General features: G+C 60.3%; 105 protein-coding genes (2 of these 105 only partly in view). 38 read left to right on the top strand and 67 right to left on the bottom strand.

Features of this window, described 5'->3' with window-relative positions; genetic code table 11:
* The 16 genes from BPRO_RS19635 to BPRO_RS19715 all read right to left on the bottom strand — a co-directional run.
* A protein-coding gene (locus tag BPRO_RS19635) for an enoyl-CoA hydratase (RefSeq protein WP_041390071.1) crosses the window boundary here: on the bottom strand, positions 1-649 show its 5' portion. Its footprint begins 116 nt before the window's first position; 649 of the gene's 765 nt are visible here — the first part of the coding sequence; the start codon lies at positions 647-649; the stop codon falls past the left edge of the window.
* Positions 650-825: 176 nt separating this feature from the next.
* The gene (locus tag BPRO_RS19640; RefSeq protein WP_041390072.1) at positions 826-1,689 is read right to left on the bottom strand and encodes an acyl-CoA thioesterase; all 864 of its coding nucleotides are present in this window, start codon (positions 1,687-1,689) and stop codon (positions 826-828) included.
* A 200-nt stretch (positions 1,690-1,889) separates the two neighbouring features.
* Positions 1,890-3,170: an MFS transporter gene (locus BPRO_RS19645; RefSeq protein WP_011484818.1), complete on the bottom strand. Its 1,281-nt coding sequence runs from the start codon at positions 3,168-3,170 to the stop codon at positions 1,890-1,892.
* Between the two features lie 11 nt (positions 3,171-3,181).
* The gene (locus BPRO_RS19650) at positions 3,182-3,937 is read right to left on the bottom strand and encodes an MBL fold metallo-hydrolase (RefSeq protein ID WP_011484819.1); all 756 of its coding nucleotides are present in this window, start codon (positions 3,935-3,937) and stop codon (positions 3,182-3,184) included.
* Positions 3,938-3,958: 21 nt separating this feature from the next.
* Positions 3,959-4,309, bottom strand: a complete 351-nt coding sequence (locus tag BPRO_RS19655) for a DsrE/DsrF/TusD sulfur relay family protein (protein WP_011484820.1) — start codon at positions 4,307-4,309, stop codon at positions 3,959-3,961.
* Between the two features lie 9 nt (positions 4,310-4,318).
* Positions 4,319-4,978 (bottom strand): ArsR/SmtB family transcription factor, encoded by a 660-nt coding sequence (locus BPRO_RS19660; protein ID WP_011484821.1) that lies wholly within the window; start codon positions 4,976-4,978, stop codon positions 4,319-4,321.
* Positions 4,979-5,588: 610 nt separating this feature from the next.
* Positions 5,589-6,212: an HD domain-containing protein gene (locus BPRO_RS19665; protein ID WP_011484822.1), complete on the bottom strand. Its 624-nt coding sequence runs from the start codon at positions 6,210-6,212 to the stop codon at positions 5,589-5,591.
* Between the two features lie 75 nt (positions 6,213-6,287).
* Positions 6,288-6,770 (bottom strand): rod shape-determining protein, encoded by a 483-nt coding sequence (locus tag BPRO_RS19670; RefSeq protein ID WP_011484823.1) that lies wholly within the window; start codon positions 6,768-6,770, stop codon positions 6,288-6,290.
* Between the two features lie 636 nt (positions 6,771-7,406).
* The gene (locus BPRO_RS19680; protein WP_232291435.1) at positions 7,407-7,778 is read right to left on the bottom strand and encodes an XRE family transcriptional regulator; all 372 of its coding nucleotides are present in this window, start codon (positions 7,776-7,778) and stop codon (positions 7,407-7,409) included.
* Positions 7,779-8,281: 503 nt separating this feature from the next.
* A complete protein-coding gene (locus BPRO_RS19685) occupies positions 8,282-9,349 on the bottom strand; it encodes an ABC transporter substrate-binding protein (protein WP_011484825.1) in 1,068 nt (355 codons plus the stop codon).
* Between the two features lie 36 nt (positions 9,350-9,385).
* Positions 9,386-10,543, bottom strand: a complete 1,158-nt coding sequence (locus BPRO_RS19690) for an NAD(P)/FAD-dependent oxidoreductase (RefSeq protein WP_011484826.1) — start codon at positions 10,541-10,543, stop codon at positions 9,386-9,388.
* A complete protein-coding gene (locus tag BPRO_RS19695; RefSeq protein ID WP_011484827.1) occupies positions 10,540-11,931 on the bottom strand; it encodes an NAD(P)/FAD-dependent oxidoreductase in 1,392 nt (463 codons plus the stop codon). Before BPRO_RS19695 ends, BPRO_RS19690 begins: the two co-directional genes overlap by 4 nt.
* Positions 11,928-12,266 carry a (2Fe-2S)-binding protein gene (locus BPRO_RS19700; RefSeq protein ID WP_011484828.1) on the bottom strand — a complete coding sequence of 113 codons (339 nt, stop codon included), beginning with the start codon at positions 12,264-12,266 and terminating at the stop codon, positions 11,928-11,930. Before BPRO_RS19700 ends, BPRO_RS19695 begins: the two co-directional genes overlap by 4 nt.
* Complete coding sequence (locus BPRO_RS19705; RefSeq protein ID WP_011484829.1) at positions 12,263-13,057, bottom strand: ABC transporter permease; 795 nt, start codon at positions 13,055-13,057, stop codon at positions 12,263-12,265. The genes BPRO_RS19700 and BPRO_RS19705 overlap by 4 nt, the downstream gene beginning before the upstream one ends.
* Before the next feature lie 14 nt (positions 13,058-13,071).
* The gene (locus BPRO_RS19710) at positions 13,072-13,950 is read right to left on the bottom strand and encodes an ABC transporter permease (protein WP_011484830.1); all 879 of its coding nucleotides are present in this window, start codon (positions 13,948-13,950) and stop codon (positions 13,072-13,074) included.
* 157 nt (positions 13,951-14,107) lie between these two features.
* Positions 14,108-15,208 carry an ABC transporter ATP-binding protein gene (locus tag BPRO_RS19715; RefSeq protein WP_011484831.1) on the bottom strand — a complete coding sequence of 367 codons (1,101 nt, stop codon included), beginning with the start codon at positions 15,206-15,208 and terminating at the stop codon, positions 14,108-14,110.
* Between the two features lie 244 nt (positions 15,209-15,452).
* Here BPRO_RS19715 and BPRO_RS19720 point away from each other — a divergent pair, with 244 nt between their 5' ends.
* Complete coding sequence (locus BPRO_RS19720; protein WP_041390073.1) at positions 15,453-16,286, top strand: IclR family transcriptional regulator; 834 nt, start codon at positions 15,453-15,455, stop codon at positions 16,284-16,286.
* A 6-nt stretch (positions 16,287-16,292) separates the two neighbouring features.
* Here BPRO_RS19720 and BPRO_RS19725 read toward each other — a convergent pair whose 3' ends face one another.
* Complete coding sequence (locus BPRO_RS19725) at positions 16,293-17,201, bottom strand: LysR family transcriptional regulator (protein ID WP_232291436.1); 909 nt, start codon at positions 17,199-17,201, stop codon at positions 16,293-16,295.
* A 117-nt stretch (positions 17,202-17,318) separates the two neighbouring features.
* On the opposite strand from BPRO_RS19725, the gene BPRO_RS19730 reads away from it, so the two are divergent.
* From BPRO_RS19730 to BPRO_RS19740, 3 genes are all read left to right on the top strand, one after another.
* Complete coding sequence (locus BPRO_RS19730; RefSeq protein WP_011484834.1) at positions 17,319-18,350, top strand: DUF1338 domain-containing protein; 1,032 nt, start codon at positions 17,319-17,321, stop codon at positions 18,348-18,350.
* Positions 18,351-18,417: 67 nt separating this feature from the next.
* On the top strand, positions 18,418-19,683 hold the full coding sequence (locus BPRO_RS19735; RefSeq protein WP_011484835.1) for a PLP-dependent aminotransferase family protein: 1,266 nt from the start codon (positions 18,418-18,420) through the stop codon (positions 19,681-19,683).
* Positions 19,680-21,203: an L-piperidine-6-carboxylate dehydrogenase gene (locus BPRO_RS19740; protein WP_011484836.1), complete on the top strand. Its 1,524-nt coding sequence runs from the start codon at positions 19,680-19,682 to the stop codon at positions 21,201-21,203. Before BPRO_RS19735 ends, BPRO_RS19740 begins: the two co-directional genes overlap by 4 nt.
* A 52-nt stretch (positions 21,204-21,255) precedes the next feature.
* Here BPRO_RS19740 and BPRO_RS19745 read toward each other — a convergent pair whose 3' ends face one another.
* The 10 genes from BPRO_RS19745 to BPRO_RS19790 form a co-directional block, all read right to left on the bottom strand.
* A complete protein-coding gene (locus tag BPRO_RS19745) occupies positions 21,256-22,452 on the bottom strand; it encodes an acetyl-CoA C-acyltransferase (RefSeq protein ID WP_011484837.1) in 1,197 nt (398 codons plus the stop codon).
* A gap of 59 nt (positions 22,453-22,511) precedes the next feature.
* On the bottom strand, positions 22,512-23,000 hold the full coding sequence (locus BPRO_RS19750; RefSeq protein WP_011484838.1) for an endonuclease domain-containing protein: 489 nt from the start codon (positions 22,998-23,000) through the stop codon (positions 22,512-22,514).
* A 9-nt stretch (positions 23,001-23,009) separates the two neighbouring features.
* The gene (locus BPRO_RS19755; RefSeq protein WP_011484839.1) at positions 23,010-23,522 is read right to left on the bottom strand and encodes a DUF4442 domain-containing protein; all 513 of its coding nucleotides are present in this window, start codon (positions 23,520-23,522) and stop codon (positions 23,010-23,012) included.
* Complete coding sequence (locus BPRO_RS19760; RefSeq protein WP_011484840.1) at positions 23,522-25,978, bottom strand: 3-hydroxyacyl-CoA dehydrogenase/enoyl-CoA hydratase family protein; 2,457 nt, start codon at positions 25,976-25,978, stop codon at positions 23,522-23,524. The genes BPRO_RS19755 and BPRO_RS19760 overlap by 1 nt, the downstream gene beginning before the upstream one ends.
* Positions 25,979-26,074: 96 nt before the next feature.
* On the bottom strand, positions 26,075-27,871 hold the full coding sequence (locus tag BPRO_RS19765; RefSeq protein ID WP_011484841.1) for an acyl-CoA dehydrogenase C-terminal domain-containing protein: 1,797 nt from the start codon (positions 27,869-27,871) through the stop codon (positions 26,075-26,077).
* 16 nt (positions 27,872-27,887) lie between these two features.
* Positions 27,888-28,670, bottom strand: a complete 783-nt coding sequence (locus BPRO_RS19770) for a TetR/AcrR family transcriptional regulator (protein ID WP_011484842.1) — start codon at positions 28,668-28,670, stop codon at positions 27,888-27,890.
* Between the two features lie 473 nt (positions 28,671-29,143).
* Positions 29,144-29,998: a fumarylacetoacetate hydrolase family protein gene (locus BPRO_RS19775; protein WP_011484843.1), complete on the bottom strand. Its 855-nt coding sequence runs from the start codon at positions 29,996-29,998 to the stop codon at positions 29,144-29,146.
* A gap of 39 nt (positions 29,999-30,037) precedes the next feature.
* Positions 30,038-30,784 (bottom strand): SDR family NAD(P)-dependent oxidoreductase, encoded by a 747-nt coding sequence (locus BPRO_RS19780; RefSeq protein WP_011484844.1) that lies wholly within the window; start codon positions 30,782-30,784, stop codon positions 30,038-30,040.
* Complete coding sequence (locus tag BPRO_RS19785; protein WP_011484845.1) at positions 30,781-31,512, bottom strand: SDR family oxidoreductase; 732 nt, start codon at positions 31,510-31,512, stop codon at positions 30,781-30,783. The genes BPRO_RS19780 and BPRO_RS19785 overlap by 4 nt, the downstream gene beginning before the upstream one ends.
* Before the next feature lie 45 nt (positions 31,513-31,557).
* Positions 31,558-32,670, bottom strand: coding sequence for a mandelate racemase/muconate lactonizing enzyme family protein (locus BPRO_RS19790; protein WP_011484846.1), 1,113 nt, complete (start codon positions 32,668-32,670; stop codon positions 31,558-31,560).
* A 172-nt stretch (positions 32,671-32,842) separates the two neighbouring features.
* Here BPRO_RS19790 and BPRO_RS19795 point away from each other — a divergent pair, with 172 nt between their 5' ends.
* The 7 genes from BPRO_RS19795 (at position 32,843) to BPRO_RS19825 (ending at position 40,277) form a co-directional block, all read left to right on the top strand.
* Positions 32,843-33,562 (top strand): FadR/GntR family transcriptional regulator, encoded by a 720-nt coding sequence (locus BPRO_RS19795; protein ID WP_041388965.1) that lies wholly within the window; start codon positions 32,843-32,845, stop codon positions 33,560-33,562.
* A 72-nt stretch (positions 33,563-33,634) separates the two neighbouring features.
* Positions 33,635-34,621 carry a sialic acid TRAP transporter substrate-binding protein SiaP gene (locus tag BPRO_RS19800; RefSeq protein WP_011484848.1) on the top strand — a complete coding sequence of 329 codons (987 nt, stop codon included), beginning with the start codon at positions 33,635-33,637 and terminating at the stop codon, positions 34,619-34,621.
* Between the two features lie 110 nt (positions 34,622-34,731).
* On the top strand, positions 34,732-35,307 hold the full coding sequence (locus tag BPRO_RS19805; protein ID WP_011484849.1) for a TRAP transporter small permease: 576 nt from the start codon (positions 34,732-34,734) through the stop codon (positions 35,305-35,307).
* Positions 35,308-36,702 (top strand): TRAP transporter large permease, encoded by a 1,395-nt coding sequence (locus BPRO_RS19810; RefSeq protein ID WP_011484850.1) that lies wholly within the window; start codon positions 35,308-35,310, stop codon positions 36,700-36,702.
* Between the two features lie 38 nt (positions 36,703-36,740).
* On the top strand, positions 36,741-38,267 hold the full coding sequence (locus BPRO_RS19815; protein WP_011484851.1) for a UxaA family hydrolase: 1,527 nt from the start codon (positions 36,741-36,743) through the stop codon (positions 38,265-38,267).
* 129 nt (positions 38,268-38,396) lie between these two features.
* Complete coding sequence (locus tag BPRO_RS19820) at positions 38,397-39,461, top strand: malate/lactate/ureidoglycolate dehydrogenase (protein ID WP_041390077.1); 1,065 nt, start codon at positions 38,397-38,399, stop codon at positions 39,459-39,461.
* 69 nt (positions 39,462-39,530) lie between these two features.
* On the top strand, positions 39,531-40,277 hold the full coding sequence (locus BPRO_RS19825; protein WP_041390078.1) for an SDR family NAD(P)-dependent oxidoreductase: 747 nt from the start codon (positions 39,531-39,533) through the stop codon (positions 40,275-40,277).
* Between the two features lie 92 nt (positions 40,278-40,369).
* On the opposite strand, the gene BPRO_RS19830 is transcribed toward BPRO_RS19825, so the two are convergent.
* The 7 genes from BPRO_RS19830 to BPRO_RS19860 all read right to left on the bottom strand — a co-directional run bounded on the left by BPRO_RS19830 (position 40,370) and on the right by BPRO_RS19860 (position 47,038).
* Positions 40,370-41,791, bottom strand: coding sequence for a mannitol dehydrogenase family protein (locus tag BPRO_RS19830; protein ID WP_011484854.1), 1,422 nt, complete (start codon positions 41,789-41,791; stop codon positions 40,370-40,372).
* A 6-nt stretch (positions 41,792-41,797) separates the two neighbouring features.
* Positions 41,798-42,931, bottom strand: a complete 1,134-nt coding sequence (locus tag BPRO_RS19835) for a beta-propeller fold lactonase family protein (protein ID WP_011484855.1) — start codon at positions 42,929-42,931, stop codon at positions 41,798-41,800.
* Positions 42,928-43,989 carry an Ldh family oxidoreductase gene (locus BPRO_RS19840; protein WP_011484856.1) on the bottom strand — a complete coding sequence of 354 codons (1,062 nt, stop codon included), beginning with the start codon at positions 43,987-43,989 and terminating at the stop codon, positions 42,928-42,930. Before BPRO_RS19840 ends, BPRO_RS19835 begins: the two co-directional genes overlap by 4 nt.
* A gap of 69 nt (positions 43,990-44,058) precedes the next feature.
* Positions 44,059-44,790, bottom strand: a complete 732-nt coding sequence (locus tag BPRO_RS19845) for an amino acid ABC transporter ATP-binding protein (RefSeq protein WP_011484857.1) — start codon at positions 44,788-44,790, stop codon at positions 44,059-44,061.
* Positions 44,771-45,427, bottom strand: coding sequence for an amino acid ABC transporter permease (locus BPRO_RS19850; protein ID WP_198141049.1), 657 nt, complete (start codon positions 45,425-45,427; stop codon positions 44,771-44,773). The genes BPRO_RS19845 and BPRO_RS19850 overlap by 20 nt, the downstream gene beginning before the upstream one ends.
* Complete coding sequence (locus BPRO_RS19855) at positions 45,427-46,128, bottom strand: amino acid ABC transporter permease (protein ID WP_011484859.1); 702 nt, start codon at positions 46,126-46,128, stop codon at positions 45,427-45,429. The genes BPRO_RS19850 and BPRO_RS19855 overlap by 1 nt, the downstream gene beginning before the upstream one ends.
* Before the next feature lie 103 nt (positions 46,129-46,231).
* The gene (locus tag BPRO_RS19860) at positions 46,232-47,038 is read right to left on the bottom strand and encodes a transporter substrate-binding domain-containing protein (RefSeq protein WP_011484860.1); all 807 of its coding nucleotides are present in this window, start codon (positions 47,036-47,038) and stop codon (positions 46,232-46,234) included.
* 340 nt (positions 47,039-47,378) lie between these two features.
* Between BPRO_RS19860 and BPRO_RS19865 the strand changes: the two genes are divergently transcribed.
* A complete protein-coding gene (locus tag BPRO_RS19865) occupies positions 47,379-48,116 on the top strand; it encodes a FadR/GntR family transcriptional regulator (RefSeq protein ID WP_011484861.1) in 738 nt (245 codons plus the stop codon).
* Between the two features lie 52 nt (positions 48,117-48,168).
* Entirely contained in the window at positions 48,169-49,380 is a 1,212-nt protein-coding gene (gene manD, locus BPRO_RS19870) for a D-mannonate dehydratase ManD (RefSeq protein WP_011484862.1), read from the top strand.
* Between the two features lie 233 nt (positions 49,381-49,613).
* Here manD and slmA read toward each other — a convergent pair whose 3' ends face one another.
* The 20 genes from slmA to BPRO_RS19970 form a co-directional block, all read right to left on the bottom strand.
* On the bottom strand, positions 49,614-50,264 hold the full coding sequence (gene slmA, locus BPRO_RS19875; RefSeq protein WP_011484863.1) for a nucleoid occlusion factor SlmA: 651 nt from the start codon (positions 50,262-50,264) through the stop codon (positions 49,614-49,616).
* Positions 50,265-50,433: 169 nt separating this feature from the next.
* Positions 50,434-51,921 (bottom strand): sensor histidine kinase, encoded by a 1,488-nt coding sequence (locus BPRO_RS19880; protein ID WP_081430584.1) that lies wholly within the window; start codon positions 51,919-51,921, stop codon positions 50,434-50,436.
* 148 nt (positions 51,922-52,069) lie between these two features.
* Positions 52,070-52,762: a response regulator gene (locus tag BPRO_RS19885; protein WP_011484865.1), complete on the bottom strand. Its 693-nt coding sequence runs from the start codon at positions 52,760-52,762 to the stop codon at positions 52,070-52,072.
* A gap of 194 nt (positions 52,763-52,956) precedes the next feature.
* Positions 52,957-53,874 (bottom strand): acetylglutamate kinase, encoded by a 918-nt coding sequence (argB, locus tag BPRO_RS19890; protein WP_011484866.1) that lies wholly within the window; start codon positions 53,872-53,874, stop codon positions 52,957-52,959.
* 77 nt (positions 53,875-53,951) lie between these two features.
* Positions 53,952-55,883 (bottom strand): polysaccharide biosynthesis protein, encoded by a 1,932-nt coding sequence (locus tag BPRO_RS19895; RefSeq protein WP_011484867.1) that lies wholly within the window; start codon positions 55,881-55,883, stop codon positions 53,952-53,954.
* An 18-nt stretch (positions 55,884-55,901) separates the two neighbouring features.
* Positions 55,902-56,255 carry an H-NS family nucleoid-associated regulatory protein gene (locus tag BPRO_RS19900; RefSeq protein ID WP_011484868.1) on the bottom strand — a complete coding sequence of 118 codons (354 nt, stop codon included), beginning with the start codon at positions 56,253-56,255 and terminating at the stop codon, positions 55,902-55,904.
* An 81-nt stretch (positions 56,256-56,336) separates the two neighbouring features.
* Positions 56,337-56,897: a sugar transferase gene (locus BPRO_RS19905; protein ID WP_011484869.1), complete on the bottom strand. Its 561-nt coding sequence runs from the start codon at positions 56,895-56,897 to the stop codon at positions 56,337-56,339.
* Entirely contained in the window at positions 56,881-57,843 is a 963-nt protein-coding gene (locus BPRO_RS19910) for a UDP-glucose 4-epimerase family protein (RefSeq protein ID WP_011484870.1), read from the bottom strand. The genes BPRO_RS19905 and BPRO_RS19910 overlap by 17 nt, the downstream gene beginning before the upstream one ends.
* Positions 57,840-58,970, bottom strand: coding sequence for a glycosyltransferase family 4 protein (locus BPRO_RS19915; protein ID WP_011484871.1), 1,131 nt, complete (start codon positions 58,968-58,970; stop codon positions 57,840-57,842). Before BPRO_RS19915 ends, BPRO_RS19910 begins: the two co-directional genes overlap by 4 nt.
* Entirely contained in the window at positions 58,967-60,937 is a 1,971-nt protein-coding gene (asnB, locus tag BPRO_RS19920) for an asparagine synthase (glutamine-hydrolyzing) (protein WP_011484872.1), read from the bottom strand. The genes BPRO_RS19915 and asnB overlap by 4 nt, the downstream gene beginning before the upstream one ends.
* Positions 60,938-60,939: 2 nt before the next feature.
* A complete protein-coding gene (locus BPRO_RS19925) occupies positions 60,940-62,025 on the bottom strand; it encodes a glycosyltransferase family 4 protein (RefSeq protein ID WP_011484873.1) in 1,086 nt (361 codons plus the stop codon).
* Positions 62,026-62,027: 2 nt separating this feature from the next.
* Positions 62,028-62,957, bottom strand: a complete 930-nt coding sequence (locus tag BPRO_RS19930; protein ID WP_041390082.1) for a glycosyltransferase family 2 protein — start codon at positions 62,955-62,957, stop codon at positions 62,028-62,030.
* A 67-nt stretch (positions 62,958-63,024) separates the two neighbouring features.
* Entirely contained in the window at positions 63,025-64,296 is a 1,272-nt protein-coding gene (locus BPRO_RS19935; RefSeq protein WP_198140951.1) for a class I SAM-dependent methyltransferase, read from the bottom strand.
* A 68-nt stretch (positions 64,297-64,364) separates the two neighbouring features.
* Positions 64,365-65,426 carry a glycosyltransferase family 2 protein gene (locus BPRO_RS19940; protein WP_011484876.1) on the bottom strand — a complete coding sequence of 354 codons (1,062 nt, stop codon included), beginning with the start codon at positions 65,424-65,426 and terminating at the stop codon, positions 64,365-64,367.
* Positions 65,423-66,427 (bottom strand): glycosyltransferase family 2 protein, encoded by a 1,005-nt coding sequence (locus BPRO_RS19945; protein WP_011484877.1) that lies wholly within the window; start codon positions 66,425-66,427, stop codon positions 65,423-65,425. The genes BPRO_RS19940 and BPRO_RS19945 overlap by 4 nt, the downstream gene beginning before the upstream one ends.
* Before the next feature lie 110 nt (positions 66,428-66,537).
* The gene (locus BPRO_RS19950) at positions 66,538-67,308 is read right to left on the bottom strand and encodes an FkbM family methyltransferase (RefSeq protein WP_011484878.1); all 771 of its coding nucleotides are present in this window, start codon (positions 67,306-67,308) and stop codon (positions 66,538-66,540) included.
* 30 nt (positions 67,309-67,338) lie between these two features.
* Positions 67,339-68,832, bottom strand: a complete 1,494-nt coding sequence (locus BPRO_RS19955) for an oligosaccharide flippase family protein (RefSeq protein ID WP_011484879.1) — start codon at positions 68,830-68,832, stop codon at positions 67,339-67,341.
* 159 nt (positions 68,833-68,991) lie between these two features.
* Positions 68,992-70,101 carry an NAD-dependent epimerase/dehydratase family protein gene (locus BPRO_RS19960; protein WP_011484880.1) on the bottom strand — a complete coding sequence of 370 codons (1,110 nt, stop codon included), beginning with the start codon at positions 70,099-70,101 and terminating at the stop codon, positions 68,992-68,994.
* 121 nt (positions 70,102-70,222) lie between these two features.
* The gene (gene tviB, locus BPRO_RS19965; RefSeq protein WP_011484881.1) at positions 70,223-71,503 is read right to left on the bottom strand and encodes a Vi polysaccharide biosynthesis UDP-N-acetylglucosamine C-6 dehydrogenase TviB; all 1,281 of its coding nucleotides are present in this window, start codon (positions 71,501-71,503) and stop codon (positions 70,223-70,225) included.
* Between the two features lie 342 nt (positions 71,504-71,845).
* Positions 71,846-72,952, bottom strand: a complete 1,107-nt coding sequence (locus tag BPRO_RS19970; protein ID WP_011484882.1) for an MraY family glycosyltransferase — start codon at positions 72,950-72,952, stop codon at positions 71,846-71,848.
* Between the two features lie 130 nt (positions 72,953-73,082).
* Here BPRO_RS19970 and BPRO_RS19975 point away from each other — a divergent pair, with 130 nt between their 5' ends.
* The 17 genes from BPRO_RS19975 to BPRO_RS20055 all read left to right on the top strand — a co-directional run bounded on the left by BPRO_RS19975 (position 73,083) and on the right by BPRO_RS20055 (position 93,073).
* Positions 73,083-74,513: a mannose-1-phosphate guanylyltransferase/mannose-6-phosphate isomerase gene (locus BPRO_RS19975; RefSeq protein ID WP_011484883.1), complete on the top strand. Its 1,431-nt coding sequence runs from the start codon at positions 73,083-73,085 to the stop codon at positions 74,511-74,513.
* A gap of 93 nt (positions 74,514-74,606) precedes the next feature.
* Positions 74,607-75,602 carry a GDP-L-fucose synthase family protein gene (locus BPRO_RS19980; protein ID WP_011484884.1) on the top strand — a complete coding sequence of 332 codons (996 nt, stop codon included), beginning with the start codon at positions 74,607-74,609 and terminating at the stop codon, positions 75,600-75,602.
* Positions 75,603-75,748: 146 nt separating this feature from the next.
* On the top strand, positions 75,749-77,719 hold the full coding sequence (locus BPRO_RS19985) for a glycosyltransferase (protein WP_011484885.1): 1,971 nt from the start codon (positions 75,749-75,751) through the stop codon (positions 77,717-77,719).
* A 48-nt stretch (positions 77,720-77,767) separates the two neighbouring features.
* Positions 77,768-78,598, top strand: a complete 831-nt coding sequence (locus BPRO_RS19990) for an ABC transporter permease (protein WP_011484886.1) — start codon at positions 77,768-77,770, stop codon at positions 78,596-78,598.
* Positions 78,588-79,961, top strand: coding sequence for an ABC transporter ATP-binding protein (locus tag BPRO_RS19995; protein WP_011484887.1), 1,374 nt, complete (start codon positions 78,588-78,590; stop codon positions 79,959-79,961). Before BPRO_RS19990 ends, BPRO_RS19995 begins: the two co-directional genes overlap by 11 nt.
* 12 nt (positions 79,962-79,973) lie before the next feature.
* Positions 79,974-80,957, top strand: a complete 984-nt coding sequence (locus BPRO_RS20000) for a methyltransferase domain-containing protein (RefSeq protein WP_011484888.1) — start codon at positions 79,974-79,976, stop codon at positions 80,955-80,957.
* 34 nt (positions 80,958-80,991) lie between these two features.
* Positions 80,992-81,381, top strand: coding sequence for a GtrA family protein (locus BPRO_RS20005; protein ID WP_041388968.1), 390 nt, complete (start codon positions 80,992-80,994; stop codon positions 81,379-81,381).
* Positions 81,378-82,277, top strand: a complete 900-nt coding sequence (locus BPRO_RS20010) for an NAD-dependent epimerase/dehydratase family protein (protein ID WP_011484890.1) — start codon at positions 81,378-81,380, stop codon at positions 82,275-82,277. Before BPRO_RS20005 ends, BPRO_RS20010 begins: the two co-directional genes overlap by 4 nt.
* Positions 82,278-82,290: 13 nt before the next feature.
* Positions 82,291-83,274, top strand: coding sequence for a glycosyltransferase family 2 protein (locus BPRO_RS20015; RefSeq protein ID WP_011484891.1), 984 nt, complete (start codon positions 82,291-82,293; stop codon positions 83,272-83,274).
* On the top strand, positions 83,243-85,597 hold the full coding sequence (locus BPRO_RS29750; RefSeq protein ID WP_157045837.1) for a hypothetical protein: 2,355 nt from the start codon (positions 83,243-83,245) through the stop codon (positions 85,595-85,597). The genes BPRO_RS20015 and BPRO_RS29750 overlap by 32 nt, the downstream gene beginning before the upstream one ends.
* Before the next feature lie 4 nt (positions 85,598-85,601).
* The gene (gene rfbF, locus BPRO_RS20025; protein ID WP_011484893.1) at positions 85,602-86,375 is read left to right on the top strand and encodes a glucose-1-phosphate cytidylyltransferase; all 774 of its coding nucleotides are present in this window, start codon (positions 85,602-85,604) and stop codon (positions 86,373-86,375) included.
* The gene (gene rfbG, locus BPRO_RS20030; protein WP_011484894.1) at positions 86,372-87,448 is read left to right on the top strand and encodes a CDP-glucose 4,6-dehydratase; all 1,077 of its coding nucleotides are present in this window, start codon (positions 86,372-86,374) and stop codon (positions 87,446-87,448) included. The genes rfbF and rfbG overlap by 4 nt, the downstream gene beginning before the upstream one ends.
* An 8-nt stretch (positions 87,449-87,456) precedes the next feature.
* Complete coding sequence (rfbH, locus tag BPRO_RS20035) at positions 87,457-88,779, top strand: lipopolysaccharide biosynthesis protein RfbH (RefSeq protein WP_011484895.1); 1,323 nt, start codon at positions 87,457-87,459, stop codon at positions 88,777-88,779.
* A gap of 374 nt (positions 88,780-89,153) precedes the next feature.
* A complete protein-coding gene (gene gmd / locus BPRO_RS20040; protein ID WP_011484896.1) occupies positions 89,154-90,227 on the top strand; it encodes a GDP-mannose 4,6-dehydratase in 1,074 nt (357 codons plus the stop codon).
* Positions 90,224-91,096 carry an NAD-dependent epimerase/dehydratase family protein gene (locus BPRO_RS20045; RefSeq protein WP_011484897.1) on the top strand — a complete coding sequence of 291 codons (873 nt, stop codon included), beginning with the start codon at positions 90,224-90,226 and terminating at the stop codon, positions 91,094-91,096. The genes gmd and BPRO_RS20045 overlap by 4 nt, the downstream gene beginning before the upstream one ends.
* A 33-nt stretch (positions 91,097-91,129) precedes the next feature.
* Positions 91,130-91,918: a D-hexose-6-phosphate mutarotase gene (locus BPRO_RS20050; protein ID WP_232291437.1), complete on the top strand. Its 789-nt coding sequence runs from the start codon at positions 91,130-91,132 to the stop codon at positions 91,916-91,918.
* A complete protein-coding gene (locus tag BPRO_RS20055) occupies positions 91,919-93,073 on the top strand; it encodes a glycosyltransferase family 4 protein (RefSeq protein WP_011484899.1) in 1,155 nt (384 codons plus the stop codon). It begins immediately after the preceding gene.
* Here BPRO_RS20055 and BPRO_RS20060 read toward each other — a convergent pair.
* The 8 genes from BPRO_RS20060 to BPRO_RS20090 form a co-directional block, all read right to left on the bottom strand.
* Positions 93,046-94,182 (bottom strand): glycosyltransferase, encoded by a 1,137-nt coding sequence (locus BPRO_RS20060; RefSeq protein WP_011484900.1) that lies wholly within the window; start codon positions 94,180-94,182, stop codon positions 93,046-93,048. The genes BPRO_RS20055 and BPRO_RS20060 overlap by 28 nt on opposite strands.
* Positions 94,183-94,197: 15 nt before the next feature.
* On the bottom strand, positions 94,198-94,749 hold the full coding sequence (gene rfbC, locus BPRO_RS20065; protein ID WP_011484901.1) for a dTDP-4-dehydrorhamnose 3,5-epimerase: 552 nt from the start codon (positions 94,747-94,749) through the stop codon (positions 94,198-94,200).
* Positions 94,749-95,666, bottom strand: coding sequence for a glucose-1-phosphate thymidylyltransferase RfbA (gene rfbA / locus BPRO_RS20070; protein ID WP_011484902.1), 918 nt, complete (start codon positions 95,664-95,666; stop codon positions 94,749-94,751). Before rfbA ends, rfbC begins: the two co-directional genes overlap by 1 nt.
* A gap of 15 nt (positions 95,667-95,681) precedes the next feature.
* On the bottom strand, positions 95,682-95,810 hold the full coding sequence (locus BPRO_RS30935; RefSeq protein WP_081430585.1) for a four helix bundle protein: 129 nt from the start codon (positions 95,808-95,810) through the stop codon (positions 95,682-95,684).
* On the bottom strand, positions 95,800-96,234 hold the full coding sequence (locus tag BPRO_RS20075) for a type II toxin-antitoxin system VapC family toxin (protein WP_011484903.1): 435 nt from the start codon (positions 96,232-96,234) through the stop codon (positions 95,800-95,802). Before BPRO_RS20075 ends, BPRO_RS30935 begins: the two co-directional genes overlap by 11 nt.
* A gap of 324 nt (positions 96,235-96,558) precedes the next feature.
* Complete coding sequence (rfbD, locus tag BPRO_RS20080; protein WP_011484905.1) at positions 96,559-97,485, bottom strand: dTDP-4-dehydrorhamnose reductase; 927 nt, start codon at positions 97,483-97,485, stop codon at positions 96,559-96,561.
* The gene (gene rfbB, locus BPRO_RS20085; protein ID WP_011484906.1) at positions 97,482-98,564 is read right to left on the bottom strand and encodes a dTDP-glucose 4,6-dehydratase; all 1,083 of its coding nucleotides are present in this window, start codon (positions 98,562-98,564) and stop codon (positions 97,482-97,484) included. Before rfbB ends, rfbD begins: the two co-directional genes overlap by 4 nt.
* Before the next feature lie 199 nt (positions 98,565-98,763).
* Complete coding sequence (locus tag BPRO_RS20090; RefSeq protein WP_011484907.1) at positions 98,764-100,779, bottom strand: SDR family oxidoreductase; 2,016 nt, start codon at positions 100,777-100,779, stop codon at positions 98,764-98,766.
* Positions 100,780-101,049: 270 nt separating this feature from the next.
* Here BPRO_RS20090 and BPRO_RS20095 point away from each other — a divergent pair, with 270 nt between their 5' ends.
* The 3 genes from BPRO_RS20095 (at position 101,050) to BPRO_RS20105 (ending at position 103,566) form a co-directional block, all read left to right on the top strand.
* Positions 101,050-101,556, top strand: a complete 507-nt coding sequence (locus tag BPRO_RS20095; RefSeq protein ID WP_011484908.1) for a phasin family protein — start codon at positions 101,050-101,052, stop codon at positions 101,554-101,556.
* Positions 101,557-102,038: 482 nt separating this feature from the next.
* The gene (locus tag BPRO_RS20100; RefSeq protein ID WP_011484909.1) at positions 102,039-102,698 is read left to right on the top strand and encodes a TetR/AcrR family transcriptional regulator; all 660 of its coding nucleotides are present in this window, start codon (positions 102,039-102,041) and stop codon (positions 102,696-102,698) included.
* A 94-nt stretch (positions 102,699-102,792) separates the two neighbouring features.
* Positions 102,793-103,566: a hypothetical protein gene (locus BPRO_RS20105; protein WP_011484910.1), complete on the top strand. Its 774-nt coding sequence runs from the start codon at positions 102,793-102,795 to the stop codon at positions 103,564-103,566.
* 819 nt (positions 103,567-104,385) lie between these two features.
* Here BPRO_RS20105 and BPRO_RS20110 read toward each other — a convergent pair.
* The 5 genes from BPRO_RS20110 to BPRO_RS20130 form a co-directional block, all read right to left on the bottom strand.
* Positions 104,386-105,039, bottom strand: a complete 654-nt coding sequence (locus BPRO_RS20110; RefSeq protein ID WP_011484911.1) for an HAD family hydrolase — start codon at positions 105,037-105,039, stop codon at positions 104,386-104,388.
* Positions 105,027-106,589: an ArnT family glycosyltransferase gene (locus tag BPRO_RS20115; RefSeq protein WP_011484912.1), complete on the bottom strand. Its 1,563-nt coding sequence runs from the start codon at positions 106,587-106,589 to the stop codon at positions 105,027-105,029. The genes BPRO_RS20110 and BPRO_RS20115 overlap by 13 nt, the downstream gene beginning before the upstream one ends.
* A 97-nt stretch (positions 106,590-106,686) precedes the next feature.
* Positions 106,687-107,721, bottom strand: coding sequence for a lysylphosphatidylglycerol synthase transmembrane domain-containing protein (locus BPRO_RS20120; protein WP_157045838.1), 1,035 nt, complete (start codon positions 107,719-107,721; stop codon positions 106,687-106,689).
* Positions 107,664-108,530 (bottom strand): decaprenyl-phosphate phosphoribosyltransferase, encoded by an 867-nt coding sequence (locus tag BPRO_RS20125; protein ID WP_011484914.1) that lies wholly within the window; start codon positions 108,528-108,530, stop codon positions 107,664-107,666. The genes BPRO_RS20120 and BPRO_RS20125 overlap by 58 nt, the downstream gene beginning before the upstream one ends.
* Positions 108,531-108,706: 176 nt before the next feature.
* Complete coding sequence (locus BPRO_RS20130; RefSeq protein ID WP_011484915.1) at positions 108,707-109,852, bottom strand: ABC transporter substrate-binding protein; 1,146 nt, start codon at positions 109,850-109,852, stop codon at positions 108,707-108,709.
* Between the two features lie 51 nt (positions 109,853-109,903).
* Between BPRO_RS20130 and BPRO_RS20135 the strand changes: the two genes are divergently transcribed.
* The 5 genes in view from BPRO_RS20135 to BPRO_RS20155 are tightly spaced (at most 53 nt apart) and all read left to right on the top strand, a layout consistent with a single transcriptional unit that may run on beyond the window.
* Positions 109,904-112,021 (top strand): molybdopterin-containing oxidoreductase family protein, encoded by a 2,118-nt coding sequence (locus tag BPRO_RS20135; RefSeq protein ID WP_011484916.1) that lies wholly within the window; start codon positions 109,904-109,906, stop codon positions 112,019-112,021.
* 53 nt (positions 112,022-112,074) lie between these two features.
* Positions 112,075-113,127: an aminopeptidase gene (locus BPRO_RS20140; RefSeq protein WP_086003129.1), complete on the top strand. Its 1,053-nt coding sequence runs from the start codon at positions 112,075-112,077 to the stop codon at positions 113,125-113,127.
* Positions 113,128-113,153: 26 nt separating this feature from the next.
* Entirely contained in the window at positions 113,154-113,543 is a 390-nt protein-coding gene (locus BPRO_RS20145; protein WP_011484918.1) for a polyhydroxyalkanoic acid system family protein, read from the top strand.
* A 12-nt stretch (positions 113,544-113,555) separates the two neighbouring features.
* On the top strand, positions 113,556-114,497 hold the full coding sequence (locus tag BPRO_RS20150) for a LysR family transcriptional regulator (RefSeq protein WP_011484919.1): 942 nt from the start codon (positions 113,556-113,558) through the stop codon (positions 114,495-114,497).
* Positions 114,498-114,534: 37 nt separating this feature from the next.
* Positions 114,535-115,343, top strand: the 5' portion of a protein-coding gene (locus BPRO_RS20155) for a CaiB/BaiF CoA transferase family protein (protein WP_041388971.1). The gene runs 427 nt beyond the window's last position; the window shows 809 of its 1,236 coding nt (coding positions 1-809); it begins with the start codon at positions 114,535-114,537; its stop codon lies off the right edge, out of view.

The following is a 115,343-nucleotide window of genomic DNA, read 5'->3' on the forward strand; positions in this document are numbered from 1 at the left end:
CCACGATGTTGGAATTGCCTTTTTTCATCAGGCGCTTGGTTTCCATCAGCGCGCTGAGCGGCTTGGCAGCCAGCTTGAGCGCCTGCCGCTGCGCCAGCGCATTGGCCTCGGCAGGCGGCACGATGCGGTTGACCAGGCCAAGCTCCAGCGCGGTTTCCGCCATGAAGGGCTCCCCCAGCAGCAGGGCCTCGGCCGCACGCGGGTAGCCCATCAGCTGCGGCACCAGAAAGCTCGACGCCGCCTCCGGGCACAGGCCCAGGTTGACAAAGGGCATGGAAAACGCGGCGTTGTCGCCGGCATACACCAGGTCGCAGTGCAGCAGCAGCGTGGTGCCTATACCGACGGCCGGGCCGCATACCGCGGCCACCAGGGGCTTGGGAAAGCTGCTGATACCGCGCAGGAAACGAAACACCGGCGCATCGGGCGTGGACGGCGGCTTGTTCAAAAAGTCGCCAATGTCGTTGCCCGCCGAGAAAATGGTTTCATGCCCCTGGATCACCACGGCGCGCACGGCGCTGTCGTGGTGGGCGGCCTCCAGCGCGTCGGCCAGGGCGGCATACATCGCGGAAGTGATGGAGTTTTTCTTGTCCAGGCGGTTCAGCGTGATGGTCATCACGCCCGCTTCGACATGGCTGAGGATCTCGGGAATGGCGCCGGTGGGCGTGCTGGAAGATGTGCTGGAAGATGTGCTGGAAGATGATGGGTTCATGATGATTTCAGGGTTGGGGTGCCAGATGAGTGAAGCCCATGGCGATGCCGAAAATATAGTCCTGTAGTCTTATGGTCCGGGCTATGCCGGTCCAGTTTATCCCTTGTGATTCCAGTTTATTCCTTGTAGTACACCATCTGGCTGCTGGTCGCCAGCAGGGCGCCCGCCTGATTCCAGACCTGCACGGTTTGGTCAAAAAAGCCGTTGCGGAAGTTCTGGCCCCGCGCCTGGCCCAGCAAATGCCCCTCGCCGCTTTGCGCCAGCTGCCGGCTGTCTGCATGGAAGTACACCGTGATCGACACCGTACCGGCCGGCACCCGGGTCGCGCGGCGCAGCCAGACGCGGGGGTAAAACGCATCGGCCATGGCCGTCAGCGCGAGAAAGTCCAGCGGGCGCGGCGGCTCGTCGCGTACCCAGAGCTGCGTCAGGCTGCCCCCTTCACCGCCCTCTTCACCGCCTTTTTCTCCGCCTTGGCAGCTGCCATCCCAGACCTCTGGAATCATGCCGCGCGCCACGCGGATGTCGTAGCGGCGGGTCCACTCGGACGAGCCGAACCGCAGCCGAGGCAAGGTATCTAAAAACCCGACAGCGGGCATGGGCGTGTCGTTCGCGCTCCAGGTTTCGCGCCGCGCGGCCGTCACCGCCGTCGCCGTCATCACCACCGCCTCCGCGCCAGACGCATCGGCCTGCAGCAGCTCCACCGTCCAGTGCTGCGTCGAGCGGTTGGTGCGCACGGGTGTGGCCGTGATGCTGAACGGCCCTTCAGCCATGGCACTGGCGTAGTTCACGGTCAGGGCTATCGGCTCGCCCAGCAGGGACGGATGCCGCAAGATCGCCTGCAAGGCCGTCGCCGCGGTGGTGCCGCCAAACGGGCCCACCATGTTCCAGTAAGCCGGGCTGCTGGCGCCCAGCCAGGTGTCGGGCCGGTCACTGCCGGCGGCTTCCAGCCGGAGGGCCTGGTCAAAAGGGTGTTTATTCATGACCCAATAGTGTGAAGCAGGAAATTGGCGAAGGCAGTCGTCTGCGCGACGCCGGGCTTTGTTTTTTGTCATTGATGCTCGTCTGCACGCCTGGGCAATGGCAGCTTTGGGGCGGCGGATACGGCCAAACGGCGCGAGCACATGGTGAGCGACTTCGGGATCACGGGATGCCCCCGGGTTGGAAGTGAGATTTGGGCGAATCAGTGCGCGGGGTTAAGCCGGGGGTGAGTCTCTTCGCCCCAGTGGTAAAGCACAGCACCGGACAGCAGCATGGCCACGGCGACGAACCAGAAAGCGCTCTCTATGCGTCCGCCCAGGGCTGCGGCTGCACCCAGGCCCAAGGCGCCAATGCCGTAACCCAGGTCGCGCCAGAAGCGATAGATGCCGATGGCAGATGCCCGCCAGGTGGGGTGGGCGATGTCGGCCACCGCCGCACTGAGGTTCGGGTACAGCATCGCCATGCCCAGTCCCGCAATCGCGGCCGAGGCGATCCACCACGCCGAGCCGTGGCCTAGCGGCAGCAGCGCGACACCGGCGCCGCACAACCACATACCCCAGACGTTCAGGCGGTGTCGGCCGACCCGGTCGGACAGCTTGCCGGTGAAGAATTGCGCCCCGCCCCAAGTGAAGCCGTAGACACCGACTATCCAGCCGATGCCGGTCAGGCTGACCCCTTGCTGGTGCAGATAAACCGGCCAGAACGCCCAGACCAGTGCATCGACGAACTTCTCGACCATGCCCGCCTGGCACAGCGCTGCCATGCGGCGGTCACGCCAACTCATGAGGACAAACATTTCCCGAGTTGTCGGTCGTTCGCTGATGCCCGTCGGGTAGCGCGGCCGGAGAGTTTGCGCCGAGGGTGCTGCAGCGTGGCGCTTGACATCGGCATGGGCCCAGGGCAGCGTCTCCACCACGCCCATCCAGGCCAGTAGCGTGGCCAGACCGATAACGGCAGCCCCAAACCACAGCAGACCTTCGCGCGGGCCCAGCAGCGAGGCGGCATAGCCTGTCACCACACCGGCAATGGCGACACCGACATAACCAGCAAACTCGTTGAGTCCGATAACCAGTCCGCGCTGGTCCGCGCGGGTGATGTCGAGTTTGGACGTCTGAGTCATTGACCAGGTCAGGCCCTGGTTGACACCCAGCAGGATGGTCGCCATGACAATCCAGCTCCACGAAGTGGCGAAGTAGACGAGCAGCGGAATCGGTAGCGCCACCAACCAGCCCACCAGCAACACTTGCCGGCGACCAATGCGTTCGGCCAGACGACCGGCGACGAAGTTCATTGCGCCCTTGACGAATCCGAAGGCGACGACGAAGGCGACCAGCAACATGAAGGAGCCGCGCGGCACGCCAAACTCCGTTTCGGCCAGCGCCGGGACGACGTTACGCATCATCCCTATGGTCATGCCCACGAGCAGTACCTGCAGCAGTTGCTGCAGGACTTGGGTCAGATTGGCGCGGATGCCGTATTTCATCTGCGGTCAGCTCAGGCGTGCGCCGGCTCCGGTGCCCTGCCATGCAGGTTGGCCTCTACGATGCGGGCCATGTCCTGAGGCTGCGGCGGAATGTCGGCCGTGAGCGCCTTGACGAATGCTTCGCGAGACATCGAGAGCATGGGGTTGAAGCGCCTCTCAAAACCGATGGTCGATGAGGGCTTGCCAGACAGGCCGACACCGCAGGCGCTGCCGGCCTGGTGACCAGGAAAGATTTCGAGGTCGGCAGGCAGGGTCAGCAGCTTGGCATGCAAGGTATCGTGCAGTTGACCCGCCATCTCCCGCTCGCGGCCCGCCAAATCCGGTCGTCCTGCGGCGCCAACGAACAAGGTGTCGCCGGTGATGACGAACCAGGGCTCGTCGCCCCGGCGCAGGTCTCGTACCAGCAGACAGATGCTGTCTGGCGTGTGCCCCGGGGTATGCAGAATGTCGACCACCACGTTGCCAGCCTCGAGGCGCTGGCCGTCCTTGACGGGCGCGAATTCGAACATGACCCGTCCCTTGTTGCTCTCGTGCAGGTAATACGGCGCGCCGACCCGCCGTGCCAGCGCGGGGCCACCCGAGTAGTGGTCGGCATGAACATGGGTGTCGATGACGTGAGCAATCCTGACGCCTGCCTTCTCGGCCTCGGCGATGAACCAGTCCTCGTCGCCAGCGACCACGTCAACGGCTACCGCCTTTGCCAGGCTCGCGCATCCAAAGAAATAAGAGAGGGTGGCGCTCTCCGCCGCTCGTTGTCTAAAGAACATGTCTGTCTCCTGAATCCTGAATCAGAACACCAGGACCTTGTCGGCCCAGGTAGTCCATTGGGTGAGTTCGTCCAGGCTGCTGCGATGCGAGCCCTGGATGAGGTCGTCGACGCTGATGCCGCGTGCATCCATGCAGGTTCCGCAGACGCCGATGACGCCCGCGTGGCTCACCACCGAACCGAGCATCACTTCAAGGTTGTAGAAGCCGGTGGGTACCTTCTGGAGACGGTGCGCAGTGGGTACGGCGTCACCGATAAGGAAGACGCGAACCTCGTTGCCTGGCTGCCTGGCCAGTGCACCGGCCAGGCGCGCCCCGTTGTAAGTACGTTCACTACCGTAAGGGGCGTCGTTCAGGATGAGCAATGTGTTCATGCGAAAGCCTCACGTTGCTTGCTCGACAGGCAGGCCACGGGCGCGCCACTCGGCCACACCGTCGGTCAGGTGGAAGGCGCGGTAGCCTTTTTTGCGCAGCAGCTCGACCGCATCCTTGGCCATCAGGCAGAAAGGGCCGCGGCAGTATGCGACGATGGGCACATCTTTCGGGAGCTCATTCAGCCGCTTCTTGAGTTCGTCCACCGGCAAGGACCTGGCGCGCGGCAAGTGTGCGCTGGTGAATTCCACCGCTGGCCGTACGTCCAGGACGAGGACCTCACCGGCCTTGGCTTTCTTCATGATGTCAGCTCGGTCCACGCCCTCCAGTTCATCGCCGTGCTCGACGATGGACGCCAACGCAACCTGCAGCTCGACCAAACGCTCCTCGGCCTCGGAGCGCAGGTTCACCCAGAGGTCGGCCACGCTGGTGCTGGCCAGGCGATACAGGACGTACTTGCCTTCCTTGCGCGTCTCTACGAGTCGCGCCAGACGCAACTCCCTTAAATGGGCGCTGGCGAGCTTGACGCTGATTTCAGCCTGCGTCGCGAGCATTTCGACAGCCTTCTCGCCCTGGCAGAGCAACTCGATAAGCTCCAGACGCTTGGGGCTGGCAACGGCCTTTCCTATGCGCGCGACTTGCTCGTAAAGATGGTCTTTGATTTGTCTCATACAAACACTCTAACGTTTATTAGAATATAAATCAACATCGAGCGCTGCTTTTGAGCTTGCGTGGCCGAGCAGCAATTGCGCGGCCCTTGAGCTCCAGATTCGTCTGTAAATCACCGACGCCTTGGTTCTCCCTTTTCTCCCTTTGAAGTGGAGCCAAGGTACTCTAAAGGCGGGGTCTTCTGGATCATGATCGACTTCAAATTTGGATGATGATGCCCAACATTCGCGTTAACCAGCTGGCGCAGCTTCTTGCACCTGTCCGGGTTGCGCGTGTGGCCGGATGGTCAACCCAAGACGCCAGCGCCCCACGGGTTATCGATCACGAATAGAGCCCGTTGCGGCGCGACGCCAGTGGACTGAACTCGTACGGTACTGCAATTCTGCCCTCGGTGCGCGCACGACGAAAGTTGTAACGCAACACAGGTTTCAAAGCCCGGCATGACAATGATCTTCGGGCTAGCCCCAATATCGTTCAGTTAAGTTATTCACCCTGGATCGGAATGACCAAAACCTTGACTTGTCATTGCGGGCCTGACCCGCAATCCATGGATCCCGGATCAAGTCCGGGATGACAAACCAGGGGCAAGGGCTTAACTGCACCGTATTGGAGCTAGCCCGCATTCCCGGAATTGGCACGAGAGAGATTCTCACGGGCTCGCTGCTCCAGGGTCAAGTGGAAGTGGTCTGTGCTGTAGATGCGCCGTCTGTCCAGGAATGACTTCAAGATCGCACGACGCTTGCGCCTGAATATCCAGCCCGGAACGAAGGAGTATTCGTCCCGAATCTGCCGCTCATACTCTTTGAATCGCTCGTCTGGCGCTCCGAGAATGGACAGATCCACATCGACAAGCAGTTGCTGGTCACCATAGGTTGGAACCTCTGTGTGCCGTGTGGCCATGACAAGATCGTGCACGCGATTGACTGCGTCCGGTGGCACCGATGCCGCCTCAAGTTCCCGCATGGACCAGTCAGCACTTTGCGCTTCGTTGTCGCCACGCTTGACGTCGTAAATGGCATCATGGAACCACAGCGCAAGTTCAACTTCCGCAGGTCTTTGCGCAAGCGGACGAACTGCTTCGAACGTCTGCAGGCACTCGGTGAGATGCTGGAGCGTGTGGTACTTGCGATGCGACTCGGAATAGGCGGCAGCAAGCGCCTCGAACAACGATGCGCCGCCGGACTGGGCGCCAATGTCGCGCCAGGCGCGCTCAAATGATGGTTGCAGCGAATGCATTTGGTGCGGCCTGATGCCGAAATTGAGCAGACGCCGAACGCGGTCGGCACGCGAATGACCAGTTAAACCCGTTATTCATGAAAGCCGTTGCCCTCCACTTGAAAAGTCTCTGGCAAGGAGCTCCTGATCCGTGAGGCTGCGGCCTTGCCACACGACCGCCTCAGACGCGCCTGCTCCGAGCGCCATTTCATGAAACGCGCGAATTTCAACTTGCGTGAAGCCACCCGCCGGGTCACCCTGCGGATGCAACACCACCCTTGGAGCCGGAGCGAATATTGAGTTCGTCCGAAGCCGCCGCAAAAAGGCCTTGAGCAATTGTTCACCGACTGTGAAATCCGACACCAGCGAGCGGGGATGCGCAAAAGGGTTGACCACCTCCACCGACAAAGACTGCCGGCTGCGTGCTTCCGCACCAACGCCAACTATCTTGGGCCTGGCACCTTGCGCAATGGCAACCTCGGGCAATTCCGAAATCGTTTCTCCAGTCTTCGCATTCCTGACAGTCAGGCGTTCCGGTGAGACCTGGATATAGATGGTGGGTTTAAAGGTCGAGAGCATGGTGGGCACGGGCACACATGCCGGCTCGCCACTAAGCCCAAGTCGAACGAGACCTACTGGTTACCGAAAATAGAGAAGAACCGAGCGCGCGATGCGCACAACCTCGAAGCGCTTGCCCAGCTAGGCTGGACCGTTCTCGAGCTCTGGGAATGTGAGATTAGCAAGCGGGATGGCCTCGAAGAAAAAATCGTGGCTTTCATGCATGGCGCAACTACCGGCAACGATCCCAATGAAGGACTTTCGAAGCCGGTCGGCTAACTTGAAACCAGGCGCTCCGACTTGACATATCAGCCTAGCCTCAACGGATTTGCTCCGCGCTTGCATTGCCGCCAAGACAAAAGCAGATGCTCACGATTTGCTTCGATCCATATAGCCATAGCTGCATCTAGTCCCTGGGGGCGCTGGAAGTTGTCTGTAAGCACCTCGAATACATCCACTCTGTACTTTGCATTTAGCTTCGAGTTGATGATCGTGTGTACATGTACATGCGCGTAGCCATGATCAAACGGATACCCGCAAAGAAGGAATTCACCAGCTTTGACTCGCTGGCATCGCCTGCCCGCTTGCTAATTTTTGTCATTATTCAGCCTTCATCATCAATTCTCGTACGACCACACCGCTGGACCTCCCAAGCCCTTATGACTCCAGTTCCAGCTGCTCCTGTTTGTCGCCTCCAAAGCGGCCACGCCTGCCTCTGCCGCGCGGCTTCTTTCGATTCGCACTAACTCGCCCAATGGCGGGTTGAAAAGCGATTCCCCGGACATTCATTTCTGCGAGCAGCACGGCAATGACGGCCAGATGTCGAGGCACCTCACCGCCGCTGGCGTAGTTCGACACCGAGTTCGGGTTCATGCCGATCAGGTCGGCAAAGGCCCTGACACTCAGCCCAGCTTTGCCTAATTCAGCGAGAAATTCGTCATAGGTCATCGTTTTAGACCAGTACAAGCCAATCGCACAGGATTTTATGATGGAAACACATAAAATTGTGTGATTGTTGTTGTTTTTCACCAAGGACGCAAGGTGTCCTGGGTAGCAGCGCTCCCGCTCGCATGAATGATTTCGATACGCCTTTGTGATACAGCCGGCGCTACCGCTCAACTTGGAGCACGCGCACGATGTCTCGGCCGAGATTAAGTCGGCCCGGCCAGCTTGGCCGCAATTGCGCCTCGCTCTGCCGACGCAGTGCTCTGGCACACACAGCCGCCAGTTTCATGGATCATCATCCGCGCCCATCTCTCCGGACAGCGATGTACTGGCGCACCGCTTATGGTCGAAGGCTACCGTAAATGACTATTGATACTTAGTCCTCTATCGCTAACTATCGATACGTACATATTGGCACTACTCCTGCTGCAGCAGCGAATCGCTCTTTTTTTGTAGCATGCCATGCTCATAAATACTGGCCTCAACGCCAATTCATTCTGATAAGCGCGCCAACCAGACACCACTGGCAGGAAAGGCGCGAACTCCCCGCCCTCACCCGCCAGCCGCACGCTCACCGAATCAGCAACTCAACGCTCAACCGTCTTGTTCCACCGCGCATTCCACGCCGGGCGGTTTTCGTTGATGGCGTCCCAGTCGACCGTGACTGCCGTCTTCATGTAGTCGTTCATCTGCTTGACCAGCGCGGCGGCGGTGCCTGAGGCCTTGGTTTTGGGGTTGGACGGAATCTGGTCGCCGTGCTCAAGTGCGGCGGCTTGCGCTTCGGGTGACAGCAGGTACTGGGCCAGCTTGTGGGCCAGTGCGGGCTCGCTGTTCTTGGCGATCACGCACTCGCCCACGGTGAGCACGGCGGAGCCTTCCTTGGGCTGTACGTACTCGACCGGCAGGCCCTTGTCTTTGAGCACACCGACGGCGGTGGGCGTCAGCGGGAACATGGCGGCCTCGCCGGTTTGCACCATCTCGGCGAGCTTGGCCGAGCTGGGGATGTACTCGAGCACATTGGGGCCAATGGTGGTGGGCCAGGCCTTGAAGCCGGGCTCGACGTTCTTGTCGGTGCCGCCCTGGATGCGGTTAAACAGCAGGAAGCCGTGCAGGCCGAAGGTGGAAGACGACAGCGACTGGAACACGACCTTGCCCTTGAACTTGGGGTCGGCCAGGTCCATCCAGGAGGTGGGCGGAGCCCAACCTTTTTCGGTGAACATCTTCTTGTTGTAGGCCAGACCTGTCATGCCGACGTTGACGCCGGCGGCCATGTCGCCCTTGAAGCGGGCCGTGGGGAAGAGGTCATTGAGCGCCGGGCTGGGCTGCATCTTCTCGCACAGGCCCATGCCGATGGCGCGGTACATGATGCCGTCGTCGAGGAACATCACGTGCATTTGCGGGTTGTCTTTATTGGCTTGCGCCTTGGCCAGGATGTCTGACGAGGTGCCGGGCACCACCACGACCTTGACGTTGTTGGCTTTCTCGAAAGCGCCGAACACATGGCCGGTGTAGGTTTTCTCCATCGTGCCGCCGTTCATGCCGATGTACAGCGTTTTGGTTTGCGCCATGGCCAGGCCGGCAGACAGGCTGGCGGCCGCAACGGCCAGGGACACCGCGGTGGCGCGGGCGGACGGGAAACGTGAGGGCAGCTTCATGGGGTTCTCCTGGAAACAAGGTTAAACATCGAGGGGTTAGACAACGGCGGAAGGAACAGGCCCGGTGGTTGCCACACGCGGGCTTTCGGAAAAACGCGAAACAGAAAATGCATCAATCGGTGTGGCGGTCTGGCCGTCACGCACCAGGTCGGCCAGCACGGCGCCGACTGCGGGGCCCAGCTGAAAACCGCCGCCGGCAAAACCGAATGCATGAATCAGGCCGGGTGTGGTGGCGCTGGGGCCCAGCACCGGCTGGCGGTCGGGCAAGTAGCCTTCGGTGCCACTCCAGGTGCGGATGATGTGCGCGTTGCGCAGGGCCGGCAGCAAGTCAATGGTCTGCTGCATCAGGGAGGCAATGCCGCTGCGTTGGGCGCGGGCGCGCTGCTCGTCCAGCGCATAGCCCCGGCCGCCGCCAATGACGCAATTGCCGCGCGCCACCTGCCGCGCATAGACGCCGCCGCCTTCCACGCCCAGGCTGAAGTTGAGGAACACCGGCAGGGGTTCGGTCACCGCCATCTCGGGGTGGCCCGATTCCATGGGCACCGCATCGCCAAACTGCGCCGCGATGGTGCCGGCCCAAGCGCCCGCGCAGTTCAGCAAATGCCTGGCGCGCACTTCCAGCGCATGGCCCGAGCGCAGCACAAACGCCGTGCCGTCGTGTGCCGCTTCGTCGATGCATGTCTGCTCGCGCACATCCGCGCCCAGCCGCCGCGCGGCCAGCGCAAAGGCCGGCGACACCAGGCGCGGGTTGGCCTGCCCGTCGTCCGGGCACAGCGACGCGCCCACAGCCGCCCGGCCCAGCCAGGGGCAGCGCTCGCGCAGGGCCCGCGCCGACAGGATTTGCAGGTCCATGCCGAAGCCCTGCGTGCGCTCGCGGTAACTTTCCAGCGCAGCCAAATCAGCTTCGCTGCGTGCAATCTTGAGGTGGCCGGAGCGCAGATATTCGCCGTCGATGCCGATGAGTTGCGGCAACTGCGCCCACAAGCCCTGCGCGCGTTGCGACAGCGGCAACTGGCTGGGCGGCCGCCCCTGGCGCCGCACGCCGCCATAGTTCACGCCGCTGGAGCGGGAGCCGCAGAGGTCGCGCTCCAGCAGGACCACCGACAGGCCCGTGCGGCGCAGGAACAGCGCGGCCGACGAGCCCATGATGCCGCCGCCAATGATGGCGACGTCGGCAGAGATGCGTTCCATCATGCGGCCTCTCCGTTCGCCCGGGCCATGGCCGCGAACGGCAGCGGCTTGATGGGCGCCTGGCCGCGCAGCCGGCCCACCGCATCGGGTGCGGCGGCGCAAGCCTGCGCCAGGATTTCCGCCGCCGCCACGCCGCAGGTGCGGCCCTGGCAGCGGCCCATGCCCACGCGCGTCAGCGCCTTGAGGCGGTTCATCTCGCGCGCGCCGGTGTTCTGCACGCATTGGCGCAATTCGCCCGCGGTGATTTCTTCGCAGCGGCAAATCACCAGCTCGTCAGGTGCGCTGGCGGCCCAGTCCTGCGGGAAGGGAAAGGCTCGCTCCAGCCCGACGCGAAAGGCCGCCGTGCGCGCCAGCTTCGCTTCCAGCTCAGAGGCGCGTGCGGCGTCCACAGCATCCACGGCCTTGCCAGCATCGGCCAGCAATGCCAGCGCCGCACGCTCGCCCGCCCACTCGGCCGCGTCAGCGCCCATGATGCCGGCCCCATCGCCCGCCAGGTACACGCCCGGCACGCTGGAGCGCCCCGCTCCGTCGCGTTCGGGCAATGCGGCGCGCTGCAGGGCGTTGTAGCTGAAACGGCAGCCCAGCAGGTCGGCCAGCTGGGTTTCGGAGCGCAAGGCATAGCCAAAGCCCACGGCATCACAGGCCAGCTCGTGCTCGGTGGCGCCAGCGCGCCAGCGCATGGCCGTGACTCGCGCGTCGCCCGTGGCGCGCACCAGCCGCACGCCCTGGTGCACCGGCACGCCGTGCGCGCGCAACCAGCCCAGGTAATACACGCCCTTGGCAAACACAGCGGGCTGGCGCAGCATGGCCGGCGCCGCCAGCGCCTTGTCCTTGAAACTGGCGGTGTCCAGCACGGCAACCACCCTGGCGCCTGCCTTCGCATACTGGTAGGCCACCAGATACAGCAGGGGCCCGGTGCCGGCGATGACCACGCGCGAACCGATGGCGCAGCCCTGGTACTTCAGCGCCACCTGCGCGGCGCCCAGGGTGTAAACGCCGGGCAATGTCCAGCCCGGAAACGGCAGGACGCGGTCGGTTGCGCCGGTGGCCAAGATCAGCTGGCCATAGGGCAGCGTGCCCATGCGGCCGCGGCAAAGCAAATCAAGCCGGCCACCTTCGGCGCTCCAGACCAGCGTCTCGGGCCGGTAGTCGACGCGGTCCAGAATGTTGGCCATGGCGCTGTGCAGCGCCTCGGCACGGCCGGCTTCAAAACCGTACAGCGTGCGTTTGGAGCGGGTGAAGCCCGGTGGCGGCTGGCGGTAAATCTGCCCGCCCCAGCGCGGTGCTTCGTCAATGACCACCGGCCGCACGCCGTGCGCGACCAGCGTTTGCGCTGCACGCACGCCGGCCGGCCCGGCGCCCACAATGACGGGTTGCAGGGCTTTTGTCATTCGTGCCCCTCCGCGCCGGTCACCAGGCGCATGCCCTCTTCAATGAAGGTGCCGCAGGCGCGCAGGCGCTGGCCCGACTCGGTGGTGATCCAGCAGTCCTGGCAGGCGCCCATCATGCAAAAGCCGGCGCGTGGTTCGCCGCTGAACTCGCTGCGGCGCAGCTGCGCCGTGTGGGTGAGCACGGCGGTCAGCACGGTGTCGCCGGCCAGGGCGATCAGCGCCTGGCCGTTGAGCACAAAGCCCACCGGGGTACGGCCGGTTTCGGCCACGCGTTGAAGAAGCGCCACGGTGTTTCCTGGGGAACGGGGTGTTTTAGTTTCAGGGGCCAGGGTCATTTGTGCCCCACGAGGATCTTGTCGAGGCCGTACACGCGGTCCAGCACCAGCATGGCGACTGCCGTCAGCGCGACCATGAGCGCCGAGACCGCCGCCATCAGCGGGTCAATCGACTCGGTCGCATACATGTACATGCGCACCGGCAGCGTCACGGTGGACGGCGCGGTGACAAAGATCGACATGGTCACTTCGTCAAAGCTGTTGATGAAGGCGAGCAGCCAGCCACCCGTCACGCCGGGCAAAATCATCGGCAGCGTGATGCGCCGGAACACCGTGGCCTGGCTGGCGCCCAGCGACAGGGCGGCCTGCTCCGCGCTGCGGTCGCCCCCCTCTACCGACGCCAGCACCAGCCGCAGCGCATACGGCGTGATGACGACCACGTGGGCCAGCGCCAGCCAGAAGAAGCTGCCGGTGGCGCCAATCAGCGAAAAGGTGCGCAGCAGCGCTACCCCCAGCACCAGGTGCGGAATGATCAGCGGCGAGAGAAACAGGCCGTTGAGGAAGTCGCGCCCCGGAAAGCTGTGGCGCGCAATGGCCAGCCCCGCCGGCACGGCCAGCACCGTGGCCAGCGTGGCCGACAGGAAGGCCAGCCACAGGCTGTTCTTGAAGGACTGCACAAAGTCGGCATGGGCAAACACCGCCTTGAACCAGCGCAGCGAAAAATGCGTGGTGGGAATGGTCAGCGTGTTCTCGGGCGTGAAGGCCACCACGCAAACGATGACGAGCGGCGCCATCATGAAGGCGATGACGAGGGCGTTGAAGATGAGTGCGATGGGACCGTTTTTTGACATGGTGCAGACCCCGCTTAACCCATTGATTTTTTGTAGGAGCGCTCGAGCACCCGGTTGTAGCTGAGCATCAGCACCAGGTTGGCCAGCAGCAGCGTGAGCGCAATCGCCGCGCCCAGCGGCCAGTTGAGCTCGTGCAGGTACTCGTCGTACACCACGGTGGCCACCATCTTCAGGCGCCGCCCGCCCAGCAGGCCGGGAATGGCAAAGGCGCTGGCGCTCAGGCCGAAGACGATCAGGCTGCCCGAAAGAACGCCGGGCAGCACCTGCGGAAAAATAATGCGGCGTACGGTGGTGAAATGCGAGGCCTTGAGCGACAGCGCGGCATCTTCCACGCCGGGGTCTAGTTTTTGCAGCGAGGTCCAGACCGGGATCACCATGAAGGGCAGCATCACATGCACCAGCGCAATGACCACGGCGGCTTCGGTGTAGAGGATGCGCATGGGCGGCAGGCCCATGGCGCGCACGGCCTGGTTCACCACGCCCTCGGGCCCGAGCAGCATGCTCCAGCCAAATGCGCGCACCACCACCGACACCAGCAGTGGCGCCAGCACCACCAGCAGCAAGACAGAGCGCCACGGGTTGCGCATGCGGCTGAGCACATAGGCCTCGGGCGCGCCGACCAGCACGCAGATCAGCGTGGTGAGCGCCGAGACCCAGAAGGTGCGCCAGAAAATGCGGTGGTAGTAGTCGTCCGTCAGCACCGCGGCGTAATGCGCCAGCGTGAAACTGTTCTTGACGCCGGTGGCGTGGTCGAACACCTGGAAGGACAGCACGGCCGTGAGCGCCAGGGGCACCAGCAGCAGGCAGGCAAACAGCACAAAGGCCGGCGCCGACAGCAGCCATGGTGCGCGGGCCGCCGAGGGCCGCGAAACATTCGGTGCAGCTCCCACCATGGTTGTTGCGTTCACTGCTTGCCCCCGTGTTGCTCCCTCTCCCTCCGGGAGAGGACAGGGGTGAGGGCCTGGGCGGCTATAAGGCCAGCGGCCTGCGCGAACACCCTCACCCTAACCCTCTCCCAGGGGGAGAGGGAATGAAAACGGGTCGCCGCGTTCATGCCACGGCCTCCAGCGTCGCCGGTGCGGCAGGCACTTGCAGATGCAGCGCGCCGGGCAACAGGCGCACCTGGCCGGCCGGCCAGTCGAGGCCGACGCGCTGGCCTTCTTCGGCAGGCACTTCGCCATCGTTGGGGCAGACCACCACCAGCTCACCGGCGGCGGTGTCTACCTGGTAGAGCCACTGGCTGCCCAGGAAGAAGCGCTCGCACACCGCGCCCGCGAGGCGACCCCGGGTCTCGGGCACGAGGCGGATTTTTTCGGGCCGCAGGCTGAGCACCACGGCGTCGCCCACGGCGGCGCCGGGCGCATGGACCTCCAGCGACGCCGTGCCCAGGTCCACCGTGGCCCAGGCACCGGTAGCGATGACGCGGCCTTCCAGCAGGTTGGCCTTGCCGACAAAGCTGGAGATGAAACGCGTTTGCGGGTGTTCGTACAGGCGGTGCGGCTGGTCGATCTGCGTGACGCGGCCGGCCTCCATCACCACCACGCGGTCGCTGATGGACATGGCCTCGGTCTGGTCGTGCGTGACCATCACGGTGGTGGTGCCCACCTTGCGCTGGATCTGCCGCAGCTCGAACTGCATTTCCTCGCGCAGCTTGGCGTCGAGGTTGGACAGCGGCTCGTCGAGCAGCAGCACCGGCGGCTCGATGACCAGGGCGCGGGCCAGGGCCACCCGCTGGCGCTGGCCGCCGGACAGCTCGCGCGGGTAGCGCGTGGCGTGCGCCTCCAGGTGCACCAGCGCCAGCGCGGCCTTGACGCGTTCGGTGCGCTCGTTTTTGGGCATACGCCGCATCTCCAGGCCAAAGCTCACGTTGTCGTGCACGCTCATGTGGGGGAACAGCGCATAGCTCTGAAACACGATACCCAGGCCGCGCGTGTTCGGTTTGGCGTGGGTGATGTCACGGCCATCGAGCGTGATGCGGCCGGCGGTGACATCGGCAAAACCGGCAATCATTTGCAGCGTCGTGGTCTTGCCGCAGCCCGAAGGCCCGAGCAGCGAGACAAATTCGCCCTTCTCCACCGACAGGTTCATGTCGATCACGGCGTGCGTGGCGCCATAGGACTTGTTCACATTCGCCAGGGTCAGAAAAGACATCAGGAACACCTCACAAACAAGGAAGGCATGCACAGGGAAATCCGCAGGGACATCAGCGCCGCGACCGGCTGCCTGAAGGCCGCATCAAGGCTGCTTTGCGACACCTTGATGACGTTCATGCTAGGGCATCTCATAAAAAATCGTCAATAGGTTATTCCGTATATAGAGATATTTATTTAATTTATTCCGTTTAATGGAATTTCTATAAGATATGGATGAAATTCATTCCGATGAAAGAGATGCCATGAAAGAGAATCCAAAAGAGGACGACAGCGCCTCGAGCAGCGTGCAGCGCGCTTTTGCCATCCTGCGGGCCCTGGCCGCCACCCAGGCCAAGGGCGGGCGCATCACGCACATTGCCAAGGCCACGGGGCTGACACAGGCCACCACCCACCGCCTGCTGCAAAGCCTGGTGGCCGAGCGCGTCGTGGAGCAGGACGCCGCGTCCAAGCTCTACCGGCTGAGCATTGATTTTTTTGCGCTGGCCGCACAGGCCGGCAACTCGATGGACTTGCGCGCGCTGTGCCGCCCATCCATGCTGCGGCTGTGCGCCAGCCTGGGCGACACCATCTTTTTGCTGGTGCGCAGCGGCTTTGACGCGGTGTGCCTGGACCGCAGCGAAGGCCCCTTCCCGATCCGCTCCTTCACCGGCGACATCGGCGGCCGGGTGGCGCTGGGCATGGGCCAGGGCAGCCTGGCCATCCTGGCCTTTTTGCCGGAGTCCGAACGCGAAGAGGTGATTCGCTACAACCTGCCGCGCATGCGCGAGTACGGCGTGTATGACGAGGTCTACCTGCGCACCGAAATCGAGCGGGTGCGCCAGACGGGCTATGCCGGGCGCAACACCGGCTTGCTCGACGGCATGGCCGGCGTGGGTGTGCCGGTGCTGGACCGTGAAGGCCGCGCCGTGGCGGCGCTCAGCGTCGGCACGATCTCGTCGCGGCTCAGCCCTGACCGCCTGCCGACGGTGGTGGAATTGCTCAAGCGCGAGGCCACGGCCATCGGCGCGCAGCTCAACCCTTTTGACAGCACGCTGCGCCGCCCGGCGCAAAGCCTGGCGCCTACAGACGGCGCCTGAGCCGCTTTAAGGCGCCGCCTGTTCGCGCAGCCATTCGCGCAGCTGCAGCAGGGGCCGCCAGCTGGCCTTTTGCGTGGGCCACACCAGATAGTAGGCAAAGTCGGAACTCAATGACAGGTCAAACGGCACGGCCAGGGTGCCGTCGGCAATCTCGTCGGCCACCAAAAAGCGCGGCAGCACGGCCACGCCCAGCCCGGCCTTGACGGCCTGGGCGATCATGGAAAACAGTTCGTACTTCGGGCCGGTGCTGGCGCCCTGCGCGTCGTCAATGCCGGCCAGCTGCAGCCAGTCGCGCCAGGCGTGCGGGCGCGTGCTCTGGTGGATCAGCGTGAACTTAAGCACGTCGGCCGGGCGCCGCAGCTGGCGCTTTTTCATCAACGCGGGGCTGCACACCACCACGCTTTCCTCGCCCATCAGGTACTCGGACTCGGTGCCCGGCCAGTCGGGCCGGCCGTAGTGGATGGCCGCGTCCAGGCCGGTGAGTGAAAAATCAAAGGGCAGCAGCCGGGTCGACAGGTTCAGCGTCACATGCGGGTGCGCCTTGAGGAAGGTGGGCATGCGGGGGATCAGCCACTTGGTGGCGAAGGTGGGCACCACGCCGAGCTCCAGCGTGCCGCCCTCGCCCTTGGAAGACGCCAGGTCCAGCATCGCGGCTTCCAGCGCATCGAGTGCCGGGCTGACACGCGACAGCAGCGAGCGCCCGGCATCAGTCAACACCAGCTGGCGCGGCAGGCGCAAAAAAAGACTCACATCGAGGTCCTGCTCCAGCCCCAGGATCTGATGGCTGACCGCACTCTGGCTCACCGACAGGTCCTGCCCCGCGAGCGTAAAACTGCCGCGGTGCGCCGCCGCTTCGAAGGCCAGCAGGGCTTGGGTGGAGGGGATTTTTCGGCGCATCGCATGAATATATCTCATGCCTGCATCGAAATACATCCTTTGCGCAGTGGCTGTGATTTCCCGAAAATCCGGCTTCCACCCGTTGAATTTACCCGCTGAAATCATCCGTCTTCATCCGTCGAAATTACCCACGCAATGACCAACCTCCAGACCCTGCTTGCCAGCTGCCTGCCGCCCGAAGCCGTGCAGCACATCCATGAGCAGATGTACGTTCATCCTGCCCTGCAGTCCGGCGTGTCCGGCACGGTGACGCGCGCCGAACTGGCCCAGGCCCTGAACATGGCCCTGTTCCATGGGTTGGTGCAGCGGGTGCCGGCGGCGCAAGAGTACATGGCCAGCGATGTGGCCGGGCAACAGCGCCAGGTCGTCTTTGACCACGGCGCGCTGCGTACCGTGCGCTGGCCCAGTGGCGCCTTGCCTCCGGGCGAAGCGGCCTTCACGCGGCTGCTGCGCCCGCTGGGTTTTACGCTGGAGGGCACCTACCCCTTGCCGCGCCTGAAGATGACCGGCCGCGCCTGGTGCCACCAGGATTTCCCGCAGGAGATCGCGCAGTTCTTTGTGTCCGAACTGCATCCCGAACAATTCACCGTGCCCTTCCAGGCCGCCGTTACGCGGGTGTTGTCCACCTCGCGCGACCCGCTGGGCCCGCAAGATGTGGCGGACCTGGAGCAGCTGGCGCGCGACGGCAAGCTGCCGCTGCAACAGGCGCTGCGGCTGCTGCCGGTGATGCTCCAGTGCTTTGACCGCCAGCATGGCGTGTTTGCGCTGGACGACTATGAGCTGCTGCTAGCCGAGTCTGCCGAAATGGCCTGGATCGCCACCGAGGGCAACGCCTTCAACCACGCGACCGACCGCGTCGGCGATGTGGATGCGGTGGCCCGGCGCCAGCGCGAACTGGGCCGCCCCATCAAGGACGCGGTCGAAGTCTCGGCCAGTGGCCGCGTGCGCCAGACGGCGTTTCGTGCGGCGACGGTGCAGCGCGAATTCCTCACACCCGCCGGCCAGGTCACGCGCGCCGTGCCGGGTTCGTTTTATGAATTCATCACCCGCGCCGAGCTGCAAGCGAGCCCTGCCGCCAATGACCCGGCGCAAGGCACCCGCCTCGACCTGGCCTTTGACGCCGGCAATGCCACCGGCATTTTCGGCATGACGGCGGCCCGCGCATGAGCCGCCGGGCCGCTCCCAAGGCCACTCCCAAGGCGAACACCGGAGCGCTTAGCGCGGAGGTTCACCCATGAGCGCAGCCGCGCGCACGCCGGTCCGCCCGCTCTATGCGCAGGCCAGCGGCTCGCCGATTCGTGCCATGCTGGCACTGGCCGGACAGCCCGGCATGATTTCACTGGCAGGCGGTCATCCCGACCCCGCGCTGCTGCCGGCGGACTGGCTGCGCGAATGCATGCTGGCCGTGGCCTCCGGCCTGCAGGGGCACAGCCTGCAATACGGTGCCACCGAGGGCCTGCCCGCGCTGCGTGCGGCCAGCGCCGAGCTGCTGCAACAACGCGGCCTGCAGGCCCAGGCCGAGCAAGTGGTGATCACCACCGGCTCGCAGCAGGCCATTGACCTGCTGGCGCGGGTTCTCGTCGAGCCGGGCGCCGGCGTGGCGGTGGAGTCCTTCAACTACCCGGCCGCCCTGCAGGCCTTCCGCTTTGCGGGTGCGCAGCTGGTGGAAGTTCCTGCCGATGCCCAGGGGCTGGATGTCGAGCGGCTCGAAAGTGTTTTGACCAGCGCACGGCCGCGCGTGCTGTATGTGGTTCCGAACTTTGCCAACCCGACAGGTGCCGTGATGCCCCTGGCGCGGCGCGTGCGCCTGCTGGAACTTGCCGCACGGCACGAGGTCACACTGATCGAGGACGATCCTTATGGCGAACTCTGGTTTGGAGCGGCGCCACCGCCCTCGCTGGCGCAGATCAACCAGCAAACCGGATCACATGCGCAGGTAGCCTACATGACGAGTTATTCCAAGGTGGTGGCCCCGGCCCTGCGCCTGGGTGTGCTGATGGCGCCGCCGGACGTGCTGCGCGCCGTCGTGCTGGCCAAGCAGGCCGCCGATGTGCACAGCGGCTCACTGGAGCAGCTGACCCTGACCGCGATGCTGGCCTCCAGCCGCCTGGTTGAGCACCTGGCCATGCTGCGCAAGGCCTACGCGGCCAAGGCCCGCACGCTGGCTGCTGCACTGCACGCACATTGCGGCGGGCTGCTTGAATTCAGCGAGCCCCAGGGCGGCATGTTTGTCTGGGCCCGGCTTGCCAGCGCGTTGCCACTGATGCCGTCGCAGGCGTGGGTGGACTTCGGCCTGCAGCACCAGGTGCTGGCCGTGCCGGGCGCCGCCTTCAGCCTTCACAACACCGCACAGCCCTGGCTGCGCCTGAGTTTTGCCAACCCCGGTGCAGACGCCCTGCTGCAAGGCGCGCAACGCCTGGGCCGCGGGCTGCGCAGCCTTGCCGCCACGGCCGATACGCCATCATCACGCCAACATTTCCCCGAAAGGACTTCACCATGAGCCACGCCAATGACATTTCGTCCCTGCTGCAAAGCCTGGGCATCCACGCCGACCTGAACAGCCAGGCGTCCGCGACCCTTGAGGTTCACACCCCGATTGACGGCAGCCGGCTGGCGCGTCTCGCCACCACCAGCCCGGCCGAAGTGGATGCCGCACTCAATCGCGCGCACCAGCGTTTTTTGAGCTGGCGCGATGTGCCGGCACCCAAGCGCGGTGAACTGGTACGCGCCTTCGGCGAAACCGTGCGGCGCCACAAGCCGGAACTCGGGCAGCTGATCTCGCTGGAGACCGGCAAGATCCTGCAGGAGGGCCTGGGCGAAGTGCAGGAAGTGATCGACATCTGCGAATTTGCGGTCGGCCTGTCGCGCCAGCTCTACGGCCTGACGATTGCCAGCGAGCGGCCCGACCACAAGCTGCTGGAGACCTGGCATCCGGTGGGCGTGGTCGGCATCATCTCGGCCTTCAATTTTCCGATGGCGGTGTTTGCCTGGAATGCCGCGCTGGCGCTGGTCTGCGGCAACACGCTGGCCTGGAAGCCGTCCGAGAAGACGCCGCTGTCGGCCGTCGCACTTAATGGCCTGCTGCTGCGCGCGGCGAAGGAATTGGGGCTGGATACCGACGGCCTGAGCGAGTTGCTGATCGGTGAGCGCTCCGTCGGTGAGGCGCTGGTCAACCATCCGCAGGTCAAGCTGGTCAGCGCGACCGGCTCGACCGCCATGGGCAAGAATGTGGCCATGGCCTGCGCGGCGCAGTTCAAACGCTCGCTGCTCGAACTGGGCGGCAACAACGCGGCCATCGTCTGCCCCTCGGCCAACCTGGAACTGGTGGTGCGCGGTGCGGCGTTTGCCGCCGCCGGCACGGCCGGGCAGCGCTGCACCAGCCTGCGCCGGCTGATCGTGCACCGCTCCGTCTACGCGGCATTGGTGGAGCGGCTGGTGTCGGTGTTCGCGCGTCTGCCGGTGGGCAACCCGCTCACGGAAGGCACGCTGGTCGGCCCGCTGATCGACGGCCGCGCCTTTGACGCCATGCAAACCGCACTGGCCAGCGCGAAGGGCCTGGGCGCCAAGGTTCACTTCGGCCAGCGCGAGGAAGGTGCTGGTGCCGGTGGTAGTGCAGGCCACTATGTGCGGCCCGCCATCGTGGAACTGGCCGAGCAGGCCGGCCCCATGCTGCACGAGACCTTTGCGCCAATTCTGTATGTGGTGCCTTACGACGACTTCGACGAAGCCATTGCCATGAACAATGCAGTGGTACACGGCCTGTCGTCCGCCGTCTTCACCCAGGACCTGCGCGAGGCCGAGCGCTTCACCTCGGCGTGCGGCTCGGACTGCGGCATTGCCAATGTCAACATCGGCACCAGCGGCGCAGAAATCGGCGGCGCCTTTGGCGGCGAGAAGGAAACCGGCGGCGGCCGGGAGTCGGGCTCGGATTCGTGGAAAGCCTATATGCGCCGCGCCACCAACACGGTCAACTACGGATCCAGCCTGCCGCTGGCGCAGGGGATTCGTTTCGAGATTTAAGCGCCGGCCCCGCCGCGCACAGCACTGCGGAGGTCAGGTCGGCAGTACCACCCTACACCCGCTCGAAAATGCCGGCGGCGCCTTGCCCCATGCCGACACACATGGTCACCATGCCGTACTTCAGCTGATGGCGCTGCAGCGCATGGATCACGGTGGCCGCGCGAATCGCGCCCGTGGCGCCCAGCGGGTGACCCAGTGCAATCGCGCCGCCCATCGGGTTGACTTTGGCCGCGTTCAGGCCCAGCGTGTTGATGACCGCCAGCGACTGCGCGGCAAACGCCTCGTTGAGTTCGAACCAGTCGATGTCATCCTGCTTCAGGCCGGCGTAACGCAGCGCTGCGGGAATGGCTTCGATCGGGCCTACGCCCATGATGTGCGGCGGCACGCCCTTGGCGGCGTAACTGACGAAACGCGCCAGCGGTTTCAGGCCGAATTCCTTGACGGCTTTTTCGCTGGCCAGAATCAGCGCGCCCGCGCCATCGGAAGTTTGTGAGCTGTTGCCGGCCGTGACCGAGCCGCGCGCAGCAAACACGGTTTTCAGTTTGGCCAGGCCTTCCACCGTGGTGTCGGGGCGCGCGCCCTCGTCCAGGCTCACGGTGCGGGTGGTGGCGATGACTTCGCCGGTTTCCAGGTTGGCGGTTCGGTCGGTCACTTCCACCGGCGTGATTTCATTCGTGAACTCGCCGGCCTGCTGCGCCTTGAGTGCCTTCATGTGGGACTCGTAGGCGAACTGGTCCTGCGCATCACGCGAGACCTTCCACTGCTGCGCAACCTTCTCGGCCGTCAGGCCCATGCCGTAGGCGATGCCGACGTTCTCGTCGTTGGCAAACATTTCCGGCGACAGCGACGGCGAGTTGCCCGACATGGGCACCATGCTCATGCTCTCGGTGCCGGCGGCAATCATCACATCGGCTTCGCCGACACGGATGCGGTCCGCCGCCATCTGCACGGCGGACAGGCCCGAGGCACAAAAGCGGTTGACGGTGATGCCACCCACACTGGTGGGCAAGCCCGCCAGCACCGCACCGATGCGGGCGATGTTCAAACCCTGCGGGCCTTCGGGAATCGCGCAGCCGCAGATGATGTCTTCAATGGCCTTGGGGTCCAGCGTGGGCACCTGGGCCAGCGCGGCCTGCAGCGCCTTGACCAGCAGGTCGTCGGGACGCGTATTGCGGAAAAACCCCCGGTGCGAACGGCCGATGGGCGTGCGCGTGGCGGCAACGATGTAGGCTTCCTGGACTTGTTTCATGGGTAGTTCCTTGTTTCTCAATAAGTTGGCTTGGTAGGACAAAGGCTGCTGCCCTCACCCTAACCCTCTCCCGCCAGCGGGAGAGGGGACTGGGTACAGGATTCGGGGCCTTCTTGCTCCCTCGCCCGCTTGCGGGAGAGGGCTGGGGTGAGGGTGTCGGCTACTTGCCATACCTTTTCCAGTACAGCCTCTGTCTTGCTCAGGACGTCGTTGTTCCAGAATCGCAAGGTCTGAAAACCCAGGGCAGCCATGTCGCTACTGCGCTTCTGGTCATAACTGGTGGCATCGCCCTCAGCATGCTGGCCGCCATCCAGTTCAATGACCAAGCCTATTTCAAGACATGCGAAGTCAGCGAAATACGGACCAATCGGATGTTGACGCCGAAACTTCAGATCTCTGACCTGGCGACCTCTCAACTTTGACCACAGCAATATCTCGGCATCCGTTTGACCTTGGCGAAGCGCTCTTGCCCTCACCCTAGCCCTCTCCCGCGTGCGGGAGAGGGAACCTGAATCAGGCGCGCCGGATAAGTTCTGTTCAGTTGTCACGACTGGTTGTCACTTTCGCGGACCGGACGGAATCCAGGCCCAGACAAACTCGCACTCGACCGGGTTGACGCCAGCTTCGTCAGTCACCGTGACCGCCACATTGACTTCGCCCTTATCACTGGCCTGCATGGCCGCTCGCTGCTCGTCGGTGAGCGTCGCCACGGCGCGCAACGAGCCGGTTGCGCGCTTTTTGAACGCCATCTTCAGCTCCTTGGCCAACGGGATGCAGTCGTCTCGCACGTTCATACCGACCACCATGCCGGTGGCGGTTTCCGCCAGCAGGTTCATGGCCGAGGCATGCACGCCGCCGATGTGGTTCTGCACCTTCTTCTGGTTCTGGATGCCGATTTCAACCCGGTTGTTGCTCATCTGCAAAAAGTCCAGCCCGGCCGTGCCGGTGAAAGGCACGGCGCGGCGCAGGATCACGCTGCGAAACCAGGTGCGGGCAAAGGCCGGCACCTCAGACAGGCGCTCGAGCTGGCGCTCCAGGCGGTTAGGAGATGTCTTCGTCAAATCAGTCATCAATTCCTCACCGGTTTGCCGGTGCTCATCATGCCCATGATGCGTTCCTGCGTTTTCGGGTTTTCGAGCAGCGAACAGAAGGCCTTGCGTTCCAGCGTCATCAGATATTCCTCCGTGACCAGCGTGCCGGCATCCACGTCGCCACCACACACCACGTTGGCGATCAGGCCGGCGATGTGAAAGTCATGCGCGCTGATGAAGCCGCCGTCGCGCATGTTGACCAGCTGGCCCTTGATGGTGGCCAGGCCGTTGCGGCCCACGACCGGGAAGGGCCGCCTGTGCGGCGCGCGGTAGCCCGAGTTGAACAGGGCGCGGGCCTCGTTCAGCGCCACGAACAGCAGTTCGTCCTTGTTCGGCACGATGACGTCGCTGTCCAGCAGGTAGCCGATCTTGCGGCTTTCAATCGCGCTGGTGCCCACCTTGGCCATGGCGGCGGCGGTGAAGTCTTCGGTCAGGAAAGGCAATATGTCCTTGTTGGTGGACGTGGCGGCGTTTTCTGCCGCGCGGCGCGCAATGTACGCCAGGCCGCCGGCACCGGGCACGAGGCCGACACCGACTTCCACCAAGCCGATGTAGCTTTCCATCGCGGCGACGCGTTTGGCCGAGTACACGGCCATCTCGCAGCCACCGCCCAGCGCCAGGCCGCGAATTGCCGACACGACAGGCACAGCCGCGTAGCGCAGCTTGAGCATGACGTTTTGCAGTTCGGCTTCCGCGCCTTCAATCGACCTGGCGCCGCCCATCATGAAGGCGGGCAGCATGGCCTGCAGGTCGGCGCCGGCCGAGAACATCTCGTCGTTGGACCAGATGACCATGCCCTTGTAACCCTTCTCGGCGAGGTCCACGCCCATCGCCAGGCCTTCCGCCACATCGGGGCTGATGGCGTGCATCTTGGTCTTGATGCTGGCAATCAGCACGTCGCCTTTTTCTCCGTTCGCACCGTCCAGCGTCCAGAGGCGGATGGCATCGTCTTCATGCAGCGTGGTACCGGCGGTTTCGAAAGCCGGGGCGTTGGCACCCAGCACGTCCTCGGGGAAATACTGGCGCTCATAAACGGGCAGCTTGCGGCGCGGAATGAATTTTTGCGCCGAGGCGCTCCACGAACCTTCCGCGGTGTGCACACCGCCCGCGTCGGCCACCGGGCCCTTGAACACCCAGTCGGGCAGCGGCGCTTTGCTCAAGGCCTTGCCCGCCTCAATGTCTTCCTGGATCCAGCTGGCCACCTGCTGCCAGCCGGCCTGCTGCCACAACTCGAACGGGCCTTGCTTGGCGCCAAAGCCCCAGCGCATCGCAAAGTCGATGTCGCGCGCGGTTTCGGCAATGCTTTCGAGGTGCACCGCGGCATAGTGGAACTGGTCGCGCAGGATGGCCCAGAGGAATCGCGCTTCGGCGCCCTCGGCCTCGCGCAGCAGCTTCAGCCGCTCGCCGGCCGGTTTTTTCAGCATGCGACCGACGACCTCGTTGGCCTTGGCGCCTGCGGCCACGTACTCCATGCTTTCGGGGTCGAGGCGCAGGATGTCCCGGCCGACCTTCTTGTAAAAGCCGGCGCCGGTTTTCTGGCCCAGGCTTTTGGATTCCAGCAGTTTCGCCAGGACCGGCGGCGTGCCGTAGATGTCCGAGAACGGATCTTCGACCTTGCCGGGACCGAGATTGTCCTGCAGCGTCCTGATCACATGCGCCATGGTGTCCAGGCCCACCACGTCAGCAGTGCGGAAGGTGCCGGAGCTGGCGCGGCCCAGTTTCTTGCCGGTCAGGTCGTCAACCACGTCATACGTCAGGCCAAAGGTCTCGGCCTCCTTGATGGTTGCCAGCATGCCGGCAATGCCGACGCGGTTGGCAATGAAGTTGGGCGTGTCGTGCGCGCGGATCACGCCCTTGCCCAGTGCGCTGACCGCAAAGGCTTCCAGGTCGTCGAGCACTTTCGGCCCGGTGGTGGGCGTGTTGATCAGCTCCACCAGTGTCATGTAGCGCGGCGGATTGAAAAAGTGGATGCCGCAAAAACGCGGCTTGATCGATTCGGGCAGGGCTTCGCTGAGTTTGGTGATCGACAGGCCCGAGGTGTTGCTGGCCACAATCGCGCCTTCGGCAATGAAGGGGGCGATCTTGTGGTACAGGTCGGTCTTCCAGTCCATGCGCTCGGCAATCGCCTCGATGATGAGGTCGCACTCCAACAGCTGCTCCATGTGCTCTTCGTAGTTGGCCGGCTGGATCAGCGCCGCATCCTCGGGTACGCCCAGCGGCGCGGGCTTGAGCTTTTTCAGGCCTTCGATCGCCTTGGTGACGATGCCATTTTTCGAAGACTTGGAAGACGACGGGGCCCCGCCCCCATCGTTGTCTTTTGCGGGCAGGTCAAACAGCACCACGGGCACCTTGACATTGACCAGATGAGCGGCGATCTGCGCGCCCATCACACCGGCGCCGAGCACGGCTACTCTTTTGACTGTGAATTTTTGCATGTTGTGTTCCTTTATCGGAGAGCCCTCACCCTAACCCTCTCCCAGAGGGCGAGGGGATAAAGCGGAGATGACTGGGTGGGGCTGACCCCGCATGGTTCAAGCCAGCGCCTCGTCGGTATCCATCAGCGCCTTGCTGCCTGAGCGCGCGGTGCGCATCAGCGTCGCGGTCTCGGGGAAGAGCTTGGCGAAGTAAAAGCGCGCGGTTTGCAGCTTGGCCAGGTAGAACTTGTCGGGGTTGCCGGCGGCAATCTCGCGCAGCGCGACCTGTGCCATGCGGGCCCAGAAGTAGCCGAACACCAGGTGGCCGGCGACCCGCAGGTAGTCGACCGCGGCAGCGCCCACTTCGTCGGGGTTCTGGAAACCCTTGAAGCCGAGCTCGGTCGTGAACTTGGTCATCTGGTCGGCCAGGTACGCCAGCGGGTTGATGAACTCGGCCATCTTCTCGTTGACGCCTTCTTCCTCGATCAGGGCGCCGATCAGCTTGCCGAATTTCTTCAGCGTGGCGCCGTTGTTGCCCAGGATCTTGCGGCCCAGCAGGTCCAGCGACTGGACGGTGTTGGTGCCCTCATAAATCATGTTGATGCGGTTGTCGCGCACAAACTGCTCCATGCCCCATTCCTTGATGAAGCCGTGGCCGCCGAAGACCTGCATGCAGGCATTGGTGGCAATGTGGCCGTTGTCGGTCAGGAAGGCCTTGACGATGGGCGTGAGCAGGGCGACGATTTCGCCGGACTCCTTCCGCACCTTTTCGTCGGGGTGGTGGAGTTCCTTGTCGAGCAGCAGCGTGCAGTAAATAGCCAGGGCACGGCCGCCTTCGGCATAGGCCTTGGCGGTCAACAGCATCTTGCGCACATCGGGGTGCACGATGATGGGGTCGGCCGGTTTGTCCTTGGCTTTCACGCCGGAGAGCGAGCGCATCTGGATGCGGTCCTTGGCATAGGCCAGGGCGTTCTGGTAAGCCACTTCGGTCAGCCCCAGCGACTGGTTGCCCACGCCCAGGCGTGCGGCGTTCATCATCACGAACATCGCGGCCAGGCCCTTGTTGGGCGCGCCCACCATGGTGCCGACAGCATCTTCCAGCACCATCTGGCAGGTGGAGTTGCCGTGGATGCCCATCTTGTGCTCGATACCGCCGCAGTAAATGCCGTTGCGCGCGCCGAGCGAGCCATCCTTGTTGACGTTGAACTTGGGCACGGCGAACAGGCTGATGCCTTTGCTGCCCTGCGGCGCGTCGGGCAGGCGGGCCAGCACCAGGTGCACGATGTTGCTGGTCATGTCGTGCTCGCCGGCGCTGATGAAAATCTTGTTGCCGGTGAGCTTGTAGGTGCCGTCAGGCTGGGGTTCGGCTTTGGTACGCAGCAGGCCCAGGTCGGTGCCGCAATGCGGCTCGGTCAGGCACATGGTGCCGGTCCACTCGCCGCTGGTCAGCTTGGGCAGGTAGGTTTTTTTCTGCTCGTCAGTGCCGTGGGCATGCAGGGCTTCATACGCGCCATGCGACAGGCCCGGGTACATCGTCCAGGCCTGGTTGGCCGAATTCATCATTTCGTAAAAGCACTGGTTGACGACAAAGGGCAGGCCCTGGCCGCCGTACTCGGGGTCGCAGCTCAACGCAGCCCAGCCACCTTCCACGTACTTCGCATAAGCTTCCTTGAAGCCCTTGGGCGGTGTGACTTCATGGGTGGTCTTGTCGAGCGTGCAGCCTTCCTGGTCGCCGCTGATATTGAGCGGGAAGGTGACTTCAGCCGCAAACTTTCCGCCTTCTTCAAGCACCGCATTGATGGTGTCGGCGTCGATGTCGGCATGCCGCGGCAAGACCTTCAATTCATCGGTGACCTTGAGCACTTCGTGCATGACGAATTGCATATCGCGCAGGGGTGGGGTGTACTGAGGCATGGGGAATCCTTTGGCTTTAAGCCGGTTTGGAAGATGAAGATGTTTTGGGGGAGGCTTTTGCCGGCGTTTTTTCCGGCGCTTTCGTCGGCGAGGCACCAGGGGATGGCTCTGCCGGCGACGGCGCAGCATCGTTGCCGTAACGCGCCAGGATGTTGGCAAAGCCGGCGTTGGCGCGGGCGACGGAGCCGGGGGATTTCAGGAAACGCGCTTCGTAATGCAGCGCCAGAATGAGTCCGTGGATCTCGAAAACCATCTGCTGTTCGTCGGCATCGCGCTGCAGGTGCCCGGCCTCCTTGGCCTGCACCACGGCGCGGTACATCGCGGCCAGCCAGGTCCGCACCGAGCCCGCCAGCGCATCGCGCACCGGTCCCGGCCGGTCGTCGAACTCGACGGCGCCGCTGATGTACAGGCACCCCGAATCGATTTCGACCGAAGTGCGGTTCATCCAGTTGTGAAACAGCGCGCGCAGGCGCGGCAGGCCCCTGGCCTCGCGCAACGCCGGGAAGAACACCTCTTCCTCGAAGCGGCTGTGGTATTCGCGGACCACCGAAATCTGCAGTTCCTCGCGTGAGCCAAAATGGGCAAAGACACCGGACTTGCTCATGTGCATGACTTCGGCGAGCGCCCCGATGCTCAGGCCCTCCAGGCCAATTTGTGTGGCCAGGCCCAGGGCCGCATCCACAATGGCCGCCTTGGTCTGCTGGCCTTTTTGCTGGCTTTTGGGCACGGCTGCGCCGATCGCAGGGATAGGCGCAGCCGGGACGGGAACGGTTTTGACAGGGAGTTCATTGACGGTCATGGGATTGAGCCAAAATAAAACGAACGATCGTTCTATTTTGCAACAATTCAAAGACGGTCAAGGCCTGCGGGTGATGGAGTGTCTGTTTATAGAGAACAAGGTCTAGCCAAACCAAGGGTAAACCCTAGAACAAGCCCACCCCCGTCCAGGCTCACTACGTGTAGCCCGTTCCCCCCCTCAGGGGGCGGCGCCTGCGGTCTGGCGAAGCCAGTCCCGCGGCCCCTGCTGATATGGAGTGGGCGCGGTGGCTGAAGTTGGGACTCTTCAAACCCAGCCGGGGCCGCGGAACCGGCCTTGGCCCGTCCTGAGCCTGTCGAAGGACCGGGCCGCAGGCGCAGCGGCCCCCGAGGGGCTGGAGTCTGCGGCTCCAAAGCTGCTCGAGCAGCTTTGGACAGGCGACAGAGGCGAAGCGTCTCGCGAGCCGCGGCCTGCAAGGCCTCGGGAGCTACGCGAAGCGAGCGACCGTGGGGGCTTTATTTCACGAGCTTGAACGGCACCACCGTCTGCTTCTGCTCGCCCAGGCCCTCAATCCACACCGTCATCTGGTCGCCCTTTTTCAGGTACACCGGCGGCTTCATGCCCAGGCCCACGCCAGGGGGCGTACCTGTGGTGATCACGTCGCCCGGCTCCAGCGTCATGAACTGGCTGACGTAGCTGACGAGCTTGGCCACACTGAAGATCATGGTTTTGGTAGAGCCCTTTTGCATGCGCTTGCCGTTGACCTCCAGCCACATGCCCAGTTTTTGCGGGTTGGGCACGTCGTCGCGCGTCACCAGCCAGGGGCCGATCGGGCCGAAGGTGTCGCAACCCTTGCCCTTGTCCCAGGTACCGCCGCGCTCGATCTGGAACTCGCGCTCGCTGACGTCATTGATGGTGCAGTAGCCGGCCACATAAGTGAGTGCATCCTTCTGCGACACATAGCGTGCGCGGGTGCCGATCACCACGCCGAGCTCGACCTCCCAGTCGGTCTTGACCGAGCCCTTGGGCAGCATGACCGGATCGTTGGGCCCCTGGATGCAGCTGGTGGCCTTCATGAACACGACGGGTTCGGCGGGGATCGGCAAGCCGGACTCGGCCGCGTGGTCGGCGTAGTTCAGCCCGATGGCGATGAACTTGCCGACGCCGCTGACGGGGCAGCCCATGCGCGGCGAACCCTTGACCAGCGGCAGCTTGTCGGTTTTCAGTTTGCGCAGCTTGGCCAGCGCCGCATCACCGAGCTGATCGGGACCGATGTCCTTGATCACGCCGCTCAAGTCGCGCAGCTTGCCTTCGGCATCAATCAGTCCGGGCTTTTCCTTGCCCGGGTTGCCATAACGAACGAGTTTCATGGTTTTTCCTTCTGGTTAAATCAAAGTCACATCAATAAGTCAGTAAGTCGAACGCCCGCCCGACAGGTCGAACACGGCGCCGGTCGAAAACGAACACTCTTCGGTGGCCAGCCACGTCACCATGGCCGCGACTTCGTCGGGCGTGCCGAAGCGGCCCATCGGGATTTTCGACAGCATGAACTGGATGTGTTCCGGTGTCATCTGGTCAAAAATTGGCGTCTTTACCGCAGCCGGTGTCACGCAATTGACGCGCACGCCAGTATCGGCGAGTTCCTTGCCCAGCGATTTGGTGAGCGCAATCACCGCCGCCTTGCTGGCACTGTAAGCGCTGGCATTGGGATTACCGTCCTTGCCCGCCACCGAGGCGATGTTGATGATGCGGCCATAGTTGCGCGTGCGCATGTGCGGCACCACCTCGCGGCAGCAAAAGAAAAGCCCATTCAGGTTGACCTGCTGCACTTGCATCCATTGCTCGGGCGGGTAGTCCCACAGCTTCACGTTCGGGCCGGTGATGCCGGCCGAGTTGACCAGCACATCAATGATCGGGTGGTGGGCCACGGTTTGCCGCACGGCCTGCACCACGCTCGCATGGCTGCCCACATCCACCACAACGGTATGCACGCCCGCGCCGAGTTCGCCTCGGGCCGCCGCCAGCGCCTGCGGGTTGAGGTCCCACAGGCTGACCGTGGCGCCCGAAGCCAGCATGCGCTGCGCAATGGCAAAGCCCAGGCCCGCCGCGCCGCCGGTGATCACCGCATGGCGGCCGGCCAGGTCAAGCTGGTTCATATGGTCATGCCGCCGTCGATGGCATAGGACTGCCCGGTCACAAAGGCCGATTCGTCACTGGCCAGAAACACCACCAGCGGCGCAATTTCATGGGCCTGTGCAAGTCGCCCCATGGGCTGGCGCGCCACGAAGTTTTTCCGCGCCTCGGCGGGGTCTTCAAACACATTGATGCGGTCCTGCAGCGAAGGGGTGTCGACCGTACCGGGGCAAATGGCATTGCAGCGCACACCCTGCGTCACGAAGTCGGCGGCCACGCATTTCGTGAGGCCGGTCACCGCGGCCTTGGAGGCGCCATAGACAAAGCGGTTCGGCAGGCCCTTGAAGCCGCAGACGCTGGCCATGTTGATGATGCTGCCGCCGCCATGGGCCAGCATCTTGGGCAGCACCGCCTGGATCATCCAGAACTGCGAGCGCACATTGAGGTTGAAGGCAAAGTCCCAGTCTTCGTCGGTGGCCTGCAGGATGGAGCCGGCGTGGACAAAGCCGGCGCAGTTGAACAGCACGTTGAGCGGTGGCAACGCTGCCGCCAGTTTCTGGATGGCGGCCTTGTCGAGCACATTGAGCGCCGCAGTTTTGATGTTGGGCACGCCCGCGTAATCGGCGAGCAGTTTCTCATTGACGTCGGTAGCCCACACCTGGGCGCCCTCGGCCGCCATGGCCAGCGCGGTGGCCTTTCCGATGCCCTGTCCGGCGGCCGTGACCAGTGCGGTTTTTCCCTGGAGTCTCATGCTTTTTCCTTGGTTGTTGACGATGGTTGTGATGATTGCGATGACTTACTTGATGGTCACGTCGGCAAGCTGCCGCTTGCCGATGACGGGCCAGTCCCATTCGATGCCCAGGCCGGGCGTGTCCGGCGGGAAGGCGTAGCCGCCGTCGACGCGGATGCGGCTGGTCGTGATGTCGTCGAGCTGCGGTATGTACTCGACCCAGGCCGCGTTGGGCACTGCGGCGCACAGGCTCACATGCAGCTCCATCAGGAAGTGCGGACACACCGGCACATCAAAGCCCTCGGCCAGATGCGCCACCTTGATCCAGGGCGTGATGCCGCCAATGCGGGCCACGTCGGGCTGGACGATGCTGCAGGCGCCCTGCTCCAGGTATTCGCGGAACTGGCTGAGGTGGTACATCGACTCGCCCACCGCCACCGGAATGGCCGTGTGTTCACGCAAATGCCGGTGGCCGGAGATGTTTTCCGCGGGCAGCGGCTCTTCCAGCCAGGCGAGGTCCAGCGCGGCAAAAGCCGCCGCCCGGCGCACGGCTTCGGGGCGGTTGAAGCCCTGGTTCGCATCGGTCATGATGTCGAACCCCGCACCGACCGCCTCGCGCACCTTGGACAGGCGCGCCACGTCCTCGCTGACATGCGGCCGGCCGACCTTGATCTTGGCGCCCTTGAAACCCTCGGCCTTGGCGGCCAGCGTCTGGTCCACCAGTTCGTCCGCGCTCAGGTGCAGCCAGCCGCCTTCGGTGGTGTAGACCGGCACCCGCGGCTGCGCGCCACCCAGCAATTGCCACAAGGGCAGGCCCTGGCTGCGGGCGCGCCAGTCCCACAGCGCGGTGTCCACGCAGGCCAGCGCCAGGCTGGTGATGGCCCCGACGGCGGTGGCATGGGTATGGAAAAACAGGTCTTTCCAGATCGCTTCAATCAGCAGCGGGTTGCGGCCCAGCAGGCGCGGCGCCAGGTGGTCGTGCAGCAAGGCCATCACCGATGAGCCGCCGGTGCCAATGGTGTACGCATAACCGGTGCCCTCCACGCCATCGCTGCAGCGCAAGGTGAGCAGCAGCGTCTCCTGCGTCACAAAGGACTGGATGGCATCGGTGCGCACGACCTTGGGCGGCAAATTGACCTGCCGCAGGCGGATGGATTCGATCGTTACTTCCGGTTTCATGGTGCAGAAGGGTATCCAGGGTTATTCGCGGTTATTCAGGTCGGTTATTCAGGTCATGAACGGTATTACAGGGTTTAGCCGGATGCCACCGCCGGTGGATTCATGGGATTATCAATTGGCCTTACCACTTGTCCAATTCTGGCTAACCCTTAATTTCGCCGCCAAAGCCCGCATGCCCATACAAACCGTCGAACCGCAACGCCTGTACCGCCAGATTGCCGAGCAATTGCGCTCGCTGATCAGCAAGGGCGAGTTTGCGGCTGGCAAACGCCTGCCGGCTGAGCGCGACCTGGCCAAGCAACTGGGCGTGAGCCGCCCTTCCGTGCGTGAAGCACTGATCGCACTGGAGGTGGAAGGCTGGGTCGAAGTGCGCACCGGCTCCGGCGTTTACGTGCTGGACCGGTCGAACCAGGTTCAGCGGAAAAACGGGCCGCAGATTGCGTCGACCGAATGGGGACCGCTGGAACTCATCCGGGCGCGCCGCGTGGTGGAAGGCGAAATTGCCTCCATGGCCGCCGTCCAGGCCAAACGCAAAGACATTGACGCGATGCGCAAAGCCATAGACGCCATGAAAAGCGATGCCGGGCGCGGCGTGCTGCCGCTCGAAGGCGACCGGGCATTTCATACCGCGATCGTCGAGGCCTGCGGCAACGTGGTGCTGATCGAAACCGTCCAGAGTTTCTGGGATTCGCGCCGCGGCCCGCTGTTCACGCGCCTGGGTGGCTATTTCGAGACCATGAAGTCATGGCAATCCGCCATCGACGAGCACGAAGCGATTTACGCCGCCATCTGCGCGCATGACGGCGCCGCTGCCCGCGCTGCGATGCATGCCCACATGGACAAATCCCACACCCGATTCAGCGCGAGCTGGCGCCGCGCGAAGACGAGCTGATTCCAGCGTCCAGCACTCCCCTGCTTTTACTTTCAACTTTTCACGTTCACTTTTTTCAACCGAGGAGACAACATGACAAAACGACTGACGATAAAAACCATGGCCCTATGCGCAATATTGGCGGGAACCATGGGGTCATTTGGCATCGCCCATGCGCAAACCAAGCTGAAGTGGGCCCACGTGTATGAAACGTCGGAGCCCTATCACAAGTGGTCGGTCTGGGCGGCAGACGAGATCAAGAAGCGCACCAACGGCCGCTATGAGATCCAGGTGTTCCCGGCTTCCACGCTGGGCAAGGAAAGCGACATCAACCAGGGCCTGCAGCTGGGCACCGTCGACATCATCATCTCGGGCGCCTCCTTCGCTGCCCGCAGCTTTCCGCGCATCGGTGTGGGCTACTACCCCTACACCTTCCGGGATCCAGAGCACCTGCTCAAGTATTCGAAGAGCGATGTCTTCAAGGAACTGGCCGACGGCTACAAGCAGAAAACCGGCGTGCAGACCGTCGCCGTCACCTACTACGGCGCACGCCACTCCACCAGCAACAAGCTCTTCAAGAACTGCGATGAAATGAAGGGCCTGAAGATGCGGGTGCCCGACGTGCCCGCCTACATGGCCTTGCCGCGCGCCTGCGGCGCCAACCCGACGCCGATCGCTTTTGCCGAGGTCTACCTGGCCCTGCAAAACGGCACGGTCGATGCGCAGGAAAATCCGCTGCCCACCATCGAAGCCAAGAAGTTCTACGAGGTCCAGAAGAACATCATCCTGACCGGCCACATCCTCGATTCGCTGGTGACGCAAGTCGGCCCCCACGTCTGGACCAAGCTCAGCGATGCGGACAAGAAAATCTTCACCGACGTGATGCAGGAAGCAGCGGCCAGCGCCACGGCCGACATCAAGAAGCGTGAAGGCGAGCTGGTTGACGAATTCAAGAAAAAGGGCCTGAACGTCGTCACGGTCAACAAGGACGAGTTCCGCGACCGCATCGTGAAAGCCGTGGACATGACGTCGATGGGCTACGACAAAAAGGATTGGAACCGCATCCAGGCCCTCAAATAAGCATCGGGTGTGCCCCGCTCAGCCCCGCTCCATATCAGCGAGGCTGAGCACTTCCGAATGCCCTCCCTTTCCCCTGGCGGGAAGGGGCCTCTCCACCAACATCCACCATCATGATCACCATTCCTGACATCGACGCCCTGCCCAAGGTCATGGGCGACGACGGCGAGTTCCATGCCACCGACGACGCGGTCGACCTGTCGGACACACCCGCCGAGGCCTGGGTGGCCCTTTTGTTTTTCTGGGCACTGGGCCTGACGGTTTTCTACCAGTTCTTCACCCGCTATGTGATGAACGACTCGGCCGCCTGGACCGAAGAGATCGCCCGCTACCTGCTGATCGCCACCGTGTTCGTGGGCGCGGCCATTGGCGTGGCCAAGAACAACCACATCCAGGTCGACTTTTTCTACCGCTTCATGCCGCCCTGGCTGGGCCGGGCCATGGCCTTGCTCACCGATGTGCTGCGCATCGCCTTCCTGGCGGCTGCGGTTGTATTGACCTGGCAAATGATGAACAAGATGGGCAATTACAAAATGACCATCGTTGATTTGCCGATGAACCTGGTGTATGGCGTTTGCCTGATCGGCTTTGCGGCCATGTGCGTGCGCTCGGTCTGGGTCATGCATGTGCACGTGAAGCGCGGCTACAGCGTGCTGGAACGCCCTGAATCCACCATGGAGGACCGCTAAATGCTGAAAGTTGCTTTCCTGTTCCTGATGAGCGGCGGCCTGCCGGTGGCCATGGCCATGGCCGGCGCTTCGCTCCTCTACATCCTGTTCACCCAAAGCTCGCCGCCCTTTGTGGTGATTCACCGCATGGTCAGCGGCATTGACAGCTTTCCGCTGCTGGCCGTGCCTTTCTTCATTCTGGCCGGCAACCTGATGAACAACGCCGGCATCACCAACCGCATCTACAACTACGCGCTGGCGCTGGTGGGCTGGATGAAGGGCGGGCTGGGCCATGTCAACGTCGTGGGCTCGGTGGTGTTTGCCGGCATGAGCGGCACCGCCATTGCCGACGCGGCCGGTCTGGGCACGATCGAGATCAAGGCCATGAAGGACCACGGCTACAGCACCGAATTTGCCGTGGGCGTGACGGCGGCTTCCGCCACGCTGGGCCCCATCATTCCGCCCAGCCTGCCCTTTGTGATCTACGGCATGATGGCCAACGTCAGTGTTGGCGCCCTGTTTCTGGCCGGCATACTGCCGGGCGTCATGATGGCCATCCTGATGATGCTCACCGTGGCTTACTTCGCGCACAAGAACGGCTGGGGCGCCGACGTCAAGTTCGATTGGCGCCGCCTGAGCAAGGCGCTGATCGAAACCGCGGTGGTCATCGGCTGGCCGCTGCTGCTGTGGCTGCTGATTGGCAAGCTTAACTTTCCGCCGCAAGTCACCGTGGCCGCCGCGCTGGTGGCGCTGTTTGCGGCCGACAAGGCGTTCAAGTTCCAGGCCGTTCTGCCCATCATGACGCCGGTGCTGCTGATCGGCGGCATGACGACCGGCATCTTCACGCCCACCGAAGGCGCAATTGCCGCCTGCGTCTGGTCGCTGATCCTCGGCTTTGCCTGGTATGGCACGTTGACCTTCAAGAGTTTCGTGAAGGTCTGCCTGGATACGGTAGAGACGACAGCCACCGTGCTGTTCATCGTGGCCGCGGCGTCCATCTTCGGCTGGATGCTCACCGCCACCGGCGTGACCACCGACATTGCCAACTGGGTGCTGGGTTTCACCAAGGAGGCCTGGGTCTTCCTGCTGCTGGCCAATGTGCTGATGCTGTTTGTGGGCTGCTTCCTGGAGCCGACGGCGGCCATCACGATTCTGGTGCCCATCCTGGTGCCCATCGCCGTGCAGCTGGGCGTTGACCCCGTCCATTTCGGGCTGGTGATGGTGCTCAACCTGATGATAGGCCTGCTGCACCCACCCATGGGCATGGTGCTGTTTGTGCTGGCGCGCGTGGCCAAGCTCTCGGTCGAGCGCACCACCATCGCCATTCTGCCCTGGCTGTTTCCGCTGCTGGGCAGCCTGATTGTCATTACCTACTTCCCCAAGCTGGTGCTGTGGCTGCCCAAGATGTTTTATTGAAATGTTTTGTTGAAATGTTTGACTGAAGAGAAATTTCCATGACCCCATTCATTCGCCTTCATCCCGCCGATGACGTGCTGATCGCCCGCCAGCAACTGCTGAGCGGCACCAGCGTCGAAGGTGTACCGGTCAAGGGCCTGATCCCGGCCGGCCACAAGATCGCCACCCACCCCATCGCGCAGGGCGAGCCGGTGCGGCGCTACAACCAGATCATCGGCTTTGCCAGCAAACCGATTGCCGCCGGTGAGCACGTTCACACGCACAACCTCGACATGGGCCCGAACAAGGGTGACTTCGAACGCGACTACGCCTTTGGCGCGGACGTCAAACCCGAACCGGCGCGGCGCGAGGCCACCTTCATGGGCATCAAGCGGGCCGACGGCCGCGTTGCCACGCGCAACTACATCGGCGTGCTCACGAGCGTGAACTGCTCGGCCACCGCCGCGCGCGCCATCGCCGACCACTTTTCGCGGCGCACCAACCCGGCGGCGCTGGCCGCGTTCCCGAATGTCGACGGCGTGGTGGCGCTGACCCACGGCACCGGCTGCGGCATGGACACCGAGGGGACAGGCATGCAGCTGCTGCAGCGCACGCTGGCCGGTTATGCCACGCACGCCAACTTTGCCGCCGTGCTGGTGGTGGGACTGGGCTGCGAAGCCAACCAGATCAATGCCTGGCTGGCGCACAGCAGCCTGCGGGAGGGCGAGACCTTCAAGGTGTTCAACATCCAGGACACGGGCGGCACGACCAAGACCGTGGCCAAGGGCGTCGCCCTGATCAACGAAATGCTGCCCACCGTCAACAACGTGAAGCGCGAACCCTGCAGCGCTGCGCACATCACCATCGGCCTGCAATGCGGCGGCTCGGACGGCTACTCGGGCATCAGCGCCAACCCGGCGCTGGGCGCGGCGGTAGACCTGCTGGTGGCGCACGGCGGCACCGCCATCCTGAGCGAGACACCCGAAATTTACGGTGCGGAACACCTGCTGACGCGCCGGGCGGTGAAACCCGAGGTGGCTGAAAAGCTGATCCAGCGCATCAAGTGGTGGGAGCACTACACCGAGATCAACGAGGGCGAGATGAACAACAACCCCTCGCCGGGCAACAAGGCCGGCGGGCTGACCACCATCCTGGAAAAATCGCTGGGCGCCGTCGCCAAGGGCGGCACCAGCAACCTGCAGGCGGTCTATGAATACGCCGAGCCGGTGCAGGCCCACGGCTTTGTCTACATGGACACGCCCGGCTACGACCCGGTCAGCGCAACCGGCCAGGTCGCCGGCGGCGCCAACCTGATCTGCTTCACGACCGGCCGCGGCTCGGCCTATGGCTGCGCACCCTCGCCCTCGCTCAAGCTGTCGACCAACTCGGCGCTGTGGCGCAAGCAGGAAGACGACATGGACATCAACTGCGGCGAGATCATCGACGGCAGCAGCACGGTGGCCGAGATGGGGCAGCGCATTTTCGAGCTGGTTCTGGCCACCGCGTCAGGCGAACCCAGCAAGAGCGAAAAACACGGCTATGGGCAAAACGAGTTTGTGCCCTGGCAGGTCGGCGCCGTGATGTAGTCCTTTTCTTCACTCCCTCTCCCCCTGGGAGAGGGCGGGGGTGAGGGCTCTGCGCGCCGAGAGGCCCTCACCCTGACCCTCTCCCAGGGGGGAGAGGGAATGGAATCCCAAAACACCTTCAATACCCTCATGAGCCACACCATCTCCGCCGCCCAGTTACGAGCCCAGGTAGCTACTGTTTTAAAAGCCGCCGGCAGCTCCGCCGAAGAGGCCACCACCGTCGCCGCCAACCTGGTGCTGGCCAACCTGAGCGGCCACGACTCGCACGGCGTGGGCATGCTGCCGCGTTATGTGGATGCCGTGCTCGAAGGCGGCCTGAAACCCAACAGCAGCGTGCGGGTAGTCCTCGACACCGGCTCGCTGCTGACACTGGACGGCCAGCGCGGCTACGGCCAGATCGTCGGCGAGCAGGCGATGGCGCTGGGCATAGACCGCGCCAAGGCCCATGGCAGCTGCATCATGACGCTGGGCAATGCCCACCATCTGGGCCGCATCGGGCACTTCGCCGAAATGGCGGTGGATCAAGGCCTGGTGTCCCTGCATTTTGTCAACGTGCTGTCGCGACCGGTGGTGGCGCCGTTTGGCGGAGGCGATGGCCGCTTTGGCACAAACCCCTGCTGCATTGGCGTGCCGCTCAAGGGCCGTGAACCCTTCGTGTTGGACTTTGCGACCAGCCGCGTGGCGCAGGGCAAGATGCGTGTGGCCCATAACAAGGGGATTCAGGTCGAGCCCGGCACACTCATCGACGAACACGGACGCCCGACCACCGACCCGGGTGTGGTGGTGGTACCCCAGAGCAATGGGCTGTTTGGTGCGCTGCTGGCTTTTGGCGAGCACAAGGGTTACGGCATGGCCGTGGCCTGCGAACTGCTGGGCGGCGCGCTGACCGGCGGCGGCACCTGGCACAAAGCCACCGACCCGGCCGTGCGCGCCGTCGTCAATGGCATGCTGACGATTTTGATCGACCCGGCCAAGCTGGGCACCCAGGCCGCTTTCGAGCAGGAAGCGGTGGCCTTTGTGGACTGGCTCCAGGCCGGGCCGGTCGCACCCGGCTTTGACGCCGTGCAGATTGCCGGCGACCCGGAGCGCGCCACCCGCGCGCAGCGCGAAGTCGAAGGCATTGCGGTGGATGACCAGACCTGGCAAGAGATGGTTGCCGCCGGCCGCAAGGTCGGTGCGACCCTGCAGGACTGATTTCCACAGCCCCACCATTCAGCCGAAAACACTTTTTCATCAAATACTTTTCAAATGTCTTTCAACATCATGACTCCCCCCATTCAGGACCAGGTCGCCCTCGTCACCGGCGCCAACGCCGGCATGGGCCTGGCCACCGTCCGCGCCCTGCTCGACGCAGGCTACCGTGTGGCCGCCACCGACTTGCGGACCGACCAGGTCGCCAGCTTGCTGGCAGCGCACGACGACCGGCTGGCCTGCTTCACCATGGACGTGAGCGACCAGGCCCAGGTGCATGCGGCCTGCGACCAGATCGAGGCGCGTTTTGGCCGCATCGATGTGTGCGTGAACAATGCCGGTTTCCTGCAGTACGCCAACTGCGAACAGACCACCCCCGAACTCTGGCGCAAGACCCTGAGCATCAACCTCGACGGCGTGTTTTACGTGAGCCAGCGCGTGGCGCCGGGCATGAAGGCACGCGGCTTTGGCCGCATCGTCAACGTGTCGTCCTACGGCGCCAAAACCGGCGGTCTGTCGCCGCTGCCGGCCTACGCGGCCAGCAAGGGCGGCGTGATTTCGCTGACCTTCAGCTTCGCGCGCGAATACGCCCCGTTTGGTGTGACCTGCAACGCCCTGGCCCCGACCTTCGTCAAGACCCAGATGCTGACCGAACAGGTCAGCGCCGAGCGGCAAGCCGAGCTGCGCCAGAAAATCCCGGTGGGCCGCTTTTGCGAGCTCGAGGAATTTGCCCATAGTGTGCTGTTTCTGGCGCATCCCTTAAGCGGTTTCATCACCGGCGAGGTGCTGGACCTCAACGGCGGCCTGCAGTTCGATTGAGTGAGCCCGCGCCTGTTCGCACCCCGACCGCGGTGCGAACAGGCCGCAGCGGTGCGTGCGGCGCAACCCGTGCGCCGAGTCCCGGCAAGGACTCAGTCTGACGGATGCAGCTGCGCCAGCGCAGCGGCGACACCCTGGCGCCGAATGACCTGCAACCAGTGTTCCACGCGCGCGGTCCAGCGTACGTCGTGCGGTAACACCTCGCCCCATATCGAGCTCACAGCGAGCAGCGCACGCACCGTGCCAGCCACATCGTCCCGGCGCCGCTGCGCGGTGGCCTGCAAGGCCTGCCCCAGCGGGTCCGAGATGGCATAAGCCTGGCCTTGTTCATCGGCGCCCAGCAGGTAGCGCATCCACACCGCCGCGGCCAGCGCCAGGGGCTCGATCGAGCCGTTCGCCGCCAGTTGCGCCAGCACCGTCGCTTGCCAGCGCAGCGGAATCTTGAGCGAGCTGTCAGTGGCGATCTGGTGCACCTTGTGCCGGAGTTCGGGATTGGCAAAGCGCGCCAGCAAGGCATCGCGGTAGGCGGGCAGCCCGGGACGCTGCAGATGCGGCATCACCACCTCGGTCATCAGGCTGCGAACAAAACGGTGGATGTCAGGCCGGGCAATGCAGTCGGCCACCGTGGGCACACCCAGCACCGCACCGATCAACGCGATGGCCGTGTGACTGCCGTTGAGCATGCGCAGCTTGGCCTCCTCAAAGGGTTTGACGTCTGCCACCACCTGGACCCCGACAGCCGCCAGCGCGTCGCCATCCGCGTCGTCGACAAAGCGGCGCTCGATCACCCACTCCCAAAATTCTTCGGTGCCCAGGGCGCAGGCATCCGCCAGTCCCAGCGCCTGTGCCGCATCGCTGCGATGCTGTGCGGTGGCGGCCGGAACAATGCGGTCGACCATGCTGTTGGGGAAGGCGCAGGCGGTGTCAATCCACTGCGCCAGCGCAGCATCGTGCTGCGCCGCATCCACACACAGTTGCTGCAGCTTGCGGCCGTTGTCGGAGAGGTTGTCGCAGGACGCGATCGTCAGCCCGCCCAGACCCGCTGCACGGCGCGCCGCCAGCCCCTGCACCAGCAAGGCCGCCAGCGCCGGGCCATAGCCTTTTTCGGTCACCGTCAGCGTCACCCAGCGCGTGCCGGGTGCGGCCATGGCCGCCACCACCTGCGCAGGCTCACGCGCCGCCACACAGGCCTGCAACACCGAGCCGACCACCTGCCAGCGCAGCGCCTCGCGACTGGCCACCTGCACCGCATACAGCCCATCTTGCGCGGTCAGCGCATCGGCCAGTTCGGTCGTGCGCATGGCCACGCCCAGCACGCCCCAACGCGGGTCGCCGCGCTGCAACAGGGCATCAAACACCATGGCCTGGTGGGCGCGATGAAAAGCGCCCAGCCCCAGATGCACCACGCCCACGCGGGCATCGGTGCGGCGGTAGCGCGGCAGTTGAACAGGCGATGGTGTGGCAAGCGCAGAGTCCGTCAACTGCGTCAGTGTGGCTTGGTTCAATGGCTGCATAGGTGATCAGGTGGATGGAAAATCGACGGTGCGGATGGCGGCAAAGCTGCCGAAGGCAATGGGCAGCCGCTCGCCAGTGTCGGTGAAACCCTGGCTGCCAACGCGAAATACCTGCAGCTCACGCTCCACGGTGTTTTGCACCAGCAGGGCGGTGCTGTCGTGCGAAAACGCCGCGCCCTGCGCCCAGCGGCCAATCGGGTGCTCGGCATGGCGGACCAGCTGCAGGCCGCTGACACGGAACACCACCAGGGTGCCGTTCGGGTTGAAAAAAGGCGAGTCCTCAACACGGGTGGAGCCGTTGTGGCACACCGCCACCACCCAGGCGCCATCGGGCGAGATCAGCACCGCTTCCGGCGTCGCGGCAACACCCAGCGTGTCCATCACGCGGTAGGGCTTGCGCGTGAGATCGATCACGCTGATCGAGTCCGCGTCGCCGCTGACCCGCCCCACGTTCGCCGTCACCGCGAACTGACCGTTGGGCGCCACCGACAGGCCATAGGGCTTGATGCCGGCGCTGATATCGCGCCCGGCCGCCCGCACCTGGCCATCGGCCACATCAAAAACCGACACGAAGTGGTCGCCGTCGCGCGACACCAGCAAGGTGGCGCCATCGGGCGTGAAGGCAGTTGACGCAGGCTGGCACTGGCGGTCACCGACCGGCACGGTGGCAGTTTTGACCAGGGCTTGGCCCTCGACACGGAACACGGACAGCGTGCCGTCATTGCGGTTGGCCACCACGGCCATGCGCCCGTCGGGTGAAAACGACACCCCCGTGGGGCCCAGTCCGGCTTCCAGGGTTTGCGTAATGCGTGCGGGCCCGGACGCGATGTCGATGACGGTCACGCGCGTGTCGGGAATCGTGCGTGCGGGGTTGGCCGGATCGGTTTTCTGCGCGGCCGTGACCAGGGCCAGCGTCTGGTCCGGGCTGACGGCCGCACTTTGCGGCGGACCAGCCAGGCTGGTGGGCATGGCCAGATAGCCCACTTCCCGGGGTGGGAAGACGGACAGGTCGTACAGCATGGCGCCGTCGCGCTCACCGTGGTTGATGACTTTGATGGCGCCCTTGTCCAGCACCAGCTTGCCGTCGACGGCCGAGAGGGCGATCTGCCTTTTACCCGCCGGGGCGGCTGCCGTGGTCATGCGTTGCCGAGTGGTGCAACGCCCAATTGGGTCGCGCAGGCCGCGAGTTTGTCCAGCGTGGCGTCACTCAGGGCAATGCCCTGTTGCTGCGCGCGCGCGATATTGCCGCTGGCCTGGTCGCCCGGCAAACGCACCAGGCCGTCGGGCTGGACCGGCGTGCTGGCGCGGCAGGCGTCGCCAATGAAATCCATCTGGGTGAGGAAGTTGTCGCGGCCGGCAAAGGCCTCCGGGTCCATGACCTGCAGAAACACGTTGGCGCCCCAGCGGTTGGGGGCATCAATGCGGCCGTGGCCGGCCAGCCCCTGGGTCAGGGCTTCGACCATCAGGGCCAGGCCAAAACCCTTGTGGCCGTATTCCGCACCGCCGAGCAGCAGCAGGGAGCCGCGCGGCGTGGTCTGCTCCAGCACACGCGGATCGGTGGTCGGCTGGCCGGCGTTGTCCATCAGCCAGGGGTGTTCGAACTGCACGCCGGCTGCGGCCTTGGTGCGGGCCATGGAGACCGTGGTGATGGAGGCGCAGATGTCCACCAGCACGGGTGCCTTGCTGCCGGGGTAGCCGATGGCAAACGGGTTGGGCGTCAACACCGGGTCACGTCCGCCGAAAGGCGCGACAAACTTGCCACCCGGATCGGACGTGGCGAGGATGGCCACCAGGCCCCGGTCGGTGGCCTGTTTGACCAGCGCGGCCAGGCAGGCGATGTGGTGGCTGCGGCGCATGGCGAAGGTCACGACGCCGTGCTGGGCGACACGCTCGAACGCCAGGCTCAAGGCCTTGTCAACCAGCCACAGGCCGGGCAGGTAATGGCCGTCCCACACCACGGTGGCTCCCGTGTCCCGCACCACTTCGGGCTCACCGTCTGTGCCCATCAGCCCGTTTTTCAATTGATCGATATAGAGCGGGCACAGCGCCACGCCGTGGGTGTGGCGCTGCATCATGTCGGTCAGCACCAGCAGGCGGGCCACGGTGTCTGCCTTGGCGGCGGGCAGGCCAGCGGCTGTGAGCAACTGGCTGGCAAATCGGGTCAGGTCGGCGGGGGTGTGGCGTTGGGCTGTGGTCATGGACTTGAATCGCAAATTTGGATGGGGTAAGTGAATGGAACGAGGCGTTGCAATGAAGGACAAGGACGGCTATTTCAGGCTGCCGCCAATGAACTGCCTGAGCTCGGGCGTTTGAGGTGAGGCGAAGAGTTGCTCTGACGGGCCGGCCTCCCAGACCTTGCCCTGGTGCATGAAGACGGTGATGTCGGCCACGCCCTTGGCGAAACCCATCTCGTGCGTCACCAGCAGCATGGTCATGCCGTTTTTGGCCAGGTTTTCCATCACGATCAGCACCTCGCCCGTCAGCTCGGGATCCAACGCGGAGGTCACCTCATCGAACAGCATGACCTTGGGCTGCATGGCCAGCGAGCGCGCAATCGCCACGCGTTGCTGCTGCCCGCCGGACAGTTTCTCCGGGTAGGCGCCGAATTTCTCCGAGAGTCCCACCTGCGCCAGCGTCGCCTCGGCAATGCGCCGGGTTTCTTCCCGCGAGATGCCTTTGGTGATGCGCGGCGCCAGCATGATGTTTTCACCCACGGTCAAGTGGGGGAACAGGTTGTAGCTTTGAAACACAATGCCCACATCCTTGCGCAGTTCCCGCAAATGCCGGCCGCTGTTGTCGAGCCTGTGGCCGGCAATGTCGATGTTTCCGGCGTAAATCGTTTCCAGTCCATTGAGGCAGCGCAGCAAGGTGCTTTTGCCCGAACCGCTGCGCCCGATGATGGCCACCACCTGCCCCGCCTCCACGTCCAGCGAGACACCCTTGAGCACCTCGACGGCGCCAAAACGCTTGACGACATTTTCAATTTTGACGATCGGCATGTACTTTCCTCTCTAACATTTTGCTCAGGTGGGACAACGGAAAGCACAGCGAGAAATACAGCAGCGCCACGATTCCGTAAACCATGAAGGGGGAGTGCAGGCTGGTCTCGATGTGCTCGCCGGCGCGCATCAGGTCGATGTAGCCCACGACGGACACGATCGAGGTGTTCTTGATCAGTTGGACCAGGAAGCCGACCGTGGGCGGCAGCGAAATACGCACCGACTGCGGCAGGATGATGAAGCGAAACTGCTGGGCCCGTGTCATGGCCAGCGAGGACGAGGCTTCCCATTGCTGGTAGGGCACCGACTCCATCGCGCCACGCCAGATGTCGGCCAGATAGGCCCCGGCGTACAGGCCCAGGGCGATGGTGGCGATGACCAGGGCCGGCGGATCGAAACCCATATAGGCCAGCCCAAAATACGCCAGAAACAACACCAGCAGAACCGGCAGGCCCTGCAGCACCTGAATGTAGAGAACCGCGGCATTGCGCAGCAGATTGTTGTGAGACACCCGCGCAATCGCAAAAAAAGCACCAATCACACTGCCCAGCAGGAGTGACGAGGCGGTCAGCGCCAGCGTCCAGCCCAGCGACCGGATCAAAAACATGAATTCGGGAAACCCGAAGCTTTCGATCATCATCCCAGGCCTTTCGAAACCGCATTGGCTTTGGCGTCCTGCTGCGCCGGGAACAGTGCCCGGCCCAACATGGCCAGGCCCCACTTCATCAGCAGCGCCATGGTGAGGTAAATCGGTGCGGGGATGAGGTAGGCCTCAAAACCGCGTGAGGTGTTGGACTCCACAAACTTGGTGGCGGCCATCAGGTCGGTCACCGGAATGAAGGAGCACACGCTGGTGGCCAGCATGGTCAGCACGAACTGGCTGCTGAGCGCTGGCCAGACTCGCGCCAGCGCCGGCATGATGACCACATGGCGGTAGAGCTGGGCGCGCGTCATGGCCAGGGACAACCCGGCCTCCAGCTGGGACCGGTGAATGGAGTCGATGCCGGCCCGGATGATTTCCGTGGAATAGGCACTGAGGTTGAGCATCAGGGCCAGCAAGGCTCCCATCACCGGCGGAATTGGAAACCCCATCGAGCCCAGCCCGAAATAGATATAGAACAGCTGAACAATAAAAGGCGTGTTGCGCAAAAACTCCACGTAGAGCGTGACGAGCCTGGGAATCGGCTGGGGTGCGATCTTGCGCGCCAGCGCCAGCGCCACCGCCAGCGCAAATCCCAGCGGAATCACGCACACCACCAGCCCCAGCGTGCCCAACGCACCTTCAGCATAAAGCTGCCAGCTGGCGAAAATCGATTGGAAATGAAACTCGGCTTTCACAGGCGTCTTTCAGTGGTCAGGAACGGCAAGACCGGTGCGTCGCCCCGCAAGGCGACGCCAATGCATTGATCCGAAGACAAATCAAAACGTAAGCAGAACGTGATCAAAACGTAGGCAGTTCAGGCAGCGGGGATCCGACCCACTTGCGCGCAATCTCGTCAAGCTCGCCATTGACCTTGATGTAATAGATCGTGTTGTTGAGCCACTGCTGCAGCTCGAAAGCGTCCTTGCGCACAGCGATCGAATTGGGCTGCTTGCTGAAAAAGAATTTCAGCGCCATATCGCCATCGGGCCGGGCCTTCAGGCTCTGGTTGGCCATGGTGTCAGGCTCCGCACACGCATCGATCTGGCCCGAGAAGACGGCCTGGATCACGGCGGCATCCGTGTCAAAACGCACCACTTTCAACCCGACCAAGCCCTCCTGTTTCACCAGCGCGGCTTCCACGCTGGAGCCACGGTTGACCCCCACCTTCTTGCCTTTCAGATCGCCCCAGTCTTTTACCTTCAGGGCCTTCTTGGCGTAAATGCCGACCTGGAAGGCGTTGTAGGGAATGGTGAACATCACCGTCTTGGCCCGTTCTGGCGTGGGCGCCAGGGTAGAGACCAGAAAGTCGACCTTGCCAGACTCCAGTGCCGGGATGCGTGCCGGCGGCTCCAGCGCCACCATCTCCAGAGGCACGCCCAAATACTTGGCGATCAGGGCCGCCGTATCGGCGTCATAGCCCACGGGGTTACCGGACGAGTCCACCGCGCCCATGGGCGGCGCCCCCACCAGGACGCCAATCTTGACCTTGCCCCGCTTGATGATGTCGGTGACGGTCTGGGCCGACGCCATGGTGCTTGTCAAAGCGACGCTGGCCAGCACAGTCAGGCCGACCGCCGCAACTCTGAGAATTTTCTTGATCTGCATAGAGGTCTCCGCTTGGGTTTGATTTGAAAAAGCCAGGTTTTGGAAAGAGCTGGCCTGACACCAACTGAACGGAAGTTTAAAAGTGGCAACCAAAATCACCATAGTGGTAAACCACTAAGCGGTAAATTGGTATACCACTTATAGTTTGGTCTAACCAGCAAGCGGCACGCGATACACTTATGCATACCTGTCAATTTCATGGTGGCCAAAAAAGCAGTAAATCCGGCGACACGTCGATGAAACGCCCTGTTGAACGGTCAGAATCGGCGGTCTCTGGCCTAATTGGTAAACCATCTTCATTTTTTGTGCCTGACAGGCCGGCCCTTCTGGCGCCCCTCTTATGAACCTCCAACTCATTCCCGCTGCCGCTGCAAAACCTTCCACTGAAGAGACCGACGTCGAGCGGCCCTACCTGCGGCTGGCCGCGCAGATTCTGGCGCTGCTGGCGCACAAGGGCGTCAAGGCGGGCGAACGCCTGCCGTCGGAACGGGCCCTGGCCGAACAGTTCGAGGTCAGTCGCACCTCGGTGCGCGAAGCCATCATTGCGCTGGAACTGCAGGGAGCCGTCGAGGTCAGGGGCGGCTCCGGCGCCTATGTGATCCAGACCCCGGCGACGGCGACACAAACCCCGGTCTTCATGCCAGAGGCAGGGCCGGGGCCGTTTGAGCTGTTGCGCGCACGCTGCCTGATCGAATCTGAAATCGCCTCTGTGGCTGCGGAGACGCGCAAGGACGCCGATCTGGACCGCATCTTCGAGGCCCTGGCCGATATGCGCCTGCACATGGACGACAAGGTGGCCAACGAAGCCGCCGACCGCCGGTTTCATCTGTATATCGCGGAGTCCACCGGCAACAGCGTTTTGCTGCAGATGGTGACCGCGATGTGGGACCATGCCAAAGGCCCCGTGTGGGCCAAGATTGACCAGCACTTTCACAGCCCGGCCCTGCGCGTGTCGTCGCAGGAAGACCATCAGCGCGTCTTCGATGCGCTGATGGCGCGAGACCCCGTAGCGGCACGCACCGCCATGCGCGCTCACCTGGAGCGCGTGATCAAGGAATTCGCCCAGGCCTGGCGCTAAACAGCGGCCCGGTCCCCCGCCCCGTCCATTCACTGAAACCCCAGCACGCATCATGAAAATCACCAACGCCCGCGTCATCGTCTGCAGCCCCGGCCGCAACTTCGTCACGCTCAAGATTGAAACCGATGAGGGCCTGACCGGCATCGGCGACGCCACGCTCAATGGCCGCGAGCTTGCGGTGGCGAGCTACCTGACCGACCATGTGATTCCCTGCCTGATCGGGCGGGATGCGCACCAGATTGAAGACATCTGGCAATACCTTTACAAGGGTGCGTACTGGCGGCGCGGGCCGGTCACCATGAGCGCCATCGCCGCGGTCGATACGGCGCTGTGGGACATCAAGGCCAAGGCCGCGAACCTGCCGCTGTACCAGCTGCTCGGCGGACGCAGCCGCACCGGGGTGATGGTCTACGGCCACGCCAATGGCAAGGACCTCGAACAAACCGTCGATGAAGTTCTGCGCTACAAGGAAATGGGCTACCAGGCCATTCGCGCACAGAGCGGCGTGCCGGGACTGGACAAGGTCTACGGCGTAGGCAAAGGCACGCTGTTCTACGAACCCGCGGACGCCGACCTGCCCGGCGAGCATGACTGGAGTTCGGAGAAATACCTGCTGCACACGCCCAAACTGTTCGACGCAGTGCGCCAGGCCGTCGGGCCCGACATTCACCTGCTGCACGACGTGCACCACCGCCTCACGCCCATCGAGGCGGCGCGGCTGGGCAAATCACTGGAGCCCTACCACCTGTTCTGGATCGAGGACGCCACACCGGCGGAGAACCAGGAAGCGTTCAAACTGATACGCCAGCACACCACCACGCCGCTGGCGGTGGGCGAAATCTTCAACTCGCTGTGGGACTGCAAGGACCTGATCCAGAACCAGCTGATCGACTACATTCGCGCGACGGTGGTCCACGCTGGCGGCATCACGCACCTGCGGCGCATTGCCGACTTTGCGGCGATGTACCAGGTGCGCACCGGCTGCCACGGCGCGACGGACCTGTCACCGGTGTGCATGGGCACGGCCCTGCACTTTGACACCTGGGTGCCGAACTTCGGCGTGCAGGAATACATGCGGCACACCGAGGCGACCGACGAAGTGTTTCCGCATGCCTACAGTTTCAACAAGGGTTTCATGCACTGCGGCGAAGCTGTCGGTCACGGCGTGGAGATCGACGAGAAGCTGGCCGCCAAATATCCCTACCAGCGCGCCTACCTGCCGGTTAACCGGCTGCAGCATGACGGCACGTTGTGGAACTGGTGAATAAGCTCACCCCTGCTGACGCTCACTGCGTGTAGCGTCCCCTCCCCTTCCAGGGGACAGGCGCCTTGGGGCCGGCAAAGCCGGACCCCGGCCCCCACTGGAAAAGAATAGCCCTTAGCTGGCCTCCCCCGGGGGGCTTGCCAGCTGGGGCCGCGGAACGGGCTTTGCCCGGCCGCAGGCGCCGTCCCCTGGAAGGGGAAAAGGCGCGACACGAAGTGCGCGTCCGATAGGGGTTAGCCCAATATACTGGCCAGGCTGGCTTCGAGATGCTCCGACGGCAGGCGCTTGAAGCCCGAGCGGGCAAAGCGCTGCAAACGGCCGACCATGAAGGCCACGATCACCGAGGCACGCACCTGAGCATCGACCGTGGGCGTGGCGGCGCCGCTGGCGGCCGCTGCGTCGCGCAGGCTCTGCTTGAGGCTGGACTCGAGCTTGTCGAAGAACTGGTTCATGCGCTCTTGCAACCGGTCATTTTCAAACACCAGTGCATCGCCCACCATCACACGTGTCATGCCCGGATTCTTTTCGGCAAACTGCAGCACCATCACCACGAGTTTGCGGGTGCGCGCCGCATGGTCTGTCTCGCGCTCGCCGATCTGGTTGACCAGCGTGAACACGGTTTGTTCGATGAACTCGATCAGCCCTTCAAACATCTGCGCCTTGCTGGCGAAATGCCGGTACAGGGCCGCCTCGCTCACCTCCAGCCTGGCCGCCAGCGCCGACGTTGTGATGCGTTCTGCACCCGGCTGCTCCAGCATGGTGGCCAGTGCCTGAAGGATCTGGACCCGGCGCTCACCCGGCTTGGGACGCTTGCGCACGGCGGACTCGGCAGAAGCTGGCGTGGCGTTCGGGCTCAGTTCGGATTCAGACGCTAAGTCGGACATAAGTGGCGGTATGAAGAATGTTTCAAAAAACCGGGGATCGTTGCAATTGATTCTCTCACAGCCGGATGGCAACTCCCGGCCTGCTGCGCGGGTCGTCGTGAATGGCGCAGCGCCAAAATGGCCAGTTCAGCAATTCTGCAACAGCGAGACCTCGCACCACGCCAAAGAACTACAGACGCAGGCGCACCCGCAAACCGCGCGGGCCTTGCGCCGCATCACCTGCATCTCCACCAGTGCCTTGGCAGGCATAGTCCAGCTCCAGCTGCGAATGGTGCACACGGGCGATCTCATCGGCAATCGCCAGTCCCAGGCCGTTGCCCTCACCGACCGTGCCCCGCACGCGGTAAAAGCGCTGCAAGGCCTTGGCGCGCTCCTCGGGGGCAATGCCGGGCCCGTCGTCTTCCACTTCCAGAAAAACGCCCCAGCGCCGATGCACGCCGTTGGCCTCACCCTCACCTTCAGCCGCGCGCGGCGGGTGCGTGTCAGGGGCCTGATCACCCGAAGCGGGAAGAAGGCCGCAGCGAATCGTCACCGTGCCGCCGGGCGGGGTGTATTTGACGGCGTTGTCCACCAGATTGCCCAGCAGTTCCCGCAGCAGCCACTCGTAGCCGTTCACTTGCGCAGAGCGGGCGTCCAGCCCCAGGTCTATGCCTTTGCCAGTAGCGGCATCCAGATGCAGGGGCAAAATCGATTCGCACAGGTCCTTGAGGTCCACCCGCTGCGTGGGCTGGGCGCCCATGGCCGACGCGTCAGCGCGCGACAGTGCCAGCAACTGGTTGGCCAGTTGCGAGGTACGCCTCGTGGCGCTGCGCAGCTTGATGATCTTGTCGGCAGACAGCAGGATGGCGCCGTCCGCCCCTTTGGCCCGCGCGGCCTGCGCCCACGCCTCGACTTGGGCCTGCAGCCCGGCCAGCGGAGTACGCAACTGGTGCGCAGCGTCGGCGACAAAGCGACGCTGTCCGTCGGCCTGGTCATTGACGAGGCCAAACAGGCGATTCAGGGCGCTCACCAGCGGCTGCACCTCGGCCGGCGTGGTGAGCGGGTCGATGGCGCTCAGGTCCCGCGGGCTGCGGCGCTCCACGGCTTCCTTCAAATCAATCAGCGGCTTGAGCGCGCGCGTGACGGCCCAGTTGACGGCAAACCCCGCCGCCACCACCAGAATGAAATTGGGCAACAGCACCTTGAGCAGGATGGAGCGCACCCACTGCTGGCGCGGGTCCGAGCCGTCGGCCAGCTGCACGATCAGCTCGCCGGCCACGGTGTTCACGCGCTGCACCGCAATGCGGTAAGTCACGCCGCCGTCCTCCATGCTGTGAAACTCCGGCTCACGGGTCGCCGGCAGGATGTCGGCGATCCAGGGGTCGCCCGCCAGAAACCCGCCCTTGGCATCGGAAATGCGAAAGCCCGCGGAGCCGGCAAGACCCTTGATGAAGTCCTCCAGTGCGGGGGCGAGCAGCAGCACCGGCGCGCTGTCCGGCGTGGCACCGGGCGCCACTACCGAATCGGTCAGCAGGGGAATCAGCCGCAGCAGTTGCTCGTCTTTTTGCAAGGCCACGTTGCCAGCGGTCTGGTAGTCAAAGTAAATACTCACCAGTGCAAAAATACCAAGCGGAACGAGCAGCAGCAGCAGCAACCTGCGCTGCAGGCCCGACTTCATGGCGGCGGGCATCAGCCGGCTGTTGACGACATGGAAAGCGCTGGCGTGAAGGCGGCTCTTCAGGCCAGTATTCAGACCACTACTCAGGTGGCGTACCAGGTCGCTTAACCGGGCAAACCAGGCACGGCCGGGGGAGCTCATACGCACACTACTCCACACCGGCACCTGGCGAAACCTCGCGCAACTCCAGGCGGTAACCAAAACCCCGGATGGAGCGCACGGCAATGCCATGCGGCTCCAGCTTGCCGCGCAGGCGCGAGATATAGACCTCGATGGCGTTGGGCGTGATCTCCTTGTCCCAGCCGGTCAGGGCCTGCAGCAGCTTGTCCTTGCTGGCGGGCTTGGGGGCATTGATCAGCAGGTACTCCATCACGGTCCATTCGCGCGGGCCCAGCTCGATCAGCTGGCCGTTGGCGTGGGCCTGGCGGTTGGCCGTGTCCAGCTCCAGCGCACCAAAGCTCAGGGTGGCGCTGGTGGCGGCCTGCGAGCGGCGCAGCAAGGCGCGCAGGCGCGCCAGCAGCTCGGGCAGCTCAAAGGGCTTGACCATGTAGTCGTCAGCGCCGATGTCCAGCCCCTGCACGCGATCCTGCAGCGCATCGCGCGCCGTCAGAATGAGCACCGGCATGGCCAAGCCGCCGCGCCTCAGGCGCCGCGTGAGTTCCAGCCCGTCGAGCCGGGGCAGGCCGATGTCAATGATGGCGGCATCGAAGGTCTCGCCCTGCAACACCTCTTCGGCGCGCTCGGCGCTGCCGACCCAGTCGACCGCATATCCGGCGTCGCTGAGCCCCAGCTTGATGCCGCTGGCCAGCATCACATCGTCTTCAACAAGCAGGAGTCTCATCTAGGCTCCCCCCCGAAGCGCCTTCGGCGCCTCCCCCTCAAGGGGGCGCCACCTGTGGCCCGGCAAAGCCGGTTCCACGGTGGCTGCTTGAGAAGGGTCCGGACGCGCCATCATGGGTCTAGTGGACTGTAACGATTGAATCGGAAGCACTCTACACAGGGAAAAGTTCACTCTCTTTTCTCCGTTACAGGTCACTAGTGCGACCGGATCATCGTGCCGTAGGCCTGATCGGTCAAAATTTCCAGCAGCATGGCGTGCGGAACCCGGCCGTCAATGATGTGGACCGAATTGACGCCGCTCTTGGCCGCGTCCAGCGCACCCTCGATCTTGGGCAGCATGCCGCCCGAAATCGTGCCATCGGCAAAGAGGTCGTCAATCTCGCGCGCCGTCAGGTCGGTCAGCAGCTCACCCGCCTTGTTCAGCACGCCGGGCGTGTTGGTCAGCAGCACCAGCTTTTCGGCCTTGAGCACGGTCGCCAGCTTGCCCGCCACCACGTCGGCATTGATGTTGTAGCTTTCATTGGACTCGCCAAAGCCTATCGGGCTGATCACAGGAATGAAGGCGTCATCCTGCAGCGCCTTGACCACGCTGGGGTCAATACTGACGATGTCGCCGACAAAGCCGATGTCATGCTCTTTGGCCGGGTCGTCCTTGTCCACCATCTTGAGCTTTTGCGCGCGGATCAGGCCGCCATCGCGCCCCGTCAGGCCGACCGCCTTGCCGCCGGCCTGGTTGATCAGGCCGACGATGTCCTGCTGCACCTGACCGGCCAGCACCCACTCCACGACCTCCATGGTTTCCTCGTCGGTCACCCGCATGCCCTGGATGAAATGGCCCTTCTTGCCCAGGCGGTTCAGCGCCGCCTCAATCTGCGGGCCGCCACCATGCACCACCACCGGGTTCATGCCGACCAGCTTGAGCAGCACCACATCTTCGGCAAAGTCGGCCTGCAGCGCCGGGTCGGTCATTGCGTTGCCGCCGTATTTGATGACCATGGTCTTGCCATGGAACTTGCGGATGTAGGGCAGCGCCTGGGCCAGGATTTCGGCCTTGTCGCGCGGGCCTACATGGGACAGGTCAGGATCGTCAGCGGTTACGGTGGGTTGGGTCATGGCAGTTATTCAGGAAAAGTCAATGTGCAAATTGTGCCGCATGCGCGTGCCGGCCCCTAAATACCCGTGCCGGTCCCTCAGGACGCGCCCGGTTTGGGGCTGTAACCCTGCACATGCCGTGCCAGCAGGCCGTTGATGGCGGCCAGGTCATCCTGCTGCACCGCCACGCCCAGCGCCCTCAATTCGGCCGACAGCTGCGGCCACGGCGCCAGGGATTCATGCGCCTTCATGATGCGGGGATGCGCGGTTGCTTGCGGGTTGTTCCCAATCAGCAATTCCTCGTACAGCTTTTCGCCAGGGCGCAAGCCGGTGACTTCAATGTCGATGTCACCGTCCGGCGATTCGGCGTCGCGCACTGTCAGGCCCGACAGCTCAACCATGCGGCGCGCCAGATCCAGTATCTTGACCGGCGCGCCCATGTCGAGCACGAACACGTCACCGCCGCTGGCCATGGCACCGGCCTGCAGCACCAGCTGGGCGGCTTCCGGAATGGTCATGAAGTAGCGGGTGACCTCGGCATGCGTGACCGTCAGCGGCCCGCCTTCCGCGATCTGCCGGCGAAACAGCGGGACCACGCTACCGCTTGAGTCCAGCACGTTGCCGAAACGCACCATGGTGAAACAGGTCTGGTTGACCACTCCGCGTGGTGGCGCTTCAGTGCTGCCACCACCGCCACAAAGCATTGGTGCCGTCTCGGCGGCCAGCGCCTGCAGCACCAGCTCAGCCATGCGTTTGCTGGCCCCCATCACATTGGTCGGCCTGACGGCCTTGTCGGTAGACACCAGCACAAAGCGGCTGGCGCCTTGCTCTATCGCCGCCCGGGCCATGTTGAAGGTGCCGAACACATTGTTTGCAATACCTTCGCTGGCGTTGCTTTCCACGAGCGGCACATGCTTGTAGGCCGCCGCGTGGTAAACCGTGACCGGCCGGTAGCGCTGGCAGAGCGCCGCCATGCGCGGGTAATTGGCGACACTGCCCAGCAGGGGCACCAGCTCGATCCTGAGGCCCTGCACCGAACACAGGGCCAGCAGTTCCTGGTGGATGCTGTACAAGCCAAACTCGTTGTGGTCCAGCAGCAGCAGCTGGCGGGGTTGCTGCAGCGCAATTTGCCGGCACAGCTCGCTGCCGATGCTGCCGCCCGCACCGGTGACCAGCACCACCTTGCCCGTCAGGTCGCGCGCCAGCAATTCGGCATCAGGGGGCACCGGGTCCCGGCCCAGCAGGTCCTCCACATCCAGCTCACGGAAATCACGCACGGTGACACGGCCACTGGCCAGATCGGCCAGACCCGGCAGCGACCGGACGTGAACCGGTAACTCGCTCAAGCTGTCAATAATCGCATTGCGGCGCTCCCGGGAGGCACTGGGCAGGGCCAGCAGGATGTCGGTCACCCCCTGGTACAGCACCAGGCCCGAGACCTGCGCCGGCGAAAAAACAGGCACGCCGTTGATATCGCGCCCCACTTTTCCCGGGTCATCGTCCACAAAACCCAACAGCACATACTGCCCCGAGTCCTCGATCGCCGAGGCCGTCTGCACGCCTGCCGTACCGGCACCAAATATCAGCAAGCGCCCTTCGGCTGTTCGATGTGGGTGGCCCAGGCCCGCCAGCCAGAACCGGGCCATGGCCCGGCTGGAGCCGACCAATAACAAAAAGATCAGGGGCTGCAAAATACCCAGGCTGCGCGGCACATTGGGCCACTGCAGCCACATCAGGGCGGCCAGCAACAACACGCCATAGACGGCAATCGCCTGCGTGGTTGCCACCAGTGCGGCCCGGCCGGTGTACCTGAAAATGGCGCGGTAGAGCCCAAACTTGATGAAGACGGGCAGCGCCAGCAGGGGGCACAGCGCATACACCCACCATTCTTCAGCACGCTGAGGAATGTGAGGTTCATCCAGGCGCAGGGAAAATGCCAGCCAGGTGGCAGCCACCGCCATCACCACATCCAGCCCGGCCACCACCAGCCGCTTGACGGCGCGCGGCCACGCCAGGATTATTTGCTGCATGTAACTTGTTGCGCCGGATCAGTCCTTGATGGCGAAATCTTCTTTGGTCCGCCCCTCGGTTAGCAGCGTTGCAAGCCAGCGCGGCGTCAAACCGCGACCGCTCCAGGTCTGGCCCTCGGGGCCGCGGTATTTGGCGGCAACGGCAATTCCCGGTTTCTTGGCAGCGCCTTTGCCAGCAGGTTTTTTCAGGGGTGCAACTTTGGCTTTGCGGCCACGCCCCTTGCCGGGCTGCAGATCCTTCAGGGTAATGCCGAAGGCCTGCATTTTGGCGAGGATGTCCTGAACGGTTTTATCAAACTCCCGGACTTTGATGTCGTTGGCCTGTTTTTGAAGTTTTTCAATTTGGGTTTGAATATCGATCAGATTGCTCATGGCCGCGTTCCTTGTTAAAACAATGTGCCTTATATTAAATCACACGAATTCGCCTGGATGATTATTTTCAGCAATTCATTATTAATGGGTAATACTGTCCCGCCTGATCACCCGGTAGAAAGTCAGGCCGATTATCTTCATATCAAAAAACAGCGACTGGCGCCGCACGTATTCGGTATCAAGCTGGACCTTTTGGAAAACGGGTAATTCGTCCCGCCCATTCACCTGAGCCCAGCCCGTCAAGCCGGGAAGGAGCTTATCCACACCATATTGGGTACGCAGGGCAATCAAATCATGCTGATTAAACAACGCGGGCCGGGGCCCGACAAAACTCATATCGCCCCTGATAATGCTCCACAACTGCGGTAACTCGTCCAGGCTGCTTTTTCGAAGAAAAGAACCTATGGGCGTGAGATAGGCCTTGGGGTCCTCCAGCAGATGCGTGGCCACAGCCGGCGTGCCCATTCGCATGCTGCGAAATTTGGGCATTTTGAAAATCCTGTTGCCCTTGCCCACCCGGTCTGACCAGTACAGGACCGGCCCCGGCGAAGTCAGGCGCACCGCCAGGGCCACCACCATTAATGGCAGCAGCAGAATCACGGCGGCGCACAGGGCCAGCACCAAATCAAACAGACGCTTCACGCAAATAGCCCTCCGCGGCTTTTTTCAGCCCCGCATCAACTGACACCGGCGGACGCCACCCCAGCAACTGCCGTGTTTTGGAGATGTCGACCTGCAAAGACCCGCACAAGCGCTGCGCCACAGCCGGCTTGCCCACCGAAGCCGCACCGAGCTTGAGCAGCGCAGACGGAACGGGGATCAGGCGTGCCGGCTTGCCCAGGGCCTGCCCCATGCGCCGCAGCAATTGCGAGGTCGACAGGTCTTCACCGTCGGACACCAAAAACGTCTGATTTGCGGCGGCCGGGTGATTGAGGCAAGTCACGATCAAATCCACCAGATTGTCCAGGGCCACCAGACTGCGCAGGTTGTGAATGGCGCCCAACGGCAAAGGCATGCCGCGCGCCAGCCAGCGCATCATGGCCTGGAAATTGGCCTTCACCCCCGGGCCGTACACCAGCGGCGGGCGAATGATGACAAGCTCCAATCCGGTTTGCGCGGCCAGTTCGCGCAGCCCCTGCTCGGCCTCCATTTTGGAAATACCGTAAGCATCCAGCGGAGCGGGCGCATCGTCTGCCGTGAACGGATGGCCCGGCTGAGTCGCCTCGCCATTGACCTTGATGGAACTGATGAACACAAACCGTCGCACACCAGCGGCCGCCGCCTGCCTTGCCAGCTGCAAGGTACCCAGCACATTGACGCGGCGAAACTCCTCCAGCGGATCGGTGGCAGCGTCTTGCATCACATGCACCCGGGCCGCAGCGTGAACAACCACCTCGACGCCGGACAGGGCCGATGACCAATCGGTCGATACAGACAGGTCGCCCACGCTTGCTACCAATGCATCCACCTCCGCGAACGCAACCGCCCGGCGCACACAGCCCACTGCCTGGACATCACGCATGCCATGGAGCCTGCGCCAGACCGCACCGCCCACAAAGCCGTTCGCTCCCGTCACCAGCACTTTCATGATTTGTCGACCAGTTCCTGGTAGATGCGCAAATGCGCAGCCACCACCTGTCGCTCATCGAAAGCGCTTTCGGCCAGCGCACGTCCTGCGTCGCCCATGGCCTGGCACCGCGCAGGGCTGTTGATCAAGACCTCCATCGCATCGGCCAGCGCCGCAGCGTTGCACACGGGAACCAATACACCAGTGACACCAGGGTCGATGGCGTCGCGGCAACCGGGCACATCGGTCGTAACCACAGCCCGCCCGCAAGCCGCCGCCTCCAGCAGCACCTTGGGCAAACCCTCGCGGTAGGAAGGCAGCACTACCAACTGCGCAGCCACCAGCACCTGAGGCATGTCTGAGCGATGCCCCCACCACTCCACCACGCCCTCGGTAACCCAGGCATCCACCTCGGCTTGTGTAAAGCTGGTCGGGTTGGCCGGATCAACCGTGCCCACCAGGGCAAACCGCGCGTGGCAGCCCCGCTGCTTGAGCAAACGCGCCGCCTGCACAAATTCGAGTACACCCTTGTCGGCCAGCAAACGCGCCGCCAGCACCACCACCGGCACGCCCCCCGGCAACGGCTGGGGGATATAGCGCTCCAGATCCACTCCCGAGCCACGAATCATGGTTACCCGGCTATCAGGCAAATCCGCTACCTTGGCCAGGCTGCGCAGATCGTCAGGGTTCTGGAAAATCACCTTCAGGTTGCGATGGCCCAAAGCCACGCGGTACAGTGCGCCCACCAGCCAGCGACGCACCTTTGCCTTGGCGCCGTGCGCCATGAATACAAAACCCAGACCCGACACTGCCGCCACGACTGCAGGCACCCCTGCCAGCCGCGCCACCAGGCCGCCCAGGAGTACGGGCTTGATGGTGACCAAATGCACCACGTCGGGCCGCACGGCCCTGAAGACCCTCCACAGCTGAGCCACCGTACGCCACGCATTGCCCAAACCAACGCTACTGCGGTCCAGCGCCAGGGGGTGTACCACGAGTCCATGGCGCTGGAGTTCATCAAGCCTGTCGGTCAAACCTGTGGCAATGTGCACCTGATAACCCTGCCGCTGAGCCTCCAGGGCGATCGGCAAGCGATGAGACAGGAAAAACCAATCCACATTCACCACGAACATCAGTGTGTGTGTCATGCGTGATTAGCCTGGAGCCAGGCCTGGAACATGAGCGCGGTCCATAAATGCGGAGCCCAATTGCGCTGCCCGCCCAGATGTTCGGCCCACTTCTGCCGAATGGGAGCAGGTTTGAAATAGCCCTCCCGCTTGAGGCGCGTCTCGCTCAGCAAGTCTTCCGCCCAGTCACGCAGCGGCCCACGCAACCAGCGGTCAATCGGCACGCCAAACCCCATCTTGGGACGGTCGATTAACGCCTGCGGCACATGGCGGTACAGCACCTGCCGCAGCGCCCACTTGGTGGTGTAGCGCCCGCCTTCCTGGCGCAGCTTGTAGTGCAGCGGCAGTCGCCAGGCGAATTCCACCACCCGGTGGTCCAGAAACGGCACACGCGTTTCCAGGCTGACACCCATGGCGGCCCGGTCTACCTTGGTGAGTATGTCATCGGGTAAATAGGACAGCATATCGAGGGCCATCATGCGCTCCACATCGGTGAGCCCGGGCAAGTCTGGCCGCCGCCCCCTCAACAAGGTAGCAGGCTCACGGCCGCCGATCACCACAGCCGCTGGATCGTGCCAGTCGGACACCATCCCGAGGTACAGGTCCTCCACTGTACGGCCCGCCATCACGCCCGCCCCCTTGTGCAGCTTGTCGCCCATATGGGCCCAGCGGGCGCTGGCTGGCATCAGCGCTGCCAGGGAGTTCAGGCTTTGCGGAGAAAACCTTGTCAACCCCCAGGCCGCTGCACGGCGTAGTGGCAGTGGCGCCGCCGACAGCTTGCGCCAAAGGCTCGCCGTGAGCTGATAACGGTTGTAGCCACCAAACAGCTCATCGCCGGCATCGCCCGATAGCGACACCGTGACGTGCTGACGCGCCAGCTGGCTGACCAGGAAGGTCGGGATTTGCGAAGAATCGGCAAACGGTTCGTCATACAGCGTGGGCAGGCGCGGAATAACGGCCATGGCCTGCTCGGGCGTCACATACAGCTCGGTATGCTCGGTGCCCAGGTGCTGCGCCACCGCCTTGGCATGCTCGGCCTCGTTGTAGGCCGCCTCGTGAAAACCGATGGAAAAAGTCTTGACCGGTCGCAACGACTGGGTCTGCATCAGTGCCACCACGGCAGAAGAGTCCACCCCGCCGGACAAAAAGGCGCCCAGCGGCACATCGGCCATCATTTGCTGACGCACCGCGTCTTTCAGCAAGGCCTCCAGCGCATCCACCGCCTCGCCGGAGGTGCCGCCAAACGGCTGTGCCACGCCGCACCTGGCAACCTCTGCACCCGACCAATAGGGCCGAATCACTGGCTCAGGCGTCTGCCGCGACACCGTGAGCAGCGTGCCCGGCGGCAGCTTGTGGATGCCCTGGTAAATGGAATGCGAGCCCCCCACATTGTTGTGCCGCATGTAGAGGCACAGGGCGTCGCGGTTGATTTGCGCCCCAAACGCCGGGTGCGCACGCAAGGCCTTCAACTCTGAACCGAACAGGAAGACAGCAGAGCTGCCACTGCCCTGCCAACCATAGTAAAGCGGCTTTTCCCCCAGGCGATCGCGTCCCAGCGTGAGCATGCGTTCCTGGCGGTCCCAAACGGCAAAGGCAAACATGCCCACCGTACGCTCTACTGCGCCCTGAATGCCCCAGGCATCAAACCCCGCCAGCAAGGTTTCGGTATCTGAATGCCCACGCCAGGCCGGTGACTGCCCACTTTTTTGCAGGTCGGCCCGCAAATCCAGGTGGTTGTAAATTTCACCGTTGTAGGCAATGACATAGCGGCCGCTCGCGGCGTGCATCGGCTGCGCACCAGCGGCCGATAGCTCCAAAATTGCCAGGCGGCGATGCCCCAGCGCCATACAGGTGGCCGCATCCAGCCAGTAGCCATCCGAATCCGGGCCACGGTGGGCAATCGCATCGGTCATGGCTTTGAGCCGGGCTGAGGCCTGCTCCCCATCGGCCGGCCACTGGCCGCTGAAATACCCTGCAAGTCCGCACATGCTCAGCGCCCCCCACCTGAGATATGCAGCAACTTTGCCATCCGCGGCCCGGTTTGCTGAATGCAATAGCAACGCTCCACCAACTGGCGACCGGCCAGGCCCATTTGAGCGCGCAAAGACTGGTTTTCCAGCAACTTGCCGAGCGCCGCTACCCACTCGTCGGGTGTGCTGGCCAGAAAACCGTTCTCGCCATCCTGCACAATCTCGGAATTAACCCCCACGTTGGACGCCACAACCGGCAACCCACAGGCCATGTACTGAATCAGCTTGTAGCCGCACTTGCCCCGCTCCCAAAAGGAATCCAGCAAGGGCATCACGCCCACGTCGCAGGTGCCGATGTTTTCAACTTCAGTGGCTTCGGACCATGGCAGCACCTCCACCTGCACACCGGGCAGTTCCACCGCACCGCCACCAATAATCCGGAGTACATACGCATGACGCTCTGCCAACGCCCGCAAAGGTTCGTGGAGCACCTGCAGGTAGTGCACTGTGGCCGGTGAGCCAATCCATACGATGCGCGGCAGCTTATCGGCTGCGGGCACCCCTGCCTGGCTTTTCGGCATGTAGGCATAGCGGTCTAAATCGATCACCGTGGGTACCACCTCCACCCGTGGGGCCCCCGCATCGCGCGCGCGCTGCGCCAGGTAATGGTTGCCGCTTACCACCAGGGTCGCCCCGGCCATCAGCTTGTCCAGCCGCCGGCCAAACAGTCGCCTGACCCAGGAATTCGGGTGCTGGTCATAGTTGTGAAAAATGGCGTCGTCGTAGTCCAGCACATACGGAACACCGCGCAACAACGCAAGTTCCAGCCACAAAGGCAGCCAGGGCAAGGCCTCCTTTTCAATCCACAGCACATCAAAGTGACGGCGTTGCAGCAGGGTTTTCCAACGGCCTGCATAGGCCCGCAACAGCGGCCACAGGCCGTAGCTGCCGCGCTGGTAGCGCGCCAGCAGCAGTTCGTCAGACAGTAACGGCTGCGCCGTGATCTGTACGCCCTCTTGCTGCAGCCAGGGCAGGTACTGCGCGAACCGCAGCCGCGACGATGCCCCCATGCGGCCGTATTTGGGTAGCGCCAGTACCTTGATCATCTTCAACGGGTAACCCCTTTGAACACCCACTGCGGCAGCCAGCGCCACAGCAGACCGTAGGCGGCCCAAGTCTCTTTCAACCCCGACCATGAACGCCGCAGCAGAGCCAGAACCGATCGGGACCACGGCTCCACCAAAAGCGTGGCCAACAACACCCCCACAGCCCCCAGCCACGAGAAATGCTTGAACGCGTACAACAAACGGCTGCGCAGCGAATAAAACAAGCGGCGCGCTTTCACTTGATTGGATGTACCGCCGCCCGCATGAAAAGCCTGCATATCGGCCAAATACACGCTGCGCCATCCGGCCCGCCGGGCACGACAAGAAAAGTCCAGATCCTCCAGATAGACGAAAAAACGCTCGTCAAATCCACCCAAGGCTTCAAACAAGGCGCGCCGGACCAGAAAGAAAGCGCCAATCACGTGATCCACTTCGCGGGTTTGTGCATGGTCCCACTCGGCCATGAAGTGGCCCAGTCGAGGAAAAATACGATCCAGTCCCACTGCGTGCGTGACAAATCCGAGCGCTGAGGGAAAGCGTGTGCAGCTGCGCGATATGTGGCCGGCTTCATCCAGTAATTGCACCCCGCATATGCCTACGCTGGCGTTGGCAGGGTCTTGCATATAAGACAACGCCTTGGGCAAAGTGTCTGCATATAACGCAGCATCGGGATTGAGGAACAACAGGTATTCGCTATCGGCGTTCTGCGAGCCCAGATTGCAGGCCTTGCCGAACCCCAGATTGGCGCCTGCGTGAATCACGGTAACACTGGACAAGCTTTCAATATTGCGGTCCGATCCATCTACTGAGCCGTTGTCCACCACGATTATTTTTTTTACCACTGTGGCGGCGTGTTGAACGACAGAGTCAACACATGCGCGGAGTTGCCAACCTGCATTCCAATTGACAATGATCACATCAATGGAGTTCACTGCCAATGATTCTCAGAGAAAGCATGTTTGTGCGGTCACCCTCTGCAATTTCAATGCGAATCCAGATTCATTTATTTGCCGCCCTGACCGAAAGCGCTGGAAGAGGAAACACCAGATTCTGCGCAGCAAGCATCCTGGAATTTTCAAAGAATTTCCTGAAATGCCATGGCAATACGATCAAGTAATGAGGCTGTCTCGCCAAAAGCTCTTTCTCGGAAATAATTGGAATCCAGGTGCCCGGTGTATAGCATCCGAATTTCTCTGAATTTACCTCGCCTACATAGGGAATCTCAGTGGCCGTGAGGCCGCAATACTGAAGCAAGACGTTGCCTTTGGTAGAGGCACCGAGCGCTGCGATCGTTTTACCCTCTGCCTTGGCAGACTCAATAAAGTTCAGTAAATCCTGCTTCGATTGAGAAACACGATCTGCGAAAGCCTTGAAGGGCGCCAGCGTATCAAGTCCGCTCGCGCGCTCATCATCCAATATTTTTTGAACAGCAGGTTCAGTGGCGTCGTCAGCAGACGACTTGCGCACAGTCACTGAAAAGCTACCGCCATTCACATCGTTAAATTCAACATCGATGATCTTGAAGCCCACCTTGTCTGTCATCCATTTGATCTGACGCAAAGCATAGAACTCCAAGTGTTCATGGCACACGGTGTCATAAGAATTGGTGGCCAGCATGGTGGGCATGTAGCTTTGCTCAAAAACCCATATCCCGTCATCCGCCAGCACCTCATGAATCTCACGCATGAAGTCTATCGGCGCCTCCAGGTCATAGAACATGGAGAAGGATGTCACTACTTTTGCCTTTTTCCCGGAAAAGCGCTCCTTTAACAATTGAGCCGAGAAAAACTCAGGGATAAGCTGAACGTGCGCAGGGTAATAGGTGTGAAACTTGACACCTGTTGGGTCAATACCCACCAGATCAAGCTCTTGTGGGTAGGCCGCCAAGGTAGTGCCGTCGTTGCTACCAATGTCGACAACCAGGTCACCCGGCTTCAGGGAAACCAGTTCCTGAATGTGCGCTACCTTGCCATGAAGATGCGCCACCATGCTCGCATTGAGACCAGAGCGGTAACCATAGTTCTCGCCATACATCTCTCCCGAGTCATAAGAGTGCTCCAGCTGTACCAGGCCGCATGTGTGATCCCCCCCCATGCATTTCACCAAGCGCAACGGCCCCACTGTGAGTTTTTCCCCCTTTTCCTTCGGGAACACTCCAGTCAGCATCTGCTCTCCCAGATCGATCAAGAGCTCCAAATTCTCATTGCCACAAATTCTGCACTTGGTAACTTTCTTGTACATAGCAAGTCCTTTATCTTCAAACCAGTTCACTACACAACATCTGCGCGACACCTGCAAATCGGCACCCTCGCCCTCCACGCTGGCAACCAGCACAGTCTCTACGAGCGCGGCACGCCCATTAAACGAGCAAGAACCCTTGTCGCCCAATTTGCGTGGGGGCTTCGAACAAGGTTATACATTCCAGTACGGGTGTTTTTTCTGTTTATTACACAATAAACAGCAGAAATAAAATTCGAAAGTACAGCCGGGCATATTGCAATGGCGTATGCCCTGATGGCTTTCAACCCCGTCATCGAAATCGATAAAAATCTCGAATATTCGTTAACTGAATAGCCACCGATGGCTCGGTACAAGAACAGTTTCTTGCCTTCAAGATAAGGCCTTCGGGGGCAGACCAGCCGCTTACTCTCATCGGATATGCCCTGGAAAGACCATACCAATTCCGGCCACTTGAACATCCATATCTCAAAACCACGTGCAGTCCACATCGCGTTGCCATATCGAATTTTTATCAAGGGATCTGCAATTACCCTGACCGCTCGAATGGGAGGCGATTGAAAGATCACCCCGAAATGCACAAAGAGTGTTCCATAGTAGGAAACACGGTCACGCCCCAACCAGAACGCACGCCTGACAATTACCCCGCCAATAAATGATAAATAGCTCCCGACTTCAGCAAAAAGACTTTCATGCTTACCTTCGATATATTCATTGTCCCTTGCGATATTAAGTAGTCGCGGCTCCAGGATTTCTGAAAAGTCTACGTTGCAGACTTCTGAATTAACTACAACAAGGTCAAGCCCATCTTTGAGCGCATCAAGGATCCGCGAAACAGCGTTTGGCACGATCAAGTCGTCATCGGTCATCAGCCAGCAATACTCACCATTAGCATAGTTGACCGTCTTGTCGTAGTCTTGATCGACACCAGAGTTGACCTCTTCGCGATAGTAGCGAATATGGGGATGCTGAGATACATATGCAGCCATAACTTCAGATGTATTGTCGGGCGACGCTCCATCCACAACAACCAACTCCACATCTTGAGTTAGCTGAGGAAGGATTGAGTCGAGCGTCATCGCAATGAATGGCCCACGGTTGTAAGTGGCAATACAAATGGATAGCTTGACAGGCTGGATTTTAGGCGCAAGCAATTCTCTCACCTCGCGAACTGCCTTTTAAGCCAGGATCCGGCGGCCAAAACCTGAACCGGGGCAATTTTGTATGCATTGCGGTTAAAGAAGTTACGCCAGCCTGGATCAGAGTAATGCAGCGCAACAATCCTATCCAGAACAGCTCTATCTTCCACCTCAGGATTTTGCGCAGCTCTCAACTTGGCAACAAGCAAAATTTTCAACGGAATATCAAATCGCAACACCCGCCTGATGTGAAACGCCTCTTCCGAGTCGACACCAAATATGGTATTACCAATATGTTGGAAAGCTTCAATCCCAATTCTACAGCGATTAACAATTCCGCGATCCAAAAAGGAATCGTTTCCGCCGCGCTTAAAAAGCAGCTTTTCAGACAAATAACTAACTTTTATCCCGTCAGGGACGGAAGCCAGCAGTCGCCCAGCAACCACCCAGCACGTCCCATAAAAAGAGGCGGGTATTTTCACACGATCCCATACATCTTTTCTAAAAATAGGGATTGATAAAAAACTAAAAAACGCCTCACTGGTTCTGGCCATTCTAAAATATTTTCTTTTTTGCTGACTATCTGCAAGATCAAATGTTGCCGGGCCACACGTATTATTTAATGGTGGGTACTCGCAAATCGGCTTCATCTGAAAACTGCACAACACATGCTCGCAAACATATATTTCATGATGCGATCTTATCGCCTGGAGTACTTTCTTTACTGCACCGGGCATCATAATATCGTCTGCTGAAAATAGCCAACAATATTGACCGTGGGCAAGACTGATCACCTTTTCAATATCCGCATCAATTCCACCCCGAAAATCTTGATGGTAATATGTCAACTGCTTGTGATGCTGCATTCTGACAGCTACAACGTCGCCCGTGTCGTCCGTGGAACCACCATCCAGGACAACAACCTCCACCTCATCGGAAACCTGCGGCAGCAAGCTATCCAGCGTCTCGCCAATAAAGCCTCCGAAGTTGTAGGTTGGAATACAAATTGAAAGACGCATTACCATGCAATCAGATGTTTCTATTGATATGAGGGGCTCGTCGCAGCAGACATGAGGTCGCGAATTAATTATTGATGGCCAGCCGCATCAATCCAAGACGGGTGCAGCCTGAGCGGTTAATTTAGTATCAATTTCTTGAAGACCATAACGCCGGGAATGCGTTTTATACGAGACTTGACCCGCTCTTTTATCGAAGTCAGATTATATTTAATCCTGCTTCGCAAGGTCACAAGTGCCCTATTGCCTCCATGCGCGTACCAGTCATTTACTCCAGTTCGCATAAATGGGATGTAGCCGAATTTTCTCAGATAGTTACAAACTCTAATATCTTCAAAATTCGAATTATCCTCCAATATAATTATTGTTGGTCGCCAATTTTCAATTGAAAATCCATTCAGCACCGCCACTTCATGCCCTTCCACATCAATGGAAATAAAATGGATTACACCATCTATCTTCAGATCTTCCAGTATTTTATCGAGTGTCTGGGTTTTAACCTTCACATCCTCATACGTGAATCCATACAACCTGATTTTTTCTAGCGCCTCTTGTTCGGAGCTTATTGTGGACACTCCATGTGCCCTCTCCGCGCCACTAGCCACATGAAGAATAGCCTCGCCCTCCCGATCGGAAGCAGCCAATTCCACAAGCTTAGCGTCTCTTGAATTGCGAATTGATTGACACAGCACGGGGTTGGGCTCAATCAGAATACAACTCCAACCAAGCTTTTCAAAAAACAACGATGTGCTGTCATTAACCCCATCATTTGCCCCTACCTCAATGCATAAACCTTTATCTACCTGACTAAAGATTTTTGAAAGAATTTTATCTTCGCCGAACTGCGAATAGTAAATAGGACCTTGCTTTACGTGTTTTGCATCATTCATGAAGTGGCATTGCCTCTCTTGATTTTCTCTTCAAGTTTTTTTGAATATACCAAAAAAAATAGTCTTCGATTTTTCTGGCAGAGTAAAAATGGAAATAACGACTACCACGAGAGATAGCCCCATCAAATAAATTAATTTCACCAAGAAAGAGTATTCCGCATCGCTGACGGCGTAATGCCCTGTCAGGCCAGCCAGGACAGAGAGTGCAAACGGTATACCGACGTCGTGGAAAAGCCATTGAGTTCCAGTTCCTTTTAGCAGGTGGCGATGTGTCATCCACGTTCCCAATAACAGGTACGACACGTGTAATACAAGCCATGCCATAGCACCGCCTAGCGCCCCATATTGCAGTGAAAAACCAATAATCAAAGGGACCATCACTGTCATCAGGATAGTATTGATTGTCAGCGCCAGCCTCGGCATTCCAAAAGCCAATTGCAGTGCATATGGGAAATACATGGTTCCGTGCACGGCCGAACCCAAAGCCATTAAAGCCATTATTGGTGCTACGCTTGATGCTATAGTCGGATTACCTGTCCAAACCAGCACCAAATCCTCTGCGAAAATGGCCAATACCATGGCGATAGGGAAAAGCACCGTTGCGAGCATACGCGTTCCCAATCGGTATAGATTGATCAGTTCCCCGATCTCACCATTAACGACCAGTGCGGAAAAACGAGGATAAATGACATTGAACAGGGGGGTGATAAAAACCTGCAAACCAGTTACAACCACCATAGCCAGCATGTAGTGGCCAAACTCTTCCAATCCCAACGTTTTGCTGAGTATCACCTTGTCTAACTGCGTAATGACCAGTGCCGTCAGTCCAATGCCGCTCATATTGGCAGTAAACCGCCATACGCTTTTCAACTTATCAATATCAAAACTTATTTTTTTAACTTTTCCAATTATTCGCCAGGCAGCCCCGCGTATTGCTACTGCATAAACCAGACCCATGCAAGCCTGCCATACAAAAAATGCCTCAATGGTGGGCGAGACAAGAGCAAGCACTGCCACCGCCCCCACGCTTCCAGCTGTGGTCATGACAATATTGATGCCACTCAGTACCGTCAAACGTTCCGCGCCAATCAGCGCCCCCTGATACAAGCCGATCGGCCAGCGGCAGGCCACCACCAGTCCCATTAACACCACTGCATGTGAGACTGTTTGCGCCGAGAGTTGTCTGGACTGGATCCAGTATTGCGCAATCCATGGCGCGACCGCCGCGATCAGCACGGCGATTGCCACAGCCATCGCCCAGTAAACCATGGCCAACGTATGCAACAGTGTCCCTGATTCCTGCAAATTTCCAGAGGCTGAATATCTCGCAACCTCCCGGTTGATGGTCGGAGCCATACCCATGTCAAGGAGTTGAAGCAACGCCTGGGTCGTCAGAAAAAACCCAATTAGACCGTAGGCTTCTATTCCGAGATATTTGAGATAAAAAGGAACAACCGTCAAGCCAACCAGCGCTGACCAAGCCGAACTGGCAATCCCCGCCAGCAGATTGCGGCCCAGTTTCACACGAGATTACTCATGTTGAATATTTGAATGGTAATCATGGGTTTTATCAACTCTTCTTATCAATTCATTTCGCTCAGTTAATTTTAGGCCTTCTCGTGCCATTTCCACGAAAAGTTCTTCCAATGTATAAGGCGTACTGTTGGCCCATGACGCAGATGATCATGATGAAACCTTGCAGTTCTGGACATACCAAGGAATCGCCAACTGCAATCCCTGGTCTATGCGATGGGTAGGGGCGTAACCCAGCATCCGATGGGCCTTGCCGATGTCGGCCAGGCTGTTACGCACGTCGCCCGCACGGAAATCCCGATACTTGGGCTCGGTACTGACAGGCACGCCACGTGCAATCAAGTTGTCACGTATCAGGCCAAACAGGGTGTTCAGCGTAGTGCGATCACCCACGGCCACGTTGTACACCTGGTTGGTAGGAGAGCCCTCACCCCCGCCCTCTTCCAGGGGGAGAGGGAGATCACTCACGGTCGCCGCCAACAGGTTGGCTTGCACCGCGTTGGCCACGTAGCAGAAGTCCCGGCTGGTTTCACCATCGCCGTTGATGAACACGTCTTCCCCTTTCATCATCGCTGCGGTCCATTTCGGGATCACAGCGGCATAGGCCCCACTGGGATTTTGCCGTGCACCAAACACATTGAAGTAGCGCAAACCTATGGTGTTAAAGCCGTAGCAGCGGGCAAATACCTCGGCATACAGCTCGTTCACATATTTGGTCACCGCATAGGGGCTGAGCGGTTTGCCGATGGTGTGCTCTACCTTGGGCAGAGCCGGGTGATCCCCGTAGGTGCTGCTGCTGGCGGCGTAGGTAAAGCTTTTGACCCCGGCGTCGCGTGCGGCCACCAGCATGTTCAGGAAACCCGTGATGTTGGCGGCGTTGGTGGTGATGGGATCGGCCAGTGACCGGGGCACGCTGCCCAGGGCTGCCTGGTGAAGGACGTAGTCGACGGGAGAGCCCTCACCCCTACCGTCTTCCGTGGGGAGAGGGGGCCAAGACATGGCACGCTGGCAATCGGGCAGGTTACGGATGTCGCCCTCAATGAAGTGGAAATTGGCCCACTGCTCAGGAGAGACCAGCGTTTGCACTTCGTCCAGGTTGCGCTGGTAGCCGGTGGCAAAGTTGTCCAGTCCGACCACGCGCTGGCCCAGCTTGAGCAGAGCTTCCAGCAGATTGCTGCCAATAAAGCCGGCAACCCCAGTGACGAGCCAGGCACGGGGCTCGCTCTTCAGGCGAATCTGGAGTTGTTCGTATGCGGTCATTTCTACTATGATTTTGATAGCTACCTGCACTCAAATGGAAAGGGCAGAAAGCATTTTTCACTCGCTATTTGCCCACGGATTGACCACTGGACCAGGCAAATTATGGACGTGGCGCGCGTTTTCATAACCGCAGGTCGCTCTCAGACGCCGTCAGCACGTACTTCAGGTCAAACAACACGTGCTCGGGCTTACCCAAGGCACGAAAGGCAGCGGCGCCCATGGCCTTGAACTGCTCGTGCGCCACGGCGACGATGATGGCGTCGTAAGTTCCGCCTTCAGGCTGCCGCACCGGGGTGATGCCGTATTCGAGCTGCGCCTCTTCGACCGAAACCCAGGGGTCGTGCACATCGGCTTGCACGTCGTAGTCGGTGAGCTCCCGCACGATGTCTACCACGCGGGTGTTGCGCAGGTCTGGGCAGTTTTCCTTGAAGGCCAGGCCCATCACCAGCACGCGGGCGCCCCGCACGTGGATGCGGCGCTTTGTCATGGCCTTGACGAGCTGGGTGACCACGTAGGCGCCCATGCTGTCGTTCAGGCGGCGGCCGGCGAGGATGATTTCGGGGTGATAGCCAATGGCCTCGGCCTTGTGCGTGAGGTAGTACGGGTCCACGCCAATGCAGTGCCCGCCCACCAGGCCGGGGCGGAATGGCAAAAAGTTCCACTTGGTGCCTGCCGCCTGCAGCACGGCTTCGGTGTCTATGCCGAGCCTGTTGAAAATAAGCGCCAGTTCATTAATGAGCGCGATGTTGACATCACGCTGGGTGTTCTCAATCACCTTGGCCGCCTCGGCCACCCTGATGCTGGGGGCCTTGTGGGTGCCAACAGTCACGATTTCGTTGTAGAGCGCATCCACCAGGTCGGCCACCTCGGGGGTGGAGCCGGACGTGACTTTTTTGATGGTGGTAACGCGATGGGTCTTGTCACCCGGGTTCACGCGCTCCGGCGAATAGCCTGCAAAAAAATCGACATTGAATTTCAGCCCCGAGTACTGCTCCAGCACGGGCACGCAGTCCTCCTCGGTAGCGCCGGGGTAGACGGTAGATTCGTAAATGACGATGTCGCCCTTCTTCAGCACCTTGCCTATGGTGGTACTGGCCTTGATGAGGGGCGTCAGATCGGGGCGTTTGTATTCGTCGATGGGGGTGGGCACGGTGACGATGAACAGGTCACAGCCTTGCAGGGCGGCGGGGTCGGTGGTGTACTGCAGGTGCACGGCCTTGCGCATTTGCTCGGGCTCCACCTCCAGCGTGTGGTCTTGCCCTGCCTGAAGTTCGGCCACCCGAGCAGCGCTGATGTCAAAGCCCACAACCTTGCGTTTTTTACCAAACTCAACGGCCAGGGGCAGGCCTACGTAGCCCAGGCCGATGATGGCGACAGTGCGGGCAAGAGAAGTACTTTGCATAGGAAGAATTTTTTATGACACTAAAAGTAGCCGTCAAGACATGCCGTTATACACAAGTCTGTTTTGCACCAGATCAAGCGCCTGCTGCTTTAGCTCCTTCACCCTAGGAATGGGGGCCGGCGAGGCAGGTCGAAAGGCACAGCAAGCGCACCTGCTTTGTCTGAAAGAAGTGCACAAAACCCCCATCCCCACCTTCCCCCCAAAGGCGGGAAGGAGTAAAACGGGTAGCCAGAACCTTCTGCAAGCCTGTTTTGCACCAGCCCATGTGCCTGTGGGTTTGGCTCCTTCACCCTCTGGGGGAAGGTTGGGATGGGGGCTTGGGCCTGGCAAGGCGAGCATGAGTTACCTACGGCGCAGCCAGCGAGGCACCTTGAAGCGGATGATGGCCACATAGGCGACCACATAACTCACCACAAACAAGGCACAAAACCCCATCAACACCGGCGTGTTGCTCCAGAACAGTACCGCGGGCACCACCGAAAGCAAGGTAAAGCTCCATAAATAGGGAGAGGTGCGGTTGTTCCGCATCAACATCCGCCGCGAGGCATCGTCATCAAACACACCCCGCACAATGCGCCGGTAAATCAGCTGGTGAAAATGCAGGGCATCAGCAACGCCCGGAGACACCCCACGCGCCAGCTTGCGGTAGATGGAAAACACCGTCTCCCACACCGGGTAGATCAGCAGCAGCATCGGAAACCACGGCGACACCGGCTCATGACGCTGCACCAGCAAAATACTGGCCACGGCAATCACCAACCCCCACAGGTAGGCGCCTCCGTCGCCGGCAAAAATCAACCCGCGCGGGTAATTCCAGAATAAAAACCCGGCCGTGGCCCCTGCCAGGCAAATCACCATGGCGGCGAGCTGCCTGTCGCCCAGCTGCAGTGCCACGTGGGCAATCGCCCCACACACCAGCAGGGCAACCGTGCCCGCCAGGCCGTTGTAGCCGTCAATGATGTTGAAGGCGTGCGGCAAGCCGCAGATGGCAAAAAACGCCAGTGCAATGCCTGCCCAAGGCATGGCAATGAGCCAGCCGTCTATACCTGGCAGGTCCAGCCTGTTAATTGAAAGCCCCAGCAATCCGCACGCCAATGCGGCAGACATGGCGGTCAAGCCAAGCCGGTAGCGGACCGAGAGGCGCTGCGTGACGTCCTCATACACGCCCCCCAGCACAGCCGGAAGCACCAAGACAGCCCAAGGCCAGACAAACGCCCAATCGACCTGGACGTTTAAACGCCCCCCAAAGGCGCCTGCAAAGGCAGCTGCCAGCCAGCCCGCAACTGCACCGGCCAACACACCCAAACCGCCCACCCGCGGCACATCACCCGCATGAAAGCGCTGAGGTTTGGAAGCGGAATAGCCCCGGGCATGCTGACGCGCGCCGCGAATGAAAAAAATGCCCAACAACACCGATACGGCAAAGCTTATAGAGATCAACAAAACCATGAACCATCACCTCCTTTTTTTGTTCTCAGCGCACCATGTAACTAATGCCGCGCCACATGTGTCAGATTGTTAGAACTACGCAATGCCCCCATGTAAAATCATTCCCCTTACAACAAGAGCTTAAGCAGGGATGAAACTAGTTTCTATCATTCTTTCAGGGGGTGCAGGTACCCGATTGTGGCCGGTATCGCGCCAGGCGCTGCCCAAGCCCTTCATGCATCTCGGCGGCAGCTCTTTGCTGCAGCAGGCCATTGAGCGGGGCCAGGCTTGCGGCACCGATGACAGCGTCATTGTGACCAATCAGGATTATCTGTTTCTGACGCGCAATGTCATCAAGCAACTGAGCGACCCGCCCAACGCCCGCTACCTTCTTGAGCCCAAAGGCCGCAACACCGCACCCGCCATCGCCCTGGCCGCCCTGGCCTGCACGCAGGAGCACGGGCCTGAAGCCGTCATGCTGGTGCTGCCCGCCGACCATTTGATTCCCGACACAGAGGCCTTTGTGGCCAGCGCGCTGGAGGCTGCACGGCAGGCACTGCAGGGCCAACTGGTGGTGTTTGGCATTTCACCCACCGCGCCAGAAACCGGGTTTGGCTATATCGAAGTAGAAAAAGTCAGCCGCCACACCCAGAAAGCCCTGCGTTTTGTAGAAAAGCCCGACCTGGCCACCGCACAGGGCTACCTGGCCACCGGCCGGTATTACTGGAACAGCGGCATGTTCTGCTTTACCGCGGGTACCATCCTGCAAGCACTCAAGGAGCACGCCCCCGAGGTGCTGGAGGCGGCAGAACACGCCTGGACCACCAGCAGCACGGAAAGTGGCGCCACCCAGTTTGACGCCCATGCCTTTGGCCTGCAGCCCGACATCAGCATTGACTACGCCGTGATGGAGCGCGCCAGCAACGTGACCCTGGTGCCCGCCAAATTTGGCTGGAGCGACGTAGGCACCTGGCCCGCGGTGGCCCAGGCTTACACAGCTGACACCAGTGGCAACACCTTTGTAGACGGCGAAGGCACGCAGTTCATCACGGTAGACACCACCGGCACCCACGTGCAAACAGACAGCCATACCGCCAAAGTAGTGGCCACTGTAGGTGTGCACGACCTGGTGATCGTGGACACGCCCGATGCCCTGCTGATCGCCCACAAAAGCGCAGCGCAAAAAGTCAAGGCCGTGGTTGACACGCTGAAGGAGCGCAAACACGAAAGCACTCAGCTGCCCGCTTCGGTCAATCGCCCTTGGGGCACTTACGCCACACTGAAAGAAGAAAGTGGCTACAAGGTCAAGCGCATCACGGTCAACCCGGGGCAATCGCTGAGCCTGCAGTACCACCACCAACGCGCCGAGCACTGGGTGGTGGTGCAAGGCACCGCCATCGTGCAGGTGGGCGATGAGGAGCACACCACCCTGCCCGGCCAGTACCGCTACATTCCTCTCAAGGAAAAGCACCGCTTGACCAACACCGGCGAAAATGAGCTGGTTCTGATAGAAGTGCAGTGCGGCGGCTACCTGGGCGAAGACGACATCGTGCGATTAGCTGACACCTACGGGCGCGCCTGAAAACATGGAATGATTGCCGCCGATCAAACGTAATCGAATGTCACAATTGGGCGTTAGCTTCGACAAAATGTAAATGTATTGGTGAATAGATTAATGATCAACATATCGGGATCAAGTCCTGCATACGAGGGGATTTCTTCGTTTGCAGGCAAAAAGACGTGGATAACCGGACATCGCGGAATGCTTGGATCTGCCCTGGTTCGCAGCTTTGCCAAAGAGGATGCCAATATATTGCTGACCTCTCGCCAGGAACTTGACTTGTCCGACCAAAGCGCCGTCTTCAATTGGGTCGACGAAAACCGGCCTGAGTTGATTTTTCACGTGGGTGCAAAGGTAGGGGGTATCCACGCCAACTCCACGCTTCCTGCCGATTTTCTGTACAGCAATTTGATGATTCAATCAAATGTCATCAATGCAGCGCATCTTTTTGGGGCGAAGAAACTGGTGTTCGTGGCATCAAATTGCACCTACCCAACAAAAACAGCACAGCCTATACCCGAAGAAGCGCTGATGACCGGCCCTCTCGACGAGAACATTCGCGCTTATGCCATCAGCAAAATCGCGGGCATTGAGATGTGCCGAGCCTATCGCAAGCAGTATGGCTCCAACTTTATCTCCGTAATTCCTCCCAATTTGTATGGTCCTGGTGATAACTATCACCCACAGCATAGCCACGTCGTTGCGGGCATTTTGCGCCGTACCCACGAGGCAAAGCTGGCCGGCAAATCAGAGTTTGTTGTTTGGGGTGACGGCACTCCGCGACGTGAATTGTTGCACGTGGACGACCTGGCTGATGCCATGAAGACCCTCATGGCTGCCCCCGTCACTCATGATCTGTACAACATTGGCTGCGGCCATGACTTGTCAATTGCGGAGCTGGCGACGCTGATTGCCGAAGTAGTCGACTTCAAGGGAAGCATCGTCTACGACAAATCCAAGCCAAATGGCACGATGAGAAAATTATTGGACAGCTCACGTATTCACTCTTTGGGCTGGCGTCCAAAAATAGATGAGAAGGCCGGCCTCAAGAGTGCCTACAGGGACTTCCTGACCCTTCTCGAAACACCGGAACTTGCCGGGCGGCTGTAATGTCCACGCTTGACGGCGGCGGGGCCGTACAAGGCAAATGAATTTCCGGTCAATTTCCGGTCGTATCACTGCAATGGGCTACTAACCTCCGCTTGAGATTAATAGCGCCTGTTCGTTTCTATAAATAATCATGGGAAAGTAATAGCATGGCTGAGAGTTTCGTTCTGCCCGGGGGGCTGATTGGTCGCTTTGCCGTGGTCAAGTTGTGGCCAGCGATCAAGACGGCAGAGGACGAATGCATAGCCCGGTTAAAAATCGCGGCAACTGCTCTTGGCCTGGATTGTGTCGAAGTTCATGCCAATGGCTCACTCTTGAGTGACCCGGATACCGTGATAACCAAAAAAGATGTTGATTTTGTTTTGCATCTTCATTACGACACGCCCAAATTCTATGATGCATTTTCATTTGTAGCCCTGTGGAACCCGACTCAGTTCTACCATGAGTGGGGCTATCAACGTACCTCGCGAAATTTGTTAACCCACGATGATTTCGTCAGTTGCAGTTCACCAGCAGCAGATGATCATGTAGGACGTATGGTGCGAAGTGCTGCAACACATCTTCCCGCACTATTTAACCTTTACCACTCCACGGCCGATATTGTCCATCCGCCCTCACTGGGTGACCACAAGCTCTTTTACGCGGGGATTAACTGGGAAGCCATTAGTGGTGGCAAATCCCGCCATCAGGACGTACTCAAGCGCCTCGACCAGGCCGGGCTCATTCGCATCTATGGCCCAACAATATTTCAGAACGTGAAAGTCTGGGATGGGTACGCCAACTACGTGCGAGAGATTCCGTTTGACGGGGTTTCCATGCTCGACGAAATAGCAAAGGCAGGTATTGCTCTGGTCTTATCCTCGCAAGCACACAAAAATTCAGAGCTGATGTCAAATCGACTGTTCGAAAGTGTGGCAGCCGGGGCATTGGTTATTTGCGACGAAAACAACTTTGCCAGAAGATTCTTTGGCGATTCCCTGCTCTATATTGACAGCCGCTGCTCCGTCGAGCAAATTTTTGAAGACATTCAAAAGCACCTGACTTGGGCAAAAGCGAATCCAGGTGAAGCGCTTTCCTTGATCAAAAAAGCGCAGGGGATTTTCAGGGAAAAATTCACGCTGAAGAAAAACCTGAGAGATCTTTATGCAGGCTTTCAAGACCGGAAAGCCAATTTACTAAAGAGACAAGGACTGGACGGCCAGGCACCACACATCAAGGTTGGCCTCTACCTTCTTCTGCCGGTGTATTCAGAGAAAGTTTTGCACGCACACGTCGCCAGCGTCGTGGCTCAGGAATACAAAGAGTTTTCACCGGTTCTGGTTATCGACAAAGCCTTCTCGACGCAGAATCGATCTGATATTGCGCAAGTCCTTGAAAAGGCATCGGTACCAATTGAGTTAATTGCGGTCGACTTCTTTAACTACGGATCTGTGGCCGACATCCAATACCCCCGTAAACTTGGTGCGGTTATTGCTGATGTGCTGAAAAACGCCCAGCAAGTAGAGGCCATCGTAGTTGTTGCACCCAATGAAGAGATTTTCTCAAATCACCTTCAGGTTCTTGCCTGCAGTTTGATACGCAACCCGGACGCAAACTGCGCGGCCACGGCTGCCATCATCAAACACGGAAACACCCCGGTGCACGGGATACATGAGCTATTGAACTTCGGCTTCCTCAATCCGGCTGCTCCACACGGCTATGCACGCTTTATTTTCCGGACTTCAGCGCTCCCTGCTGATCTGGGTATAGCCCTGCCTTATTTGGATAGAAAATCGCTGGCCGCCATGGTCGGTGAAAATGTTATCCATCAGGAAATTCCGGCAACACTGGTCATTGATGTAGGGCAAGAGTTCCCCAATGGCCCATGGGACGAAGGGCAGGAAAATGAGTTGATAGGAGACTTTGCTCCAAAGTCATTCACCATTTATAAAGGTTTCACCCGTGATTTGCCCTCGCTGGAACCTCGCATCGCAGCCCCTGCCCCGCCCCCTCCTTACCCAAGGCTCAGTTGGCGCTGGTTGTCCCACCAAGTCAGAGCGCTGCGCGCGGACGGTTTATTGGCGCGGTTCAGGGTTCTGAAAACCAGACTCGGGTTTGAACACGTTGACCATGCTGTTTAAACAGAAACAACATGGCTAAACGCTTTAGCTAAAGCCATCCAGTCAAATATGAATCCTCACGCCGCAAAACCAATCTCATTGGCCTCACTTGCTCGAAGCATGTGGAGCAACCGCCAGCTCATTTTGCAGATGACCAAGCGCGACGTGATAGGCCGCTACAAGGGCTCGGTCATGGGCGTGATGTGGTCGCTCTTCAATCCGCTATTTTTACTGCTCATATACACCTTTGTGTTCTCAGTGGTCTTCAAGGCCCGCTGGGGGACTGACCTTCATGAAAGCAAGTCTCAATTTGCCACTCTGTTGTTTGTTGGCATGATCGTGCACGGCTTGTTCGCGGAAACATTGAATCGTGCGCCAGGACTTATCCTGAGCAATGTCAGCTATGTGAAAAAGATCGTATTCCCGCTCGAGATTTTGCCCGTCGTGGCTGATGGTGCAGCATTATTTCACGCGATCGTCAGCGTGTTGGTTCTTCTGATCGCTTTTGTACTGCTCAATGGTTATCTACAATGGACCACTGTATTTTTGCCTTTGATACTCCTTCCACTGCTGGTCCTGATTTTAGGTGCTGCGTGGGCGCTGGCCTCGCTAGGGGTCTACCTTCGGGACGTCGCGCAGCCCATAGGCCTGATCATGACAGTGCTGCTTTTCGCCTCCCCGGTGTTTTATCCAATTACAGCCCTGCCTGAACGCATCCGGCCCTGGCTGATGCTGAATCCGCTCACCTTTGTTATTGAACAAGCCCGCGCCGTCTTGATTTTTGGGCAATTGCCAGATTGGGTGGGGCTGGCAGCCTATAGCCTTGTTTCCGTATTTATTGCTTGGGTAGGTTATGCCTGGTTCCAGAAAACCCGCAAAGGTTTTGCCAATGTCCTCTGACGATATTGCCATCACCGTTCAAGGCGTGTCCAAGCGCTATGAGCTTTACCACAAACCCAGTGACCAGCTTAAGCAGTTCCTGCTGCCGCGGCTTCAGCGTCTCACAGGGCAACCCCAGCACCATTACTTTCAGGAGTTTTGGGCACTGAAGGATGTTTCATTCGATATAAGAAGAGGTGAGGCCTTTGGCATCGTGGGCCGCAACGGTAGCGGTAAAAGCACGTTGCTCCAGATCATTACTGGGACTCTTTCGCCAACAACCGGAACCGTTTCCACGAGGGGGCGGGTGGCAGCCTTGCTTGAGTTGGGCTCTGGCTTCGACCCTGAATTCACCGGGCGTGAAAATATCTACATGAACGGGGCGCTACTGGGTTTTGATCGCCAGCAAATCGACCAGAAATTTGATGCCATCGCCGCGTTCGCCGACATAGGCTTGCACCTGGATCAGCCCATTAAGTCCTACTCAAGCGGAATGGTGGTCCGCCTTGCCATTGCCGTGCAGACTCAGGTCGAGCCCGACATACTTATTGTTGATGAAGCACTCGCTGTCGGCGATGCCCTATTTCAAAAACGCTGCTATCGACAGATCGACAAATTGCTGGATAACGGGTGCACCCTGCTTTTTGTGTCTCATGATCAGGAAATAGTACGGACGCTCACGAGCAGGGCAGTCTTTTTGAATGCGGGACTCCCGGTCAAATATGGCGCCACAACCGACGTTTTATTTGCGTACCGGGAATTTCTTCAGCAACAGGAAGAGGCCGCCTTCCTTGATCTCCAGGAAAGGTCCAAACAAGAGCTCTTGCCCCAACCCACCAAGAAATCTTATGGCAGGCGTGATGTTGAGATACTGGGTGTTGAAGTTCTTGCATCCGATAAAACTCGACAAAGTGTGTTTTATGCGGGTGACACCATAACGATTGCTATCGAATGCGTTTGCAATACAGATATTGAAAACCTCAATATTGCCTTTCGCATACTGAACAAGGAAGGCGTCAAGGTCACCACATGGGGGACATTGAATGAAGACATGCCCAACTTCCCCACCCATCTTCAAAGTACTTTTTGGAATAAGCACTTTTTCAAGGGCGACACATTTAAAGTGAACTTTACCGGCAGTTGCAATCTCAGCGCAAATCTGTACGAGATACAAGCGACCGTGACACGAGAGCACGACCAGTACTACGGCAATCAACAAGTGCTTCACTGGCTGGACGAAGCGAGCCACTTTACTGTGATCCTGAAAAACAAAGAATATGTTTTCGACGGAATTTGTGATTTAGGTTTAAGGTCAAGCGTGGAACTGGGAAGTAGCACTTCAACGGTTGAGCCACATCAACCCATAACGCCTTCTGCCTCCTGATAGCTGATTTATATGAAAATTTTCATTGATTCACTACTTCAACGACTTAAACGAGCACTTCGTGGCCGGCGGGCTGATCTGCCTGCCTTGGTAGTTACAACTGAAGAACGCTCCAGGACAATTGAGTCTCTTTTGCATACCGTTGAAGAACGCACTAGGACGTTGGAATATGTCGCACGACAGTCCATGTTTACCGTGAATCATCAAATCGATTTTCTTCAGAGGCTATATGTCGAGTCGATGCCTCGTCTGCTGAATTTAAATAATCGGCCCGCTTTTAATGCTGCTGGCATTCTCGAGTTAAAAACGGACTACCCGATTGCTTTGAGCAGTAACGACCATATAAATCCTGACTCGACAACCGAAGGAGTGTCCCGGCCAACGCTCTTCGTCCAAAACTGCATTGACGTATTGGGTAGCAATATCAAGAGCCTGGATCTTGGCACCGGGGCGGCCGGGCTGGTGTTTGAGTTTGCGATGAATGACGTGTTGGCTGTTGGCGTGGATGGATCAGATTTTTGCCGCACAAATCGGATCGGTTACTGGCCACTTCTGCCACACAACCTGTTTACCTGCGATATTACCAAGCCGTTCAGCTTTGTGTCGCGAGATACTCAAGCGGTGACTAACTTCGATGTCATCACGATGTGGGAGGTGCTGGAACACATTGCCGAGCAGGACCTTGCCGGTCTGCTCGTAAATATTGGGCGTCATTTGAATGAGCGTGGCTATTTTATTGGGTCCATCTCGCTCTTGGAGTACGTGGACAGCACCGGTAGCCCATACCATGTGACGCTCAAACCACGGGACTGGTGGAAGGCGAAGTTTATTGAGAGCGGCCTCGTTATGCTCGAAACCCACCCCTTCAATGAAAAATTGTTCTGTCGGGGAAACGGCCCGCGCTTTCAGGACTTCCATAACTACGCCCTAAATCCGAATGAGGGTTTCTTGTTCGTTGCGCAAAAGAGATCCGATAATGAACGGTTATCGGCTTGAGAAAAACGGCTTTACTCGAAAAATACACTGCCTTATGAACATAACCGCACGCTTTGTCTTGGTTGGCGTTGTTGGTGCCATAGTCGAGTTAACCCTATTCGCTGGACTCGTAAGGATCAACGGCAAGGTTATGCTGAGCAATTTTATTGCGTTCCATTGTGCTTTTGCCATCTGTTTTTTTCTGCACTATTACTACACCCATCAAAAACCATATGTTGGAAAGTACAAGGTTGTCAGTGGTTTCTTCAAATATGCCGGGCTGATGTATGCGCAGCTTATTATTGGAACATTATTGCTTTGGCTATTAATCAATAAATTGGGCTGGATGCCCGAGGTTGCAAAGGTCGTTCAAATAGGGATCGTGACGCCAGTTAGCTATGCGGTTCAAAAGCTCGCTATTTTTCGGGCGAGGAGTGAAATATGAAAGTTCTTCTTACCGGCGCTACAGGCTTTCTCGGTACTCATCTTTTAGCTGATTTTCTAAACCGCAATTACAAAGTTCTCATGACTAAACGGGCAAGCACAGACTTGGGCCCACTTTTTCTGCGTTTTGGTAACTTGGAAGCGTGGGATACCGAGGAGTTGGAAAACATCTTCACTACGCACCCTGATGTTGAGGCGATAGTTCATGCTGCCACGGATTATGGCCGTGACAACTCAAGCCCGACAGCAGTCTTTTGGGCTAATGAAGCGTTCCCGATAAAATTGATTGAACTTGCAATCCGGCATAACATCGCGCTATTTATCAACATGGATACCTTCTTTAACTCCGATAAAGTGTCGTACGACTATCTCGGAGCCTACACATTATCCAAACGCCACTTTCAAGAATGGGGGCAACATTGCGCCAACACAGGGCGAATCGGTTTTGCCAATCTGCGGCTATTTCATCTATATGGCCCGGGAGATGGTCGCCAAAAATTCGTTCCGGCCATGGTGGGACGTTGCCTGGCTGGTGAGGAAATTGACCTTACGGACGGTAAGCAGAAGCGCGACTTCATCCATATTGATGATGCTGTTGCAGCTGTGAGTACTGTTTTGGAGGCGGAGGCAGGACGAGGGGGAGGCTATCGGCATTACGATGTGGGAACCGGCACCTCTCTGCGCATTCGGGACTTCATTGAAACGGTGAAAAGGCTTTGCTGCAGCAGCGCGAAGTTAAATTTTGGTGCGTTACCAAACAGGAAAGGTGAGTTTCAGAATGCCTGCGCCGAAACTGAAGCGTTGCGTACCCTTGGGTGGATACCGCGGGTTGGCATCGAAGCGGGAATACGGACAGTGATCGAGGATATCGGTCAACGGGCAATAAAAACTACATAGAAGTGGAATCGAAGTGACCCCAAAAAAACTAATCTCGCTCATTATTCCTGTCTTCAATGAAGAAGAGAATATCTTTCCCCTTTACAAGGCAGTGACCCCTATCATCAACGAATGTGCAGACCGTTATGACTTTGAGCTGATCTTTACAGACAACCACAGCACCGACAGTACATTTGAAAAACTCACCGAACTTAGTCAGCATGATTCACGCGTACGTGTATTCCGTTTTTCTCGTAACTTTGGGTACCAAAAGTCCATCCTGACCGGCTACCTGAAAGCGCGTGGTGATGCGCTTATCCAGCTTGATTGCGACTTGCAGGATCCGCCGGACCTCATTCTTGAGTTTCTGAAGCATTGGGAAGATGGTTGCGCCGTGGTATATGGAGTACGTCTAAGTCGCCGGGAAAATGCGGTTCTGCACTACTCGCGAAAACTATTTTATCGACTTGCCAATTATCTGAGTGAAGACGACCTGCCAGTAGATGTTGGCGATTTTAGGCTAATTGATAGAAAAGTAGTGGATGTGCTGCGTCAAACTGACGATATGCAACCTTATCTGCGCGGAATGATTGCAGCAATGGGATTCCAACAACGTGGGATTAATTACCACCGACGTGGCCGTGAGCGTGGCAAGAGTAATTTCCGACTCAAAGACTTGGTGGGGCTCGCGTTAGATGGAATTCTTAATCATTCAATTATCCCGTTACGCCTGGCTACCTTCTTCGGGGCGGGAGTGTCCATCCTGACGGTTCTTGGTATTTTTGCTTACGGCATAGGTAAGTTAATATTTGGCTTTAATTGGCCGGCAGGGTTTACCACGCTAACTATTTTAGTGCTAGCCGGCATAAGTCTGAATGCATTATTTCTAGGCATTATTGGAGAATATCTCGGGCGAATTTACCAGCAGGTAAAGAGAAAGCCTTTGGTCATTGTTGAAGCCGAGCTTGATGGCCATAGTGCCAGACATGATGGACTGGAAAAAATACATGCAAGGTAATATTAAGTTGGCTTTTCAACGCATTTGTCGGCAGCTATCAAATAACAATGAAAGAGTTAAATTCTTTGCATTAGCATTAATTTTCTCGACTGTATTTTTCAGCTCTTACCTATTCACAAAAAATCCACAGGTCAATTTTTTTGGCGATGTGGCTATCCTGTATTTTCCGCAATTTGTCGAAGGCTATCATATGGCCAGGAGCGGGGCACTCGCTGGTATTGACTTTTTGACAAGCAATGGTTCCACGGCGTACTTCCTAAGACCGAACATTCCCGTCTATTACCCCCCCTATCAACTAACCTACGCTCTGTTTCGTTTCGAAACCATTGAGGGTCTAGCTCGTGCATTTGTGTTCATTGCATACGCACACGCTATCTTGGCTGCCTATTACTGCATGCGAATCGGGCGCAAGTATTTTCAAATGGCGCAAGGAACATCGGTACTGTTCTCCGTGTTGTATTTTGGCGCTATTGCATATTACGCATTTACCGCGCCTCCTTTTTATTACGTCGCAGCTCTTTTCCCATTCTTGCTTTATTTCGCGCTTCAGTCAGTCGAAAAAATGAATTGGTGGCGCATTACGCTACATTCATTTCCCTATGTAATGGTTTTCCTCTCCGGCTATCTGCCATTGGATGTGAATGCAGTATTAATAGCATTGTTGTTTTCAGTGGTTTATTTTTGGCAGAAAAAAAATAGCGAAGCTCAAGCTTTTGGCCAACTTCTGATAAGGCTCTTTACACCCGTTGTGTTGGCTAGCGCTGTTGTATTGTCGTTATATTTGGCGATGTTTTTGTATCATAAACAAGTTCCAGGCGTAGCCGAAGGTGTTTGGCATTCTGCTCATCAATTTTCATTTGAATCCAAAGATATCTTTGCTCTATTATCGAGGGCGTTCCCACCTAGCAATCCAGGAACAGGAACACCATTCGTTCAATTAGGACTTGCTCCAGTATTTCTTTTAGCTCTTGCCTTTTCCCAACGGGAAAAATTAGCGATAGCACCATTAGAAGCCAAAATAATTGCATTATCACTACTGATATTTTCTTTTTATCTTTTACTCGCATTTGGTCAAGCGTCGGGCTTGCCCGATATGTTTTATTTTGTGATGCCAGTGATTGGGCGTATGCACTTTTATGGGCGTTACCTCTTGATCGCTTCATTTTTCTTTTATTTAGCGGTCGCAATTTCTTTCAAATATCTTGTTCAGATACGAAGAGAATTGCCTATCGGACGCTGGCTAGCTGTTATCTTCTTTGTAATGTTTGCCGCAGAAGCATACAATCAGATCGGCCATCCCGCGTGGCCAAATATGAAGCTATTAGTCATTGAACTTCTGATGATTAGTTTGATATTGATCTCCCTATCTGCACAACAAAATTTCTATGCCTTTGCAGGTGCAATTGGAGTGTCATTCTTTATACATGCTGCAAGCTTCAACTCCTATACGAATTCGTTTAGTCAAGTCGCAGCGGGTCCCTATAAGAATGACGTCGCCTTCTCTCCTGAACGTCGAGAACTTTTGATTAATTATTTCAAACAGAATTCAAATAAATATTTGATCAAATACGCCGACATTACCTCCGATATAGAAAAACCAAACGGAGTCATGCTTAACTTCCCATGGATGGCAAGTAATAAACTAAAGCTATCAAATTATATGGGTTACGAACCCCATATGGCGTTAGATCGCGACTATATGGCCAGATTCCCACACCCTTATTATGGGAAAATTAACGTGCCCTGGTTATTGCGGACCGGCGCTGATTTCATCATTTACAACCAAGCGGCTTGGGCCATTAATTCTCCCGAGCTGGAGCAATTGATTGATAAAAGTATTCCAGAACTTGATCTTCAGTATGGGTATAAAGCAGTAAAACTGAAAGACGCATCAGGTCTAGTGGATTATATTCCCAACAGAAATACAGGTGATTTCGACAATGGCATTGTGCGCGTTTCGAATACCACTGGAACGGCGTTAGTTACTGGTTTTGAGACAGATTTTGTGTCTCGCGTTCATTTTCAAGTTGAGAGCACTTCACCAGTTACCGTGCGCTACGCGCTTTTCCCTCACAAGATGATGGAACTCCGCGTTGACGGCAAACGTTCCAATGTGACGCTTAAGGATGGCTTGCTAGAATTATCGCTACCCCCTGGTCAACATTTAGTTGAATATAATTACAAAAACCGGCTGCATCAGTTATTCACCATAATTTACCGGATTTACTTCATTCTTCTCTTTGGCATAGTGGGTTGGCAGGCCTGGATAGGGCGTCGCTCATTTCGGAGTTTTTTAATACAGAAAAATCAGGTAGGAATCTAGAACCATGAAAGCAGTCATCCTCGCAGGCGGTTTAGGGACCCGCATTTCCGAAGAAACCCACCTCAAACCGAAACCCATGGTGGAAATCGGCGGGAAGCCCATACTCTGGCACATCATGAAGACCTATTCGGCTCATGGCGTAAACGATTTCATTATCTGCTGCGGCTACAAGGGTTATGTCATCAAGGAGTATTTCGCCAATTACTTCCTTCATATGTCAGATGTCACTTTCGACATGGTCAACAATCAAATGCAGGTTCATCATCGCTATGCGGAGCCTTGGCGCGTGACCCTCGTGGATACTGGCGAAGAAACCATGACTGGCGGTCGCCTCAAGCGCGTCGCACCTTATTTGCAAGGAGAAGACGCTTTCTGCTTCACTTATGGCGATGGTGTAAGTGACGTAAACGTCAGTGAACTCATTTCTTTTCACAAAGCGCAAAGCGTCATGGCCACACTCACCGCTACGTTGCCTCCGGGCCGCTTTGGCGCGCTGGATTTTGAGGGCAACAAGGTACGCACCTTCAAGGAAAAACCCAAGGGCGACGGAGCCATGATCAACGGCGGTTTTTTTGTGTTGTCCCCCAAGGTGATCGATTACATCGAAAACGACGCTACCGTCTGGGAGCGTGACCCACTGGAAAAACTGGCTGAAGAGGGCCAACTCGCCGCCTTCCAGCACGACGGTTTCTGGCAACCCATGGACACTCTGCGGGACAAAATTCACTTGGAAGACTTGTGGTCTAGCGGCAAGGCGCCGTGGAAGGTGTGGAAATGAACCCAGCCTTCTGGCACGGCAGACGCGTCTTTCTCACTGGGCACACCGGCTTCAAGGGCAGCTGGATGTCCCTGTGGCTTCAATCTCTAGGTGCGAACCTCACAGGTTATGCTCTTCAATCACCAACCCAGCCCAGCCTGTTTGATGAGGCTAAGGTGGGACTAGGCATGCGCTCCATCATTGGCGACATTCGTGACTTGGCATTCCTGCAAAAGGCTATGCAGGAATGCCAGCCCGAAATCGTCATCCACATGGCGGCACAACCGTTGGTACGATATTCCTACGCAAATCCGGTGGAAACCTATTCCACCAACGTAATGGGCACCGTGCATCTCCTCGAGACCGTACGTCATGCTCCCAGCGTCAAGGCCGTGGTCAATATCACCACTGACAAATGCTACGAAAACCGCGAATGGGCTTGGGGCTATCGTGAAAACGAGCCAATGGGCGGCTACGACCCCTACAGCAACAGCAAGGGTTGTGCTGAACTGGTCAGCTCTGCTTACCGGTCTTCCTTCTTCAACGCGAACAGCCATGCACAACACGGCGTTGGCCTGGCTACCGTCCGAGCCGGCAACGTCATCGGCGGGGGCGATTGGGCGCAGGATAGATTAATTCCCGACATCCTCGCTGCTTTCGAACAAGGCCAGCGCGTCAACATCCGCAACCCCCACTCCATCCGCCCTTGGCAACATGTGTTGGAGCCCTTGCGCGGCTACCTCACGCTGGCCGAACGCCTTTTTGAGCACGGCCCCAGCTATGCCGAGGGCTGGAACTTTGGACCCAACGATGAAGATGCCAAACCGGTTGGCTGGATCGTCGAGCAAATGGCTGCGATGTGGGGCGAGGGTGCACAGTCGCAAATCGACAACGGCGAGCATCCGCACGAGGCGAACTACCTCAAGCTCGATATATCCAAAGCCCGCAGCCGCCTGGACTGGCACCCCACGCTGCGCCTGAACGATGCCTTGGCACTCATCATCGAATGGTCCAAGCAGCGCCAGGCGGGTGCTGACATCCGCGAGCTGACCTTGGCCCAGATACACTCTTATCAAACATTGACCGAAAACTGATCAACACGATGCAAAACGCTAAAAGCCAAGACCTCCGCGACCAGATCGCCAAACTCGTCGATGAGTATGCCGCCATTGCTTTGGCGCCGCAGCCTTTCCTCCCCGGTGCCTCGGTGGTGCCGCCTTCCGGCAAGGTCATCGGTGCCGAAGAGCTCAAAAACATGGTCGAAGCCTCGCTCGACGGTTGGCTGACCACGGGCCGCTTCAACACCGAATTCGAGAAAAAGCTCGCCGCCTTCATCGGCGTCAAGCACCTGATTACCGTCAACTCGGGCTCGTCGGCCAACCTCGTGGCATTCAGCACCCTGACCTCGCCCAAACTAGGCGACCGAGCCATCAAGCAGGGCGACGAAGTTATCGGTGTGGCGGCAGGCTTTCCCACCACGGTTAACCCCATTCTTCAGTTTGGTGCTGTACCGGTGTTTGTGGATGTGGACCGCCTCACGCATAACATCGACGCCAGCAAGATCGAAGCCGCCATTGGCCCCAAGACCAAAGCCATCATGCTGGCCCACTCACTGGGCAACCCCTTCAACCTTGATGTAGTTTCTGCATTGTGCAAAAAGTACAAACTGTGGCTGGTGGAAGATTGCTGCGATGCCTTGGGCACCACCTATCGTGGCCAGATGGTTGGCACTTTCGGCGACATTGCCACCCTGAGCTTTTACCCGGCGCACCACATCACCATGGGTGAAGGCGGTGCGGTATTTACCAACAACGAAGAACTCAAAACCATTGCGGAGAGCTTCCGCGACTGGGGGCGTGACTGCTATTGCCCACCTGGTAAGGACAACACCTGTGGCAAACGCTTTTGCTGGAAGCTGGGTGATCTGCCCGAGGGTTACGACCACAAGTACACCTACAGCCACTTGGGTTACAACCTCAAAATCACCGACATGCAGGCCGCCTGCGGACTGGCTCAGTTGGACAAGGCACCGCAATTCATCCAGGCCCGCAAGGACAACTTTGCTTTCCTGAAAGAGCGCCTGAAAGACTGCGAAGAATTTGTGAACCTCCCCGAGCCGACCGAACATTCCGACCCCTCGTGGTTCGGGTTCCCGATCACCTTGAAAGAAAATTGCCCGGTCACGCGACTGGACTTGCTGACCTACCTGGACCAGAACAAGGTCGGTACGCGCCTCCTGTTTGCCGGCAACCTGACGCGCCAGCCCTACATGAGCGGGGCCAAATACCGTATCAGTGGCGATCTGACCAATACCGACAACGTGATGAACAACACCTTCTGGATCGGTGTTCAACCCTCGCTGACGCCCGCCATGCTGGAATTCGCGGCCAGCAAGATCGAGAGCTATCTCGGTGTGAACTTCTGAGTATTGCCCGCGATGATTTCTCAGAATTCACTTATGAATCGGGGTAAGTTGTTCCACCAACTGGAGCCACTTCTACCTTCTCTTGGTTCGAGAAAGAACTTTAGTTCAGACGGTTCCGTTTCGGAGGTGACTGAGGCTGTGTGAAAACTCAAAATGCAGTATTCGAAGGAGTCCCCTTTCCTCCTTGGCTACGGCACGATCGCTCCGTACGGAGCGATCTGAGAGGTGGGTTTTCTGTCCTGCCTTTATCCTGCGACTAAACTTCGCGTTTTCACATAGCCTTGACTGAAAGCAGGGTTGGCCCAGCCTTTTCTTCGTTCGGAATAGGACTGCGCCATGTCAATATATTCAACCGACTCAAAGTGAATGAAACCATGAAAAAAGCGATCATCACCGGAATCTCCGGCCAGGACGGCGCCTACCTCACCCAGCTCCTGCTCGACAAGGGCTACACCGTCTACGGCACCTACCGCCGAACCAGTTCGGTCAACTTCTGGCGCATTGAAGAGCTGGGCATCAAAGACCACCCCAACCTTCATCTCGTTGAATACGATTTGACGGACCTTGGCTCCAACATTGCGCTAGTGCAAAAAGTGCAGCCAGACGAGATCTACAACCTGGCCGCCCAAAGCTTTGTGGGCGTGAGCTTTGACCAGCCCACCACCACGGCGCAGATCACTGGCATTGGCGCGCTGAACCTGCTGGAGGCCATTCGCCTGGTCAACCCCAAGATTCGTTTTTACCAGGCCAGCACGTCGGAGATGTTTGGCAAGGTGCAGGCTATCCCTCAGGTGGAAGACACGCCTTTTTACCCGCGCAGCCCCTATGGCGTGGCCAAGCTTTACGCACATTGGATGACGGTGAACTACCGCGAGAGCTACAACATCTTTGGCAGCAGCGGCATTTTGTTCAACCATGAGAGCCCGCTGCGCGGCCGCGAGTTTGTGACACGCAAGATCACTGACAGTGTGGCCAAAATCAAGCTGGGCAAGCTTGACTGTATGGATCTTGGCAACATCGACGCCAAGCGCGACTGGGGCTTTGCCAAAGAATATGTTGAAGGCATGTGGCGCATGCTGCAGGCCGATGAACCCGACACTTTTGTGCTCGCAACCAACCGCACCGAGACCGTGCGTGACTTTGTGCGTATGGCATTCAAGGGCGCGGGCATTGCGGTGGAGTTCAAGGGGTCGGCTGAAGCCGAAACTGCGGTGGTGGCGGCCCTCACCCCTGCCCTCGCCCAGGGAGAGAGGGAGCTAAAAGTTGGGCAAACCGTGATGCGCATCAACCCAAAGTTTTATCGCCCGGCAGAGGTGGAGTTGCTGATAGGCAACCCGGCCAAGGCCAAAGCCAAGTTGGGCTGGGAACCAAAGACGACGCTTGAACAGCTGTGCCAGATGATGGTCGAGGCTGACCTGCGGCGCAACCAGGCGGGGTTTTCGTTTTGAGAATTTTATTGACAGGTGCCAATGGGTTTACCGGACGGCACTTTACCGCCCTGGCCCAACAAAAAGGGCACGAGGTAGTGGCCCTTGCGGCAGACTTGACGGACGCCGAAGCGCTGAAGGCGGAAGTTGCCTCTATACAGCCCTCTCATGTGGTACATCTCGCTGCCATTAGCTTCGTAGGCCATGCTGATGTGCGGGCTTTTTATGATGTCAATCTGTTCGGCACGCTCAACCTTCTGAACGCGATCGCAGCGCTTGAGATCTCACCACGTTCGGTCATTCTTACCAGCAGTGCCAATGTGTATGGTAATTGCGCTGCATCGCCTATTCCCGAAGACCAAATTCCGGCGCCATTGAACCACTACGGCATCAGTAAACTGGCGATGGAGCATTTGGCACGCACCTATTCAGACATATTACCCATAGTCATTGTCCGCCCGTTTAATTACACGGGGTCAGGACAGGCGCTCACATTTGTCATTCCCAAACTGATAGACCACTTCAGCCGCGGCGCACCGCGCATTCAGTTAGGAGACGTCAGCGTAGAGCGAGAGTTCAACGACATACTGTTTGTTTGCGAGGCTTACCTCCAGCTGCTGGAGCACGGCCAGCCTGGCGAAACGTATAACGTGTGCTCTGGCCAGCCCTATACATTGCAGCACGTGATTGACACTCTTGTACGTATCACGGGGCACAGCATCGAGGTCGAGGTCGACCCCGCCTTTGTGCGCTCCAACGAGGTAAACCGCCTGTGCGGCAGCCCGACCAAGCTAAAGGCGCTGCTGGCCAGGCATGACTACACGCTAAACAATCTGCCACTGGAAGACACGCTGCGGCGCATGCTGGCCGAGGCGGATGCTAACGCCTGAACGGCAATGTTCACCGTGAACCACGCATCGGCCATGCCGAGACTGACTTATGCACGGGCTGGTGCGCAGATTCTGCAGGCGCATCTGAAGTTGGGCACCGGAATTTTCTATCACAGCCCCATTGCCCCCACTGGCTCAATGCCTGCGCGCGGCGGTGTGCCGGTGCTCTTCCCGCAGTTTGCAAATCGTGGGCCCTTGCCCAAGCACGGCCTGGTGCGCACGGCTCTCTGGGCGCTGGCAGAAGAGTCCAGGTCAGAGCAGGCGCACGGCGTGGCCTTTGAACTGGCGATAGCGCCCGGGCAATTTGCCGATTGGCCGCACGCCGCACACTTGGTTTTGAAAGCTGAGGCTTCGCAAGACAGCCTGCGCCTGAGCTTGCAGGTCACCAACACCGGTAACGACACCTTTACCTGGACAGGTGGCCTGCACCCCTACTTTGCGGTGGATGACGTGCAAGCCTGCTCCGTGGTTGGCCTTGCGGGCTTGCCCGTTCAGGACCACTACGATGCAAACCTGACCACCGAACCAAGCAGTCCACGCAACTGGGGCGACGAGCCCTTTGAACGGCTCTATGGCGCCTGCCCGCCGCTCACGCTGTTCACCGGCTCCCGGTGGCTGAAACTCACTGCCAGCGGCTTTGAGCAATGGATGGTGTGGAACCCTGGCCGTGCAGGCGGCGACGCGCTGCCGGATCTGCCAGCGGGCGACTGGCGGCGCTTTGTGTGCGTGGAGCCGGTGTGCGTGACGCGACCAGCAGAACTGGTGCCAGGCGCAGTATTTAGCGGTACGCTGGCAATCAGCGTTCATGCCAAAAACAATTGAATGAAAGACGGATTGATGCAAGTCGCCTTTAACGCCACAGCGTTACTTTCGCCACTGACAGGTATTGGCCAATATGCCCATCATCTGGCATTGGGGTTGCAACAAGTTGGCGATGTCAACGCCAACTTCTTCTATGGTTCTGGTTGGAATGCCGAGGTTCGCACAAAGCCCTTGCCTAGTGTGACAACCATCAAAACCTTGGTGCATTGGCTTCTGCCCAATTCGTATGGTGTCGCCCGAACGCTTCAACAGCGCCAGTTTTCCAAAGGTACCCAACGGACGCGGTACGACATTTACCACGAACCAAATTTCCTGGCCTATCGTTTTGATGGCCCCAGCGCCATCACCGTTCACGATCTTTCATGGATACGTTTTCCTGAAATGCATCCGGTGGAGCGCGTGCGCGCGATGGACAAATACTTCCAGCCGGGGCTTGAACGTGCATCGCTGATCCTGACTGACTCTGAATTCGTCAAGCGCGAGTTGATCGATGTGTTTGGCGTGAAGCCCGAGCGTATCCACCCGGTACTGCTGGGCGTGGAAGCCCTGTTTCACCCCAGGTCAGCCGACGAGACGCGCGCCGTATTGGACGCACACGGTTTGGTGCATGGGCAATTCATTTTGGCGGTGGGCACGCTGGAGCCCAGAAAGAATCTGGCAGTGGCCCTTCGCGCCTTCATGCAGTTGCCCCCCCCGCTCAGAAAGCGCTTTCCGCTGGTGTTGGTGGGCATGAAAGGGTGGCGCACCTCGGCGCTGGAGCAGCAGATAGCGCCGCTGGTTGCCGCCGGCGAGATTCGTCAGCTGGGGTATTTGCCGAGGCAAGATTTGGCAACCATCATTGCCGGGGCCACCACGCTGATCTACCCCTCGATTTACGAAGGGTTTGGCTTGCCACCGCTCGAAGCCATGGCTTGCGGGGTGCCTGTAATCACGTCCAATGTATCTTCCATTCCCGAGGTGGTGGGCGACACGGGTCTGATGCTGGATCCGCAGGATGTGGACGGTTTTGCCAAAGGCATGGAAGCTCTGCTCGCCGCGCCTGACGTCCGCGACGCCATGGCCCGGAAGGCGCTTGCGCGCAGCACTCAGTTCACATGGGCAAGCTGCGTTAGCCAGACTGTAGAGGCCTACCGGCTGGTGCTCAACAAGTCCTGATACAGCCTGAAGTGGCTCGCCGCCATGGTAGGCACCGAGTAGTTGTCGGTATGGGCCAGGGCTTGCTGGCCCAGCTTCTCGCGCAAGGCGTCGTCCTTCAGCAAACGGGCAAGGCAATGGCCCAGGGCCAGCGGGTCGCGCACCGGAACGGCAAAGCCGGTTTGGCCATCCACGTTGACCACGTTGACGCCATTGTTCAGCTGGGTACACACCACGGGCTTGCCGCAGGCCATGGCCTCAAGCTGTACCAGGCCAAACGCTTCTGAGGGTTCCACCGAGGGCAAGCAGAACACGTCGCAGGCATTGAAGTAAGCGGCCAGATCTTCTTCGGGGATACGGCCACTGAAATGCACCCTGTTGCTTACACCCAGTGCTGCCGCCTGCTGCTCCAGCTGAGGCCGCAATGGCCCGTCCCCCCCCAGGACAAGAAAGGCATCGGTGTGCTGCAGGGCCTCTATCAACACATCAAAACCTTTGTAATAAACATGGCGGCCCAGCGCAAAGACCAGCCCCTTGCCCTGTGCCCGCGCGCGCAACTCATCGCGCAGCACGGCAGTTCGCGGGTTCAGCACCAGCGGTGCGTAGTCAAGCCCATAAGGAATGACATGACGGCGCTGCGCAGGGATGTCGTGCGGGATCTGGGTAGATGCATCAAAGTGGGCCTGCGTGGCTGCAACCAATGCGTCGGCCTGCCGTGTGATGTGCCGTAAAAAAGGTTCATACAACGCCAGCAGTTTTTTTTGGCGAATGATGTCGCTGTGCCAGGTGATCACCCGCTTGATGCTGGAAGGCAATGCCAGAGAGGCTAAGTGCGAAAGCGGGTCGGGCAAATGCAGATGCAGCACATCAAATTTTTTCTCGCGATGCAGGGCCAGCGCCTTGAACACCAGCCCGGGGGCAAGGGCCGTGCTGAATACCATGCCAAGCGACGGCACCTGGACCAGTCGATAGCCGTCTACGGTGACGTCGCTGCCCTGCAGGTTTTGCGCGGCCACGAGGTTCACGACCTCAACGCCAAGAGTCGCCAACTCCTTGCTGAGCAAAGCCACATGGCGCTCAATACCGCCATGCTGGTCGTGCCAGAAGCGCCCAAACTGAAGCACTCTCATTGAATTGAAAACATCTTATAAAAACAGTTCAGCGTCATGCATCGTTAGTCCCATCTGGTCTTTGCTTGAAAGAAGTGGGGGCGTGTTCAGGGGCAGGGGCCATTGGATGCCAATGGCAGGGTCGTTCCAGGCAATGCAGCGCTCGAACTCGGGGGCGTAGTAGTCGGTGGTTTTATAAAGAAATTCAGCAGTGTCAGACATGACCACGAAACCATGCGCGAAGCCTTCAGGCACCCAAATCTGGCGTTTGTTGTCTGCGGAGAGGATTTCACCCACCCACTGCCCAAAGGTGGGCGATGATTTGCGGATGTCGACTGCCACGTCGAAGACTTCGCCTTGCACCACACGCACCAGCTTGCCTTGGGGTTGCTGGACTTGGTAATGCAAGCCGCGCAGGACTTTTCTCGCAGAGCGCGAATGATTGTCTTGCACAAAGCTGGCTTGCCTGCCAATGGCCGCCTCAAATTTTGCCTGATTAAAGCTCTCAAAAAAGAAGCCCCGCGCGTCTCCAAACACTTGGGGTTCAAGCAGGATCACATCAGGAATGGCGAGGGGTGTGGCTTTCATCAAAATACTTTTTCTTTGAGGATGCGAAGCAGGTACTGCCCATAGCCGTTTTTGGCGAGGGGCTGTGCAAGCTTTTCCAGCTGGGAGGCATCAATCCAGTGCTGGCGATAAGCGATTTCTTCGGGGCAGGCTACCTTCAGGCCTTGGCGGTTTTCCAGGGTGGCAATGAACTGGCCGGCCTCCAGCAACGATTCGTGGGTACCGGTGTCAAGCCAGGCATAGCCCCGGCCCATGATTTCAACATCGAGTTGGCCGCGCTCAAGATACAAGCGGTTAAGGTCAGTTATTTCAAGCTCGCCGCGCAGGGATGGCTTCAGGCTTTTGGCCAAGTCAACCACCTGATTGTCGTAAAAATACAGGCCCGTTACGGCGTAGTTTGACTTGGGTTGTTTTGGCTTTTCTTCCAGCGACAGCACTTTGCCGCGCGCGTCGAACTCCGCCACGCCATAGCGCTCCGGGTTGTGCACATGGTAGGCGAAAACGCTGGCACCCTCAGTTCTGGCCATGGCGCTGCCCAGCAATTGGTGAAAGTCATGACCATAAAAAATATTGTCACCAAGCACCAGTGCACTGGGCGAGTTGCCAATGAACGGCTCACCGATGATGAAAGCCTGCGCCAGGCCGTCTGGGCTGGGCTGCACGGCATACTGCAGGTTCAGGCCCCACTGGCTGCCGTCGCCCAGCAGTTGCTGAAAACGCGGTGTGTCTTGCGGGGTGCTGATGACGAGGATGTCGCGCATGCCCGCGAGCATGAGAGTGCTGAGCGGGTAGTAGATCATGGGCTTGTCGTACACCGGGAGCAGCTGTTTGCTGATGGCCAGCGTGGCCGGGTGCAGGCGGGTGCCTGAGCCGCCGGCGAGGATGATGCCCTTCCTGGCTAGTGGTGAGTGGCTAGTGGTGAGTGGGGAAGAGGTCATGAGAGGCTTAGTTATTTAAAGGCCGAGCTGCGTTTCGAGTTCTGCCAGTGAGCCACGCGCAATGCCGATGAAGTGCAGATATTCTTTTGCACCGTTTCTACCGGCTCCCTCGGCGATGTTGCGGGCGGAATATTCACTTTTTATCCCATGGGTTGCTCAGCCGCAGCCCCGTGATACCTTGAAAATCCCTGGTGTTTCGGGTAACCAGAATCAGGTCGCCAGCAACGGAAATGGCGGCTATCTGGGCGTCTTCGGTTGAGACTGGCCTGCCTTCACGGGTCCGGGTCGCCACGATCTGGGCATAAGGCCCTGCGGCGGACGCGTCAAACCCGAAAATACGCTCTGCGAAGTCTTGCTCGAACATTTTTTGTGCAGCTTCATCCAGCGCTGTGCGGCGTTTGCCTGCCGGCAGAAGGGCAATGCCCGTCAAAATTTCCGCCTGACTGATGGCACTGGTCATCATGGAGGCCGTCTTGTTTTGATCAAACCAGTCAAGCACTTCAGGGTCGGGTGCCGCGCGCATGAGTTCTGACAACACATTGGTGTCGAGCAGAAAACGCACACTCATGACTGGCCAAGGGAAGACGTACGCGCCGGCCTTCTTGGGGGAATGGGTAGGTCGTCAGCCTCCAAACCCACAAAACGCCGGTTTACCCGTTCCGCAAAACTGATTGCACCGGATTGCTCCGGGGCTACGGCTTGCCGCAAAATTTGCCTGACCTCCTGCTCTACAGAACAGCCATGCCGAGCGGCACGCAGCCGCAGACCGGTTTTGACAGACTCGTCCAGATTACGCACAGTGATGCTACTCATGCTGACCTCCAGCAATTGATATCAATGAAGTCATTGTAATCAATGCAATCAACTCGCGCAAGCAGCCCTATACGCGGAGTTATAGGGCATGCAACTCCCTACTCCCCAGCACCTCCTCCAACATGCGGTCCACACCCTGCTGCCACGGCGGCAGAGTCAGGCCAAAGGTGGTTTGCAGCCTGGTGGTGTCCAGCCGGGAGTTGTGGGGCCGTTTGGCGGGTGTTGGAAACGCACTGGTGGGAACGGGGTCTACCGCTTTGGCTATTATTTTTATAGCGACACGCCCTTGTTCCTGGCTCCGTTCTGCCTGGGCGAGGACGTATTTCGCATAACCATGCCAGCTGGTTTCGCCACTGGCCACCAGATGGTAAAGGCCGGCATCAGCGGGGCGCTGGAGTACCTGGCGGATGGCGTGGGCGCTCACATCGGCCAGCAACTCGGCGCCGGTGGGTGCGCCAAACTGGTCGTCAATCACGATGAGGCGCTCCCGCTCCTGCGCCAGGCGCAGCATGGTCTTGGCGAAATTGCCACCGCGCGCGGCATAGACCCAGCTGGTGCGAAAGATCAGGTGGCGCGGGCTGGCCGCCTGGATGAGCTGCTCGCCCTCAAGCTTGGACTGGCCGTAAACGCTGAGCGGCGCCGGGGTGTCGGCCTCTGTCCATGGGCGGGTGCCGCTGCCGTCAAATACGTAGTCGGTACTGTAGTGAACCAGCAGGGAACCGAGTCTGGCCGCCTCCTGCGCCAGCACGCTGGGGGCCAGCGCATTGAGTGTGCGCGCAAGTGCTGGCTCACTTTCAGCCTTGTCTACGGCGGTGTGGGCGGCGGCATTGACGATGACGTCGGGCCGGAGTTGTTGCACCGTGGCAGCCAGGCCCTGCAGATTGCCGAGGTCGCCGCACAGGTCTGTGCTGTGACGGTCGAGCGCCGTGAGTTCACCCAAAGGAGCCAGGCTGCGCTGTAGTTCCCAGCCGACCTGGCCGTTTTTGCCGAAAAGCAGGATTTTCAAGCTGCAGCCTTTTGGGTTTGTCCGTACTCGTACTGTTTGGCCGTCCACTCGCGGTAGGCCCCGCTTTGCACATGGGCCACCCAGTCGGGGTTGGCCAGGTACCACTGCACGGTTTTACGGATACCGGTCTCAAAGGTTTCAGCCGGTTTCCAGCCCAATTCGCGCTGGATTTTGCTGGCGTCTATGGCGTAGCGGCGGTCGTGGCCGGGGCGGTCTTTGACGTAGCTGATTTGCTCGCGGTAGTTTTTGCCGTCGGCGCGGGGACGCAATTCGTCAAGCAGCGTGCACACGATGTTGACGATCTCGATGTTGGGCTTTTCGTTCCAGCCGCCCACGTTGTAGACCTCGCCGGTTTTGCCGGCTTCCAGCACACGGCGAATGGCGCTGCAATGGTCTTTCACGTAGAGCCAGTCGCGCACCTGCATGCCGTCGCCGTACACCGGCAGGGGCTTGCCGGCCAGGGCGTTGACGATCATCAGGGGGATGAGCTTCTCGGGGAAATGGTAGGGGCCGTAGTTGTTGCTGCAGTTGGTGGTGAGCACCGGCAGGCCGTAGGTGTGGTGGTAGGCGCGCACCAGGTGGTCGCTGGCGGCCTTGCTGGCCGAGTACGGGCTGTTGGGCTCGTAGCGGTGCGTTTCCGTGAAGGCGGCGTCGGCCGGCGCGAGCGAGCCATAGACCTCGTCTGTTGAGACATGCAAAAAGCGGAACTCCGCCTTGGCATCGCCTTGCAAGCCGCCCCAATACGCCCTGACGGCCTCCAGCAGGCGGAACGTGCCGACGATATTGGTCTGAATGAAGTCTTCCGGGCCGTGAATGGAACGGTCTACATGTGACTCGGCCGCAAAGTTGAGGATGGCTCTGGGCTGGTGGGTGGCCAGCAGGCGGCCGACCAACGCGGAATCGCCGATGTCGCCCTTGACAAAGACATGGCGCGGGTCAGCCTGCAGGGAGGAGAGGTTTTCAAGGTTGCCCGCGTAGGTCAAATTGTCGATATTGACCACAGGCTCATCGGTTTGCGCAAGCCAGTCAAGAACAAAGTTGGCACCAATAAAGCCGGCGCCTCCGGTAACGAAAATCATGCAAGCCTTTGATGGAGGTCACTGTTAAGGACGCAGCAGGGCAGTCACCCTTGACCCGGCAATTATCCCACCGCAGCGTCCAGCCTCGTTTGTACATAGAGCCGTACAACTGATCGCCCCTTGCTGGTAATTCCCACTTTGCTGGCGAACCCTTACGGCCAAACTGCGGTGTTTTCGCCCCAAACGGCCGGCCTCTGTTTTAGAAATGAATCCCCTGCATCATCTGCTGCATGGCCACCGCCTCGGCCGACAGCTGCGGCCTGGCGCTCTTTTCACCCTTCCCGCCCTTCTCACCTTTGGCGGCCGATGAGTCAGGAAACATGCGGAAGCTGGTGTTCATGGCAATCTGGGCGATGCGCGGCACCAGGGCATGCAGCACCTGGCCGGCAATGCCCAGGCGGGTGGCAATGCGCACCGGCTTGAAGATGCAGGCCTGTGCAATCATGTCGGCGGCCTCTTCGGGCGAAAGGGTGGGTACGTTGTTGTAGAGGTTGGTGGGCGCAATCATGGGCGTGCGCACCAGCGGCATGCTGATGGTGGTAAAGCCGATGCCGAGGTCGGCATACTCGCTGGAGGCACAGCGCGTCCAGGCGTCCAGCGCGGCCTTGGAGGCCACGTAGGCCGAAAAGCGTGGCGCATTGGTCAGCACGCCGATGGAGCTGATGTTGACCACGTGGCCCTTGCGCCTGGCCGCCATGCCGGGCAGCAGGCCCATGGTCACGCGCAGGCAGCCAAAGTAATTGAGCTGCATGGTGCGCTCGAAATCATGGAAACGGTCGTAACTGGCCTCAATGGCGCGGCGAATCGAGCGTCCGGCGTTGTTGATCAGGAAGTCGACGCCGCCGTGGTTGGCGATCAGTTCCTTGAGGAAGCGGTCGCAGTCTGCCATGTCGGCGATATCGGCCGGGTAAGCAACAAAGTTGTAGCCTTTGGCTTTCGCCTCTTTGCAGGCCTCGTCGAGCTTGTCCTGGTCGCGGCCGCAGATGACGGTGATGGCGCCGGCCTCGGCAAATTTGTGCGCTGCCGCCAGGCCAATGCCTGAAGAGCCGCCGGTAATCAGCACCACCTTGCCGCCGACCGTGCCCTTGAGCGTGCGGTCAATGTGCAGGTCGGGGTCGAGGTGGCGCTCCCAGTAATCCCACAGGCGCCATGCGTAGTCCTTGAGGTTGGGGCATTCAATGCCGGATCCCTTGAGCGCAGTGGCCGCGCCCCGGCAATCAAACCGGGTGGGGTAGTTCACGAAGGTCAGCATGTCCTCTGGCAGGCCGAGGTCGGCCATGACGGCGGCGCGCACGCGGCGCACCGGCGCAAGCGCCATCAGGCTTTTCTTGACGCCGCGCGGAATGAAGCCCAGCAGGGCCGCATTGACAAACAGGTTCATCTTCGGTGCGTGGGCCGCCCGGCTGAAGATGTCGAGCACATCGCCGACGCGGTAACCCACCGGGTCCACCAGATGGAAGCATTTTTTGGCAATGTCGCCCCTGTCTTTGGGGAGGTGGCTGATGTGGTCCAGCGCATCGACCACGAAGTCGACCGGAACAATGTTGATGCGCCCGCCTTCCAGCCCCACGGCCGGCATCCAGGGCGGCAGCAGTTGCCGCATGCGCTGGATCAGCTTGAAGAAGTAGTAAGGGCCGTCAATCTTGTCCATTTCGCCGGTGGTGCTGTCGCCCACCACCATGGCCGGCCGAAACACCGTCCACGGCACCTTGCACTCGGCGCGCACGATTTTTTCGCTCTCGTGCTTGGTCATGAAATACGGGTGTTCGTAGTTCTCAGCCTCCTCGAACATGTCTTCGCGGAACACGCCTTCATACAGGCCTGCCGCGGCGATGGAGCTCACGTGATGAAAGTGGCCTGCATCAATCGCCTTGGCAAACTCGACGGTGTTGCGTGTGCCGTCAATGTTGACGGCGATCTGGCTTTCCTCGTCGGCGCCCAGGTCGTACACCGCTGCCAGGTGATAAAAATGGCTCACCTGCCCCTTGAGTTTTTTGATGTCCTCGCTGCTGACACCGAGCTTTTTGCGGGTCAGGTCACCATGCACGGCAACCGCCCTGCCGGCACTCACGCCCCAGTACGCCCTGAGCGCCGCCAATTTGCCGGCGCTTTCCTGGCGGATCAGGAAATGAACGGTGCTGCCTTTTCGCTCCAGGAGTTTTTTAACCAGCCGTTTACCAATGAAGCCGGTGGCTCCCGTGACGAAATAATGCATTGAGGTTGTCCTTGTGTCCTGTGCTGACGTGCCCTGAAGCGGCGGCCAGAAAGTCGATTCTTGCCCAAACCGCGGTAGTCGCCATTCAGCAGAAACCCGCGTCCCGCCGCGTCAGGCCGTGCTTTCCAGGGCGAAGGGGCTTCAGCTTTTTTATTTGGCTTTCTAGAACCCGGCATCTAAACTCTGGCGCCTGAAGGCCTTATATTTTGCAGTGTGCGCAGTACACCCACCGCGCAGCACCTCATATCCACCATCAGCATGGAGACAATCATGGTCAAGAAACTGCAAAAAATGAGTGCCGACAAAAAAGCGGCTCCGCCATTGGCCAGCGCCGTCAAAGAGTCCGCCCAGCAAATCTGGCTGGCCGGGCTGGGGGCTTTCTCCAAGGCGCAGGAAGAAGGCGGCAAGGTGTTTGAGACCCTGGTCAAGGAAGGCCTGACGATCCAGCGCAAGACGCAAGCGGCTGCTGAAGAAAAAATTACCGAAGCCACCAGCAAAATGGCCAACATGGCCACCGACATCCAGTCCAAGGCCGGCCATCAGTGGGACAAGCTGGAGAATATTTTTGAAGAACGCGTGGCCAAAGCCCTGAACAAACTCGGCGTGCCCTCTGCCAAAGACGTGGACGCCCTGGCAGCGCGCATTGACGAACTCAACAAGAGCATGCAAAAAATGAACGGCAAGGCACCTGCCGCCAGGAAAGCCGCAAAACCGGCTGCCAAAAAAGCAGCCAGGCCGGCAGCCGCCAAGCGCCCCGCCGCACGCAAGTCCGCTTAAGGACCCGATGCTGTCGGCGCTGTAAAAAAAAGGGACACCAGTCCTTTTTTTTTACGCCTGTTCGTGTGCCCGCTCGCGTTTTGGCGGATCCGGTCCAATAACGGTACGGCCACTCTCCGGCAGACCTTGATGGCTGCTGGACTTCCCTAGTTCCGCGCCAGGGGGCGCTGGGTTAGAGTCAATGCTGTTCAGTCAAGTTATTCACCCTGAATCGGAATGAGCAAAACCTTGACTTGTCATTGCAGGCCTGGCCCGCAATCCATGGATCCCGGATCAGGTCCGGGATGACAGACCAGGGCAAGGGCTTAACTGAACCGTATTGGGGTTAGAGTCAATACACGTCACTTAACCGTTCGCCCTGAGCTTGTCGAAGGGTCGTCACATTGCAAACAGGCTTCGACAAGCTCAGCCCGAACGGGGTGGTAGCGCTTAAATGACCAGCATTGGGGTTAGAGTACAGAACAATACGAGGTAGACAATTTATGGCGAAAAAAGCGCCGCGCCGTACGGCAGAGCGAATTCTGGAGGTCACGCTGGACCTGTTCAATCGCTTTGGCGAGCCCAATGTCTCGACCACACTGATTTCTGCCGAACTGAGCATCAGCCCCGGCAACCTTTACTACCACTACCCCGCCAAAGACGAGTTGATCAACTCGCTGTTTGACCGCTACGAGCGCTCGCTGACCGAGCTGCTGAATGCCAGCGACGGTGTGCGCAATGTCGAAGACGCCTGGTTTTTCATGCACACGCTGTTTGAGCTGATCTGGCAATACCGCTTTTTGTACCGTGACCTCAACGACCTGCTGAGCAAGAACCGCCGGCTGGAAACCCACTTTCAATGGGTGCTCAAAAACAAGACCCGCGCCGTCAAGGCAATGCTCGACGGCATGAGCCGCGCCGGCGCCGTGACGATTGATTCGCGCGAGGTGGAAGCCACGGCCACCAGCATGGTGGTGGTGCTGACCTACTGGCTGAGCTTTGAGTACGTGCGCGACCCGCGCAACGCCCTGGAGCCTGGCAACGCACAGGCCGCGCTGCTGCGCGGTGCGCACCACGTGCTGAACCTGCTGATTCCTTACCTCGAACAGGGCCAGCGCGCCCACCTGCAGGCCCTGATCGGCGCCTACAACACGCCGGCATAAGCCCACTGCCCGCCTCCCAACTTCCAACTTTCCACTTCCCAATTTCGCTTTCCTCACCCATAACACCAACAACGTTCAATCAAGGAGACAACACATGGCCAAATGGACCGCTTTTCCACACGCTGGCGACTACGCATTGAATGCCGCCAGCCTGAAAAAGAGCTGGGCCCGCCTGCACCAGGGCGACTGCGAGCCCCCGCCCAAAGAAGCGGACGTACTGGAGGCCTGGGTACTTTTTCACAATGGCGAGTTTCAGAAGGCGGCGGAGGCCGGCGTCGAGGCCGGCAGCCACGGCCTCACGGTGGCCAACAAGGCCGCCAGCATTTATGCCAACTACCTCGAAACCAAAGAAAAGACCAAGCTGGAGCTGTTCATGGAAGTCGCCGCGCGCGCAGAGGCGCAGCAGGCGGCCGACCCCAAAAACCCCAATGCCTGGTACTGGCAGGCCTATGCCCTCGGGCGCTACAGCCAGGGCATCAGCGTGGCCAAGGCGCTGGCACAAGGCCTGGGCAGCAAGGTCAAACATGCGCTGGAGCACGCCATCAAGCTGCAACCCAAGCACGCAGACGCTCACATCGCGCTGGCGGCTTTTCATGCCGAAGTGATCGACAAAGTCGGCTCGCTGATTGGCGGCATGACCTATGGCGCTAAAAAGGACATTGGCCTGGCGCTGTACAAGGACGCACTGAAACTGAGCCCCAACTCCGCGATTGCCATGATCGAATACGCCAATGGCCTGGTCATGCTCGAAGGCGACAAGCGGATGGCGGAGGCGACGAAGCTGTATGAACAGGCGGCGACCAGCAAGCCGATGGATGCCTGCGAACGGCTGGATGTGGAAATGGCGAAGGCTGAACTGGAGGACTGAGTTTTCTGCGCTCAACCAGGTCCGTGTGTCGCAAGGTGCGCAGGTCTTCTTATTTGCTGTGTTCTTAATAGCAAATTGCATCCCTCATTATTGAGACCCAGCGTCAAAGTCATCACTGTTGCAGCTCAAAACGCCGGTTGATGTATTTTTTTGCGCCTCCGTCTTGATGCCGCTGGTAAGGTCAAGCTGCGCTGTTTACGGGCATGCCGGGTCTCGCCCCGGCGGGCGACTTACTTTTCTTTGCTTCGCCAAAGAAACCTAAGGAAAAGAAAGGCGACCCGCAGTCTGGGTCCCTTCGCTACGCTACGGGCAACCTGTGCTGCGCCAGAAAAGCGGGGGTCCGCGCAAACTCGCCTGCGGCTCAAACAGCGCGCGGCCCTGATCCCGCTTTTCTGGCGCAGCACAGGCCCAGCCAGGACGGGTTTGGGGGAAAGTCAAAAGACAAAAAGCACACCGATGCCTCACTCCCTCCCTCGCTGGGGGAGGGTTGGGGTGGGGGCTGACCCCGAACCCGCATCCGTACCTGCGCCCCCCTTCTGTATGCGCCGAGGAGCGGAGGTCCAGACGGATCAGGGCTCGCGATTGTCTGAGCGAAGCGAGTTCGAGCGAGACCCCGGCTGGACCGAGCACCGCAGGGTGCCCGTAGCGCAGCGAAGGGTCGCAGACAGCAGGGTCGCCTTCTCTTTGCTTACTTTCTCTTGGCGACGCAAGAGAAAGTGAATCGCCCGCCGGGGCGAGACCCGGCCAGCCGCTCTCAGAAAATCCAGCACGCTATCAATTCAATAGCTAACGATACCTAAACCCCAAGAACGGAAAGGCTCATTCACCCCGCGACGGCACATCACGCCAGGGCTCCCCCCGGTACCACGCGTGCCGGGCCAGCCGCAACATGGGCATGTCCCCGGCCGTGTCGCCGTAAGCATAGAGCGTGACCTGGCTGGCAGCGTCCGCGCCAAAGCGTTCCGGCAGCCACGCCTTGAGCCGGCGCACCTTTTCCTCGCCGTGGCAATTGGCGGTGCTCATGCGTCCGGTCAGGCGGCCATCCACCACCTCCAGGCCGGTACAGATCAGCGCGTCAAAACCCAGTTGCCGGGCCGCGTGCTGCAGGTAAATATCGGGCGAGGCACTGACGATCACGCAGCAGTGCCCGGCCTGCCGGTGCTGCGCCAGACGCGCCAGGGCCCAGTCCTGCAGCTGGCGCGGCAAGTCGCGCCCGGCCCAGTCAGCCGCCCAGTGCGCCACCTCGGCACTGCTGCGCCCGGCCAGCGCCATTTTGAGGAGGCGCGCCTTGGCCACGTCATTGCGTACCAGCTTCAACGCATAACCGGCCATCCACGGGCCGCTCAGCAGCAGGGCCCGTAAAAACCCCGGCCAGCCCAGGCCACGGGCAAGAAACGGCAGCAGGGTGTCACGCCGGGTCAGCGTGCCGTCGAAGTCAAACGCGGCGACAACGGGGCCGGCTACCTCGGACATCGCACCTTCCCGCAATAGCGTTCGCAAAACGGGCACCCGGTCATCGGCAATGCGGAGGGTATGTTGTAGTAGCGCTTGAAAATAGTCCCCAGCATCCCTTCGCGGAAGGCCTGGTACTTGAACCCGGCGCCCTCCACCGCATAAAACGGCACGCCATTCTGGGTGAAGCTGAGCACACGCACCGATTCAAAATAGGGCTGGAAGTCCTCCAGCCTGGGGCTGCCGAACGTGATGACGCGTATGGTATTGCCCTGGTAGACCGAAAAATCAACCAGCTGATCGTCCTGCCGGGAGTGAAACTTTCCCGTGCCAAACACCGGCATGTACTGGCGGCGCTCAAAGCCGTAAATCGAGGCGGGCGTGAAGGCATCGCCCATCAGCACCACGCCCGGGCTGCTGACTTGCCGCAGGATGTCGGCGGTTTTATAGCCGCGGATGATTTGCGGGTAAATCTTCGTGCTGCGCCAGGTGTCCAGCGTGGTCATGTACAGGCCCGCCACCACCAGCACATGCAGGCCGGCAAACACGGCCAGGCCTTTGGCGCAGGTCTTGAGTTTGTCGGCCGGCAAGGCAAACGCCAGGAACGCAAAACCGAAGGGGTAGAACGACAGCACCCAGTGCAGGCCGATCACTTTCTTGGCCGACAGCAGCGCAAAAAACAGCAGGGGCACCACCACCAGGCAGGCCAGCAGGCGCTGGGCCGTCGTCGAAGCTGCAGTGGCCGCCAGCGTCTTGCGGTATTTGAAGCCCAGCCACACCGCCACCGGCGTGATCAGGTAGGCCAGCGTGACCACATACAGCAGGGGCTTGCGCCACTCGAACGAGGCCTCTTCGTTGCGGTTGTACACGTTGAACATGATGTTCGGCCAGCCGTGCGACATGTTGAACGCGATGTTGATGGCGGGCCCGGGCAAGGCGCAAAGTATCAGCAGGGCAAAGCCCGCGAGCCGCTGGCGGCGGTAGCCCACAAAGTACACGAGGTAGGTCAGACCCAGCACCACCGAGAAATACTTCGACAAAAACGCACAGCCCAGAAACAGGCCCGACAGCGCATACAGGCCGTAGGCCGCCCGGTCGAGCTGCTCGCGCCGCTCGGCGCGCAGCAAGGCGGCCACCGACAGCGCCGACCAGAAAATCAGCGGCGTGTCGGTGGTGATCAGGGCGTTGAGCCAGTTCAGCGGCGCCAGCCAGAACAGCAGCACGGCCCAGGCCGCGCGCTCCCGGTCAAGAGGCTTGAGCGCCCACCAGAGCGCGGCGCCCACACCCAGCGGCAGCAGGACCACCGGCAGGCGAATCGACCACAGACTGTCGCCGAATGTGGCACGCATCAGGGCAATCAGCCATCCGACCATGGGCGGATGGTCAGAGTAGCCCCAGTTGGGATAGACACCCCACCAGTAGAAGAAAGCCTCGTCACCGCTGATCGGGAATGTCGCGGAAATCCAGAGCCTGAGCAGCAGCGACGCCAGCCCCACGCCCAGCAGCCATTGGCTCAATGAAGTGTTGCGCAGCGTGACGGCTGGCGGGTGAAGGCTGTGATTCTGGGGCATGGAAGGCTGATTCAATGACGCAAAGGACTGAAGGGGCGCAAAGGGCGCAAGGAACGTAAAGGGCGCGATGGGCGCAAGCTGGGGCCGCCGGCAGGTTTTACCGGAAGCTGATTTCCTTGCGAATGGCCGCACTATAAAGCAAGGCCACCACGCCGATGGCCACCGCCAGCCACAGGGTCAGCAGGCGGGTCAGCACGGTGATGGTCAGGGCCTCGCCGGCGGTTGCGCCTTGCGCCACCAGCAGGCCGGTCAGCACGGCTTCGGTGCCGCCCAGGCCGGCGGGCAAGGCGGACAGCGCACCCGCCACCATGGCCAGCGCGTAAAAGCCCGTCGCGGTCAGCAGCGGCAGGTGAATGTCCAGGTCGCGGGAGATCAGCCAGAGCGCCACCCCCTGCGCGGCCCAGGCGGTCAGGGTCAGGGCAAACCAGGTCAGCGGACGCACCGCCAGGCAATGCCAGGCCTCTTTCAGCCAGGCAAAACGGTGGCGCAGCGTGGCACGGTACCTGAGCACCAGGCCCAGCAGGATCGCCGCCACCAGCGCAGCGGCGGCCACCAGGCCGGCCAGAAACAGCGGCGCCGCCCGCACCGCGCCATGCGTCAGCACCCACCACGCGGCAGGCAGGCACAGCAGCAGCAGGCACAGCAGGTCGGCCAGCCGCTCGGCCCCGAAAATCGCCAGGCTTTGCCCGGCGCCCAGGGGCTGGCGCGCCAGCATCAGGCCGCGCACCGCCTCCCCGATATTGCCCGGGGTGGGCGTGAAGGCATAGCCCGCCAGGTACAGGCGCAAGCCCTTCGCCCAGCCAAAATGGCGCCCGTAGTGGGCCATCCAGAGGCGCCAGCGCAGGCCGCGCAGCAGGTAGTTGAGCAGGCACAGGGCGACGGCCTGCACGCCCGTCCAGGACCCCAGCCGCGCCAGCGAGGCCCGCGGGCTGTCGCCCCACACCAGCAGGGCGGCCGCGTAGGCGGTGGCCACCACACCCAGCACCAGCAGCAGTTGTTTGACAGGCAGGCGAAGTGGCCGTGAACCCGGCCCGCCGACAGGCGAAGCGCCCGCCGCCGGCGCGTCCTCGGGTGTCACAGCCGGTGGCCCAGAAAGATGGCCATCCACAACACGCCGGCCGCCAGAATCCATGGGTCGCTCAGCAGGTCGCGCGCGACGTCTTCGCCGCGGCCACGGTGCACCTGGTAGGTGTAGCGCAGCATGCCAAAAATAACCACCGGCACGGTGTAGAGCAGGCGCTCGCCGTGCTGCAACTGGGCCTCGGGGCTGGTGGCAAACAGGCTGTAGTTGGTCAGTGTGGCGGTCATGGTCACGGCCATGAAGGTATCGAGCAGAGCCGACGGGTAATGCGCCAGCACGGCGCGCTGGCTGGCTTCCTCATGAAAGGTCTCGGCCTTGCGTTTGGAAAAGCCCAGGAAAAGCGCGACAAAAATGCCGGTCAGCAACAGCCAGCGCGAAGGCGGGATCCCGACGGCCACGGTACCCGCCAGCAGCCTGAGCATAAAACCCGATGCAATGATGGACACATCCACCACCGGCACCTGCTTGAGACGCCAGGAATAGGCCAGATTGAACACCACATAGGCCCCGAGCAGCGCGAGCAGGGTGCGGTTGCCGGCGGCCAGCAGCAGGCCGCTGGCCAGCAGCAGGCCCGCCAGCACCAGCGCCACGGGGACGGAAACCCTGCCGCTGGCCAGCGGCCGGCGGCTTTTTTCGGGGTGCAGGGCATCGCTGGCGCGGTCATGCCAGTCGTTAACGATGTAGACCATGCTGGAGACGCAGCAAAACGCGGCAAAGGCATGCAGGACGCGCCCGACGAGGGGGCCGTCCTGCCAGGCCTGGCTGAACACCAGGCCGGCAAACACAAAGCCGTTTTTAAGCCACTGGTGCGGCCGAATGAGCCTGATCAGCGCAAGCAGGGATGAGGGGAGAGAAGACATCAATATGGGAGGGAAAGCCTCCGGTCTGGGGACGACGTTCAAGCATAACTGAGTGGGCCGGCTCTTTATTTCTCTGGATGGGCTGAAAACCAGGCCAGAGTTTCAGCATCACCCCCTCCTTCGCACGCCCGTTTTGGTGTGCACGGGCCCCAGCCCTACAAAGCTTTCGCGCAGACTCACTCCCGCACGCGGCCCTGCGAATCAATCAGGCTCAGTTCCACCAACTTGGAGCCCACACGGTCGCCGTCGAAATGGATCCGGAAGCCTCCCAGGTCCATCTCCTGCATGGTGTCCAGCGCCTTGCGCAGCTTGACGCGGGTGGGCTCCTTGCCGGCCTTGCGCAGGGCTTCGGTGTAGGCCCAGGCGGCGATATAGCCTTCGAGCATGTAGACATTGGACTTGCCCAGCTTGGCCGCGGCCGCCTCGGCCTGCAGCTCACGCACCAGGCTGCTTTTGGCATTGTCTGACTTGGGCGTCACCCGCACCACCACCACGCCCGAGCCCGCTGCCCCCAGCTGATCGGCCAGCAGGCTTTCCCCGGTATTGGAGAACCCGTAAATAGGCCCTTTGTAGCCCTTGCTGCGCAAGTCGCGGATGGCGATGGCTGCGCCTTTGGGGGCACTGATCAAAAGCACGGACTCCGCTTTGACCGCCAGCACTTTGTCGGTGCCCTCCAGCGGTGCCTTGAGCAACAGGTTGGCGCCCATACCGGTCATGGTGCGCTCGGCAGAGTCCAGCGCCGCCAGCGATTCGGGATCCCTGGCATGCAATATGGCCAGCTTGCGCATCCCCAGGGTTTCCGCATGGCGCGTGATCACGATCGCCTCTTCCGAGTAGCCGGGTCGCACCGAATACACATTGGGATAGAGCGAGCCGCGCAACTCGTCGGCCCCAGCCATGGGGCCAAACAGCAGCAAGTCGCTGTCCTTGAGCAGAGAATTGACGGCGGTGACCTGGGGTGAGCCGTAATAGCCAAACAACGAAAAAACCCGCTGGTCCAGCAGCTTTTTGGTATTGGCCAGGGTCGTTTCTGGGTTGCCGGCGTCGTCCGCGGTAATCAGCTCGATCTCGCGGCCATGGATGCCGCCCGCCGCATTGACCCGCTCAAAATAAAGCCTGGCACCCTGCGCAAACGGCAGTGCCAGCACGGCGGCCGGACCGGTCATGGCCACCGACTGCCCCAGCGTGACAGTGGTTTTGCTCAAGCCATCCTGCGCGCTGGCCCCTGTTGCCATGGCGGCCATGGCAGCCAGCAAGGCCGTTACCATGGACACCCGAGCCAGGGCTTTCAGCACTTGCCCGCCGTTTTTGATCACAGACATGAATTACCCTTTTCCTGATTGCCGATATGGCTGTCAATATAGAGTTACACCATGCGCAATACCATCAGCATCTCCCCTAGCGTTAGTTTCGTGCGGGCTGACAGTCAGACCGTCCAGGTGCGCGGCGCTTGCCCGCATGACTGCCCCGACACCTGCTCGCTGCTGACGACCGTGGAAAACGGCGTGGCCGTCAAGGTGCACGGCAACCCCGAGCACCCGCAAACCGGCGGCGTGCTGTGCAACAAGGTCTCACGCTACACCGAGCGCACCTACCACCCCGAGCGCCTGCTGCAGCCGCAAAAGCGTGTGGGGCCCAAGGGCTCGGGCCAATTCGAGCCGGTGAGCTGGGAGGCGGCGCTCACCGACATTGCCGCGCGCCTGAAGGCCATCGCCGCGCGCAACCCCGAGGCCATCGTGCCTTACAGCTACGCCGGCACCATGGGCCAGGTGCAGAGCGAAAGCATGGCGGCGCGCTTCTTCAACCGTCTCGGCGCCTCGTTTCTGGACCGCACGATTTGCGCGACGGCGGGCGGCGAAGGCTTCACGCAGACGCTGGGCGGCAAGGTCGGCATGCGGGTGGAGTTTTTTGCCGAATCGAAACTCATCATCATCTGGGGCAGCAACTCGATTGGCAGCAACCTGCATTTCTGGCGCTATGCGCAGCAGGCCAAACGCGATGGCGCCCGGCTGGTGTGCATTGATCCGCGCAAGAGTGAGACCGCCGAAAAATGCCACGAACACATCGCGCTGCTGCCCGGCACCGACGCGGCGCTGGCGCTGGCGCTGATGCACGAGCTGATCACCCACGACTGGCTGGACCATGACTATATTGCCCGCCACACGCTGGGCTGGCAGGCGCTGAAGGAACGCGCGCTGCAATGGCCGCCCGAGCGCGCCGCCGAGGTGTGCCGCGTGCCGGTTGAGCAGATCAGGGCCTTGGCCCGCGACTACGGCCAGTGTTTTACCGACCGGCAACCCGCGGCGATTCGCCTGAACTACGGCATGCAGCGCGTGCGCGGCGGCGGCAATGCGGCCCGCGCGGTGGCCTGCCTGCCGGCGCTGATTGGCGCCTGGCGGCACCGCGCCGGCGGCGTGCTGCTGAGCAGTTCAGGGCAGTTTCCGGTGGACAAGGCCGCGCTGCAACGGCCTGAACTGCTAGCCGGCCGCCAGCCGCGAACCATCAACATGAGCACGATTGGCAATGCGCTGCTCGCAAAAACTTCCGCCCAGTTCGGCCCGAAAATCGAGGCGCTGATCGTCTACAACAGCAACCCGGTGGCGGTCGCGCCCGAATCCGGCAAGGTGGTGCAGGGCTTTGCGCGTGAAGACCTGTTCACCGTGGTACTGGAGCACTTCAAGACCGACACCGCCGACTACGCCGACTACCTGCTGCCCGCCACCACGCAGCTGGAGCACTGGGATGTGCACAGCGCCTACGGCCACACCGACGCGCTGCTCAACCGCCCTGCCATCGCGCCGCTCGGCCTGGCCAAGCCCAACACCCAGATCTTTCGCGAACTGGCGGCCCACATGGGCTTTATCGAGCCCTGCTTTTCCGAGGACGATGAGACCTTGTGCCGCACCGTCTATGGTGACAAGGTCGACTTCCGGCAACTGCTGGACAAGGGCTTTGTCACGCTGAATTTGCCCGATGCACCGTTCGCTGAGGGCAACTTTCCCACGCCATCGGGCCGCTGCGAGTTTTTCAGCGAGCGGCTGCAAGCCATGGGCCTGGACGGCCTGCCCGACCACGTGCCCAACTACGAAACCCTGGGCACATCAGAGCAGTACCCGCTGGCCATGATCTCGCCGCCCGCGCGCAACTTTCTCAACTCCAGCTTTGTCAATGTGAAAAGCCTGCGCAACATCGAGGGCGAGCCGGTGCTGGAGATGCATGCCGACGACGCGGCAGCGCGCGGCATCAGCAGCGGCGCCGTCGTCACGGTGTTCAATGCCCGCGGTGAATACCGCGTCAAGGCCGAGGTGTCGGCGCGCGCCCGTCCCGGCGTGGTCAATGGCCTGGGCATCTGGTGGCGCAAGCTGGGGCTCGACGGCACCAACGTCAACCAGCTCACCAGCCAGCACCTGACCGACCTGGGCCGTGGGCCGGTGTTTTACGACTGCCTGGTTGAAGTCCAGGCCGGCCAGCCCGGGGAGCCTGTGGTGTGAAAACCCGGGTGGCCCAAGTGGCCCTCACCTGGCCCGCCATCCGGGCCACCGCCATGGCGGCCATCGCCGCCCTGGGCCTGTCGGGCTGCACCGGTATCGGCTACTACTGGCAGTCGGTCAGCGGCCACCTGCAGATGATGAACGCGGCACGCCCGGTCAGCGACTGGCTGGACGATGCGCAAACCCCCGAGCAGCTCAAAACCCGGCTGGCCCTGAGCCAGCGCATCCGCAGCTTTGCCGCGAGCGAGCTAAAACTGCCCGACAACGCCAGCTACCGCCGCTATGCCGACCTGCAGCGCCGGGCCGTGGTGTGGAACGTGGTGGCGGCCCCCGAGTTGTCGCTCACCCTCAAGACCTGGTGCTTTCCAGTGGCGGGCTGCGTGGGCTACCGCGGTTATTTTGACGAAGCCGAGGCGCGCGCTGAAGCAGCGCGGCTGCAAACCGCGGGGCTGGAGGCCGGCGTCTTCGGCGTGCCGGCCTACTCCACGCTGGGCTGGCTGAACTGGGCCGGCGGCGATCCGCTGCTCAACACCTTCATCGCCTACCCCGAAGGCGAGCTGGCCCGGCTGATCATTCATGAACTGGCGCACCAGGTGGTCTACGCCCAGGATGACACCATGTTCAACGAATCATTTGCGACGGCGGTGGAACGGCTGGGCAGCCAGCGCTGGCTCGCCACCCAGGCCAGCCCGGCGGCCCGGGCCGAGTACGCGGCCTTTGACAGTCGGCGCCAGCAGTTCCGGGCGCTGGTGCGGGCCACGCGGCACAGGCTGGATGCAATTTACGATTTGAATTGGGCGCCAGCGCCCGCCAGAGCCGCGCAAGTTGCGATGAAAAGCATCGCTATTTCAGATTTCAAGCAACAGTATGAGCAACTCAAAACCAGCTGGGGCGGCTTCGCCGGCTACGACCCCTGGGTCGCCCAGGCCAACAACGCCGCGTTTGGCGCGCAGGCCGCCTATGACGAACTGGTGCCCGGCTTTGAGGCGCTGTTCAAGCGCGAAGGCGGCGACTGGCGGCGGTTTTATGATGCGGTGAAGCGACTGGCCAGCCTGTCCAAAGAAGAACGGCACCAGGCTCTTGCGACCCATAACACCGATAAATAAACCAACAAGCAAGCAAGGAGACGCCCATGGCAGAGATTCACATCCATCGCCAGCACGGCTTGAACCTGGCGCAGGCGCGCAAGATGGCCTTTCAGTGGGCCGAGCAGGTCGAGGAAGAGTTCAACATGGAATGCGTCTATGAAGAAGGCGAGACCACCGACGAAGTGAGCTTCACGCGCACGGGTGTCTCGGGCACGCTCACCGTCAGCCCCGACAGCTTCGAGTTGCAGGCCAGGCTAGGTTTTTTGCTCGGTGCCTTCAAGGACAGGATCGAGAGCGAGATCGTCAAGAACCTCGATGTGCTGATCGCCAAGAACACACCTGCCGCGCACAAAGCTGGCGAGCACAAGACGGCCGCCAAAAAACCTGTGGCAAAAATGACTTCCCCGCCGAAAGCCCCGGGCAGGAAAGCCTGAGCCGGCAGCACCTTGGCCACCGCCACCTACAACCTGGCCAGGTTTGACCTGGTGTCCATCCGCCTGGCGGTCGCCTGCGCCCAGAGCGGCAGCCTGACCGCTGCGGCGCGCGATTCACACCTGGCACTGGCTGCCGCGAGCCGGCGCCTGCGCGAACTCGAAGATGCGCTGGGTGACCCCCTGTTCGAACGCCACGCGCGCGGCCTGCTGCCCACCGCGGCCGGCCGCGTCTTTGTCAAGCACGGCCTGACGCTGCTGCAGACCATGGAGCAGCTCGGCGCCGAACTGGCCGACCTGCGGCGCGGCATTGCGCGCCACATCCGCCTGTGCGCCAGCAGCGCCGCCATCAGCCAGTTCCTGCCGCCGCTGCTGGCCCGCTATGGCCAGCTGCATCCGCAGATGCACGTCGACCTGGAAGAGCAGGTGTCGGAAGCGGTGGTGTCTACCCTGCGCGAGGGCCGCGCCGATGTGGCGGTGTTCGTCGAAGGGCCGGACACGGCCGGGCTGGACACCCACCTTTTCCGCGAGGACGAGCTGGTGCTGGTGCTGCCCGGCAAGCACCCACTGGCGAGCTCGAAAACAGCCATAGCCTTTGCCGACACGCTGGACGAGGAATGGATCAGCCTGACCGCCGGCGCCGCCATGCTGCAAAAGCAGCAGCAGGCGGCCCTGGCCGCCAACCGGCCGCTCAAGCTGCGCATGCAGGTGCGCAGTTTTGACGCGGTGTGCCACATGGTGGCTTCTGGCCTGGGCATTGCGATATTGCCCAAGGGGGCCAGCCTGCCCATCGTCAAGGCCATGAAGCTGAGCTGGCGGCCGCTGGCAGACAGCTGGGCACAACGCCGATTGCTGGTCGCCACCGGCGGCAATGAAAGCGATGCAGCCACTGCTTCGCTGGTGAACTTCCTGGTTCAGCCTTCGCAAAATGCGAAGGCCGCGCGCCACAAACAGTAATGGACGCGAAGGGGCCGCAACCGCACACTACGCGGCCATGGACACCACTACATCTGTCAATCGCGGCCCGCTGGCTGGCCTCAAGGTTCTTGAACTCGGGCAACTGATCGCCGGGCCGTTTGCCGCCAAAACGCTGGCCGACTTTGGCGCCGACGTCGTCAAGATCGAACCGCCCGGCGCGGGCGACCCGCTGCGTAAATGGCGGCTGCTCAAGGATGGCACCTCGGTCTGGTGGCAGGTGCAGTCGCGCAACAAGCGCTCGCTGGCACTCGACCTGAAAGACCCGCAAGCCCAGGACATCGTGCGCAAACTGGCACGGGACGCCGACGTGCTGATCGAGAACTTCCGGCCCGGCGCCATGGAAGGCTGGGGCCTGGGGCCCGACGAACTGCTCAAGCTCAACCCGCGCCTGATCATGCTGCGCATCAGCGGCTACGGCCAGACCGGCCCCTACCGCGACCGCCCCGGCTTTGGCGTGGTGGCCGAAGCGATGAGCGGCTTGCGCCACCTGACGGCCGAGCCGGGCCGCGTGCCGGTGCGCGTCGGCGTGAGCATTGGCGACACGCTGGCCGCGCTGCATGGCGTGATCGGCATCCTGCTGGCGCTGCACCATCGCACGGCCCACGGCGTCGGCCAGGTGATCGACGTGGCGCTGTATGAAGCGGTGTTCAATTGCATGGAAAGCCTGCTGCCCGAATACAGCGCGTTTGGCGCCGTGCGCGGCCCGGCCGGCAGCGCCCTGCCCGGCATTGCGCCGAGCAATGCCTACCGCTGCAAAGACGACGGTTACGCCCTCATTGCGGGCAATGGCGACAGCATTTTCAAACGGCTGATGGCCGTGATCGG

The sequence above is a fragment of the Polaromonas sp. JS666 genome (assembly GCF_000013865.1).
Taxonomy (GTDB): domain Bacteria; phylum Pseudomonadota; class Gammaproteobacteria; order Burkholderiales; family Burkholderiaceae_C; genus Polaromonas.

What these genes read in the sequence shown, in the direction of transcription:
- BPRO_RS19640 (WP_041390072.1), bottom strand. Translation starts at nt 1,689, where the DNA reads ATGAATAAACACCCTTTTGACCAGGCCCTCCGGCTGGAAGCCGCCGGC.
- BPRO_RS19645 (WP_011484818.1), bottom strand. Translation starts at nt 3,170, where the DNA reads ATGAAATACGGCATCCGCGCCAATCTGACCCAAGTCCTGCAGCAACTG.
- BPRO_RS19650 (WP_011484819.1), bottom strand. Translation starts at nt 3,937, where the DNA reads ATGTTCTTTAGACAACGAGCGGCGGAGAGCGCCACCCTCTCTTATTTC.
- BPRO_RS19655 (WP_011484820.1), bottom strand. Translation starts at nt 4,309, where the DNA reads ATGAACACATTGCTCATCCTGAACGACGCCCCTTACGGTAGTGAACGT.
- BPRO_RS19660 (WP_011484821.1), bottom strand. Translation starts at nt 4,978, where the DNA reads ATGAGACAAATCAAAGACCATCTTTACGAGCAAGTCGCGCGCATAGGA.
- BPRO_RS19665 (WP_011484822.1), bottom strand. Translation starts at nt 6,212, where the DNA reads ATGCATTCGCTGCAACCATCATTTGAGCGCGCCTGGCGCGACATTGGC.
- BPRO_RS19670 (WP_011484823.1), bottom strand. Translation starts at nt 6,770, where the DNA reads ATGCTCTCGACCTTTAAACCCACCATCTATATCCAGGTCTCACCGGAA.
- BPRO_RS19685 (WP_011484825.1), bottom strand. Translation starts at nt 9,349, where the DNA reads ATGAAGCTGCCCTCACGTTTCCCGTCCGCCCGCGCCACCGCGGTGTCC.
- BPRO_RS19690 (WP_011484826.1), bottom strand. Translation starts at nt 10,543, where the DNA reads ATGATGGAACGCATCTCTGCCGACGTCGCCATCATTGGCGGCGGCATC.
- BPRO_RS19695 (WP_011484827.1), bottom strand. Translation starts at nt 11,931, where the DNA reads ATGACAAAAGCCCTGCAACCCGTCATTGTGGGCGCCGGGCCGGCCGGC.
- BPRO_RS19700 (WP_011484828.1), bottom strand. Translation starts at nt 12,266, where the DNA reads ATGACCCTGGCCCCTGAAACTAAAACACCCCGTTCCCCAGGAAACACC.
- BPRO_RS19705 (WP_011484829.1), bottom strand. Translation starts at nt 13,057, where the DNA reads ATGTCAAAAAACGGTCCCATCGCACTCATCTTCAACGCCCTCGTCATC.
- BPRO_RS19710 (WP_011484830.1), bottom strand. Translation starts at nt 13,950, where the DNA reads ATGGTGGGAGCTGCACCGAATGTTTCGCGGCCCTCGGCGGCCCGCGCA.
- BPRO_RS19715 (WP_011484831.1), bottom strand. Translation starts at nt 15,208, where the DNA reads ATGTCTTTTCTGACCCTGGCGAATGTGAACAAGTCCTATGGCGCCACG.
- BPRO_RS19720 (WP_041390073.1), top strand. Translation starts at nt 15,453, where the DNA reads ATGAAAGAGAATCCAAAAGAGGACGACAGCGCCTCGAGCAGCGTGCAG.
- BPRO_RS19725 (WP_232291436.1), bottom strand. Translation starts at nt 17,201, where the DNA reads ATGAGATATATTCATGCGATGCGCCGAAAAATCCCCTCCACCCAAGCC.
- BPRO_RS19730 (WP_011484834.1), top strand. Translation starts at nt 17,319, where the DNA reads ATGACCAACCTCCAGACCCTGCTTGCCAGCTGCCTGCCGCCCGAAGCC.
- BPRO_RS19735 (WP_011484835.1), top strand. Translation starts at nt 18,418, where the DNA reads ATGAGCGCAGCCGCGCGCACGCCGGTCCGCCCGCTCTATGCGCAGGCC.
- BPRO_RS19740 (WP_011484836.1), top strand. Translation starts at nt 19,680, where the DNA reads ATGAGCCACGCCAATGACATTTCGTCCCTGCTGCAAAGCCTGGGCATC.
- BPRO_RS19745 (WP_011484837.1), bottom strand. Translation starts at nt 22,452, where the DNA reads ATGAAACAAGTCCAGGAAGCCTACATCGTTGCCGCCACGCGCACGCCC.
- BPRO_RS19755 (WP_011484839.1), bottom strand. Translation starts at nt 23,522, where the DNA reads ATGACTGATTTGACGAAGACATCTCCTAACCGCCTGGAGCGCCAGCTC.
- BPRO_RS19760 (WP_011484840.1), bottom strand. Translation starts at nt 25,978, where the DNA reads ATGCAAAAATTCACAGTCAAAAGAGTAGCCGTGCTCGGCGCCGGTGTG.
- BPRO_RS19765 (WP_011484841.1), bottom strand. Translation starts at nt 27,871, where the DNA reads ATGCCTCAGTACACCCCACCCCTGCGCGATATGCAATTCGTCATGCAC.
- BPRO_RS19770 (WP_011484842.1), bottom strand. Translation starts at nt 28,670, where the DNA reads ATGACCGTCAATGAACTCCCTGTCAAAACCGTTCCCGTCCCGGCTGCG.
- BPRO_RS19775 (WP_011484843.1), bottom strand. Translation starts at nt 29,998, where the DNA reads ATGAAACTCGTTCGTTATGGCAACCCGGGCAAGGAAAAGCCCGGACTG.
- BPRO_RS19780 (WP_011484844.1), bottom strand. Translation starts at nt 30,784, where the DNA reads ATGAACCAGCTTGACCTGGCCGGCCGCCATGCGGTGATCACCGGCGGC.
- BPRO_RS19785 (WP_011484845.1), bottom strand. Translation starts at nt 31,512, where the DNA reads ATGAGACTCCAGGGAAAAACCGCACTGGTCACGGCCGCCGGACAGGGC.
- BPRO_RS19790 (WP_011484846.1), bottom strand. Translation starts at nt 32,670, where the DNA reads ATGAAACCGGAAGTAACGATCGAATCCATCCGCCTGCGGCAGGTCAAT.
- BPRO_RS19795 (WP_041388965.1), top strand. Translation starts at nt 32,843, where the DNA reads ATGCCCATACAAACCGTCGAACCGCAACGCCTGTACCGCCAGATTGCC.
- BPRO_RS19800 (WP_011484848.1), top strand. Translation starts at nt 33,635, where the DNA reads ATGACAAAACGACTGACGATAAAAACCATGGCCCTATGCGCAATATTG.
- BPRO_RS19805 (WP_011484849.1), top strand. Translation starts at nt 34,732, where the DNA reads ATGATCACCATTCCTGACATCGACGCCCTGCCCAAGGTCATGGGCGAC.
- BPRO_RS19810 (WP_011484850.1), top strand. Translation starts at nt 35,308, where the DNA reads ATGCTGAAAGTTGCTTTCCTGTTCCTGATGAGCGGCGGCCTGCCGGTG.
- BPRO_RS19815 (WP_011484851.1), top strand. Translation starts at nt 36,741, where the DNA reads ATGACCCCATTCATTCGCCTTCATCCCGCCGATGACGTGCTGATCGCC.
- BPRO_RS19820 (WP_041390077.1), top strand. Translation starts at nt 38,397, where the DNA reads ATGAGCCACACCATCTCCGCCGCCCAGTTACGAGCCCAGGTAGCTACT.
- BPRO_RS19825 (WP_041390078.1), top strand. Translation starts at nt 39,531, where the DNA reads ATGACTCCCCCCATTCAGGACCAGGTCGCCCTCGTCACCGGCGCCAAC.
- BPRO_RS19830 (WP_011484854.1), bottom strand. Translation starts at nt 41,791, where the DNA reads ATGCAGCCATTGAACCAAGCCACACTGACGCAGTTGACGGACTCTGCG.
- BPRO_RS19835 (WP_011484855.1), bottom strand. Translation starts at nt 42,931, where the DNA reads ATGACCACGGCAGCCGCCCCGGCGGGTAAAAGGCAGATCGCCCTCTCG.
- BPRO_RS19840 (WP_011484856.1), bottom strand. Translation starts at nt 43,989, where the DNA reads ATGACCACAGCCCAACGCCACACCCCCGCCGACCTGACCCGATTTGCC.
- BPRO_RS19845 (WP_011484857.1), bottom strand. Translation starts at nt 44,790, where the DNA reads ATGCCGATCGTCAAAATTGAAAATGTCGTCAAGCGTTTTGGCGCCGTC.
- BPRO_RS19850 (WP_198141049.1), bottom strand. Translation starts at nt 45,427, where the DNA reads ATGATCGAAAGCTTCGGGTTTCCCGAATTCATGTTTTTGATCCGGTCG.
- BPRO_RS19860 (WP_011484860.1), bottom strand. Translation starts at nt 47,038, where the DNA reads ATGCAGATCAAGAAAATTCTCAGAGTTGCGGCGGTCGGCCTGACTGTG.
- BPRO_RS19865 (WP_011484861.1), top strand. Translation starts at nt 47,379, where the DNA reads ATGAACCTCCAACTCATTCCCGCTGCCGCTGCAAAACCTTCCACTGAA.
- manD (WP_011484862.1), top strand. Translation starts at nt 48,169, where the DNA reads ATGAAAATCACCAACGCCCGCGTCATCGTCTGCAGCCCCGGCCGCAAC.
- slmA (WP_011484863.1), bottom strand. Translation starts at nt 50,264, where the DNA reads ATGTCCGACTTAGCGTCTGAATCCGAACTGAGCCCGAACGCCACGCCA.
- BPRO_RS19880 (WP_081430584.1), bottom strand. Translation starts at nt 51,921, where the DNA reads ATGAAGTCGGGCCTGCAGCGCAGGTTGCTGCTGCTGCTGCTCGTTCCG.
- BPRO_RS19885 (WP_011484865.1), bottom strand. Translation starts at nt 52,762, where the DNA reads ATGAGACTCCTGCTTGTTGAAGACGATGTGATGCTGGCCAGCGGCATC.
- argB (WP_011484866.1), bottom strand. Translation starts at nt 53,874, where the DNA reads ATGACCCAACCCACCGTAACCGCTGACGATCCTGACCTGTCCCATGTA.
- BPRO_RS19895 (WP_011484867.1), bottom strand. Translation starts at nt 55,883, where the DNA reads ATGCAGCAAATAATCCTGGCGTGGCCGCGCGCCGTCAAGCGGCTGGTG.
- BPRO_RS19900 (WP_011484868.1), bottom strand. Translation starts at nt 56,255, where the DNA reads ATGAGCAATCTGATCGATATTCAAACCCAAATTGAAAAACTTCAAAAA.
- BPRO_RS19910 (WP_011484870.1), bottom strand. Translation starts at nt 57,843, where the DNA reads ATGAAAGTGCTGGTGACGGGAGCGAACGGCTTTGTGGGCGGTGCGGTC.
- BPRO_RS19915 (WP_011484871.1), bottom strand. Translation starts at nt 58,970, where the DNA reads ATGACACACACACTGATGTTCGTGGTGAATGTGGATTGGTTTTTCCTG.
- asnB (WP_011484872.1), bottom strand. Translation starts at nt 60,937, where the DNA reads ATGTGCGGACTTGCAGGGTATTTCAGCGGCCAGTGGCCGGCCGATGGG.
- BPRO_RS19925 (WP_011484873.1), bottom strand. Translation starts at nt 62,025, where the DNA reads ATGATCAAGGTACTGGCGCTACCCAAATACGGCCGCATGGGGGCATCG.
- BPRO_RS19945 (WP_011484877.1), bottom strand. Translation starts at nt 66,427, where the DNA reads ATGGTAATGCGTCTTTCAATTTGTATTCCAACCTACAACTTCGGAGGC.
- BPRO_RS19950 (WP_011484878.1), bottom strand. Translation starts at nt 67,308, where the DNA reads ATGAATGATGCAAAACACGTAAAGCAAGGTCCTATTTACTATTCGCAG.
- BPRO_RS19960 (WP_011484880.1), bottom strand. Translation starts at nt 70,101, where the DNA reads ATGACCGCATACGAACAACTCCAGATTCGCCTGAAGAGCGAGCCCCGT.
- tviB (WP_011484881.1), bottom strand. Translation starts at nt 71,503, where the DNA reads ATGCAAAGTACTTCTCTTGCCCGCACTGTCGCCATCATCGGCCTGGGC.
- BPRO_RS19970 (WP_011484882.1), bottom strand. Translation starts at nt 72,952, where the DNA reads ATGGTTTTGTTGATCTCTATAAGCTTTGCCGTATCGGTGTTGTTGGGC.
- BPRO_RS19975 (WP_011484883.1), top strand. Translation starts at nt 73,083, where the DNA reads ATGAAACTAGTTTCTATCATTCTTTCAGGGGGTGCAGGTACCCGATTG.
- BPRO_RS19980 (WP_011484884.1), top strand. Translation starts at nt 74,607, where the DNA reads ATGATCAACATATCGGGATCAAGTCCTGCATACGAGGGGATTTCTTCG.
- BPRO_RS19985 (WP_011484885.1), top strand. Translation starts at nt 75,749, where the DNA reads ATGGCTGAGAGTTTCGTTCTGCCCGGGGGGCTGATTGGTCGCTTTGCC.
- BPRO_RS19990 (WP_011484886.1), top strand. Translation starts at nt 77,768, where the DNA reads ATGAATCCTCACGCCGCAAAACCAATCTCATTGGCCTCACTTGCTCGA.
- BPRO_RS19995 (WP_011484887.1), top strand. Translation starts at nt 78,588, where the DNA reads ATGTCCTCTGACGATATTGCCATCACCGTTCAAGGCGTGTCCAAGCGC.
- BPRO_RS20000 (WP_011484888.1), top strand. Translation starts at nt 79,974, where the DNA reads ATGAAAATTTTCATTGATTCACTACTTCAACGACTTAAACGAGCACTT.
- BPRO_RS20005 (WP_041388968.1), top strand. Translation starts at nt 80,992, where the DNA reads ATGAACATAACCGCACGCTTTGTCTTGGTTGGCGTTGTTGGTGCCATA.
- BPRO_RS20010 (WP_011484890.1), top strand. Translation starts at nt 81,378, where the DNA reads ATGAAAGTTCTTCTTACCGGCGCTACAGGCTTTCTCGGTACTCATCTT.
- BPRO_RS29750 (WP_157045837.1), top strand. Translation starts at nt 83,243, where the DNA reads ATGATGGACTGGAAAAAATACATGCAAGGTAATATTAAGTTGGCTTTT.
- rfbF (WP_011484893.1), top strand. Translation starts at nt 85,602, where the DNA reads ATGAAAGCAGTCATCCTCGCAGGCGGTTTAGGGACCCGCATTTCCGAA.
- rfbG (WP_011484894.1), top strand. Translation starts at nt 86,372, where the DNA reads ATGAACCCAGCCTTCTGGCACGGCAGACGCGTCTTTCTCACTGGGCAC.
- rfbH (WP_011484895.1), top strand. Translation starts at nt 87,457, where the DNA reads ATGCAAAACGCTAAAAGCCAAGACCTCCGCGACCAGATCGCCAAACTC.
- gmd (WP_011484896.1), top strand. Translation starts at nt 89,154, where the DNA reads ATGAAAAAAGCGATCATCACCGGAATCTCCGGCCAGGACGGCGCCTAC.
- BPRO_RS20050 (WP_232291437.1), top strand. Translation starts at nt 91,130, where the DNA reads ATGCCGAGACTGACTTATGCACGGGCTGGTGCGCAGATTCTGCAGGCG.
- BPRO_RS20055 (WP_011484899.1), top strand. Translation starts at nt 91,919, where the DNA reads ATGAAAGACGGATTGATGCAAGTCGCCTTTAACGCCACAGCGTTACTT.
- BPRO_RS20060 (WP_011484900.1), bottom strand. Translation starts at nt 94,182, where the DNA reads ATGAGAGTGCTTCAGTTTGGGCGCTTCTGGCACGACCAGCATGGCGGT.
- rfbC (WP_011484901.1), bottom strand. Translation starts at nt 94,749, where the DNA reads ATGAAAGCCACACCCCTCGCCATTCCTGATGTGATCCTGCTTGAACCC.
- rfbA (WP_011484902.1), bottom strand. Translation starts at nt 95,666, where the DNA reads ATGACCTCTTCCCCACTCACCACTAGCCACTCACCACTAGCCAGGAAG.
- BPRO_RS20075 (WP_011484903.1), bottom strand. Translation starts at nt 96,234, where the DNA reads ATGAGTGTGCGTTTTCTGCTCGACACCAATGTGTTGTCAGAACTCATG.
- rfbB (WP_011484906.1), bottom strand. Translation starts at nt 98,564, where the DNA reads ATGATTTTCGTTACCGGAGGCGCCGGCTTTATTGGTGCCAACTTTGTT.
- BPRO_RS20090 (WP_011484907.1), bottom strand. Translation starts at nt 100,779, where the DNA reads ATGCATTATTTCGTCACGGGAGCCACCGGCTTCATTGGTAAACGGCTG.
- BPRO_RS20095 (WP_011484908.1), top strand. Translation starts at nt 101,050, where the DNA reads ATGGTCAAGAAACTGCAAAAAATGAGTGCCGACAAAAAAGCGGCTCCG.
- BPRO_RS20100 (WP_011484909.1), top strand. Translation starts at nt 102,039, where the DNA reads ATGGCGAAAAAAGCGCCGCGCCGTACGGCAGAGCGAATTCTGGAGGTC.
- BPRO_RS20105 (WP_011484910.1), top strand. Translation starts at nt 102,793, where the DNA reads ATGGCCAAATGGACCGCTTTTCCACACGCTGGCGACTACGCATTGAAT.
- BPRO_RS20110 (WP_011484911.1), bottom strand. Translation starts at nt 105,039, where the DNA reads ATGTCCGAGGTAGCCGGCCCCGTTGTCGCCGCGTTTGACTTCGACGGC.
- BPRO_RS20115 (WP_011484912.1), bottom strand. Translation starts at nt 106,589, where the DNA reads ATGCCCCAGAATCACAGCCTTCACCCGCCAGCCGTCACGCTGCGCAAC.
- BPRO_RS20120 (WP_157045838.1), bottom strand. Translation starts at nt 107,721, where the DNA reads ATGGATTCTGGCGGCCGGCGTGTTGTGGATGGCCATCTTTCTGGGCCA.
- BPRO_RS20125 (WP_011484914.1), bottom strand. Translation starts at nt 108,530, where the DNA reads ATGTCTTCTCTCCCCTCATCCCTGCTTGCGCTGATCAGGCTCATTCGG.
- BPRO_RS20130 (WP_011484915.1), bottom strand. Translation starts at nt 109,852, where the DNA reads ATGTCTGTGATCAAAAACGGCGGGCAAGTGCTGAAAGCCCTGGCTCGG.
- BPRO_RS20135 (WP_011484916.1), top strand. Translation starts at nt 109,904, where the DNA reads ATGCGCAATACCATCAGCATCTCCCCTAGCGTTAGTTTCGTGCGGGCT.
- BPRO_RS20140 (WP_086003129.1), top strand. Translation starts at nt 112,075, where the DNA reads ATGGCGGCCATCGCCGCCCTGGGCCTGTCGGGCTGCACCGGTATCGGC.
- BPRO_RS20145 (WP_011484918.1), top strand. Translation starts at nt 113,154, where the DNA reads ATGGCAGAGATTCACATCCATCGCCAGCACGGCTTGAACCTGGCGCAG.